Source organism: Nocardioides plantarum (assembly GCF_006346395.1).
GTDB lineage: Bacteria > Actinomycetota > Actinomycetes > Propionibacteriales > Nocardioidaceae > Nocardioides > Nocardioides plantarum.
On record NZ_VDMS01000001.1, the window covers coordinates 2,205,949 to 2,319,916 of the forward strand.

Consider the following 113,968-nt stretch of genomic DNA (forward strand, 5'->3'; position numbering starts at 1 on the left):
GACACGAGCATCCCGTGGACGTCGGAGAGCACCGCCACCGTTCTCAGCATGTCGCCAGCCTGGCACCGACCCGGACGGGACGAGGTGGGCTTCTGCTCTGAGCAGTCAGGCGGCGACGGCCAGCTCGGCGATCTCCTCCGCGCTCGGCTTGAGCTGCCGCGACGCGGCCGCCAGCACCAGGATCCCCAGGCCGAGGACGGCGGTGAGCAGCAGCCCGCGCTCGTAGGCGTCGGCGAGGGCGGCCGTCGGAGAGCCGCCGTCGGCCAGCGACGACGTCGCGGCTGCGGTGGCCAGGCTCGAGATGACGGCGAGCCCGAGGGCGCCCCCGACCTGGTAGCCGGTGTTGATGATGCCCGAGGCGGCGCCGGCGTCGGCGTGCTCGATCTCGGAGAGCGCGCTGATCTGGGCCGGTACGCCGACGCCCATGATCCCGGCGCCGTAGAGGACGAAGCCCGGCAGGAGCTCGGTGGCGTAGGAGCCGTCGGCCGAGGCCTGGGCGAGCAGCAGCAGGCCACCGACGGCCACGAGCGCGGACCCGACCTGGACGGGGCGGGTGCCGAAGCGGGGGAGGAGCTGGGTGGCGAGCAGGGCGCCGGCGATCGCGGCGACGCCCATCGGCAGGAACTGCAGGCCGGTCTCGAGGGCCGAGAGGCCCTTGCCCTGCTGCAGGAACAGCGCGGAGAGGAAGAACATCGCAAGGAAGGCGCCGCCGTTGAGGCCCAGGACGAGCGTCGACTGGCTCAGCGAGCGGGATCGGAACAGCCGCAGTGGCACCAGGGGTGCGCTCGAGCGCGACTCGACGACCACGAACAGGGCGAGCAGCGCCGCGCCGGCGACCAGGGACCCGATGACCTGGGCCGAGCCCCAGCCGAGCGGCTCGGAGCGGATCACGCCGTAGATCAGGGCGAGGACCGCGCCGGTCCCGAGGGCCGCGCCGGCCAGGTCGAAGGACCGAGGGCCGTCCGAGACGACCCGGCTGTCGGCGACGGTCGAGCGGGTCAGGGCGAGCAGGGCGACGCCGATCGGCACGTTGACGAAGAAGACCCACTCCCAGCCGAGGGAGTCGACCAGCACGCCGCCCGCGACCACGCCGAGCGTGCCGCCCAGCCCGGCCAGTCCGCCCCAGATGCCCATCGCGATGTTGCGCTCGCGCCCGGCGGCGTACGTCACGGTGAGGATCGACAGGGCGGCGGCCGACATCAGCGCGCCGCCGAAGCCCTGCACGGCCCGCGCGGCGATGAGGAACGCCTGCGACGACGCGAGCCCGCCGACCAGCGAGGCCGTGGTGAAGAGCGCCAGGCCGCCGGTGAAGACCCCCCGTCGCCCGAGCACGTCACCGAGCCGGCCGCCCAGCAGCAGGAAGCCGCCGAAGGCCAGCGTGTAGGCGCTGATCACCCACTGCAGGTTGTCCGGGCTGAAGCCCAGGTCGGCCTGCAGGTCGGGCAGCGCGACGTTCACGATCGTGACGTCGAGCACCACCATGAACTGGGCGAGCGCCAGCACCGCCAGCGTGGCCCACGGACTCTTCCTCATTGCTGTTCCCCTTCCGGAACGATGCATCTACGACGTACCTGTACGCCGTACATCTACACCGGACAGGATCCATGTACGGTGTACAGTTGTCAACCATGGCCACCAAGACGAGAGCCGCGACGGCGGCGAAGGAACGGTTGAGCCGCGACACGGTCGCCCGCGCGGCCCTCGGGCTGGTCGACGCCGAAGGCCTCGACGCCCTCACCGTGCGCCGCCTGGCCACGGGGCTCGGGGTCACGCCGATGGCGCTCTACTGGCACTTCAAGGACAAGGACGCCCTGCTCGACGGGGTCGCCGAGCAGCTCCTCGCGGAGGTGGCCCTGCCCGCTCCCGACGACACGGTCACGTGGGACGTGCAGCTGCGCGCCGCGCTCGAGGCCCTGCTCGCCGGTCTGGCCGCCCACCCCGCCGTCGCCCAGCTCGTCGGGCGGCGGATCCTGCTCAACGACCCCGGCCGCGAGATCGCCGAGCGGATCCTCCGGCTGCTCCGCGACGGTGGCTGCTCACCCGAGCAGGCCTCCCAGCTCGGGATGTACGCGCTGATGTTCATGACCAGCCTCGTCGCCGACGAGCCCGGCCTCGCGGTCGGCACGACCAACGACGAACGTGACCAGGAGGTCCGGGCCAAGTGGGCTGCGCTGCAGGCGCTGCCGCCCAAGCGGTTCCCGACGATCATCGAGTCGGCGGAGACGCTCACCGACTGTGCTGCCTCCGAGCAGTGGCTCGGGTTCGGCCTCGACACCCTGCTGGCCGGCATCCGCGGCGTGGCGCCGGGCGCATGAACCGGCGCGCCCTCGTCCGTCGTCCGGGCCCGCGGCTGGCCGACGGTCTGGTGACCCACCTCGAGCGCGTCCCGGTCGATGTCGACCTCGCGCAGCGGCAGTGGGCGGCCTATGTCGCAGCACTGCAGGCCGAGGGGTGGGAGACCGTCGAGGTCCCGCCGGCCCCGGACTGTCCCGACGCGGTGTTCGTCGAGGACACGGTCGTCGTCTACGGCGACCTGGCGGTAATCTCGCGCCCGGGCGCCGACGAGCGCAAGCCCGAGACCGCGGGCACCGAGCAGACCCTGCGAGAGCTCGGCTACCGGATCGCCCGCATCGAGGCCCCCGGGACCCTCGACGGCGGCGACGTCCTCAAGCACGACGGCACCGTGTGGGTCGGGCTGGGCGGCCGGACCGACCGGGCCGGGCTCGACCAGCTCCGCGCCCACCTCGCGCCGCTGGGGGCCGAGGTGGTCGGCGTACCCCTCACCAAGGTGCTGCACCTGAAGTCGGCGGTCACGGCCCTGCCCGACGGCGTCGTCGTGGGGTTCGAGCCCCTGGTCGACGACCCGACGGTCTGGTCGCGCTTCCTGGCGGTGCCCGAGGAGCCGGGCTCCCACGTCGTCCTGCTCGACGAGCGCACGGTGCTGATGTCGACCAGCGCGCCGCGCACCCGCGAGCTGTTCGAGGGCCGAGGACTCCGCGTGGTCGCCGTCGACCTCACCGAGTTCGAGAAGCTCGAGGGGTGCGTCACCTGCCTGTCGGTGCGCCTGCGCGGCTGACCAGGTGGAGCGTCATCGCGACCTCGGCGCGGGCACGAGATGCCGCACACCAAGCGGAGGCGTTCATTCGGGCGTCGCGCGCGAGGTCCGGCCGAGTAGACCGACTGCCCCGGCTCGGGCATATGCCGCGGCCGCGACCACGACCGTGGCACCGATGACGATCACGAACGTCGATGAGACGTCGCGGTTGTAGAGCAGGTTGGCTTCGAACGGCACCAGTCCGGGCGCGCTCATCGTGAAGGCTGTGGCTGCTGCCGGAAGCCATCCGAGTCGGGTGCCGAGCAACGCGTTGCCGGCGATGTTGACCCCGGCAAGCAGCAAGGTGTCGGCCAGCACGAGCGCGATGGGCAGAGCGACCGCCCAAGCCATCGCAGTGGAGAACAGTGCAGCCGTCAGCAGGTACCCCGTGATGAGCGCGATCCGCGTGGTGGTGAGGCGACGTGCGGCCGATCGAACGAGGTCGGCAGGGCCTTCGTCGAGTGCGAGGTTCATGACTGCCAGCGGAATCAGCAGGCCGATGACGACCCCTGAGTCAAACACCTGCCCGCGGGCCTCGTAGGGATACTTGAGCGGGACCGTGATGGATGCGAACCCCCACAGGGCCACCCAGCTGCCGACGGCGACCAGCACCCAACGGCGTTCGATGTGGTGAGCGAGCAGCCAGGTTCGGAGCATCGCGCTAGCGCTCGATCGTCGCAAAGTCTGACCATTCAACGGTGCCGTCGCGCAGGGACTGCGTGTGTGACTCGAACCAGCTCGCTCGTTCGACGGCGTCCATGCCCTCGAACGCGTCGATGTCTGCTGCATGCTGGCTGTAGTCGAGGTAGCGGTCGTCCAGCAGCGGCGCCCCCGCACCGCCTGATCCGTCGACAGGAACGTCCAATGCCGTGAGGTACCAGCGGTAGATGGCGTCGGTGGGCGTCGCGGTCGGCAGGATGACCTCACCGCCAGGCTCCGTATCGCCTACATCGACGGGTGAGGCGGGAATGAGCGCCGCGATGAGGCCGTAGTGAAACTGATCGGTGCTGAGCTGCGTCCGCGCGCTGAGATCACCGGCTTCGGAGAAGAAGACCAACACCCGTCCCTGTCGGTGCTGTTCGGCGGTCACCGTGTTGATCGAGCGATCGGCGTCAGGTGAGACGCCGCGGGCTTCGTCGTCGATGAACGCGACCTCCGAGGGCAGCAGCCCTTCGAGAAGGTCCAGCCCCCGGCTGGCCTGCGCCATCAGGGCGCCCTCGAGCTCTGACTTCGCCCGCGGCAGACAGATGGTCGTGTCCGCTTCGGTGGTGCAGGCCATCTCGACGTCCGATGCCGTGACCGCTCGGGTGGCCGGCGTGACGTACAGCAGTGGCGCAGCCGCAAGACCGGCTGCCACCAGCGCACCGGACGCGGCGCGGGGGAGCGCGGCACGTCGTAGCACCACAGCGGCGATCACGAGGGTCCACAGCAGTGCCTGCAGGACGAGGACCCACCAGATGATGTGGTGAAACGTCATCCACCGTTCGTCGACGGGGGTGAGGGAGAGCAGCAGCCGGTCCGCGTTGAATGACAGAAATCCTAGAAGCACGTAGGCGGCAGCGGCGCAGACCGGGGCTCCGAGATACCACGGCATGCGGGTGCCTGCGAGGTGGCCGAGCGTCGTCATGCCGCCCAGGCAGGCGAGCTGCGCGACGATCGGGAGTGGACGTGGATGGCCGACGTCGGCCGTCAGCGCTGTGGCGACGTAGGCGGGAGTGCAGGCCAGGACGAAGCCTGCCCAGATCCACACGACAGGTTCGCCGAGCTCGCGTACGGCGACACAGATCGGCGAGGCGCTCGCCCCCGCTTGCAGCGCGCTCACTCCGCCGCGGGCGTTCTGCGCCCCCACCCAAGCACCTGCAGCGGATGCGGCCGGGACACCGAAGATGAAGGCAATGCCCACGTAGTTCTGGGTCTCGGACCAGACGCCGAGCCACTGATCCCACCGGCCGACATAGGTGGCCGGGAGAGAGACGGCCAGCGCGAGGCACAGCGGCAGGCCGCGGCGCCACGTCAGGACGAGCATCTGCACGTTCAGGGTCCTTCGGTGGACACGATGTTGATGAATCCGCTGCGCAGGCGCGACTGACTGGAATCCTCGCCGTCGGAGCTCATGGCCTGCAGCTCATCCGTCGTGCCGTCGAAGGACAGCGAGCCTTGCTCGAGCACGAGGATGCGGTCTGCCGTCGCCTCGACATCCTCGAGGAGGTGGGTCGAGATCAGCAGCGACCGGTCGGCTGCGAGCGTGCGGATGATGTCGTGGAATCGCGCGCGCTGTTCGGGGTCGAGGCCAACCGTGGGCTCGTCGAGGACGACGAGGTGAGGGTCGTGGACGATGGCTTGGGCGATGCCGGCACGGCGAAGCATGCCGCCGGACAGCTGGCCGAGGCGCCGGCGGCGCTGGTCGTCGAGGTCGACCTGATGGATCGCACGGTCGATCGCGGTGCTCGTCTCAGCCTTGGGCACCGTCTTCAGCCATGCGGCGTAGCGAAGGTATTGCTCGACGGTCATGGACATCGGCGCGGTGAGCGTCTGCGGCAACCATCCCGTCTGCGAGTGGTGATGCCGCCAGTCCGCCCTCGAGGTAACGGCCGCACCATCACGCAACACGCTGCCGCTCGAGGGCGTCTCGAGGCCGGTGAGGATCCGGCTCAGGGTCGACTTTCCAGCGCCGTTCCTTCCCAGGAGCACCGTCGTGCCGAGGCCCAGCGTGAAGCTGACCGAGCTGAGCGCCCGAACATCGCCGTAGCGGCGGGAAACGTCGGCGAGGCCCACCGCGGTGGCGCGGCGGGCCTCACTCAGATCATGGCGTCGCGTGCTCACCAGTAGTCGTTGTCTTGAGATCCGCACCCGTCGGGCAGGCCGGTGCGGTCACGGCAGACCTTCCAGCCCGCGCCATCGGCGCTCGGCGGGATCGGCACGACCTGCGAGCAGGACCCGCCACGCGTCACGTACGACGAGGAGGTGGTGTTGTCCGAGATCCGGTCGCAGGTGTAGTCGGTGTAGTTGTTGTAGACCACGATGCCGCGGTAGTACACCTTGTTGCCGGTGTTCGAGCGCAGGTTTCCGGTCGATGAGAACGACTGGTCACCGTGCGAGGTGACGCGCTGGCTGCCGTTGCCGTCGTTCGACGACACGTTGCCGGCGTAGGCCGCAGCAGGCGCCAAGGCTACTCCGAGCGTGAGGGCCGCGACCCTCAGCAGTTTCTTCATGTGAGCTCCTCGTCGTGGCGGCGGGGCGCCGCAGGGCGACCGTAGATTGTCTTTCCTTGTCACGTCTAGATGTCGGACCGACAAGACTGGTCTTGAGCCACGTCGCTGGAGAAGCCCGACTCCCCGGGTGGACCTAGTGGCACGGGGCCGAAGTTCTTGGCCGCTTCGCGCACTGATGGCACGCACCTCGCGGCAGCGGCGATCCTCGGAAGACAACCGGGTATGCCGTCGGACCGCCGCCACCGCGAAGGCACGCACCCTGAGCACGCCAAGCCATCAAGAACCTCGGACCCGCGGCACTAGTCGCCGGAGATCTCCTCGATGGCCCGGACCGACTGCCAGGGACGGTGGACCGTGTAGCGCGCGTCGCCGTTGCGGGGGTCCATCAGGCAGTCGACCGACCACCAGGTGCGGCGTACGTCGACCACCTGCTGCTCCAGGTAGCCCGGCGGTGTCGTGTAGCAAGCCTCGCTCGCGTGGTCGAGCGAGACCTGCAGGCCCGACCAGCTCAACCCCGCCGAGACCACCACCAGAGCGGCGGTCACGAGTGGACGGCGACGGGACGACACAGGGGTGAGTATCCCCGAGCAGGCGCGGCCTGCCGACGCCGTCGTCGAGACGGCTGGACGTCGGAGTGGTGCGTGGTCAGGGCGTCGAGCAGGTGGTGAACCGCGCGCTCTTGCTCATCGTCTGGTGGACCCCGTGCTTGAGGTAGGTCGCCTTCGCTGTCAGGAGGTAGCTGCGGCCGGGCTTCAACGCACGTGCCGGGATGGTGCGGTAGATCTTCTGGTTCCCCAGCGTCACCGAGGTGCTCTGCAGCCGCCACCCCTTGGCGGCCTTGGCCGTGACCTCGAGCGTGGTGTTGACCAGCGGCAGGCACGAGACCGGTGCGGTGAGCGTGAGACGCCCCGCCCTCGACGACGTGGTCACCGGGCTGGTCAGGGCGGGGAGCAGGATGGGCCGGGCCACCAGGGCGCTGTGGCCGGTGGCGATCCACACGACCCACCCTCGGCCGCTCGGGTTGGTCGCGATCTGCGCGTCGACGCCGGTGACGCTCAGCCCGGTGCGGAACTGCGTCAGGGCACCGGCGGCGCCGGTCTGGTGGTTGCCGATGGCGAGGGTGTCGCACCCGATGGCCACCGACGACATGCGACCGCTGGCGTCGGTGGCCACGTCTCGACCACCGGTGGCGCACGACTGACCGACCAGTGCCGGGACGGGCTTGCTGAAGGCGTGGGCCGTCGACCTCCAGCTCGCGACGACCGACTGCTCACCGCCCTTCTTGGTGTCGCGGGCCGTGGCGAGCAGTCGGATCCCCCGGGAGGTGGTCGTCATCCGGGCCGTGTTGTGGTCGGTCGTGGTGCCGGCGACGGAGGCGAAGCTGCTCCAGGCGCCCGAGCCGGAGGGCTTCCACGCGACGCGGACGGGCGCGGTGACCGCGGCGTACTGGTCGATGAGCATCACGCTAGAGGTGCCGTCGTCGGCGAGCTGGACGTTGCCCACGGCGTACGGCGCGCGCAGCGTGGTCGGTGACGCCGGCGTCGACGTGGACAGGGCGTCGTAGTAGTAGACCGTGCGGGCGTCGTCGTCGGGTCCGGACACGAGCGCGGCGCTGATCCCGCGCGGCCCGGCGTTGACCGCCATCAGGGTGCTCTCGCTCGGTGCCGAGGCGACGTCGGTGCCCGGCATCAGGTGGCCGTCGACGACCTGCGCGGCCGCGATCCGGTCCTGCATCGGGTCATCGGTGGACGCATCGCCACTGAGGTGGTGCCAGACCAACGTGGCCTGGTCGTCGGACGCCACGACGAAGAGCTGCTCGGCGGTGACCTTCTCGAGGGCGTCGATCGTCTGGATGCCCCCAGCGCACGCGGTCGCCCCCACCGGCAGCACGCACACGTGCACCTGGGAGAACAGGTCGTCTCCGGGGTGGGAGCTGATCCAGCCGACGTACGACGTGCCGGCCCGGTCGGTGGCCACGTCGAACCGGGAGTAGTTGGCGTCACGGTCCAGGACGACCGAGGCACCCGCCGATCCCGGACTCCCGGCAGCGGCCCGAGGCTCCGAGGAGGACGCGGCGGGCCCGGAGACGGACCCGAGGGCGAGGGCAGCAACAACCGCGACGGCGGGTCGGGAGAATCTCACGCCAGCGTATTTAACACGAGGCAGCCGGTGCCGTGGCTCGACCTCCTCCGGATCCTTCCGCAAGGGCCCGCGGTGCCCCTGCGAGGTGGCGGGAGGCATCCAGCAGTCGGCCTCGACAAGGACGCGAGCCCCACTCCCGCCGGGGGAGTGGGGCTCGGTCGTCGTCGTGCGTGGCGCGGTCGGGGGTCACCGACCCGTCGATGCGCGCGACGTGGCCCGGGTCAGGCGGCGTAGCCCGTGACGTAGTGGACGCCGTCGTTGTTGCCGGTCCGGTTGGTGCTGAAGTAGAGCTTGTTGCTCTCGGGGCTGATCCCGACGCCCTCGATCTCGAACTTGGCGTAGTTGGCGCTGGTGATGTCGATGTCGATGCCGCTGTTGGGCGACACCGGTTGGGTCTTGGGCAGGGAGATGGTCGGCGCGATGTTGTCGTACACCAGGACCCTGCTGCGGTTCGCGCGGGTGATGGGCCGGTAGAAGCGCTGCGTCGCGGCGTCGTAGTGGACGCCTTGAGACGCCCAGCCGTCCGGCTTGCCGTTCATCGTGAACGCCTTCGCGAGGTGGATGTCGTTGGCGCTGCCTCCCTCGGCGGTCACGTCGAGGCTCCCGTGGTAGACCTTGTCGTCGGTGCTGAAGAAGAAGTCCACGGTGTTGCCGTTCTGGGAGATCTTGCTCAGGCCGCTGACGCCCAGGGTGTCCGTGCCGTTCAGGATGTTGTAGGTGTGGTCCCACTCGTAGCTGGTGCCGTCGTACTTCAGCTTGACCAGCTGCTTGGCGCTGTTGGCGCCGTCGTCGCTGCCGAACATGGTGACCACGAACATGTAGGTCTGATCACCCACGGTGACGATCTGCATGTCGTTGGCGTGCCCGAGCCAGGTGTTGACGTTGGAGTCGCTCGTCGCGTTGTGCATCAGCTCCCGGTCGCCGGTCTCGCGGTTGAACCGGTAGATGACCGACTTCTTGTGGTCCGAGTCGGTCTTGATGGTGTAGAGGAAGTTTCTGGTCACGGCGAAGCCCTGCGCCGCTGTGCAGGCATCCGAGCCGCAGTCGTAGTCGGGTATCTCGGCCTTGGTCGTGTAGCCCGTGTAGCTCGCGGCCTGGCTGGGCGTGGCCATCGTGACCGTGGCGGCCAGGACGGACGTCATCAGCATCGCCAGCTTGCGTGTTGTTCTCACGTGGTTCTCCCGAGAGTCGATGGATGGTGGTGACGGGGCTAGACCCGTCGACACGAGGTCTGCCCCGACGTTGTCGATGTCAACCACCGTGCGTCCACCATGCGCCCCGCGACATCCACTCCGGTCACGGACCCCCGCGCCAGTGCTCGATGCGTCGGTGGTCGGGCAGGAACCCGTTGCGCACTCCCCAGAGGACCGCCTGGGTCCGGCTCTCGACGTCGATCTTGCGGTAGAGACCGCGGATGTAGGACTTGACCGTGTTGGGGCTCAGGTAGGTCAGCGCGGCGACCTCGGCGTTGCTCTTGCCCTGGGTGATGAGGGCGAGGACCTCCGCCTCCCGGTCGGAGAGTCCTTCGCCGCGGCCGGGCCAGTCGCCGGCGGTGTTGCGGGCCTTGGGTGCCGAGGCACTGACCACGATCTCGCCGGCGTGGACGGCCTCGAGCGCGGCCACCAGGTCGCGGGCGCTCAGGGCCTTGGACAGGTAGCCGTGCACACCGAGGTCGCGGGCCATCGCGACGAGCTCCGGGTGGAAGTTCCAGGTGTAGACCACGACCCGGCGGGCCAGGGGGTTGTCGATCAGCGTCTTGATCTCGTCGTGGTCGGACTCGGGCTGCGCGAACGAGTCGTAGAGCGCGATGTCGACGTCGTCGATCACGGCCTTGTTGGTGTCGAGCTCGGCCACCACGACCCGGTCGCGGTAGGGCTCCAACATGTTGGCGACCCCGACCACCACCACGTCGTAGTCGTCGACGAGGGCGACCTGGATGGGGTCACGAGGGCTGCTCATACGGGCACCCTAACCGCCCTAGGGGTGTGTCGCACCCCTCAGGGGGGTGGTTGCGTACACCCCAAGGGCCGCGACCGGCAGCCTCGAAGGAAAGGCACTCACATGCTCGGACTCATCCTGACCATCATCGTCGTCGGCGCCATCGCCGGCTTCGTGGCTCGTCTCCTCGTCCCCGGCCGGCAGGACCTCTCGATCGTGGCCACGATCGTGCTCGGCATCGTCGGTTCGTTCGTCGGCGGGTTCCTGGGCTACCTGCTGTTCGGCAAGGACGCCGGCGACGGGCTGCTCCAGCCCGCGGGCATCATCGGCTCGATCATCGGCGCGGTCATCGCGCTGCTGATCTGGACGGCGTCGCAGCGCCGGACCGGCGCTCGGGTCTAGTGGTGCGGGTCCGACGTTCTTGATGGCTTGGCGTGCTCAGGGTGCGTGCCTTCGCGGTGGCGGCGGTCCGACGGCATACCTGGTCGTCTTCCGAGGATCGTCGCTGCCGCGAGGTGCGTGCCCTCAGTGCGCGAAGCGGCCAAGAACGTCGGCCCCGTGCCACTAGGACACGCTCCAGGACCCACGCGCACGACAGCCGCCGGCTCGAGCCGGCGGCTGTCGTGCGTCCGGGCGGCGCCGACTGGGTCAGGTGGGCCGTGGGGAAGCAGATGGCCCGAGCAGCTCACCGATCAGCCCGGCGATCTCGACCGCGTCCAGCTCCAGCGCACCCTCGCCGACCGCGATCTCGCAGTGCACCCGGCCCGGCTGGTCGGTGGGCGACCAGGGCGAGGTCAGTAGCAGCCGGTGCTCCTCGGCGTACGACGCCAGGCGGCGGTTGACGTCGTCGGGCTCACCGTCGGCGTAGAGGAGGAAGGTGCCCGTGTGGGGCACCGGAGGCACCACGGTCACCGACGCCGGCAGCGCGGCGGTCATCGCGCGGGCCCAGCGCACGCAGTCGCCCATCAGGGGCAGCCGGTCGCGGAGCCCGACCAGGGCGGAGACGACCTCGGGGGTGGACCGGAAGAGGGTGCCGCCCATCCGCCGCCGCCAGCGCCGCGCCTCGTCGATGACGTCGGGCGCGCCGACCAGCGCGGCGCCGGCCAGACCGCCGAGACCCTTGTAGAACGAGACGTAGACGGTGTCGGCGAGAGCAGTGATCTCGGACAACGGCCGGTCGAGGTGGGTCTGCGCCTCCCAGAGGCGGGCGCCGTCGACGTGCAGCCGCACCCCGCGCTCGCGGCAGGCGGCCGACAGCGCCGCGAGCTCGTCGTACGTCGGCACGAGGCAGCCGGCGTCGCGCAGCGGGATCTCGACGAGCACGGCGGCCAGCCGCCCGGGGATCGCGGCGAGGTGGTCGGCGGTGGCGACGACAGGGCCGGTCGTGAGGTGCTCGACCTCCAGCTGCTGCAGGATCCGCGGGCCGTCGAGCTCGTGCACGAGCAGGTGGCTGAGGTCGGGCATGGCCACCCGCCGACTGCCCGCGCGGTCGCACCAGATGCGCAGCGCGACCTGCTGGGCCATGACCCCGGAGGGGAAGTACGCCGCCGACTCGGCCCCGAGCACCGAGGCGACCTCGGACTCCAGGCGGGCCACGGCTCCGCGCTCGCCGTAGCCGTCCCACTCGTCGATGTCGAGCTCATGGCAGGCGGTCGCGAGCTCGGCGAAGACCTCGGCCGGGGTCTGGAACGGCCGGCCCGGCACGGTGCGGGTGCAGGCACGCGCGGCGGCGCGCAGGCGGGGGCCGAGGTCGGCGTCGACCGTCGGATCAGGTGTCGGACCGGTCGGCGGACCGGTCGGCGAGCCGGGGATCAGACCTCTCCCAGCACGTGGATCGCGATCTCGCCGGCCAGCAGCGGCCCGGCGACCTCGAACGCCTCGGCGACGTGGGGCTGGGACATGTGGGCGTCGAGGTCGGCCTGCGCGCGCCACTCCTCGATGGTGACGAACGTGCCCGGCACCGACGTCGAGGCGAAGACCTCGTAGCGCAGGCATCCCTCGTCGGAGCGCGAGGCGGCGGCCAGCCCGGCCAGGGCCGGTCCGGCCTCGTCGACGCGGGCGGGGTCGATCGGGATGGTGGCCACCACGTGAAGGGTCATGCCAGGGACAGTACGGCGACAGCCGTCACCCGGATAGTGTCGATTCCCGTGAGCATTCTCGACGACGCCCGCGAGGGCATGGACCTCGACATCCGCCCCCAGGACGACCTGTTCGGCCACGTCAACGGACGCTGGCTCGAGACCGTCGAGATCCCGAGCGACCGCTCGAGCTGGGGTCCGTTCGTGCAGCTGGCCGACGCTGCCGAGGCGCAGGTCAGGATGATCATCGAGGAGCTCGCGGTCTCGACAAGCTCGACCACCGAGGGGGGCTCGACCACCGAGGGGGGCTCGACCACCGAGGGGGGCTCGACCACCGAGGGGGCCGTCGACGAGGACGCGCGCAAGATCGGCGACCTCTACGCCTCCTTCATGGACACCGATGCGATCGCGGCCCGCGGCACCGAGTCGCTGCGCCCGCTCATCGACGCGGTCGGCGCGCTGCGCGACACCCGCGACCTGGCGGCGTTCCTGGGTGAGTTCGAGCGGATCGGCGGACACGGCGTCTTCGGGTCCTACATCGACAACGACGACAAGAACTCCGACCGCTACCTCACCAACCTCTACCAGGGCGGGCTCGGGCTCCCCGACGAGTCCTACTACCGCGACGACAAGTTTGCCGACAAGCGCGCGGCGTACGTCGACTACCTGACCAGGCTGCTGACCCTCGGCCGTCACGAGAACGCGCCCGAGGCCGCCCAGACGATCCTCGGCATCGACACCCGGATCGCCGCCGGCCACTGGGAGCGGGCCGAGACCCGCGACGTGCAGAAGACCTACAACCTGATGACCTACGCCGAGCTGGTGGCGCTGTGCCCGAGCTTCGACTGGGACGCCTACGTCCGCAACCTCGGCGGCAGCCGCGAGACGATCGCCGAGGTCTGCGTCCGGCAGCCGTCGTTCTTCGCGCACCTGTCGACCGTGCTCGACGAGGTGCCGATCGAGGACTGGAAGGCCTGGCTGCTCAGCCACGTGCTGCGCTCGGCCGCGGCGTACCTCACCGACGACTTCGTCGAGACCAACTTCGACTTCTACGGCCGCACCCTCAACGGCACCCCCGAGCTGCGCGCCCGCTGGAAGCGCGGCGTCGCGATCGTCGAGGGCGCGCTCGGCGAGGCGGTCGGCAAGGTCTACGTCGAGCGGCACTTCCCGCCCGAGAGCAAGGCGCTGATGGACGAGCTGGTGGGCGACCTGATGGAGGCCTACCGCCAGTCGATCGAGCAGCTCGACTGGATGACCGACGCCACGAAGCAGCGGGCCTACGAGAAGCTCGCGACCTTCCGGCCCAAGATCGGCTACCCCGACACGTTCCGCGACTACAGCGCGCTGAGCGTCGACCGCGGCGACCTGCTCGGCAACGTCTACTCCGCCGCGGCGTTCGAGACCGACCGCCAGCTGGCCAAGATCGGCTCGCCGGTCGACCGCGACGAGTGGTTCATGCTGCCGCAGACCGTCAACGCCTACTACAACCCGGGCACCAACGAGATCTGCTTCCCCGCCGGCATCCTGCAGCGGCCGTTCTTCGCCCCCGACGCGCTGGCAGCCGAGAACTACGGCGGCATCGGCGCCGTCATCGGCCACGAGGTCGGCCACGGGTTCGACGACCAGGGCGCGCAGTACGACGGCCAGGGCAACCTCAACGACTGGTGGAGCCCTGACGACAAGGCGGCCTTCGAGGTGAAGTCGAAGGCCCTGATCGCGCAGTACGACGCCTTCTCGCCTCGCGCGCTGCCCGGTGAGACCGTCAACGGCGCGCTCACCGTCGGCGAGAACATCGGCGACCTGGGCGGCCTCACCATCGCCCTCAAGGCGTTCGCGATCAACCGCGCCCGCCACGGCGAGGAGGTCACGCAGGAGGGCCGCGAGACGCTCTTCCTCAACTGGGCCTACGTGTGGCGCACCAAGCGGCGTACGGAGCAGGAGCAGCAGTACCTCACGATCGACCCGCACAGCCCGCCGGAGTTCCGCGCCAACATCGTGCGCAACCTCGACGAGTTCCACGAGGTCTTCGGCACCGCCGAGGGCGACGGGCTGTGGCTCGACCCGGCCGAGCGCGTCCGCATCTGGTAGCCGCCGGTCGCCCTCAGCGCACGACCACCGCCAGCACCGGGCGGTGGTGCTGCTGCTCGGCGCGGCTGCGCAGGCCGCCGCGGCGGCGTACGGCGTTGGTCACGAAGACGACCTGCTCGCGCTCCGGGAGCGCACCGCTGGTGACGACGGGGACGACGGCGGGGGCGGGGGAAGGGGCGGGAGCAGGCAGCTCGTGCAGGGTCACGGTGGTGCGGGAGGGGGGCGTCTGGCGCATGGGGGGAACTGTCCTCACGGCCCTTCGGGAATCCTGGGTGAATCCTGTCCGGATCCTCACGACGCCGGAGCGACCCTGTGGAGGACGGCTCCGGGCTGTCGGGGGGCGCTGGTAGACAGGCGGGCATGTCCACCCTCCAGTCCGGCGCCGACCTGACCGCCACCCGCGCCTCCGCCGAGGCGCACCTGCGCGCGCTGGTCGGTCGTGACGACGCGGTGCTGCGCGACGACCAGTGGACCGCGATCGAGGCGCTCGCGGTCGGGCGCCGCCGGGCGCTGGTCGTGCAGAAGACGGGCTGGGGCAAGTCGGCGGTCTACTTCGTGGCGACGCTGCTGCTGCGCGACCAGGGTGCTGGGCCGACGGTGATCGTCTCGCCTCTGCTGGCCCTGATGCGCAACCAGATCGCGGCGGCCGAGCGGGCCGGCATCCGCGCGGTCACCATCAACTCCACCAACCTCGAGCAGTGGGACGAGACCCACCGCGCGATCGCGGCAGGCGAGGTCGACGTCCTGTTGGTGAGCCCCGAGCGGCTCAACAACCCGGGCTTCCGCGACGAGGTGCTGCCGCGGCTCGCGGCGACCTGCGGGCTGCTCGTGGTCGACGAGGCCCACTGCATCAGCGACTGGGGCCACGACTTCCGCCCCGACTACCGCCGCATCCGCACCCTGCTGACCGAGCTGCCGGCCGGCATCCCCGTGCTCGCGACGACGGCGACCGCCAACGCGCGGGTCACCGCCGACGTCGCCGAGCAGCTGCAGTCCTCGAGCGTCGAGCCGGTCGCGACCCTGCGCGGCTCGCTCGACCGCGAGTCGCTGCGGCTCGGCGTGGTCCGCCTCAAGACGGCTCAGCAGCGCCTGGCCTGGCTCGCCGACCACCTGTCCGAGCAGCCCGGCTCGGGCATCGTCTACTGCCTGACGGTCGCGGCGACCCACGAGGTCGCCGACTACCTCCGCTCGCGCGGTCACGAGGTCGCCGCCTACTCCGGGCAGACCGAGACCACCGAGCGGGCCGCGCTCGAGGAGGCGCTGGTCACGGGCCGGGTCAAGGCGCTGGTCGCCACCAGCGCCCTCGGCATGGGCTTCGACGCGACGCTCGGCTTCGTGGTCAACCTCGGGGCGCCGCAGTCGCCGGTCGCCTACTACCAGCAGGTCGGCCGTGCCGGTCGTGGCGTGCCGGCCGACCCCGGCGCGACCGTGGTGCTGCTGCCCGCGCTCGAGGACCGCGACATCTGGGCCTACTTCGGCTCGCTGTCCTTCCCGCCCGAGGAGCTCGTGCGCCAGACGCTCGAGGTGCTCACCGCCGAGGGCCGGTTGATGTCGACGAGCGCGCTCGAGACCCGGGTCGAGCTCAGCCGCAACCGGCTCGAGCAGATGCTCAAGGTGCTCGACGTCGACGGCGCCGTACGCCGGGTCCGCGGCGGGTGGGAGGCGACCGGCCGGCCGTGGTCCTACGACGAGGAGCGCTACCGGCGGGTGCGCGAGGCCCGCGAGCGCGAGCAGCAGGCGATGCTCGACTACCTCGCCACCGACGGCTGCCGGATGCGGTTCCTGCGCGACCAGCTCGACGACCCGGGGGCCGTCGACTGCGGTCGTTGCGACAACTGCGGCGGCCTCACGCTCGACTCCGTGGTCTCCGACGCCGCGGTCGCCGAGGCGGGCGCGCGGCTGTCTCGCCCCGGGGTCCCGGTCGAGCCCCGCAAGATGTGGCCCACCGGCCTCGCCTCGATGGGCATCGAGCTCAAGGGCAAGATCAGCGCGGGCGCCGACGAGGGCCGCGCGATCGCCCGGCTCACCGACCTCGGTCACGGCCAGGCGCTGCGCGACCTCTTCCGCCCCGGCGCCGGCGACGGTCCGGTCCCGCCCGGCCTGGCCACGGCCCTGGTCGAGGTGCTGATGGACTGGCGGCCCCAGGTCGACGGGCTCGTCGTCGTCGAGTCGCTGAGCCGCCCCGAGCTGACCGCCGACCTGGCCGCCAACCTGTCCCGCTTCCTGAAGAAGCCACTGCTCGGCCGCTACGCCGTGGTCGACCCCGACCTCGAGCCCGGCAGGGGCGCGATGAACTCCGCCCAGCGGGTCTCGGTCGTCGGCCGCCGCTTCGCACTCGAGCTCGACGAGCCGGTCGAGGGGCGCTCGCTGCTGCTCGTCGACGACCTGTCGGTCACCGGCTGGACCCTCACCCGGGCCGCCGTCGCCCTGCGCGCGCGGGGCGCGACCGCGGTCAAGCCGCTGGTGCTGGCCGTCGAGCGTTGATAGCGTCAGTGCTATGGGCACGATGGGAAACGACCTGGTGCGGGAGGCGCGCAAGCGGGCCCGGCTGACCCAGCGCGAGCTGGCCGAGTTGGCCGGCACCACGCAGAGCGCCATCGCCCGGCTCGAGTCGGGCCGGACCAGGCCGACCTTCGACAGCGTGCTGAGGATGGTCCGGCTGTGCGGCATGGATCTCGACGTGATGCTCGTCGAGCGCGACGACTCCGACTGGGTCCAGGCTCAGCGGCTGCTCGCACTGACCCCCGCCGAGCGGGTCGCCAGGGCGGTTCGGACCGCGCGGACCATGCAGCGGATTCGTGGTGGTCAGCGCGATGACGCTGCGTGAGTACGATCCGGGCGCGATCCTGGCGGTGCTGGTCGAGCGCCGGGTCGACTTCGTCCTCATCGGCGGGCTGGCCGCGATCTCCCACGGATCCCCCTTCCCGACCGAGGACGTCGACGTGACTCCCGAGCGGAGCAGGCACAACCTGGACCGGTTGTCCGACGCGCTGCGGGAGCTCGGTGCGCGGATCCGCGCTGACGGGATCGACGACGGACTCCCCTTCGAGCACGACGGGGCGTCCCTGGCCGCTGCGGACGTCTGGAACCTCGTCACCGACCGCGGTGACCTCGACATCTCCATGGTCCCGAGCGGTACCGACGGCTACGCCGACCTCCTGACGGACTCGGCCGGGACGGAGATCATGGGCGTGGGAGTGCGCGTCGCGTCCTTGGCCGACGTCATCCGCAGCAAGCAGGCCGCCAACCGTCCCAAGGACCAGCGGGTCCTCCCCACGTTGCGCGAGCTGCTCGACCGCCGCCGGGGTTGAGCCACCCTCGTCACTAAGGTCGAGTCCATGCGCTTCGGCCTCACGATCCTGACCGACCTCCCCTGGGCCGAGGCCCGTCCGCGCTGGCAGGCGGCCGAGGAGATGGGGTTCGACCACGCGTGGACCTACGACCACCTGGTGTGGGGCGGGCTGCCCGAGGCGCCGTGGACCACCGCGACCCCGGTGCTCGGGGCCGTCGCCCAGGTCACCTCGACGATCGGGCTCGGCACCCTGGTCGTCTCGCCCAACTTCCGCCACCCCTACCTGCTGCTGCGCGACGCGCAGGCGCTCGACGACCTCAGCGGCGGGCGGTTCCTGCTCGGGGTCGGCACCGGTGGCAACCTCGACTCCTCGATCCTGGCCCTGCCCGAGCTGTCGGTGCGCGAGCGGGTCGACCGGTTCCAGGAGTTCGTCGAGACCCTGGTCGCGCTGCGCGACGGCGACCACGTCACCCGCGACGGTCGCTGGTTCTCCGTGGCCGACGCCCGCACGCTGCCCCCGTTGCGGCGCACCCCGCTGCTCGTCGCCGCCAACGGCCCGCGGTCGCTCCGTTTCGCCGCGCGGGTCGGTGACGGCTGGGTGACCACCGGGCCCAACGCGGAGTCCGACGAGGAGTGGTGGAGCGGCCTGGCCGCCGCCGCGGCGACGTACGACGAGGCGCGGGCGGCGGCCGGGCGCGGCCCGGCGCCGCGCTACCTCATGACCGACGCGGCCCCTCGGCTCGCTCGCCACGGCCGGTTCGCGCTCAGCAGCCGCGGCTACTTCGAGGAGGTTGCCGGACGAGCGGCCGACCTCGGGTTCACCGACCTGGTGACCCACTGGCCGCGCCCCGACGAGCCCTACGCCGGCGACGTCGCCGTGCTCGAGGAGGTCGCACGCGACGTGCTGCCGGGGCTGCGCGACGCGGGCTGAGGCCCGGCTGACTCCCCGGTGGGTGCCGGATTGACGGATTCCGGGCGCCGTTCGGCTTAGGGTCCGCCCATGAGCTCCCTCGACCCCACCGCCCCCACCCCGCGTGATCCCGCCCCGGACCGCGGGCCGCTCCTCACCCTGCGCCGACCCGAGGTGCGCCGCGACAGCGTCGCCGTCGCCCTGGGGGTCGCGTTCCTCGCGGCCGCCGTGGTCGTGTCGGGCACCCGCGCCCGGTCCGGGCCGAGCGGCGACCTCGACCTCACGGTGTTCCTCGTCGGTGTCGCCGCCACCGTCGTCCTGCTCGGGTTCGGCGTCCTCGCCCGGGCGAGCGTCGCCGATCGCGTCACCGCGCACGCGCTGATGTCGTGGCCGCTGGCCTTCGGCACCGTGGGTGCCGGCCTGATGCTCGGCATCCTCCTCGACGACGGCACCAGCACGACGTACATCGCCGGCGCCCTGGTGATCGCGCTGGCCGCCGCCAGCTACCTCCTGGTGCCGAGCGCCCCGCCGGTGGTCGCCGGCATCTTCGGGGTCCTCCTGGTCTACGGGCAGGCCTTCACCGACGTCGTCGACTTCGACGTCGTCGAGGACAACGGCTTCAAGACCTTCGCGTTCGCGGTGTTCCTCTTCGTCGCCATCGTCACCGCCATCGGCTGGGTGCTGCCGCCGGCGCGGACCGTCGTACCGGTCGTCGTGGGCGTCGGCGCCGTGGTCGCCTACGCCGGGCTGATGGCCGCGATCGCCGTCACGGCGATCTTCGTCGGCGGGTTCGCCGAGCTCGACGAGAGCGGCGAGACGCCCGAGCCGCCGAGCTACGACGGTGACGTCTACACCCTGTTCGCCTTCGCGGCGGTGCTCGTCGTCGGCTGGCTCGTCCTGGGCTACCTCACCGACGCCACCGGCTACCGGGTGATCATCGTGGCCATGGTCGCCACGGTGTTCCCCGCGGGCATCTCGCTGCTGGCCGTCGAGCACCCGACCGTCTGGGGTGTTGTGGTCGCCGTGCTCGGCACCCTGGTCCTCGCGGTCGTCGGCGCCCGCGCCGCGTCGCACCGGTCGACCGGGTCGGCCACGCCGACCGGCCCGACCGGCCCGACCGGCCCGCCCCCGTCGACCCCGCCCCCCGGCCCCTACGCCGGCTGAGCTCGTTGCCCGCAGACTAGAACACGTTCTAGTCTGCGGGCATGGCCCTGCGTGTGATCCAGTGGACGACCGGCAACATCGGGCGTCGCTCGCTCGCCGCGATCATCGACCGGCCCGACCTCGAGCTAGTCGGGGTCTACGCCCACGGCGCCGACAAGGTCGGCCAGGACGCGGCCGCGCTGTGCGGTAGGGCGGAGCCGACCGGGGTCCTGGCGACCGACGACGTCGCGGCGCTGGTCGCGCTGGGGGCGGACGCGTGTTGCTACAACCCGTTGTGGCCCTCGATCGACGACCTGGTCACCCTGCTCGAGCACGGCGTCAACGTCTGCACCAGCGCCGCCTGGATCACCGGCGCCAAGCAGACCGCCGAGGACCGGGCCCGTATCGAGAGGGCCTGCGAGGTGGGTGGGTCCTCGATCTTCGGGTCGGGCGCGCACCCCGGCATGACCAACCTGGTCGGCATGGTGCTCAGCGGGTCGTGCGAGCGGGTCGACGAGATCCGGATCACCGAGTCGGTCGACTGCTCGACCTACGAGTCGGCCGCCACCCAGACCGCCATGGGCTTCTCGCAGGACCCCACCACCCCCGGGCTGGCCGAGTCCGTACGTCGCGAGAGCGAGGTCTTCGCCGAGTCGGCCGCGATGATGGCCGACGCGCTGGGCGTCACCCTGGACCGGCTCACCTTCGACGTGGAGTTCTCGGTCGCCACGGACGACTCCGACCTCGGGTTCATGACGATCCCGGCCGGCACCGTGGGCGGGGTGATGGGCTACCACCGCGGCTGGGTGGGGGAGCGCAACGTCGTCAGCGTTGGCTTCAACTGGACCATGGGGCAGCACGTGGTCCCGCCCAAGCCGCTGGCCCACGGTCACGTCATCCAGGTGTTCGGGGTGCCCAACATGCGCACCGTCATCCACTGCCTGCCGCCCGCGGACTGGTCGGAGGGGTTCATGGACCTCGGCATGATCTACACCGCGATGCCGGTCACCAACGCGGTCCCGCGGGTCGTGGCCGCCCCGCCCGGCATCGTCACCCTCGCCGACCTGCCCCCGATCACGGGGCGCGTCGTGGTGTGACCCGCCTCGCGGCTTTATGGTGTCTTATGAAACCTCCATTCATAAGGATTCATCACGTGTGGTCGACTCACCGACCAGGGCCGCCTCAGCAGGTGAAGGTGGCCTCGATCCGGACCTTCTCGTCGCTGCCGATCTCTGGTGCGTCCGCCTGGATCGTGGCGCCGCTTCCGTCGGCCTCCACGTCGACCGACCCCTCACCGAACGGCACCGCGAAGCTGCGACCGTCGGCGAGCAGGGTCACCGTCGCGTCGTCGAAGCCGTTGCCGACGGCGCTGACCGTCAGCATGTAGCCGTCGTGGTTGCTCTGGTAGGTGGCCGGCGGCGCGACGTCGCTCTCGCTGACGTCGACCTTGGCGCCGCCTGACCACTGGGCCGTGAGCGCGCCGCCGAGCGTGACGTCGGAGTCGCAGTCCTCGCCCTGCAGGGCCGGGACGTCGCCGGCGTCGTCGTCGCTGGTGTCGCTGGTGTCGCTGGTGTCGGAGGTGTCGTCGGAGGTGTTGTCGGAGTCGTCGCCACCGCAGCCGGTGAGCAACAGGAGCGGTACGGCGGCGAGAGCCGCCAGGCGGGCACGGGTCGGGGGAGTCAGGGTGGTCACGAGCGCATCGTGCGCGAGGGGCGTTCGAGAACGGTGACGGAATCGTTCGGGTCAGGCCGCTCGTCAGGCGGCGCCGGACAGCGCGTCGTAGGGCAGGGGGACGAGGTCGACGTCGGTGGCCAGGTGCACCACCTCGGTCCGTACGCCGGCCTCGCGGCACGCCCTGACCAGGCCGTGCGCCCACGCCCGGTCGACTTCGGTGACGCCGGTCCCGCCGGGCCGGGAGAGCAGGAACGCCCAGCGCCCCGCCGGCGCGAGGTCGTCGAGCAGGGTGCGGGTCAGGTCGGCGAACCCGGCGAGCAGGTCGGGGTCGGGCGCCTCGTCGCAGCCCTCGACCTCGGTGAGCCCGGGCAGGGGGCGGTCGTCGGCGTCGAGCAGCATCAACCAGACGCTGCTGCGCGAGAAGCCCAGCGGCTCCATGAGGTGGCGCCAGGCGCGCTCGAGGTCGGCCTGGGTACGGATGGTCGGGCGGAAGGGTTCCGACAGATCGGTCATGCGTCCCAGCGTGGACGACATCGCCGATCGCCGCTCGCGTCATCCACAGGCCCCGCGAGGCCGGCGGGAACTCCTTGTCGGCACGGGCCGTTACGGTCTGAGTCTGCCCTCCCGTCGAGCCGCCGCTCGGCCCCGCCCACCCCCGCCCACCCCCGCCCACCCCCGCCCACCCCGCAGAGGAGGCCCGTGAGCTTCGTCCCGGTCACCGGCGTCGCGACCTTCCGCGCCGCGGTCCCCCCGCGCGACAGCGTCGTCGAGTTCAGCGACGAGCGGCGCACGGTCGCGCTGCCGATGCGAGCCGCCCTGCCGGTGCTGACCAAGGTGCGCGGTCGCGACGACGTCCACCCCAGCGTGGGGCTGTTGTCGGGGGCGGTGCTACTCGGCATGCGGCTGGTCGCCGACGGCAAGTTCGAGCCCGGCGAGGGGGCCTGGCGGATCGCGCCGCTCGACGAGCGCGACACCGAGCGGGTGACCCTGCTGGCCGACGCCCGGGTGCACGACGACCTCGACGCCGAGGCCGCCGTGGCGGTGGTGCGCGGGGTTCTCGACGCCATCGCCGACACCATGCCGCGCAGTGCTCCGATGGCGCCCGCCCGCCGTACCCCGCCCGCGCCGGTGGCCGCGACGCCCACCCCCACCACGCAGCCCGACTTCGCCGACCGCCTCCAGGCCCGCATCGCCCGCCACCGCACGGCCGCGGCGCGGGCCGACCTGCCCCAGCTCGTGCGGCTGTCGCTGCGGGTCGAGGCCGACGAGGAGGAGCTCGTGGCCGGGTCGCTGCGGGTGGTGCTGCAGGTGCACGACGAGCAGGACCCGCTCCACCTGTGCGACGCCGCGGTGCTGTTCACCGCCGACCACGAGACCCACGGGTTCGGCGACCGGGCGCGCACCCACGCCAGCATCGCCCTGCGTGCGGCGGCCGAGGCCTGGCCGGCGCTCGACCGGATGCTCGCGCTGCGGGTGCCCGACGAGATCGGCCTCGACCACGACGAGCTCGTCAGCCTGCTCGAGGGCGGGGTCGCGGCCCTGGCCGAGCGGGGCGTCGACGTGTTGTGGCCCAAGGCGCTGGGCCACGACCTGACGTCGTCGGCCGTCCTCGATCTCGCCCCCTCGCGCACCGCTCCCGGCGGCGCCGCCCGCGAGGAGCCGCTCAACCAGCCGCTGCTGTCGACCGAGACGCTGTTCAGCTTCCGGTGGCAGCTGGCGCTGCACGGCGACCCGCTCACCGACGACGAGATGGACCAGCTCGCCCAGGCGGCCTCGCCGGTGCTCAAGCTCCGGGGCGCGTGGACCGTCGTCGACCCGGCCACCGCGCGCAAGGCCCGCAAGCGCCTGATCCGCACCGCCAAGCCCGCCCAGGCCCTCGCCGCGGCGCTGACCGGCGTGGTCGAGGTCGCGCCCGACACCGACACGGCCGTCGTCGTGGGCGCGAGCCTGCTCCGGGTGCGTGACCGGCTGCTCGCAGCGGCGTCCCGCGAGCCGATCGAGCCGCCCGCGGGTCTGCACGCCCACCTGCGCGACTACCAGCGCCACGGCCTCACCTGGCTCGCCGACCTGACCGCGCTGGGGCTCGGCGGCTGCCTGGCCGACGACATGGGCCTGGGCAAGACCATCACGGTGATCGCGCTCCACCTGCACCGCGTCGCGGCCGGGGCGACCGGTCCGACCCTGGTCGTCTGCCCCGCCAGCCTGCTCGGCAACTGGGAGAACGAGATCCGCCGCTTCGCCCCCGGCGTCGAGACCCGGCGGTTCCACGGCACCGAGCGCGACCTCGAGGGCGCCGTGCAGGGGGGCGGCTTCGTGCTCACCACCTACGGCACGATGCGCGTCGGGGCCGACGACCTGGCCGCGGTCTCGTGGGACCTCGTGGTGGCCGACGAGGCCCAGCACGTCAAGAACCCCGCCTCCTCGACGGCCCGCCGGCTGCGCTCGATCCCGAGCGCGGCGCGGGTCGCGCTGACCGGCACCCCCGTCGAGAACAACCTCACCGAGCTCTGGGCGATCCTCGACTGGGCGGTCCCCGGCCTGCTCGGCAGTCGCGGCGCGTTCCGCAAGGCGTGGGCCGGGCCGATCGAGTCGGGCGACGAGCCGAGCAAGGCCCGCCAGTTCGCCGACCTCGTCGGACCGTTCCTGCTGCGCCGCCGCAAGTCCGACCCCGGCATCGCCCCCGAGCTGCCGCCCAAGACCGAGACCGACCACCCGCTCACGCTGACCCGCGAGCAGGTCGTCCTCTACGAGGCGTTCGTCCGCGACACCATGGACCGCATCGAGCGCTCCGACCCCGACGCCCGACGCGGCCTGGTGCTCGCTCTGCTCACCGGTCTGAAGCAGATCTGCAACCACCCGGCGCAGTTCCTCAAGCAGTCCGGCGCGGTCCGCCTCGCCGGTCGCTCCGACAAGCTCGACCTGCTCGACGAGCTCGTCTCGACCGCCGTCGCCGAGGGCGGCTCGGTGCTCGTCTTCACCCAGTACGTCGCCATGGCCCGTCTTCTCGAGTCCCACCTCGACAAGGCCGGCCACCGCTCCCAGCTCCTCCACGGCGGCACGATGGTGCGTGAGCGCGAGCGGATGGTCGAGCGCTTCCAGGCCGGCGAGGTGCCGGTGTTCCTGCTGTCGCTCAAGGCCGGCGGCACCGGCCTCAACCTGACCCGCGCCGACCACGTCGTCCACGTCGACCGCTGGTGGAACCCCGCCGTCGAGGAGCAGGCCACCGACCGCGCCTACCGGATCGGCCAGACCCGCCCGGTCCAGGTGCACCGGATGATCATGCGCGGCACCGTCGAGGAGAAGGTCGCCGAGCTGCTCACCCGCAAGCGCGCCCTGGCCGACTCCGTCCTGGGCCGCGGCGAGGCGGCGCTGACCGAGCTCGACGACGACGACCTGCGTGACCTCGTCACCCTGAGACCGGCATGACCGCGGCCGTGGTCGCTCACCCACCCGTCGCGGCCCGGCGGGGCGCGACGCGGTCCTCGACCTGGTGGGGCAAGGCCTGGGTGCGTGCGGTCGAGGAGGCGGCGTACGCCGAGGGCGACCTGCGGCGGGGCCGCACCCTGGCCCGCAGCGGACGGGTCGGCGGCATCTCGATCACGTCGGGCCGGATGGTCGCCGCCGTGAGCGACGAGCACGGCCTGTTCACCGTCGACTGCCGGCTGCCCGAGCTCGACCCCGAGGGTCGGGCCACCCTCGTCGAGGTCGTCGCCGCCGAGTCCGGCCGGATCGGCTCGCTGCTGGCCGGCCAGCTGCCCCACTCGCTGGTCGAGCACGCCGACGAGGCTGGTGTCGAGCTGCTCCCCTTCGGCACCGAGCTCGAGACCACCTGCACCTGCGTCGGCTGGCTCGACCCCTGTCCCCACGCGCTCGCGGTGCTGTCGCAGGTCGCCTGGCTGGTCGACGCCGACCCGCTGGTCCTGCTCCACCTGCGCGGCCTGCCCCGCGACGACCTCCTGGCCGGCCTGCACGCCCGCACCGTCACCGCCGTCGCCCAGACCGGCGAGGTCGACGCCGCCTACCTCGACACCGCCCTCGACGCCGCGGCCCGGGCCGCGCGGCTGCTCGACGTCATCGACGGCGACGACGACGCCCGCATCGACCACCTGCTGTAGAGAATCTTCTTATGGCAGCTGAGCCCGCGGGCCGTTGTCCATAATTAACCTTCTCCATTAGTTATGGGATGGTGCATAGTGAGACCTGTGGCCATAAGTTTCGGCGCTGACCCCGTGCGAGCCGAGGTACGTGACCTGTTGGACAGAATCGATCGCGGTGAGCTCGTCGATCACACGGTCGAGCGGCAACGGGTCGACCTGAAGGAAGAAGCCGGCCGTCGCGATGCCAGCGGCAGACCTGGGCCAGGGTCGGCAAACAACGAGGCTGCCGCCAAGAAGTTGGCTGGTGAAGCGGCCTGTATGGCCAACACTCCAGGCGGCGGTGCGCTGATCGTCGGCGTTGCCAACGATGGCGCACTGTTGGGGGCTGATCTCGACGAGGAGTGGCTTCGACAACGCATCTACGCGCTGACTGACCGTCGGCTCACGGTGGACGTTGACGTGGTGCATGTGTGCAACACGAGACTTCTCGCCGTGGTAGTGCCTACTGCGGTCGAACCCATCCGATGGAACAACAAGATCCACTGGCGGGTCGGCGACTCCTGTGTCGAGGTCGATGCCTCGACGTGGCACGCCAAGCGGATGAGCCAGCTCCACTACGACTGGTCAGCGGAGGAGTCCAACGCACCGGCTGAGAGCGTCCGACCTCAGGCCATGGGCGCAGCACGCGACTTCCTTCTGGACTCAGGGGACGGCGGGGCCGCCGACCTCGCCGGCTCGAGCGACATGCAGATTCTCCGTCGTCTGAATGCCGTCACCGGCCGGGGCATGCTCACCAATGCCGGCGTGCTCGCCTTCGTCGGGCGGCAGGCTCCTGCGCTGGACTACGTGCACCGGGACTATGCCGGCGGGGACAGCACCGCGCGGGTCAGGCGGTCCGATCGGTCGTTGCTCGAAGAGCTGCAGGAAGTATTCGTCACCATCGATGCCAACAATGCGACCCGGCACGTGCAGACCGGATTGGCAATCGGGCAGGTGCGTGACATCCCCAGGCTTGCGGCTCGCGAGGCAGTCGTGAACGGGGTTGCTCACCGTGAGTGGGGTGTCCCGGACCCAACGGTGATCGAACACGTCGGACGTACTCTGCGCGTGACGAGTCCCGGGGGCTTCTTCGGTGGGGTCACCGAGGCGAACATCATCACGCATCCCTCGCAGTCGCGTAACCGCACGCTGACGCAACTCCTGGCCGACCTCCGCGTGGCCGAGCGAGAAGGCATCGGCGTCGATCGAATGGTCCGCGAGATGGTTCGGGTCGGCCACCAGCCGCCAGACATCCGCGAGATCAACGGCCCCTACGTCCGTGTGTCACTTGTCGGCGACGCGCTCGACGAGGCATGGGTCGGCTGGCTCGGGAGGATCCAGCCCAAGGACGAGACGAGGGACATCAACTCGCTGCTGATCTTGCGACGGCTGGTGATGAGCGGGTGGGTCGACGTCACCGTCGCCGCTCCCATCATCCAGCTGACAGTCGAGGAGGCGCGCGGCGCGATCCTCAAGCTCGCCGCAGCCACGGTGGGAAGCATTCCCGTGCTTGTCCTCGTGGATGGAGTCCCCGACGGAACCGAGCCGGTCTGGCGGCTCGCCCCAGAAGTCCTGGACGACTTGGTGACGGCCGATCGCGCGCTCGGAACCCACCGCCACACGCCCACCCGATCTGAGGTGGCACGTGCCTACGCGCGGGCACGAGGACGTATCAGCACCACGGAGCTCGGCTCGCTCGTCGGTGCGCGACCCAACAACGTCGGTGGCGTTCTCAAGGATCTTGAACAGGAAGGACTGCTGACGCCCTCTTCCGTGACGGGCAGGGGCCGAGGCTTCTACTACCGGTGGGCTGGCCCCGCGTCCGGCTAGTGGTCTGCAGTCACCGGCAACCGAAACAGGTGCCCGACCGCTGTAGGCGGTGTGAGCGAGGTGACCGACCTGCGACGTGACCGATCGGCGGGGACGACGACCTCGTTCGAGTCGTTCGCCGCGCCGGTACGACGGCCGCGGTGGTCGCGGGCATCGCGTTCGGTGCCGCGCAGCTCGACCGGTCCGGGTCGAGGTCGGAGGTCGCCGCCCCTTCCCCCAGCGCGTCCACCACGCCCAGCACGACCAGTACGACCCCGGCACCGCCGACCGACGTCGAGTGCCCGCCTGAGCTGCGCATCGATGGTCCTCGACCGGACGGTGTCGCCGCCGCGTTGCCCGAGGACGCCGTGGTGGTGCGGCTGTGCCCGACGAGGTGGTCAGCCTCTTCGCCGACCTCGTCAACGACGGCAGCAGCGACGCCCGAAGACTGACGACCGATGCATCGTTGGTGGACGTCGACGGGACGCTCGACGTCCAGGCCAATGACGTGACCGCTGCCGATCCCAGTGAAGGCCGGGAGCGGGCGGTCGTCAGCTCTCTCTACCGGGTCCTGCCACCCACCGCCCGACAGCCGTTCATCGACTACTGCGAGGCCACGATCCAGAAGTCGCGCCGACCGGGCGCCGTCTGGCAGATGGACGCGATCATCCTCGGTGAGGTCGTCCCCACCGGTCGATAGTCCCTGACGAAGTGGCCCCGATCCGGCGTACGAGGGGCCAGAACGTCAGGGACTATCGGCCGAGGAGCGCGCGCGTCGCCATCACGATCAGCAGTCCGCGCATCTCCTCGACTGGGAGCCGCCCGCTGTGGGGCGTGGAGTTGATCAGGCCGAACGCCGCGTGCGCGGACGCGCGGGCGGCGTCGAGACCGAGCTCCGGGTCGACCAGGCGCAGCTGCGCGGCCCACAGGTCGACGTACGCGCGTTGCAGGGTGCGGACCTGCTCGCGGGCGTCGTCGGGCAGGGAGGACCAGTCGCGGTCCTGGACGACGATGAGGGCCTTGTCGCGCAGCGCGAACTCGACGTGCCAGTCGACCAGCGCCGCCACCGCGGCCCGGGGGCCGGGCGCGGCCGCGACCCGCTCGCGCCCGACGAGCAGCAGCTGCTCGCTGATCGAGACCAGCATCTCGGCGAGCACGGCGTCCTTGGAGGCGAAGTGCTTGTAGAGCGCCGGGCCCGAGATGCCGCAGGCGGTGCCGAGCTCGGCGACCGAGACGCCGTGGAAGCCGCGCCTGGCGAACAGCTCCGCAGCGGTCGCCAGGATCTGCTCGCGGCGGGTCACCACGGCCTCGGTCATCGGGCCAGGTTATCGATCGTTCACCAGGACGTCGGGCTCCGTCTCGACGCGCGTCGCGTCGGGCGTGACCTCGGGCACCTCCCAGCCCCGGCCGGGGAGGGCGACCACGGCGAGGGCAGCGGCGACCAGGCAGAGCAGGCCGATCACGACCGTGGCGGCGGAGAGCCCGTCGAGGAAGGCTGCGTTGACGGCGGACTCGACGCCGGGCACCCGGGCGGCGAGGGCGTCGCCGAACCCGACCGACTCCTTCGCCTGGTCCAGCGTGGCGCCGTCGACCTTGCCGGTCAGGAGCAGGTCGAGGCGGTCGGCGTACAGGGAGGCGAAGAGCGAGCCGATCACGGCGACGCCGAGGGTGCCGCCGAGCTCGCGGGTCGCGTCGTTGACCGCCGAGCCGACACCGGCGCGGGCCGGGGGCAGCACCTGCATGATCGACTCGGTGGCCGGCGTGCTGATCAGGCCGATGCCCAGGCCCATCAGGACCATCTGCGGCACGATCGTGGTGGCGTACGACGTGTCGACGGCGATCGTCGAGATCCACAGGAACGACGCACCGAGCATGGCAAGTCCCGTGGAGACGACGGCCTTGGTGCCGATGCGCGGGGCCAGGTTGGCGCCGACGATGGAGGCCAGGGCGATGCACGTGGCGACCGGCAGGATGCGCAGGCCGGTGCCGAGCGCGGAGTAGTCGCGGGTGAACTGGAAGAACTGCGTGATCAGGAAGATGAACCCGAACAGCGCGAAGAAGGCGACGGTGACCGACGCGCAGGCGGCGCTGAACCGGCGGTCGAGGAAGAGCGTGACGTCGAGCATGGGGTGCGCCACGGCCCGCTCGAGGACGACGAAGACCGCGACGAGCACGGCGGCGACGGCGAAGCCGGCGAGCGTGGTCGGGCTGGTCCAGCCGTGGGCGGGGGCCTCGATGATGGTCCAGGTCAGCGACCCGAGCGCGGCGACCGAGACGAGCAGGCCGGGCTTGTCGAGCGCCGGGACCGCGGGGTCGCGTGACTCGGGCACGAAGGCCAGCGCCAGGGCGATGGTGACGACGCCGACGGGGACCAGTGCCCAGAAGACGCTGTGCCACGAGAAGTGCTCGAGCAGCAGGCCGCCGGTCACCGGGCCGAGCGCGACGCCCATGCCCGTAGCCGCGCCCCAGATGCCGAGGGCGGCAGCCCGCTCGCGTCGCTCGGTGAAGGTGTTGGCGATGATCGACAGGGTCGTGGGGAAGATCAGGGCGGCGCTGATGCCCATCACGAACCGCAGCGCGATCAGGGCCTCGACGCTGCCGACCAGGGCGGCCGCGCCGCTGCTGGCCGCGAAGCCCGCGAGCCCGACGATGAGCGCCGGTCGACGACCGAAGCGGTCGGACAGGCTGCCCATCGCCAGCACCAGGGCGGCGAAGGCCAGGTTGTAGCCGTCGACGACCCAGAGCAGGTCGCGGGTGCCGGCGTCGAGCTCGCGGGCCAGGCTCGGCAGCGCGACGTTGACGATCGTCGTGTCGAGGTTGATGGTCAGCGTCGCCAGGCAGACGGTGGCCAGGACCAGGGGCTTGCGGGTCACGGGGACTCCTCGGGGCGGGGCGCCGACGGTTGATGTTGATGGCGTCAACATGAGGATGGGTGAAGATGTGGGCGGTGTCAACATCTAGGTGTCGATCGTCTAGGGTCGATCGCGTGACCACCGCTCGCTACCACCACGGCAACCTGCGCGAGGCCCTCGCCGACGCCGCGGTCGAGTCGGCGCGCGAGCACGGCCCCGACGGCCTCGCCGTACGCGAGCTGGCCCGCCGGGTCGGGGTGTCGCACAACGCGGCCTACCGCCACTTCGCCGACCGCGACGCCCTGGTCGACGTCGTGGCCGAGCGGGCCATGAACGGCCTGGTCGAGGTGATGGAGCGCCGCATCGCCGGCGTCACCGAGACCCACCCGGTACGCCGGGCGCGCGCCCGGCTGACCGAGCTCGGCCGCGGCTACGTCGACTACGCGGTCGCCGAGCCGGGCCTGTTCCGGGTGCTGTTCACCGCCTACCCGGAGTTCCCCGAGATGGGCACCGGCACCGAGCCCGGCGACCCGTTCGCCATGCTCAACGCCGCCCTCGACGACCTCGTCGCCGTCGGCTACCTGGCCCCCCGGACCCGGGCCGGCGCTGCGATCACCTGCTGGTCGGCGGTGCACGGGTTCTCGGTGCTCTGCATCGAGGGGCCCCTGCGCGGACTGGCGCAGTCCGACCGCGACGCCGCCCTGGCCGCGATGCTCGACACCATCGACGCGGCGTACGGCGTCTCGACGACCTGAGCCACCGCGCCGACGACCATGGACGCGTTGGTTAACGATCGCTAACCTGGCGACGTGTCCGAACTCAGAGACCTCGTCGACGACCTCCGCGAGCGGCTGGCCGTCGTACGACGCGGTGGCAGCGACGCCGCCCGCACCAAGCACACCGACCGCGGCAAGCTCCTGGCCCGCGACCGCGTCGACCGGCTCCTCGACCCCGGCAGCCCGTTCCTCGAGCTGAGCGCGCTGGCCGCCGACGGCATGTACGGCGGCGGGGTGCCGTCGGCCGGCATCGTCACGGGCATCGGGCGCGTGCACGGCCGTGAGGTCCTCGTGGTCGCCAACGACGCGACCGTCAAGGGCGGCACCTACTACCCGATGACGGTCAAGAAGCACCTGCGCGCGCAGGCGGTCGCGGCCGAGAACCGGTTGCCGTGCGTCTACCTCGTCGACTCCGGTGGTGCGTTCCTGCCGCTGCAGGACGAGGTCTTCCCCGACCGCGAGCACTTCGGGCGGATCTTCTTCAACCAGGCCAACCTGTCCGCGGCCGGCATCCCGCAGATCGCCTCGGTGATGGGCTCGTGCACCGCCGGCGGCGCCTACGTGCCGGCGATGAGCGACGAGACCGTCATCGTCAAGGAGCAGGGCACGATCTTCCTCGGCGGCCCGCCGCTGGTGAAGGCCGCGACCGGCGAGGTCGTCACGGCCGAGGACCTCGGCGGCGGCGACGTGCACGCCCGCAAGTCCGGCGTGGTCGACCACCTGGCCGACGACGACGCCCACGCGCTGGCCATCGTCCGCGGCATCGTCGACACGCTCCCGGTCGCGACGAGCTCGACCGCCGAGGGGAGGCACTGGGAGGTCCGCGAGCCGGAGGAGCCCGCGCTCGACCCGGCCGGCCTCTACGACGTCGTGCCCGCCGACACCCGCACGCCCTACGACGTGCGCGAGGTGATCCGCCGCATCGTCGACGGGTCGCGCTTCCAGGAGTTCAAGGCGCTGTACGCCGAGACGCTGGTGACCGGGTTCGCCCACGTCTGGGGCCACCCGGTCGGCATCGTGGCCAACAACGGCATCCTGTTCAGCGAGTCGGCGCGCAAGGGCGCGCACTTCATCGAGCTGTGCAACCAGCGCGGCATCCCGCTGGTCTTCCTGCAGAACATCACCGGCTTCATGGTCGGCCGCGAGTACGAGAACGCCGGCATCGCCCGCGACGGCGCCAAGCTCGTCACCGCGGTCGCCTGCTCGGTGGTCCCGAAGTTCACCGTCGTCATCGGCGGCTCGTTCGGCGCCGGCAACTACGGCATGTGCGGCCGCGCCTACGACCCGCGGTTCCTGTGGATGTGGCCCAACGCGCGGATCTCGGTGATGGGCGGCGAGCAGGCCGCGTCGGTGCTGGCCACGGTCAACCCCACGCTCACGACCGACGAGGAGGTCGAGGCGTTCAAGGCCCCGATCCGCGAGCAGTACGAGACCCAGGGCTCGCCCTACTACGCCACCGCCCGCCTGTGGGACGACGGCATCATCGACCCCGTCGACACCCGCCGGGTGCTCGGCATGGGACTGGCCGCCGCCGCGCACGCTCCTGTGCCGGCGCCCTCCTACGGCATCTGGAGGATGTGATGCCCTCCGTGATCGAACCTGTTTCCTCGGTGATCGAGCCTGTCTCCTCGGTGATCGAGCCTGTCTCTTCGGTGATCGAGCCTGTCGAGATCCACACCCTCCTCATCGCCAACCGCGGCGAGATCGCCCTGCGCGTGATGCGTACGGCGTCCCGCCTCGGCATCAGGACCGTCGCGGTCTTCACCGACCTCGACGCGGCCGCGCCCCACGTGCGGGCGGCCGACGTCGCCGTCCGGGTGCCGTCGTACCTCGACGTCGAGGCGGTCGTCGCCGCCGCCGTCTCCTCGGGCGCCGACGCCGTCCACCCGGGCTACGGGTTCCTCTCCGAGCGCGCCGCCTTCGCCGCTGCGCTGGAGGCCGCGGGTGTCACGCTCGTCGGTCCGAGTGCGGCCGTGATGGACCAGATGGGCCGCAAGGACGCCGCCCGCGAGATCGCCGTGGCCGCGGGCGTGCCCGTCGTGCCTGCCTCCTCGTCGATCGAGCGTGTCGAGATCCCCTTCCCCGTGCTGGTCAAGGCCGCGGCCGGCGGCGGCGGCAAGGGCATGCGGATCGTCCGGTCGGCCGCCGAGATGGACGAGGCGGTCGCCGCGGCCCGACGCGAGGCGCTGTCGGCGTTCGGCGACGACACGATGCTGGTGGAGAAGTACGTCGAGCACGGCCGCCACATCGAGGTCCAGGTCATCGGCGACCACCACGGCACCGTGCTGCACCTCTTCGAGCGCGACTGCTCGACCCAGCGCCGCCACCAGAAGGTGCTCGAGGAGGCGCCGGCCCCCACGATCGACGAGGCCACCCGCGCCCGGATCACGCAGTCGGCGGTCGACCTCGCAGCCCACGTCGGCTACGTCAACGCCGGCACCGTCGAGTTCCTGCTCGACGCCGAGACCGGGGAGTTCTACTTCCTCGAGATGAACACCCGCCTGCAGGTGGAGCACCCGGTGACCGAGGCAGTGACGGGTCTGGACCTCGTCGAGCTGCAGCTGCGCGTCGCCGCCGGCGAGCCGCTCGGCCTGGCCCAGGACGACGTCACGCTGACCGGACACGCGATCGAGGCGCGGGTCTACGCCGAGGACTCCTTCGGCGGGTTCCTGCCCCAGGCGGGCACCGCCTCGATCGTGCGGTGGCCCTCGGGTCCCGGCGTCCGGGTCGACCATGCGCTCGAGCCCGACCAGGTCGTCAGCACGTCGTACGACCCGATGCTCGGCAAGGTGATCGCCCACGGCCCCGACCGCGAGAGCGCGCGGCGCGCCCTGGTCGCGGCCCTCGACGAGACGTCGATCCTCGGGCTGACGACCAACGCCGGGTTCCTGCGGGCGCTGGTCGCCTCCGACGAGTTCCGCGACACCACGATCGACACCGCGTGGCTCGACAGCGTCGATCTGCCGGCGGTCGTCCCCGCGCCCGACGACACCGTGCCGCGTGCCCTGGTCGCGTGGGTCTCGGCGATGCTGACGTCGCTCGACACCGGCCACGCCTTCGCGTCCGACGGGTTCCGGATCGGTGGGCCGCCGGCGCCGACCCTGGTGGAGCTCGACCGCGACGTCTGGGTCTCGACAAGCTCGACCACCGAGGGGAGCTCGACCACCGAGGGGAGCTCGACCACCGAGGGGAGCTCGACCACCGAGGGCACCGTGGACGGCGTGCCGTTCCGCCAGCTCCGTGCCGCCGACCACGTGCTCGAGGCCGTTGTCGACGGCGAGCCCGTGCGCGCGGTGGTCAACGTGCAGCGCGGACCGTCGGCCGTGCTCGAGGTCGCCTGGCACGGCCAGCGGTTCGTCTTCACCCCGCCCGACCGCCTGGCCGGCACGGCCGCGGTCGGCGACGGCACCCTCGTCGCGCCGATGCCCGGCACCGTCCTCGAGGTGCGGGTCGCCGACGGCGACCGGGTCGAGGAGGGCCAGGTGCTCGGCACCATGGAGGCCATGAAGATGGAGCTTTCGCTCAAGGCGCCGTTTGCCGGCACCGTCGTCGAGGTCGACGCCGTCGCCGGCGCGCAGGTGCCCCTCGGCGCTCCGCTGTTCGTGGTCGAGGCGCGGGAGGTGGCCGAGTGAGCTCCCTGCCCATGGTCGTGCCCGAACCCGGCCTGCCCGCCGCCGTGACGATCTACGAGGTCGGCGCCCGCGACGGCCTGCAGAACGAGAAGGCGCTCGTGCCCGTCGAGGTCAAGGAGGAGTTCGTCCGCCGACTCCTGGCCGCCGGCCTGCCGATCGTCGAGGCGACCAGCTTCGTCCACCCGAGGTGGGTGCCCCAGCTGGCCGACGCGGCCGAGCTGATGACCCGCCTCGGGCCCGACGGCGTGGACCTGCCCGTCCTGGTCCCCAACGAGCGCGGCCTCGACCGCGCCCTCGAGCTGGGGCTGCGCCACGTCGCGATCTTCGGCTCGGCGACCGAGACCTTCGCCCGCAAGAACCTCAACCGCTCCTTCGACGAGCAGTTCGCCATGTTCGAGCCCACCGTCGACCGGGCTCGCGCGGCCGGGCTCGACGTCCGCGCCTACGTGTCGATGTGCTTCGGCGACCCGTGGGAGGGCGCGGTACCGATCGAGCAGGTCGTCGCCGCGGGCACCCGCCTGCTCGACCTCGGCGCCTCCCAGCTCAGCCTCGGCGACACGATCGGTGTCGGCACGGCCGGTCACGTGACCGCGCTGGTCGCCGCCTTCGCGGCGGCGGGTGTCGGCGCGGACCGCCTGGCCCTGCACTTCCACGACACCTACGGCCAGGCGCTGTCCAACGTGCAGGCCGGCCTGCGCGCCGGCGTGACGACGTACGACGCCAGCGCGGGTGGCCTCGGCGGCTGCCCCTACGCCGAGAGCGCGACCGGCAACCTGGCCACCGAGGACCTCGTCTGGCTGCTCACCGGACTCGGCGTCGAGCACGGCGTCGACCTCGCCTCGCTCGTCGCGACGAGCACCTGGATGGCCGGTCACCTCGGCCGGGAGAGCCCGTCGGCCGTGGTGCGTGCCCTGGGTGGGGCGTGAGCCGGGTGGTGCGCGGGCGCTACTGCTTGCGCAGCAGGAACTCCGACTCGGCGTAGTGGCCCACTCGGTAGGTCGCCCACCCGTCCGCGCCCATCCCGACGACCCCGCCCAGCCCGGGCACCCGGCGGCCGACCGTGGTCGCCAGCCGGCGTCCGGTCACCCGGGCGACCAGGTCGCGGGCCACCTCGGCCGACACGACCGCGTCGATGCTGGCGTCGTGCACGGGCGCGGTCGCCAGCGCCATCGGCGGCGCGGGCAGGGTCTGGGCGCGCACCAGACGGTTGACGGTGTCCTCGCCGAGGACCGTCACCAGGATCGCGTTGTGGACCCGCGGGTCGTCGAGGTCGTGGCCCCGTAGGTGGGCCACGGCCGCGACCATCCGGCACTGGATCAGCGCGATGCCGGTCAGGTTGGCCGGCACGGTCACCGCCATCGTGACCAGGCCGCCGAGGTTGGTGGCGAACCCGGACACCCCGGCGTAGCGGATGTGCTGGTCGACGACGTCCTTGACCGCCTTGTCGACGTGGCCGTCGTGGGCCTTCAGCGACTTCGCGGCTGCGTCCCGCGCGGCCGCCAGCGGTCCGACGCCGTCGATGGCACGGTGCAGCGCCTCGCGCACGAACGACGACGTGACTCCCGGCGCCAGGTCGGTGATCCGCGGCGCGAGCTGGCGGCCCAGCTGTCGGCCGACGTTGCGGGTCACTCCCATGCCCCGATCCTAGGTGGCGCTCGGTGCCCAGCCCCGGATCCACCACGGTCGACCGGGCCCGGTCGCGTAGCGTCGGTCGCGGAAGGTGTCGAACCAGCCTCCGGGCTCGGCCAGGGTCAGCCGCGAGTCGCCGTCGTCCACCGTCACCGCGAGCAGGTCGGCGCCGGCAGTGACGAACCCGGCCGTCGTGGCCACGACGGGCAGCCGACCACCGCGCCGCTCGATCCGGACCCGGACCGCGACGCGCGTGTAGGCCGAGAAGTCCCAGCCGGTCGAGAGCGTCTCGCTGATCTCGTGCAGTGGCGCCATGGCGTGGACGTCGCGACGGAGCACGAGCAGGTCCGGGGCAACCTGGTCCACCTCGTCCTCCTCGACGAAGGTCCGGCGCGCCAGCGCGTGGACCCGCACGGGGTCGTGGAGGAGCGCCTGTCCCGCTCGGACGGGCTCGCCGGCCAGGCCACCGGCCAGGACCCGGCGCGCGTGCCGCCGGGTCAGCCCGCTCCACCGACCGAGCGCGGCCTCGGCCTCCCGCGACGTCATCACGGACCTCACGCTAGGAGCGAGGGGGGTCGTCGCGCTCGCCCCAACCGGCGGCCTGTGGACAAGGATGTGGGCGTGGTGGCCCGCCGAGGGGATGCCCATGTCGAGCACTGAGGAGAGGGGTCCAGCTGGACCCCTCTCCCCAGTGGTCGCAAGGCCCGGGCCGGGGCCCGCGACGGTACGGTCGGCCGCATGCCCGTCGAGCCTCCGCCATCGCGCTGGCGGCTCGACCGGGCCCTCCACGACGAGGCCGGCGAGCCGCGCGCCGACCCCGAGGACGACCTGGTGGCCATGGGCGCTGACCTGGAGCCCGGCACGGTGCTGGCGGCGTACCGCAGCGGGTTGTTCCCCATGCCGGTCGGCGGGTGGCGCGACCCCATGGGCTGGTGGTCGCCCGTACGCCGGGGGGTGCTGCCGCTCGACGGGCTGGTGGTGTCGCGGTCGCTGCGCCGGGCCTGCCGCGACTACGAGGTGCGCGTCGACACCGCGTTCGACGAGGTGCTGGCGGCCTGTGCCGACCCGCGGCGTCCGCACGGCTGGATCGACAAGCGGATCATCCGGACCTACACGGCGCTGCACGAGCTGGGGTGGGCGCACTCGGTGGAGGTATGGCGCGACGGACGGCTGGAGGGCGGGCTCTACGGCCTGGCGATCGGCGGGCTGTTCGCGGGGGAGTCGATGTTCCACCGCGCCCGCGACGCCTCCAAGGTCGCGCTGGTCGGCCTCGTCGACGTGCTGCGCGACGAGCACGCCGACGCCCGGTTGATCGACGTGCAGTGGGCGACGCCGCACCTGGAGTCGCTCGGGGTCCGCGAGATCGGCCGCGAGGACTACCTGGCCCGGCTTCCCGCGCTGCTCGACGTACCCCTGCCGGCCGCGTGGCGGCCCGGTGCGGCGGGGGAGCGCTGACTCAGACGACCTGCGGCGGCGCGTCGCCCTCGGCGACCATCGGGCGCCGGGCGGCCTCCCACTCGAGCATCCCGCCGTCGAGGTTGACCACGTCGTAGCCCTGCTGGGCCAGCCAGGCGGTCGCCTGGCCCGAGCGGCCGCCGACCTTGCAGACCACGAGTGTCTGCCCGGCGGGCACCTCGTCGAGCCGCTGCGGCAGCTCGCCCAGCGGTACGTGCACAGCACCCTCGATGTGCCCGGCGTCCCACTCGAAGCCCTCGCGGACGTCGAGGACGGTGAGGTCCGCGGGGAGCGGGTCGGGCACGCCGGACAGGGCGACGGTGGGGACGTTCATGGGGTCGTGCCTATCACGGTGCCGGTGGCGGGTCGACGATCCGGCCGCCGAGCAGGTCGAGGAACTCGTCGGCCATCTCGACCTGGCGCACCAGCGTGAGGCGCCGTCGTACGGCGTCCTCGCGGACCTCGTCGAGGCGGGCACGGGCCTCCCGGGCGACCGCGGGGGTGACGTCGGCAGCGCCGAGGGTCTCCACGTCGGCCATGACCGCCTTCATCTCGTCGATGCTGAACCCCAGCGGCTTCATCCGCCGGATGACCAGGATCCGCTCGACGTCGTCCTCGGTGTAGAGGCGGAACCCGCCCTCGCTGCGCCCCGACGGGTGCAGGAGGCCGACCTCCTCCCAGTGCCGCAGGCTGCGCAGGGAGAGCTCGGTGCGCGCCGCGACCTCGCCGATGTGCATGACGGCCTCGTCGCCCACGGTGACTCGCCTCTCGTCGTCCTGGATCACAACTCTAACCTCACGTAAGGGTAGGGTTCCGGTGGCGCCGACCCACGGCGCCACCCACCCGAACGGAGCCCAGTGTCCACCACGCCGATCCCCGCCCCGGGGGCCAAGCCCCCGGTCGCCCCCGAGGCGTCGGTCCGCGCAGCGCTCCGCTCCCCCCGGCTGCTGCGCACCGAGGTCCTCGCCGGGCTCGTCGTCGCGCTCGCACTGATCCCCGAGGCGATCTCGTTCTCGATCATCGCCGGGGTCGACCCGCGCATCGGGCTGTTCGCCGCGTTCACGATGGCGGTGTCCATCTCGTTCCTCGGCGGGCGGCCGGCGATGATCTCGGCCGCGACCGGCGCCGTCGCCCTGGTCATCGCGCCGGTGATGCGCGACCACGGCTACGACTACCTCGTCGCCACGGTGCTGCTCGGCGGCGTGATCCAGGTCGGCCTCGGCCTGGGCGGGTTCGGCCGGCTGATGCGGTTCATCCCCCGCTCGGTGATGGTCGGGTTCGTCAACGCCCTGGCCATCCTGATCTTCCTGGCGCAGCTGCCCTACCTGGTCGACGTGCCGTGGCTGGTCTACCCGATGGTCGCCGTCGGCATCGCCGTCATGGTCGGCCTGCCGCGGGTCACCCGGGCCGTCCCGGCCCCGCTGGTCGCCATCGTCGCCCTGACCGGGTTCACCGTCCTGGCCGCGCTCAACGTGCCCGACGTGGGTGACGAGGGGGAGCTGCCCGACAGCCTGCCGTCGCTGTTCGTGCCCGACGTGCCCTTCGACCTCCACACGCTCGGGATCATCGCGCCGTACGCCGTCGCGATGGCCCTGGTCGGCCTGCTGGAGTCGCTGCTCACCGCCAAGCTGGTCGACGACATCACCGACACCCCCTCCGACAAGACCCGCGAGTCCTGGGGCCAGGGGGTCTCCAACGTCATCACCGGCCTCTTCGGCGGCATGGGCGGCTGCGCGATGATCGGCCAGACGATGATCAACGTGAAGGTGTCCGGTGCGCGCACCCGCATCTCGACGTTCCTCGCCGGGGTCTTCCTGTTGGTCCTCGTGGTCGGGTTCGGCGACGTCGTCGCCATCATCCCGATGGCTGCGCTGGTCGCGGTGATGATCATGGTCTCCGTCGGGACGTTCGACTGGCACTCGATCCAGCCCGCGACCCTGCGCCGGATGCCGAGGTCCGAGACCGTGGTCATGCTCGCCACCGTCGCGGTCACCGTCGCGTTCGAGAACCTCGCGATCGGCGTCGTCGTCGGGGTCCTGGTCGCGATGACCCTGTTCGCGCGCCGGGTCGCGCACCTCACCGAGACCCGCCGCGAGGTCGTCGAGCACCGCGACGGCGGGCCGACCGCCGTCTACCGGGTCACCGGCGAGCTGTTCTTCGCCTCCTCCAACGACCTCTACACCCAGTTCCAGTACGCCGACGACCCCGATCGCGTCGTCATCGACCTCACCGACTCCCACATCTGGGATGCCTCCACCGTCGCCTCGCTGGACGCCATCACCACCAAGTACGCCCGCAAGGGCAAGACCGTCGAGATCGTCGGCCTCAACGAGGCGAGCGCCGAGCGGCACGAGCGGCTCACCGGCCAGCTGCCGTCCTCCTGACGGGCTACTTGAGGAACTTGCTGGTCCGCCGGTCGGCCAGCGGCTTGCCGCCGGTCTGGCAGGTGGGGCAGTACTGCAGGGACGAGTCGGCGAACGACACCTCGCGCACCGTGTCGCCGCACACCGGGCAGGCCTTGCCGGTCTGGCCGTGGACGGACAGGTTGCTCTTCTTCTCGCTCTTGAGCTCGCTCGCGGCCAGGCCGCGCGAGCGCTCCACGGCGGCCCCGACGGTGTCGCGGATCGCGGCGTAGAGCACGTCGAGGTCGGCCTCGACGATGCCGTTGGCCGGCCGGTAGGGCGACATCTTGGCCGCGTGCAGGATCTCGTCGGAGTAGGCGTTGCCGATGCCGGCGATGGTGCCCTGGTGACGCAGCACGCCCTTGATCTGCTTGCGCCCCTCCCGCTCGAGGATCGCGGCGAGCACGGCCGGCGTGAACTCGTCCGCGAGCGGGTCGGGCCCGAGGCTGGCGATGCCGGGCACGTCGAGGGGGTCGCGGACGACGTACATCGCCAGGCTCTTCTTGGTGCCGGCCTCGGTGACGTCGAGCCCGGTGTCGTCGTCGAGGACGATGCGCACGGCGAGCCCGCTCTTGCTGTTGGGGCGCGGCGGCAGCGCCGGCACCTCGTCCTTCCAGCGGATCCAGCCCGCGCGGGCCAGGTGGAAGATCACGTGCAGTCCCGAGGCCTCGATGTCGAGGAACTTGCCGTGCCGGGTCACGTCGTCGACCAGCGTGCCGACCAGCGCCGAGACCGGCGGGTCGTAGGTCTTCAGCGCGCTGAACGCCGCCAGGTGCACCGCCGCGAACGCCCGACCCTCGAGCCGGCCCTTGAGATCGAGGGCCAGCGCTTCGACCTCGGGCAGCTCCGGCATGGGGCGAGTTTAGGTCGCACCGCAGACAACCCGGGCCGTCTCGGAGCATGATGTGGAGATGACGGCCGCCTCGATCTTCCTCGACCCCCGGGGCGACGACCGCGCGCTGCGCGTCTCGTGGCACGAGGACCGGGGCGTCGTGGTCCTCTCGCTGTGGCGCGACGCGGTGTGCGCGGCGACCTTCCGCCTGGGCGTCGACGAGGTCCCCGACCTCATCGCCCTGCTCCGCGACGGCCTCGACGTCGCCTTCCAGCACGCCCGCGTCGCCAAGACCGCCTGACCCCACGTCGGTCGAGGAAGGCGCGCCAGCACCTGACCCCACGTCGGTCGAGGAAGGCGCGCTAGCGCCTGTCTCGAGACCACCGCAGCATCAGCACGACCTCACCGCAGGACCCCCGGCCCCCCGTCGTCGTCGAGCCACCCCTCACCGTCGTCGTAGAGGTCGCGCTCGCCCTCGACCCGCTCCTCGTCCGTACGCCGTCCGCCGCGACCACCCGCCCCGCCGACGCCGACGCCACCACGACCCCCCGCACCACCACGTCCGCCGCGACCACCACCCCCGCGACCGCCGACGCCACCGGCCCCGCCGCCACCGAGCACCCCGCCCGACGCGGACGTGCCACCCGCGCCGATGGGTCGGACGCCGCTCGTGCCCGTCGTACCCCGGGCGGCGGCGCGCGCACCGGCCACCGCCCCGACCCCGCCGAGTACGGCGCCTCCGAGGGCACCGGGGTTGATCGAGGACGGCGGCGCCCCGAGCCCCGACGGCGGGACGCCCGGCGTCATGGCCCCGGGCGAGGCCGGACCGCCGAGCGGGCCCTGCGGCGTCATCTCCTGGTCGTCGAGGTCCGCGTCGGGGTCGATCGACGGGTCGAGTGGCGGGTCGGGGCGGTCGGTGACCGGCGTCCACCACGTGGGCGGGGGTACGTCGATCGGCCCCGGGCCGACGACCTGGATCGGCGTACGCCGGGGGTCCTCGCCGACGTCGATGCTCTTCATCACCGCGATGCCCTGGCGCAGCGCGGACTCCTGGCTGTCGGCCATCTGACGCGAGCCCTCCTCGCGCCACACGGCGTGGGTGCCGGCGGCGTCGTCGGGGTGGTCACGGTCGAGACGACGCTTCTCCTCCTGGTGGGCGCGCGTGGCGTCGGCGATGTAGCCGAGCGCCTCCCCACCACGGCGCAGGTCACGGGCCTTGACCCGCAGCACGTCGGAGGCGCGCGCCATGGCGACCGCCATCGAGGGCCCGGTCTGCCCGCCGATGTCGGCCTGGCGTGACCCGATGGCGTCGATGCGCTCGGCGGCCTCCTCGAGGACTTGTGCGCAGCGCTCCCACTCGTGGGCGTTGCGTTCGATCCGGCGCGGGTGGGCGCGCTCGACGGCGAGCATCGCCCGCATCACGTGGTGGCCGCTCACGACACGACCCCGGTGATCCGGGCCCGCACCGCGGCGAGCTGCTCCTCGGTCGTCGCCTCCACGCGGCGTACCTCCTCGCGGAACGTCGACAGCGCGACGTGGTGCTGGGCCAGCGCGTCGAGCGCCTGGTCGAGGGCCTGCTGCACGCGAACCTGGGCGCGCACGGTGTGCCGCGCCATCCGTTCGCCCTCGCGGGTGCCGCCGAAGACGTCGGGGTCGATCCACTGCGGCGCGCCGGTCGACACCTGGCGGCCGGCGTCGTCGAGCACGTCGAGCAGCTGGGCGACCACCGACTCCTGCAGCTGCAGGTCCTCGAGCTGGGCCCGCGCTGCGGCGTCGTCGACCACGGGGATGGCCGGGGCGACCGGCATGACGGGCGTGACGGGGGTGGCCGGTACGACGGGCGGCGGGGTCGTCCCGAGGGGCGGCTGCAGGGGCTGGCTCATGGCACTCCTCGTGATCCGGGACGGTCCCGGTCGGCGTACCCCGTGACGTGCGTCGCAAACGGACGCGGACGCCCCGGCGCTGGGTGCGGTCGGGCACGATGTGCGCCATGAGGTCAGTCGCCGCACGCTCGGCGCCGATGCTGCTCGTACCGGTGGTGGTGATGGCGCTGGCCGGCTGCAGCGGCGGGGACGACGACGACCGGGGCGGCGCCGCGACGCCGTCCGGTACGCCGTCGGCCACCGCCCCGACCGCGGCCACGACGAAACGCCCCCTGCCGGCGGCGCCCGAGCTGGTCGACGCGACCGGCGGCACCGACGACGTCGGCTGGGACCCCGCGTCCTGCCCGACCGCGGCCGGCCGACAGCGCACCTCGGGCACGCTCACCAACCCGACGAAGAGGGCCGCCGATTACGTCCTCACGGTCAGCTGGCTCGACGAGGCCTCCGAGACCCTGGCCCGCGGCGTCACGCTCGTGAAGCGGGCCCGGCCCGGTGTCGAGACGCGTTGGAAGGTACAGGCCACGGTGCCCGAGGGGGCGTCCACCTGCATCGCCAACGTGCTGCGCGGAACGTTGGCGACGTAGTCCGATGCAGCTACGGCAGACTGGCGACGTGACGCCGCAGGTCGTTGCCCACCGGGGAGCGAGCCACGAGAACGCCGAGCACACCCTCGGCGCCTACATCGCCGCCCTCGACGCCGGGGCCGATGCCCTCGAGTGCGACGTCCGGCTCACCGCCGACGGCCACCTCGTCTGCGTGCACGACCGCGACCTGCGTCGTACGGCGCAGCAGCCCGGCCTGGTCTCGACGATGGACCTCGCCGACCTCAACGAGCTCGACTTCGCCGCCTGGAAGAACCCCTGGGCCGAGCTCGACGACGAGGCCCCCGACCGCGACGAGTCCCTCGACCGCGTCCTCACCCTGCGCAAGCTGCTCGAGACCGTCGCCGACTACGACCGCCGCGTCGAGGTCGCGATCGAGACCAAGCACCCCACCCGCTTCGGCGGCCTGGTCGAACGCCGTCTGGTCGACATGCTCGGTGACTTCGGCTGGGACCAGCCCGGCTCGCCGGTGCGCGTGATGAGCTTCTCGTTCACCGCCCTGCAGCGCGTCGAGCGCGCCGCCCCCGGCATCCAGCTGGTCCAGCTCGTCGACCGCTACCAGTACTGGTCGATGCTGCGCCGCGTCATCGGCCCCGACTGGATCGTCGGCCCCGGCATCGAGCTGCTCCGCGAGCACAAGAAGTTCGCCAAGAAGATCACCGCCTCCGGCCGCGACATCCACGTCTGGACCATCAACACCGACCGCGACCTCCAGCTCTGCGTCGACGCCGGCGTCAAGGCCGTCATCACCGACCGCCCGGCCTACGTCCTCGAACGCCTCGGTAGGTAGCTCAGGCGTACGACGCCGGCGCGCCACCCCCGCGCACGCACACGCACGGTGGTTGAGGTGCGAGGAGCGCTAGCGACGAGCCTCGAAACCCCCGCAGCCGACGCACCCAACCCCACCCATCGGTGATCGAGCTTGTCGAGATCCCCCCAACCGACGCACCCCACTCCACCCACGACCCCGCCAGATAGGTTCACCTCATGGCAAAGAAGTCCCGCACCAAGGCCCGCGACACCGCCCCCGTCGCCGATGGCGAGGTCGGCCCGAAGCAGCCCTGCCCCTGTGGCTCCGGCAAGCGATACAAGGCCTGCCACGGCGCGCCCGGTGGCGGCGACGTCTACGTCGCCCGCCCCTTCGAGGGCCTGCCCGGCGAGTGCGACATCGTCGCGTTACGCGAGCTCGTCCCCGCGGCGACCGCCCCGCTGACCATCAAGGGCTACGAGGACCGCACCGTCCAGCTCTGCTCCCTGCTCCCTGCCGCCTCGCCCGCGATGAACCGCGACAGCGGCCAGGTCTGGCTCGGCCTCCAGGTGCAGCACGCGTTCGGCGACCCGTCGCGCGACCTCGCTGCCGTACTCCTCGCCGCCCTCGAGGCCGAGGAGCCCGACGTCATCGGCCTCACCACGCCCCCCGGCCCCGGCCCCCGCCTGCAGGACCTCATCACCAACAAGACCCTCGACGTCACCGTCCACGAGGGCTTCGACTACTGGCTGGCCGACATCGAGGAGCGCGACGACCTCGCAGAGGCGATGGAGGAGGCCAACGACGCCGCCACCCCCACCGCCCGCCTGACCTCGGTCGAGGCCGCCTACTGGACCGACGTCGGCACCAAGGAGCACCTGCGCTGGGTCATGCCCGAGCCCGAGGACGCCCTCCTCGACGCCCTCTCGCGCCTCCACGCCGCCGGCGACGACGTGCTCGTGCCGGACTCCCGCCTGGTTGGCATGTTCCGCGCCCACGGCCTCCTCGCCCCCGTCTGGGACCTCCCCCTAGGCACCGGCGCCGAGGCCCTCGAGGAGCCCGCCGCCGCCTTCAAGAAGGCCCTCGACAAGGCCCTCGCCGACGACACCCCGTTGACCTCCGAGGAGCGGGCGACCAAGTCGGGTCTTGCGAACCGTCAGGTCACCATTCGCTGATTGGTTGTACGGCGTTCGCCGGGTTGAGCGCCCGGGGTGTCGGGACGTCGAGCAGACTGTGACGGTGACGCTCGAGGATTACGCATGGGTCAACGACTCGCACCTGGAACAGGCGGCGTGCTTCTCCATCGTGCCGGCCGCAGACCGCGACGCGGCGCTGGCAGCCTTCGGTGCCCGAGCGGTCCTCGACCCCGAGACCGAGGACATCCAGGAGGCCGCCTTCGATCGCGAGGTCATCCAGGTCGTCGAGGTCGGCGACGCTCTCGTGGTGATCGAGGACAACGGCTTCCAGGGCACCCGGCCCGAAGTCCTAGGCCCGCTGTCACTGGCCAGCGCGAGCGGCGTAGCCGCGGCGTTCTTCTGGAACGTCAATGCGCTGACCGACTTCACTGCCGCCCGCAACGGCGTTCAGGAGTTCGCGATCGAGCTCCTCGGCCCCATCGAGGCCGATGACGAAGATCTCCTGCAGATCCCGGCCACCCTGCATCCGCTGATCAGCGAGGGAACCGCGGACGACGGCGACAACCTTGCCGCCGGCCTGGCCCTCATCGCAGCCCACACCGGTGTCTCGTTCGGGCCGGAGGTCCTTGACGCCGGCACCTGGTACGCGCTCGAACCAACACCGTCCGCTCCGCGCACCTACACCCAGAGCTCTTCCTACGACCCCTTGGGCGGCGTCCTCCCGGGCGCCTCTCCGACGATCTACACGCTGTCGCCGGATGAGCAGCGCGCCGTGGCGGAGTGGGCCAGCCGCGCGGCGGTGCGCGAGAGCGGTCTGAGCGACGACCCGATCGTCACGCAGGTGCTCGCCGGTCTCGGCACCGGATCCCCAGCACCGGTCGTGGACGGACTCGACGAGCTCGCCCGCACGACGACTGCGGCCCACGACCACTTCACCAGCCTGGAGCACCGCCTCGAATCGGGCGGGCACGAGATGCCGTCGCACCCGTTCCACGAAGCACGAGTCTCCACCTGGCACGGCGATGTCCGCGCGATCTCTCACCTCGAAGGCTCCTACCTCGGGCAACGCAGGTGGGCAGTCGAGGCGCTTCGCGACGTCTCGCATCACGACGCATACTCCGCCGCGCTCTCGTGCCTCTCCAACGCGAGCGTGGTCTTCGAGCTCGGGCGCACCACCCGTGACTGGACCTTCCGCGAGGACACCACCGGCCGTTGGCGCGAGGACACCAAGCCGAACCCACGACACCAGGCCTTCCTCCAAGTTGTCGCGGACCTCGTTGCCGACCTGTCGTCGTCCCAGGGTCGCGCCGATCCCGCCGTGTGGGCCCGAGCCGACGCAGCCCTGCCGGAACCGCTCACTGAATCAGAACGACGAGCGGCGATCCACGCAGACGCCGAGGCCGACGCGCAGGGCGAGTTCTCGACCTATCAGATCGCATCCTCGGAGGATGACGACATGATCGAGACGACCTGGTCCCACGGCATGGGTGTCTCCGGACCCGTTGTCCCGGGCGGTGTCGATGGTGTCGACGCTCTTGACGAAGACGAGGTCCGGAACCTCCTCAAGGACATGCTCCGCCACGAGGGAGCCACGGCGTCGGTCTTGCTCGAGGTCGACGACGCCGACCAGTTGTTCTTCTCCGACTTCGGCGACGAGCACGGCCCCCTGGCCCAGCTCGACACCGAGCTGCGACGTCTTGACGCGCTCCTGCTCGCTCTCACCCGACCGGTCGACGTCCTTACGGCCATAGCCGAGGCCGATCACATCCCCCAGGCGATCGACCGACTGTGCATCAGCCTGTCCATCGACGAGAGCCAAGCGCGCGCCATCCTCGGCATGCGCTTCCAGCGCGCGACGCGCGAGGACGTCGGGCGACTGCGCGCCGAGAGGGATGCGGTCGCCGCCATGATCGACCAGATGCGGCCACCGCCGGCGCAATGAGCGGCCTGCGTGGGAGCACCGCTCTCGTGTGAACACCGCAGAATGTTTCGCCGGGCGCTGATGGTGCCGCAGGGGCGAGCTACTCAATCTGGACAGGTGGGGAGGACGCACACTCAGCGGTCCGAGACACAGTGCAGCGGGGCAGACGCACCGCCGCGACCGGGAGAATTGCCACCCGGCGCGGTGCAACCTACTGAGCGAAGGTCCGAACCGCCGGCTGTTGCGATGAAGACGGCGCCAGCGGGGGTGGAGATGGGCCGTGTCGCCCGGCTCTGCCCCTGCTCCCCGCAGGCTCGCCTCTCGGAACCGGCGCCGGGGCCCCATGCCCCTATGCGCCCAGAAAGGGCTAGTGGCACAACCACGCGTCGACTGCCGTCAGCGCGTCACTTGAGAGCCTCCGAAGCCGGCACGCGACACAGGAACTAAAAGCAGACGCTACTGTCGCGCAGACCCTACGGACTCAACTGAAACTAGTGAGGCCTCGGTATCAGGAACACGCGATTGCGACCAAGGAGGGAGAGTCAACCAAGTGGCCAACCAGGACGAGGACTATGTGCTGCGCTGGCCACGCGGCCTCTTCAAGGAGGAAGTGGCAGAGCTGGTGGCACGACGGGGCAGCCTTGACGGCTGGGCAGAACGCTGTGCGTTTCTACTCGGGGACGCTTTTGCCAGCGTCGCACCCCGCGATGAGTTCCTGGCGGCGAACAGTGCCGTGGCCCACGACCCGTGAGTGCAGACGCCTGTGTCTCGCTACTCGGCCCCAGACCCTGGACTTGTATTCATGCGTTCATTGCTTGACCGAGCCGACTCCTTGAACGCGATTGGAATTCGCAAGCCGTTCTTCTCCCAGCGGCACGGGACTGCCGCGAGCGGGACCCTAACCTTAAGAACCGCCGTGCAGGAGTTCGGCCGAGTAGTGGGCGACCTAGAGAACCGTGGCTACTTCGAACAACGGTTTGAGAAAGATTGTCCTGATGCTCCGAGCACTGTTCAACCCGCCGATGTCATCGCGTCTGAACTCGGCGTGGAGGACCTATGGCCCCTCCCGCTTCGCAGGTTGGAATCGAATCAGGAACTGTTCTTCGACGTAATCGAGGCCCTGCACGACCTCACGTCTGCACCCCAGTCAGGCTACGTCCATAACTATGGCGGTTGTGGACTTCACTACGGCAGTTTCTCCGCTGCCATAGGGCGGCGGGTGTACCGATCATCCGTGAACCACATCCTGGATCGCGCCGCCTTTGGACTGCGCTTGTCGGAAAACGGCGAGGACCGAGGCCGCCTCGTCGCTGTGACTGACAGTGCGCGTACCGATCTCGTCAGGGATATGGCACAACGCAGCGACGCCGAGACTGGTGACGACGTACGACACGCGATAGCACTATTCCGCGCTCGTGGTGCAAGCGTTCAGGACAAGCGGTCATCGTGCATCGCGCTCGCAGGGGTGCTTGAGAGCCGGCGAGATCTTCTACAGAGTGGGATGTTGAGGAAGGACGAGGGGGCGCTCTTTAACCTGGCCAACTCGTTCGGTATCCGTCACCAGAACGCGCAGCAGAGCGGCGACTACGACCCCATCTTCCTCGACTGGGTCTTCTGGTTCTTCTTGGCAGCCATCGAGCTCTCTGACCGCCTGCTTGACCGGCAGAACGCCAACCCGCCGAAACACCCGCTGGTGGGACATGATGCGCATCCACCAGGCTGACGGCGTTCCAGAAGCCTCAGGGAATTCGATCGACCCCCGCGACGTCTACCGGATGGTCACCCGATCGCGAAGGTCGCCGGCATCCCGCGGCATCAGCCCGCACTCCCTGCGGCACACCGCCATCACCGACGCCCTCGACGCCGGCGTGCTACTCCGAGACGCCCAGATCCTTTCCCCAACATGCCGACTCGCGCACGACTGAGCACTACCACCCCGCCCGCGGCAACCTCGACGGGCACGCAGTCCACCTTCTCACGGAGTACGTCGGACCATCCCCGCCCACTATGCAGCGCCTCCAATCGAAAGGAACCAGTTTGGCTCGATTTCAGGCGCCCGGTGTCGAGGCGAGTTCGACCGTTGGGATCTGACTGCGAGCGCCAACGGCTCTAGCCTTCGACCTCCGGCTGTTCGTCGAGCCACCCGGCAGGTATCAGTGCTGCGGACCCGCGCCACTTTTCGAGTACTGCGTCCTGGAACCAGGGCTCCGAAAGAAAGTCGGCATGGTCAAGAACGAGAACCTGCAGATTGCCGGATGCTGCGGTCACAGCGTCGTTGATCAACATAAACAGACGCCGAGTTCGCTCCTTGTCGCCGACCTCGAGATCGTCAAAATCGACTGCGTCCCCTTCGGAAGCGGAATCCTCTTCGGGGAAGAACACCTGCGACGGCTGGTCGAAGACGATGAACGAGGGAACGGGGCGGGCGTGCTCGATAAAGTACGCCTGCATGGCGAGGTACGTGGCTAGGTGGTAGCCCACCCAGTTCATGCCCCCACCTATCTCCTTCTCGCTCATATACGCGGGACCAGACGGAAGATCGGCCACCACAGTCAACCGCTGAGGATCGATGCGCACCCCAGTTGTCGAGTGCTCCAACCCTAGGAACTGGGCGTACTCAGCCATCCGCCGAGAGACGAGATTCATTAGCGACTGTGTCCGAGAACGGACTGCGTCGCCGTCGATCCGCTCCTCGAGTTGCTCGATCTGTCGCCGCAGATCCGTGATCCGGGAGGTCAGCAGTTGGCGATCGACGTCTGTCGCCTCATCGTGGGTCTCTAAGAACTGGGAGATGCGTCCAACTACAAAACTGCGCATCTCAAGGGAACGTGCGCGCTCCGTCTCTTGCGCCCTCAGGCGGTCAATCTCTCGCAGCGCCGCTTGAGTAGCCTCGTAGCCGACACGATCCCTTTCAATCGAGGCCTGCAACTCCGAGATCGAGACAGCAATTTGCCTCTGGTCCCGGGCGGCCGACCTGAGACGGTGGTCAGCGTCGCCGGTAGCCATAGCGAGGTTCGAGCTCATCACTCCTTCCAAACCGGCGACGCCTTGCCCACAAAGAGGACAATGTCCTTCTGTCTTAGGCTCTGGAACGAGACGGGCCGAGGCTAGGCGCGAACGCTGCTCGGAAACCTCCACCTCGTAGCCAGCAGAGTCCTCGGCGAATCGATTCAGCCGTCGGAGTTGTGCAGATTGCTCGCGCATGGACTCCCGGAGCATCCTCGAATCGTCGATTAGGCGCTCGTACTCATCTTGGGGAACGGAGGCGGGCGTCTCCATACCGAAGCCGGCGGTAGCCGAGGTCAACGCTGATCGGAGAGAGTCAATGGCGGACTCTTCCGCGACCAGCTCGCCGACATCGATAATTCCAAAATCTCGCGCCTGGCCCATTAGGGTTCGAGCAACGGCGGTCTCTTGAAGTTGGAACGCATCGAGCTGACCAAGTTGCAGTTCGATCCGCCGCCGATCCCTGCGAAGACCCCGCAACCGATCACGAAGGGCCATTTCATCCCGCCCCTGAGCGCCGACGAAGTAGGGGAGGGTGTCGCGAATTGCTTGCGCCTGAAAATCGAGAGTCTGATGGTGGAAGAGGCTGTAGGGGTTCGCTATCTCGCCCTGCTCCAAGAAGCAGTAGTACAGCGAGTGGACGAATGTTGCGGCCAGCGGAGCGCGTGTGTGTCCGGGGTCGGGAACATTTTCGTTTGCTCCAATGCCAAGAAGCCCACCGAGATGATTTCGAACCTCTTCCGCTGTCGCGTTTGTCGTCAGATCGACGTACGCGGGGGCGTCAGTCGCACCGGGCAGCCACATCGCCTGATTCGTAGTCTGGCTGCCACCGACGCGCGGACGCCCAATGAAGAACGATTCTTCACCCACTGAGGCCACCAGGCCGTACCAGGAAACCGCCCCGCGGATGAGCGCCGGCGCGTGCGGCGAACCCGAACCAAGTAGGTATCGAAGAATACCGATGAGACTTGACTTCCCCTTCAGGGATGCGCCGGTAATTATATTCATGCGTCCGGGAAGCAGTGTGAGAACTCGCATCTCCCCAGAGTTGCTGTAGAGAATGATCTGATTGATCTGCATTAGGGGCTAACTCCAAGGTAACCAAAGGTGAGTTCGGGCGTTGCTTGTCGCGCCAGCCAACGGCCAACCTGCGCGGACTTGCTGAAGCACTCGAGCACTTCGCTCGTCAACCCACTGGGGCGTCGTCGCGCACTGCCGGGGTACAGGAGCCCACCGTCTGACACGATCAGACCAGTAGCGCAACCATAAAGCGTTCCTTGGGCAATGTAGGGCGAAAGCGCCTTTGCGTTCCGTGGGAACGTCTCGACTAGGGCTGGGTTCTCGTAGATCCAGGCGACGAGGGCGCGAGCCGTCGACTTAGGAAGTTCTCGGCGGCTCGGGCCGTGGAGAACGAGCGGAAGCACCAGAAACCCATAACTAAAATGCATCCCGGTTTCGGTTGTCTTGAACCACCCGTCGGACGCCTGACGAAGGAGAACGGCGATGAAGGCTGGGTTGAATAGGGACCACTCCGATGGCGGAGCTACTGGGATCGTCGACAGCGACTCGCCTGGACTATTGCTCATGCCACCCCCGCCTCAGGGTTGACGGCATCAGTCAGCACTCCCCTTAGTCGTGCGAACCACTCCGGATGCCAGCCGACCTCGAGGCGGTCGGCGAGAATGTGCAGGGAGCCGGTGGCGATGAACTCCTCGCTCACACCGTGGCGGATCCGCGGAAGTTGGCTGCTCTCTAGGGCGAGGTATCGGTCCCGGGCTGCCGCGCAGACCATGTCCTCGTCCGATTCCGCGGCCTTATGCGTAGACATCGTTGCGGGCAAGAAGTGCCGCTTCCACGCGGTCTTGAGCCGATCGTCGTATGCTTCCAGCTCGCCAACGCGAACGAGGGACTCCCGCTGCCAGTACGAGCGATTGAAAAACGCCCGATTGTGGTCTTGAACGCATAAGGCGACTCGCTCGTCGAGTAGCGCGATCAGCCGAAGCTGTATGACGAAGTTTCTGTCTTCGCCGCTGACGGGTAGCTCGCCAATGTCGACAGCGATTGGCAGGTCGTCATCCCTAAGTCGATTCCGGATCGCATCCATCTCGAGCTCCATATCAAGGAGATCGATGTACTTATGAGAGTCGTTCCAGAAACTCATAAGGTGTGTGCGTACTCGGTTCAGCCACCATCCGCTAAGCGCTGTTGCTCCGGCAGAACTGAAACGCGGCCCGAAGCATGGTCGCACTCGACGAACAAGTTCTTCATGTAGTTCATCAGCCTGTGGGGCGTCGAACACCACTTCAACGAGATCAAGGAACTCTACTCGTTGGGCTGGAGTGAGATTGAGCCATTCCTGGGATCTCTCTGCCATCAGCGCCGACCCAGAGTTCTCGCGGGCAGCATCAAGGCCATCCGCCGCTGCACCCGGGTCGCGGTCCTCCGCGCGCAAGTGCCGCAGCGCTGATTGATCTCCGCAACTGGCTGTTGTCAGAAAGAAGAACCGAGTCGACTCACTGGGGGAGCGAGTACGTAGCCAGATCGAAATTGTCTTCCAGAACTCGAGGTCTCCATCTTTGAGTTCGCGCGCACTGTCCACCGAATGTTTGGTCTGCCACCACTCAGCGTGTGCGAGCTCCTTCGACTTTGCCGAGAAGTCGTCCTCAAGTTCGACGGCGAATTGCATCGTGAGATCACCGTCAAGGAGAGCGTCGACTGCGCGAAGCAGGGCGTACTCAGCCTGCGCCATGTACCCCAACATCGACCCGGCAGCCGACGAAGAACTTAGTTGGACCATGGCCCGCAGGCTAAGCCATCGCGCGACGTGATGGCAGCAGATCCGCTGCGGCGCCCAATCGAATGCTCTCGACCCCGGACATCGCGCGATGAGTCGCTCGCCCGCCCCCCACAGTCGGCGCGCCCCTACCAGCCGATGCGTGCCCGAACGGGCCAACCAAACCTGCACCGCGTCTTACCGCCGCCCCTGGGACAACTTTATTGCGACGCGGTCTGATGACCGGAAGTGCTCGGGCAACGCCGAGGGACTACGCCCACTTGACCGTTCTACCGCGCCCCGGCGCGGACCGTGTGATCCTCGGGGGGTGACTGACGTAATCTCGGAACCGCAAGCCCTGACCAAGGGCGCCAATGTCGCCCTGAGCAAACTGAGCGCTGAGCTCGGCTCGTTGACAGTGTTCCTCGACAGCCGCGGCCGTGAAGGCAACGCCGTCGATGCCGACGTGAGCGTCCTGCTGCTGGACGCAAGCGGAAAGGTGCGGTCGGGGTCGGACTTCGTGTTCTACAACCAGCCCATTGCGCTGGGTGGCGCGGTGCACCTGCGCGACAAGCTGATGCCGGAGCCAGGCACGGACGACGCGGACCTCGGTTGGTCCTCCGACGTCGTGACCCTCGAGCTCGACGACGTACCCGACGAGATCGAGCGGATCGTCGTCTCGGCCAGTCTGGATCCGACGACCGGGGTCACCTTCGGTGACGCCGCCGCCATCCGGATGCGGTTGCAGCGCACCTCGGACGCCGCAGATCTGCTGGTCTTCGACATCGACGATGCGACGAGCGAGCTCGCCCTGGTCTTCGGCGAGTTCTACCGACGCGACGGTGCGTGGAAGGTGCGTGCGGTGGGGCAGGGCTACGCGGACGGCCTGGCGTCATTGGTGGCGGCGCACGGCGTGGAGGTGAGTGCCGAGACGGACGAGAGCTCGGACGAGGGGTCCGGTCAGTCGGAGCCGCCCGAGACCGAAGGGTCGGGCGCCTCCGACGACGCCCCGTCCGGTGGGCCTGCGGAGCAGGCTGGCGACTCGGAGGGCACGACGATCACCGGTGCCACAGCAGAAGAGCCCACTGCGGCTCCGCCGGCACCCGCCAAGCGGGGCGTCTCGGTCCGTCGCCCGACGCGTGCGCCCAGGCTGCCCGCCGACTGGGACGCCTCCATCCCTGCGGCCGACGGCAACGACTGGCAGACGGCGCGGCTGTTCCCCGTCGCCGGAATCGGCAGCGGGGAGGAGCAGGAGCGCCGAGCCACGTCGGCTCTCCTGGCGGTGATGACGATGGTTCGCGAGTTCGGCGGTGCCCTGACCACGAAGTGTGGGGCGCCCCGTGGAGTCATCACGGCGTACGTCGAGGTCCCATTCGGGCAGGACGAGGAGGCGTACCGCCCTGACGGCGTCATCCAGGTGACCCGAGGTCAGAAGCAGTGGACCGCGCTGGTCGAGGTGAAGACGTCGAACGGCAGGCTCAACGCCGAGCAGATCGACCACTACGTCGAGATCGCCAGGACCCGGGGTTACGACGCCGTCATCACCATCAGCAACGAGCTGGCGGGTGGAGACGCGGACCACCCTGTGGTGATCGACCGCCGCAAGCTCCGCAAGGTGTCGCTGCACCACCTGTCGTGGGACCAGGTCCGCGCACAAGCCCTCCTCACCGCGCGCCACCGCGGCGTCGCGGACGCCACCCAGGGCAAGGTCCTCGAGGAGTTCATCCGCTACATGTCCCACGCCCGGTCCGGGATGGGCGGGCTTGGCGACATGGGCCCCAGCTGGGTCAAGGTGCGTGATGCCGTGAAGGCCAAGACCGCCCGAGCCTCCGACAAGGCCACGGGTGACATCAGTGCGCGGTACGACGAGCTGGTCCAGCACCTCGCGCACCACATGTCGGCGCTGCTCGGTGTGGAGGTCCAGGCGCTCGTGCCTCGCGAGACCCCGGACCACGCCAGCCGGCGTCAGCAGCTGGCCGATTCCGGACTGCTGTTCGGTCGCCTCAAGGTGCCTGGTGCCGTGGACGTCATCGTCGTCGGAGCCGACCTCCGGTCGGACAAGGCGACCGCCACCGTCAGCGTGCAGGCTCCCCGCGGCGACACCCGGCCGCTGACGCGGGTCAACTGGTTGCTGCGACAGCTTCCGGAGCAGGCCAAGGACTCGATCCGGATCGAGGCGCACCTCGCGGGCCCACGGGCGGGATCAACGGCCGCCCTGCTGGGCAAGGCCCGCGAGGACCCGGCGTGTCTTCTGCCGGACGACCAGCGAGAGATCAAGTCCTTCACTGTCTCGTTCGAGCTGCCCCTCGGTGCCAAGCGAGCGGCCGGCACGGGGACGTTGATCGGCTCCGTCAAGAGCGCCACGACGACCTTCTACGCCGACGTCGTCCAGCACATCCAGCCCTGGGTCGACAAGCGGAGCTAGCCGACCGCGACCGAGCCACGCGCAACCAGGCAGCTGTCAAGAGCCTGGTTGAGCCATTGCTGCGCAGCAGGTCCGGGAACAGAGTCTCAACACCGACTCATCCGGAGACGCCGATGCCAAGCAACCCACGTCCACTCATCCTCGTACGGGGCTTCGGCTTCTTCGACGTCGAGGACGAGCAGCGCAACGCCTACCAGGGTTTCAACGACGGCACGGTCTATCCGGACCGCCGCGGCGACAGCTACATCTACGAGGGCTTCGTGCTGCGCGCCCTGAAGTCACGCCGCTACCGATACACCGACGCCACGAACGTGATCGCCTACTACGGCCGAGACATGGAGGTGGATGACCTTCCGGACCCTGAGCCCGCCCACGCCAGGCGGATCGTGCTCGACTCGCGGATGGCGGAAGCGTGTCTCGCCGAGGGAGTCGCCGGCACGATCTGGGTGTACCGCTACTACGACCTGCTCCCCCGGAGCATCCGTCTGTACGCCGAGGGTCTCGTGCGGCTCATCGAGCTCATCGAGCAGGAGACCGACAAGCGCAGCGGTGCCTCGAAGGAGCAGTGGCGAGGCGTCGACATCGTCGCGCACAGCATGGGTGGACTGATCGTCAACGAGGCCCTGCGGCTCCTCGACGCGCGCCAGGCGGGCGCGGCCAGGACCCAGGTCAACAAGGTGGTCACCCTCGGGACGCCGCACCGAGGCATCCGGTTCCAGGCGATTCCGCCCGGCCTGCTGCATGCGCTGTCCGCGACGTACGAGAAGGTCAACGACCTCCGGCGTCTCCTGCCCGGCCGCGACAAGGAGCCCGAGGGGACCAAGGACGCCCTGGACGAGCTCGCGGCGTTCGACGACGACAACCTGAAGTACCTCGACGTCGCGACCACCTTCGACCCCAGGCGGGTGCTGACGATCGTGGGGACGGACTTCGGCAGCTACGGGAACAAGGCCGCCAGCGTCCTCAACCAGATGACGAACCTCGCGGACTCCGGCGGGGTGGCCGGCAACCACAGCGACGGTCTGGTGATGCAGTCGGCCGCCCAGCTGCCCGGATCGCCTCGCACGTTCATCCACAAGTGCCACGGCGGACGCGACTCGCTGGTCACGTCTCGCGAGGCGTACGAGATCGCGATGCGCTTCCTGCACGGGACGCACCACATCGCCCTGAGGCTCCAGGACGCGGAGATCAAGCAGGGCGGGGACTGGGGGCCGTTCCGCAACGAGTTCTACCTCGGGGTCTCGATCAAGCCGCGCGGCGTGGACTTCAACCTGTTCGAGCAGAGCATGAAGGCCCAGAACTGCTACGGGCCCTTCAACTCCGACAGGCTCGAGGACGGGACGGACGTCATCGACGCGCTGCAACGACCGTTGACCGAGTGGGACCACCAACGCCCGTACTGGGCGGGCCCGGGACGCCTGCTGTGGGAGGGGTGGATCGATGCGGACAACGCCTTCAAGGACGCAGTGAACGGCGCCATCTTCCGGGTCGACGTCTTCGTCGGCGAGGACGACCCCGGCGGGTTCTCCGACAAGGTCATCCTGCGCAAGCAGGTGTTCATCCAGGTCTTCCCCGGGAGCCCGCCCGCCCTGTTCGTGCACAGCGGCGAGACGTATCTGGACCCCGAGAAGTATCGCGACCGTGCCTCCGTCGAAGCAGTTGCTCAGGCCCCGAGCACCGAAGGGCTGACCCTCCCGGTCCAGCAGGCGACCCCCTGCGACGGCATCGGCGAGGGCACCGGCGTCGGATGGGACTTCACGGTCAACGGGACGGGCTTCACCGGCACCTTCCACATCGAGGTCCAAGGGGCCCAGGACGCCGATCGCCCATAGCGCCGGATGTGGCGCCACTTGACGACTTGACGTCCCGATATGGGTACCGGCTTTGCCGCCAAGTTGCACTCGTGAACGAGACGGCACTAATCCTGGTCGAGGCCGACTCGCGTGAACCTGTTACGCCGGATGTGCGTTGATCAGGTCGGCCTAGGTCCACAAGCAGTCCGTCTGCGAGCCCCGGGGTGACGCCGGCAGCGCTGGAACCCGCGAGGTGATCTTCTTCTCTGGACCCGACGCCGGTCAGCCTGTCGCTGCCAACGGCGTCAATCCCGCTGACCGGGCCGCTCCCGGCACGACCCAGGACGGCCGCCAGCGGGGTGTCGAGTCGTGCCTGACTCCTAGGCTTCATCCATGGGCGAGGAGTTTGGCACGGGTACGGGCTCTGAAGATCTGAGCCGTGCTCAGGTCATGGTGCTCGATGATGTCTACCTGTGGTTGGTCCAGCATGATCGGTGGCCGACTTATGAGGAGATCGACCACGACGCCGATCGCCATGGAATCGAGGACCCACTCTCGGTGATCCAGAGCTTGACACCGAAACTTCTGCAGGGCGCTTCTGGCATTCCGGGGCCACAACAGGAAGTGAGCTTGTCCCTAGTCGGGGTCGCGACGGTGGCGCGGTGGAGCCAGGTTGCTCGAGACGACCTCGAGCTGTTCACGAAGTCGGTGCAGCAAGCCGTATTGATCGCCGACCGGACTCGCCCTCCTGCGTCTGCGAACTTCAGCGCCATGGCCTTCATGTCCACCCTGCGGCCGGGTGCGGGCATACCAGTGAAAGAGGTCCTGCGGCTCGAGCGGCTCTGGAATGCCGGGGGAGGGGGGCTGTGGCAAGGGCTTCACGGAATCGGAACGATCGAGTGGGGCGCGACTCTCAATCGACAGAACATCCGGCGCTATCGGCAGGTGCAAGATGTGGCCTCCTTGCTGGAGGTCGAGTCGAGGCGATCGACCCTGCTCCATAGTCACGATCCAGCGACCAACGGCCCCAGCATGCCGCTCGCGCCTCGGGCGGCCGCGATCACCTCCCCAGCTGGTATGGCGCCTGCTTGGGTGTTGTTGCTTCCCGATGGGCTCCGCGAAGCAATCGGAGCAAAGGTTGTGCACTCAGGCCCCGATGCCATCAACGCTGGCTGGATTGCGCTGGCCGATCTCATTCACGAGAAGGTCGGTTTGGACCTTGATGGGGAGGATCTGGTCAACCAAGCATTCGGGGGTAAGAAGCCGCGGATGCGGCTGGGGCCCGAGACCAAGACCGGTGAGAACCTCCATCAGGCCTACACCCACCTGATGCGCGCTCTGGCGCGGGTCAGGAACGCGCAGTCGCACCGTGGACGACCAGAGGTGACGGATCTCCACGTCGCAGCCACCGTCCTGGCAATGGGGGAGTGCTTTGAGGTGATCTCTAAGTGCAACCCCGAGCACCCGTCGTCTGCGTGACCACGGCGAGCGAACGCCCGTGGCCCGTGGCTTGATCGAGTGGATCCCATGGCCCTAGAAGGAACCCTGGATTGGTCGGCTCATGCATGCTTCGGGCCGACCCAGGTCGAGCACATTCGGCTGGACCCAGCGAGCTCCGACGTCGGAGCGCGTCCGGGTTCTAGGCCCGGCTCGCGTTCGAGGTCTATGGCCTACCGGATTGGGTGAAGCAACTCGCGTACCCATTCACGAAGACGACATTGTCGCCAATTGTGTCGTTGGCCTGAATGAAGAAGTCGCTTCCATCGAGTGATGCGTCGAGGGTTCCAAGGTCCCCATTCGACGTCACCGCTGACTTGATGTCGCTTCCTCCCTGCTTGACCTGGAGGAGGGCCTCGGACGGATATTCCGATCGTTTCAACACGAACTCGAGGTGGATCGACCGGCACGTCGTCTTCGAACCGAAACTCAGGACGTCGGAAAAGTCGGGTGGCTGGGCGGTTCCGCAACACCCCGAGGATGCGATGTAGCTGAACGTTCGCGGACCATAGTCAACAGAGAAGGGCTCGTCCTCACAGGAACCAAATGACAGGTCGCTGTTGCACATCGCGGCTAGGGACACCCTCACGAACACATTTACGGTCACCTCAGTCGAGTAGACGGAGGAACCGTCGTCAGCCACCGCGTTTATTCTGTAGGTGAATCTGCCGGGCTCCGAGGGGGAGGCGATGGAGACGGTTCCGGAGCGAGACTCCAACGGCGCCTCGCTCTGATAGACGTCATCCGTGCCTGCAGTTCGTTCGATTTCTGGGCTGCCAGCCGTCTTGCCCTTGATCGCGTACTTGAACTTGATCTCTTGGCCGATGTCGACTTCTTTGGTGGTCGCGGACAGGCGAAGCGTGGGCGCCGGCGCGATGACGGGCGCAGGCGGCGTCGTCGCGGGCTGCGAGCTGGGCGGTGGCTGTGAGTTGGCTGGCGAGTCGGTGGTGGGCTCGGGCGTAGAGGTGTTGATGGCATCCTGCGTGCTTGGGGAGTCGTCCGATCGCCCATTGGCTTGTTCGGTTTGGGTCCGGTCGAGTTCACGGCCCAGTAAGAACGCGCATGCGATCAGCAGCGCGACGATGGTTACCAGCGCGGCCACCATCGGACCCGACCGTTTCCTTGGTGCCTCTGCTGGGGGCGGTACCGGGTTGGCCCTGGGCGGCTCCGGGAGTGTGGAGGGGCTGGTGGCAGGAAGGTTCGGTGAGCGCGGGGGAGTAGGGGTTGCCGCGATTGTCGGGTCTGCTGAGGGTGGCTGGGGGTGTGGCGAGCCCGAGATGGCCGGTCGCGGTGCGAGGTCTAGCGCTCCCCTGGATACGGTGTGAACAAGTTCAATGCGCGCCCCGCTCGGAGCATGGCCCGTCGAGCCCGCCCACAACGCTTGCAAGACCAAGGTCTTGCTTGGTCGCTCTCTGGGGATCTCGAGGGCCTCAAGCATGGCCGATGCCCCTGGGTCGGCCAGCACGCCCAAGGCGGTCGTCTCCAAGGCATCCGCGATGTATCTCTGAGCGTGCTGGATCTCGAAGGTCTCGGCGGGGGAAGTGCCCATGGGCCGGGTGTCGATGAGTTTGGGGTCATTGCCGTTCGCCAGGTCGAAGAGCGTTTTACCAAGAACGCGGCGCCCTAGAGCCACGAATCGGATTTGTTCTTCGAGGCCGAGGATCTCGAGCGGCTGGCGGCCGTCGAGCGGATGACCGTAGTCGAAGTGGCGGGCGACAATACTGCGTAGATCATCCAGCTGCTGGCTGTTGAACGTTGCGAGCAGCTGCTGAAGTTGGTCGGGACTCTTAGCAAGGATGAACTGCTCCTGCTTGGCGACCTCGGGCTCGGTGCAACCCAGCGCCTGGGCTAGTTGGCGGAGGGCGCCGAACTGGAAGGCCAAGGGTTGCAGTGCGGTGCGGTAGATCAGGGCAGTGTCGTAGACGATGCGGTGACGCTTCTCTTCTGACCATGTTGGGAACGCCTCTTTGACGAGCGGCTCGAGTTCGCGAACGAAATGACCCCAGTCGGTCGGATGTTGCGTCATTGTCGATACCTCCTACGATCCGGTCGAGGCAGTGTAGGCCGCTTTCCCCGTGGTGGTGCCGGATTGAACGAACCTGACCCGCGGTGGATCAAAAGCGGTCGGTTCCCGGATTGGGTCACGGCGCACCATGATGTGGCGATGGAAAGAACTGAGGCGCTAGCGGTCCTAGAGCTTGCTGAGGGAGCTTCGATCGACGACGTGCGGAAGGCATATCGACGTCTTGCTACTCAACACCATCCTGACGCCGGAGGAAGCCCAGAGCATTTCAATTGCCTTTTGCAAGCGCAGGAGCTGCTACTGGCCCCGCCGTCGACAGCCATGGTGCCGATCGATCAGGTGACAGAAATCGTCCGTATGGCGACCCAGGGCTCGGAGGCCCGAGCCCGGCAGCTGGAGTTGGCACGGGATACATCGGCAGTTGTGCGTCAGGCGATACGGATCCGAACGACGCGCCTTGCGCGACAGCAACGTCAAGTGAGTGCGTTGACTGTTGTAAGCGTGTTTGTTGGGTCGGGGACGCAACCTGTCCGATTGCTGCCCGGCGAGCGGAGCGTGGTCGCGACTGCTTTGGGTCTGTTCTTCGCAATGACCGCCGCCGTCCTCGGATTCGCTCTACTCGTGCTTACGGCAAGCCAAGTCGGACACCGAAGCGGCCATCAAGGAAGCAGCGGAGGTACTCGACGACAAAGCGCTGTTGGTTCAGTTGTTCGGCCGGGTTCTGAAGCGACACGAACTCACGGACGAATGGTCGGCCGAAACATGGCACTGTCGCGCCGAAGACGCTGTTGCTGACGACAGCTTCTCTGGCGGACTATCCCACTACGTTCGCCGGATGGGTGTGCACGAGTTCAGCCGTCTCGCTCTCACCAAAGGTCTTGAGCGCCAAGTACTCGAGGCGGACGAGGTCTGGAATGAGCACTACCTTCAGGTGCGCTATCACTTCAACCGACCCTAATCGCAAACTCCCTATAGCTCGGCGTGGTCGATGGAGCGGGTGACGTTTGACGGTGAGCGGACAGCGGCGATGGAGTTTGACATTGAGACTCGGACGACTTCGTCCCGATCGCGCCTCGGCGGCACCTATCACCACCTCTGGAACAACTCGAATCATGGCAATGGCCGTTGCTCGAGAGGTGGTGTTCGTGTGCGACGGCTGTGGAGCGATGCCGCTCCACGCGCAGGTCGACGGGCACCCAGGGTCCGGTGACGTCGTCCATTCTCGACCTCGCCCGCCCGACCTCTGGGACGATTGATCCAAGAGTTACGGCTACGACTGAGGAACACCTGATGGAGATGTTCGATCTCTGGGGACAGGTAGGCGCGTACGTTCGCCTGGACCCGCCTGCGGACAAGGCTGCCGTACAGGCATTGCTCGGATCTAGCAGGGTCGGACGGGACGAGCCGCGCTTGCAAGCCTGTCTCTTCATCGACGGTGACCGGCTACGTGTAGACGTCGATGCGGTCGTCGTGGGGTGGGTTCCGGAGGAGATCACGGATGGCTATCTGGGCGTCGTTCGATCGATGACGGCGCGTGGGCGAACGCCGAGGGTCACCGCTCGCGTCCAGGTGTACGACAGCTACGAGGCGTACGGCAACGACGCGAACGACGAGGTGGAGGACGAGGAGAGCGACCTCGCGAGCCGAGATGGTTTGTGGGTGAACGCCTACATATCCCTCGCCGAACCCCATCTCCTGCAACCGTTGAACGACCCACCGACGGGTGATGTCGTAGAGCTGCCGGAGGGACGCAAGCAGAAGGTCGCAGTGTCTGCTTCAACGCGGAGCGACGGTGCGAGGCCCTGGATCCGGCCAGAAGGCGCAGGGTGGGTCTACTGCCACCTGAAGCCGCACACCGAGCAGCTCGCCCGAAGCACCCGAGACGTCGTCCAGGTCTGGATCGACTCGACTTTGATCGGGACACTGACTCCAGCGATGAGCAAGAACTTTCTGCCGCTGGTGAACCTCGTCGTCGACTCCGGTCGGATCCCGGTGGCTCGAGGTCTGGTCAAGGGCAATCACCTTCAGGTCGAGATGGCGGTGGCCGCTTTGAAGTCGTCGGAGGTCACCCAGTCCTGGCTGCGTGATCGCGACCTGATGCCAGCGCATGCAGGCACCTCACCGCTGGCGGCGCCGGATGTTCTGGATGACCCGATCGAGCAAACGACCGATAGCTCAGGCGGCGAGGGCGGCTTCAGCAGCAGGGCCGAGGGGGCCGGGCGAGAGCCGGGGTTCTACGCCGACCCGGAGGGAATGGCGGACGAGCGATTCTGGGATGGGTTCGAGTGGACGCCCCGCATCAGGATGCGCCCGAAACCGGCTCGTTGAAGCTGTAGGCGGGGGCGGGGATGGCAAGCGTGCCCGTCTGCCCCGCCGGGTGCCTGACCGATCCGGCTCCGACCACGGAGACGTTGGTGCATGGGGTCGAGCAGCTGTGGACGTTCCGGGCGCGGAAGCTGTTGGGCTGAGGGATTTCGACAAGCTCGATCGCCGAGGCTCGGCTCGATCACCGAGGGGATCTCGACAAGCTCGATCACCGAGGGTCGGCGAGCACGTCACGCCAGGAGTGCTGGGGCTCGTAGCCGAGCAGCTCACGCGCCTTGTCGATCGCGTAGAACGTCTCGTGCGGGCCGAGCTCGCGGCGTACCTCGACCCCGTCGTAGAACCGCTCGCGGATCTCCTGGGTGGTGGCGGCGACGGACAGGTCGGCGTTGGCGACGTTGAAGACCTGGTAGCCCAGGCCGTCGGTCTCCAGGGCGCGCTGGGTCAGCTGGGCCAGGTCGCGGGTGTCGATGTAGGCGAAGATGTTGCGTCGCCGCAGGGCCGGGTCCTCGAGGAACGCGGGGAACAGCTCGGCGTACTCGTGGGGCTCGATCACGTTGTTGATGCGCAGGCCGTAGACGTCGCTGCCGGTGCGGGCCTGGAAGGAGCGCGCGGTCGTCTCGCTGGCGACCTTCGACATCGCGTAGGCGTCCTCGGGGACGGTCGGGTGCTCCTCGTCGACGGGCAGGTAGAGCGGCTTGCGCTCGCCCTGCGCGAAGCACACGCCGTACGTCGTCTCGGAGGACGCGAACACGACCTTGCCGATGCCGAGCCGGGTGGCCGCCTCGAGGATGTTGTAGGTGCTGAGCACGTTGGTGGCGTACGTCGTGGCGTCGGGCACGAGCAGGATGCGCGGCACGGCGGCGAAGTGCACCACGGCGTCGTACGACGGCACCGACGGCAGGTCGAGCTCGGCCATCGTGGCGAGCCCGGCCATGGCCGAGTAGGTCTCACCGGCGTCGGTCAGGTCGACGCGCAGGTCGGTCATGTCGGGGTGGCCGAGCGCGACGAGATCGGCGTTGGTGACCTGGTGGCCCTGCTCGGCGAGGTAGGTGGCCACGTGCTTGCCGGCCTTGCCGCTGCCGCCGGTGAAGAAGATGCGCATGGGCTGCGAACCGCCCGAGGCCCGGTTTGCTTCCCCGGCGAGACCACCCCGAGGGGGGTCAGCGACCGTGCTCGATGACGAACCGGAAGCGGACGTCGTTGGCGCGCAGCCGCGTCAGGGCGGTGTTGACCTCGCTGGCCGGCAGCACCTCGACGTCGGCGACGACGCCGTGCTCGGCGGCGAAGGCGAGCATCGCGGCGGTGTCGGGGCGCCCGCAGCTGCCCGAGCCCATCACACGACGGCGCGGGAGGATGCTCATCGGGTCGAGGTGCCAGCCCTCGCCCGGCAGGGCGAGCACGACGAGGGTGCCGTCGATGCGCAGGGTGCCGAGGTAGGGCTCGAGCGCGTGGGCCGCGGCGACGGTGTCGATGACGACGTCGAGCGTCTGCTGGGCGGTGGCCATCGCCGCCTCGTCGGTGGACACCACGACGTCGGTCGCGCCGAGGTCGCGGGCCTGCTGCGCCTTGGCGGCGGAGGTGGTGAAGACGGTGACGCGCGCGCCGAGCGCCGCGGCCAGCTTGACCGCGAGGTGGCCGAGCCCGCCGAGGCCGACGACCCCGACGGCCGTGTCGGGCCCGACCCCCAGGTGCGAGAGCGGCTGCCAGACGGTGACGCCGGCGCACATCAGCGGGGCGACGCCGGCAGGGTCGAGGCCCTCGGGCAGGGGATAGGTGAAGTCGGCGCGCAGGACGTAGTGGTCGGCGTAGGCACCGCGGGTCGTCGTGTCGTCGTACGGGTCGTGGCCGCCGTAGGTCTGCAGTGGGAACTGCGCGCAGTAGGGCTCGTCGCCACCGAGGCACGCGGCGCACTCGCCGCACGAGTCGATGATGTTGCCGACCGCGACGAGCTGGCCGACGGAGCGGTCCGTGACGCCCTCGCCGAGCCCGACCACCTCGCCGACGAACTCGTGGCCCGGCACCAGCGGCAGTCCGCCCATGCCGGCGCCGGCCGCGTCAATCGCGTGCAGGTCGCTGTGGCAGACCCCGCAGTGCGTGACGCGGACGACGACCTCGCCGGGTCGCGGGTCGCGCCGCTCGAAGGTCAGCGGGGTCAGGTCGGCGCCCGCGGCCTGCAGGGCCCAGGCGGTGGTGGTGGTCGGCATGGCCGTCGTCCTCTCGTAAACAAACTAGTTGGTTACTTTCTACCAGGATGAACCAACCGGTTGGTTACGATGGCCGCGTGAGAGACGCCGACGCCACCCGGAGCCGGATCCTGGACGCCGCGACGGCCGAGTTCGCCCGCCACGGCATCGCCGGCTCCCGGGTCGACCGGATCGCGGCCTCGGCGCGCGCCAACAAGGCCCAGATCTACGCCTACTTCGGCGGCAAGGACGCGCTCTTCGACGTCGTCTACGACCACCAGCTGCGCTCGATCGTCGAGGCCGTGCCGCTCGACCCGCTCGACCTGCCCGGCTACGCCGTCCGTCTGTACGACGCCTGGCTCGACGACCCCGACCGCGTCCGGATCGCCACCTGGGCCCGCCTCGAGCGCACCCCCACCGGGCACCTGCTCGACGAGCCGCAGCGCGCGGTCGCCTACGGCGAGGACGCGATCCGCCGGGCCCAGGACGCCGGCGACCTGCCCGACGACCTCGCACCCCTCGACCTGCAGGCACTCGTGGTCAGCATGTCCCTGGCGTGGGCCCCGGCGAGCCTGATCTACGTCGCCGGCGCCGACGACCCGCACCGCGACGCCCGACGCGAGGCCCTGCGCGACGCCGTACGACGGATGTTGGGTCGCGAGGCCTGAACCGGCCTCAGAGCACCGCGCCGTCGTCGCGCCGACCCGGCCCCGGCGTGCGATCGATGGGGTCCCACGTGCGGCCGCGGCTGACGGCGACGGCCGCGCCACCGAGGAGCAGGCCGAGGAACGCGAGCTCGACGGCGTGGGTCAGTCGCTCGGTGCGGACCCGGCCGCACGTCTCGATCACCTCGTCGATGTCGATGCCCTGCTGGCTGAGGACGTACTGGTCGTCCTCGGCCAGGTTGTCGTCGCCCTCGAGCTGCTCGGGGCCCTTCTGGCCGCCGTCGTCGGTGAGCAGGGGGCCGCTCGCCGGCGAGGCGCACTTGACCCGGATCTTGGTCGGCTCGCCCGGGGCGTCCGGGTTGGCGGGGTCGGTCTTGGTGCCCTGCAGGGTCTGATGACCGGCGCCGTGGACGAGCACGAGCGCGAACACGAAGGCAGCCGCGCCGAGCAGGGCGATGACGAGGACGAGGCGGGAGCGGGTCACGCTCCCTCGCTACCCACACCCCGGACGGCCAACCCCGACGTCGGGTCGCGAGGCGTGAGCGGAGATCGACTCAGGTGTCGTAGTCCAGGCCGTCCCACGGCGCGTAGTAGGCGATGAAGTTGCCCGGCTCGACGTTCACGCTGTAGTCGCCGTCGTACTCGTCGACGCGCCAGCCGAACTCGACCCCGTCGACCTTCTCCAGGAACGGCTCGACCTCGATGGGCTCCAGGACGTAGTCGCCGAGCTCGGCCAGCCGGGCGGCCACGAGCTCCTCCGCCCCGGCGGGGGCAGCCTGCTGCGCCGGGAGGCCCTCGGGTCGACCGGTCGGGTCGACCCGGACCTCGTCGAAGGTGCCGTCGGACGTCCAGAGGAACAGCCCGACGTAGCCGGACTTCTCGTCGAACAGCTCCTCGCTGAGGAAGAATCGTCGTCCGTCCTCGGCGGTGCCGGCGTAGGGCACGTGGTAGCCGTCGGGGACGAGCGTGATCCGCGCGGGCGGTCCGCTCGCGGTGGGCTCGGCCGCCTCGCGGTCGTCGGCGGGGTCGGACTCCGGCTCCGACGAGCAGCCGACGAGGAGGAGCACCAGGGCGAGGAGCAGTCCACTCGTCTTCACGCGGCGAGCGTAGGGCTCGCCTTCGCGGTGGCCACCGTCGGACATCAGCCCGCGCCCAGCGCCCGCCGCAGCCGGGCCTCGTCGTCCGAGCCCTCGTCGGCGCTCAGCACGACGACCTTCTGCTCGGTCTGGCCGGCGAGCATGACGTCGCAGTCGACGGTGATGGGTCCGGCGGACGGGTGCTCGACGACCTTGCGGTCCTCCGGGTGGGTGCCGATCGCGGCGGTGGCCCACAGCTCGGCGAAGCGCGCGTTGCCCGCGGTGAGGTCGCCGACCAGGCGTCGCAACCGCGCGCTCGCCGGATAGAGGCCGGTGGCGCGGCGCAGGTCGGAGACCACCGCAAGCTCGACGGTCTGCTGGGCCAGGGAGGTCACCGGCCAGTGGGACAGGTAGGGGCCGGTGTCGTCGACGGGGAAGGTGTCGCGGGCGAAGTTGCGGCGGTGCGGCTCCCGGTCGGCCGGGTCGCCGAGCAGCGCGACCCAGCCGCGGTTCCACCAGATCAGCTGCCAGTCGGCGGCGAAGACGGCCGCCGCGGTCGTGTCGCCCATCCGGCCCACCAGCCGCTGCAGCCCCACCGGCAGCCGGTCGTCGATCTCGGTGTCGCCCGGCGGGACGACGTGGGCCAGGCGGTAGAGGTGGTCGCGCTCGGCGTCGCTGAGCTGCAGCGCCCGCGCCAGCGCCGCGACGACCTGGGCGGACGGCGTCGTGGCGCGACCCTGCTCCAGTCGTACGACGTAGTCGACCGAGATGTCGCTGAGCTCGGCCAGGTCCTCCCGCCGCAGGCCGGTGGCCCGGCGGGCCCGGCCGTCGGGCAGGCCGGCTGCCGCCGGCGTGACCCGCCCGCGCCAGGTGCGCAGGGTCGCGCCGAGCGACGTGTCGTCGATGTCCATCCGCCTGTCCCCGTGTCGCTGGTCGTCGAGGTGGTAGTCGTGGTCCTACCGTCACGCCGTCCCTGGTGGGAGGGCTGGCGCTCGACGAGCCTACGGACATGACGATCCGCATCTCTCACGACCACGTCGGCCTGAGCATCACTCCGGACGACCTCGACGCCACCATCGCGTGGTACTCCCGCACCCTCGGCTTCCGCGTCGAGCAGCAGTTCGAGGCCCACGGCACGACCTACACGTTCCTCGTCAGCGGCGACGTCCGGATCGAGCTGATGAACGGCGCCTCCGAGCGCCAGGTCCCGACCACCGACGTCTTCACCAGCATGGACCCCGCCCGGCTGCACCACGTCTGCCTCGCGGTGGACGACCTCGACGCCGCCGTCGCCGAGCTGGCCGACCTCGGCGTCGAGCTCATCGGCGGCCCGCTGGAGGTCCCCGGGGCCGGTCAGCGCATCGCGTTCGTCGCCGACAACCTCGGCAACGTCATCGAGCTCACCGACCCGGGCAACGGGCGAGCAACGAGCTCCTGACTCAGTCGCGCGGCCGCACCACCCACGCCGCGAGCCGCGAGTAGCCCTTCACCGACAGCCGGCGCAGCAGGCGGAAGTGGAAGTCGGGGTGGTGGACCTCGACGTCGTCGTCCACGCCGTTGAGTGCCGCGTAGGCGCCGCGGTCGACGAGCACCGAGCCGGGCCGCGCGGCCGAGGTCAGCCGGGCCGCGATGTTGACCGTCTCGCCGTAGACGTCGCCGAGGCGTCGTACGGTCACGCCGTGCGCGAGCCCGGCCCGCACCTCGGGGAACGGGTCGGCCTCGTCGGAGCCGCGGCGGCACAGCTCGAGCGCGACGTCGAGCGCGGCCCGCGGGTCGTCGGCGACGTAGAGCACCTCGTCGCCGATGTTCTTGATGATCCGCCCGCCGCGGGCCACGACGAGGGCGGTGGTCTCGTTCTCGAAGGTCTCGATCCACGCGACCAGCTCGTGCTCGGTGAGGCTCTTGCTGCGCGAGGTGTAGCCGACGATGTCGACGAACCCCACCGTCAGCGGCGCGGCCGATCCGGGCGAGCCCGCCGTCGGCTCGGCGTCGGCCAGTCGCCGCGCACTGGCGCTGACCAGGTGGCGCCGCCACACGTAGCTCTGCAGTGCCTCGACGCGCGGGACCACCTCGGCGGCCAGCGTGGCCGTGCTCTCGTCGAGGTCGGCGCCGCTCTCGAGGGCGACCGTCGCGAGCAGGCTGGTCTGCCAGTCGGCGAGCCGGGCGAAGCTGCGACCCCAGGTGCGCACCAGCGCGGCCTGCCGCTCGGCGGACAGGATGCCGAGCTCGACCAGCTCCTGGGCGCCGCGGAGCGCGTCGACGTCGGCCGGGGTGAACACGACCTCGTCGTCCTCGACGTGGGCGAAGCCGAGCAGCGCCCACAGCCGTACGGCGTCCTCGAGGGGTACGCCGGAGAGCTCGACGACCTGGGCGCGGGTCAGCGACGGCGCCGCGCCCAGCAGGTAGGCGTCGAGCCGGTCGAGCGCGTCGCCGGGCCGCTCGGTCAGCTGGCCGGGCCCGTCACGCGCGACTCGACGACGGCCGTGACCTTCTCGCGGAACGACGGCAGCTCGGTGAGCAGCGCGTTGACGTCGGCGTCGGTGAAGTGGATGGCCACCAGCGGCGTCAGGGCCACGATCGAGGCGGTGCGCAGCGTGTGGCCGACGATGGCCGCCTCGCCGACGATGTCGCCGGGGCCGAGCTGGGCGATCTCGGTGCCGTCGCGGCGTACGGAGACGGTGCCCTCGAGCAGGATGTAGGCCTTGTCGGCGGGGGTGTCCTCCCAGATCGGCGACCAGCCCTGCGGGAGCGTGACGCGGCGCCCGCGCGCGCTGATCCGGGCGATCTCCTGGGACGTGAAGGAGTCGAAGAACGAAGCCATGGTGGAGCCTTCCTTGCCGGAGGTGAGCAAGGTCGATCCTGGCCGAGGTGCGCGGTGGGTGTCCAGGAGTCTCAGGAGCGGCCCGTCCACCGCCAGTTGCAGGCCAGTCGCAGGTCAGTAGCGGGTCAGCCGCAGGTCAGAGCGGGTCGCGCTCGATCGGGCAGCTCATGCAGCGCGGGCCGCCGCGGCCCGAGCCCAGCTCGGAGCCGGCGATCCGGACGACCTCGATGCCGGCGTCCTCGAGCCGCGCGTTGGTGCCGTCGTTGCGCTCGTAGGCGACCGCGACGCGGGGGGCCAGGGCGAGGGTGTTGTTGCCGTCGTCCCACTGCTCGCGCTCGGCCTCGACCGGGTCGAGCCCGGTGGCGATGCGGTGCACCTTGTCGAGGCCCATGGCGTCGGCCGCGGCCTCGAGGAACGGCCGCGCGGGGGCGACGTCGAGCAGCATCGAGCCCGAGCCGTCCGGCGACTCCGTGAGACCGGCCGGGGTGACGGCGTACGCGACGAGGGAGTCGGCGACGTTCTCGTAGACGACCATCAGGTCGACGTCGACCATCGTGCAGATGGTGTCGAGGTGCATGGTCGCGCGCTCCTGCGCGATCGGGACGGCGAGCACGGTGTGGGCGAGGTCCTGGTCGAACATCTGCCGCGCGATCCGCTCGACGCCGGCGGGGGTGGTGCGCTCGCCGACGCCGACCGCGACGACGCCGGGGGAGAGCAGCAGCACGTCGCCGCCCTCGACGTGCTCGTAGTGGGCCCCGTGGATGCGCGGGGTGCCGACGAAGCGCGGGTGGCGGGTATAGATCAGCTCGGTCAGCTCGGTCTCGCGCTTGCGGGCCGGCATCGTCAGGCTGGTGATCGCGACGCGGTCGCGCACCCACACCGAGGAGTCGCGGGTGAAGAGCAGGTTGGGCAGCGGGTCGACCAGGAACGCGTCGCTGGCCAGCAGCGAGGTCACCAGCCCGAAGCCGCCACGCACCTCGTCGTTGCGGATGCCCGCGGTGAGGTAGGTCGTGAGGTCGGCCGGGGTGGCCTCGGCCAGGAAGCCGCGCAGGTAGTGGCGCATCGTGTCGCCGAGCTCGAGGCCGCGGATGACCGTGTCGACCGCGATCTGGCGCGAGGTCTCGTCGGTGAGGGTCTCGGTGAGCAGCTCGGTGAGGTAGAGGACCTCGACGTCGCGGTCGCGCAGCGCCTGGGCGAACGCGTCGTGCTCGTCCTGCGCGCGAGCGACCCAGGGGATGCCGTCGAAGAGCAGCCGGTCGTTGTTGCGCGGGGTGAGCCGGCTGAGCTCGGGTCCGGGTCGGTGGAGCATGACCGTCCGCAGACGTCCGACCTCGCTGTCTGCGCCGTGTGCCATGTTGAGGAGCCTAACGACAATCGCGATTGTCAGACAATCGCCGTCAGAGGGTGGTGACGAACCGCTCGAGCAGGGCGGAGAGCCGTCGGGTCTCGGCGGCCGTGAGAGGGGCGACGCGGTTGTTCATGGCGTCGGCGACCGTGCGGGCCTGCGCGAGCACAGCGTCGGCGCCGGGACGCAGGTGCAGCAGCGACGTACGCCGGTCGGCCGGGTCGCGTCGGCGCTCGATCAGGCCGTGCTCCTCGAGGGCGTCGGCGATCTGGACGACCCGGGCGCCGCTCACGCCGAGCAGGCGCGCGAGCTCGGCCTGGGCGACCGGCTCGGTGCTGGCGATGGCGGTCAGCGCCCCGAATAGTCGCGGCTCGAGCCCGAGCGGCTCGAGGAGCGCGAGGAAGTCGCGGTGCATCACGGCGTGGAGTCGGCTCACCAGGAACCCGATGCTGCCGCGCAGCGCCGGCAGCAGGGCGGTCGGCAGCCCCGGCGCCACGACGCGCAGCAGCAGGTCGAGGAGCTCGGCCTGCTCGTCGGCGGAGAAGGGCGCGGTGAGCCGGTCCTGCATCGCGCCGACGTGGCGCTGCCAGTCGTGGGCTGCGGCGGCCCCGGCCGCGGTGCGGGTCAGGGCGTAGGAGCGACGGTCGGCGGGGCTGCGGACCCGTTCGACCAGTCCGCGGGCGGACAGGTCGCCGGCGACGCGCGTCATCGTCGTCCGGCTGACCCCGGCGGCCTCGGCCAGCTCCTGCTGGGAGTGGGGGACGTCGGAGTCGAGGATGAGGAGCACGGCGTAGGCGTGGACGTCGACGCCGGCCGGAAGCTCCTGGGCGAGCGCGAGCGCGACGCGGGCGTGCGCGCGCCACACGAGGTGGCCCAGCAGCTCGCTCAGCGCGGGCAGCAGCTCGCGGCTGTCGACGACGCCCTCGGCGACGAGGTCACGGTCGGGGTGGACCACGTCGTTCCCTCCAGGTCTTGACGTCCGGTGCCGGAAGCGTACTGTAACCAGGGCAATCATTAACCTCGTGACGATTAACCCGTTGACGAATAACCCCGTGAGGATCTCTCATGACCGAGACCACGACCCGCGACCCGAAGTGGTGGACGCTCGTCGCCGTCTGCACCGGCGTCTTCATGCTGCTGCTCGACATCACGATCGTGAACGTCGCGCTGCCCGACATCCAGAGCGAGCTCGACGCGAGCCTGTCCGACCTGCAGTGGGTGATCGACGCCTATGCGCTGAGCCTGGCCTCGCTGCTCCTCACCGCCGGCTCGCTGGCCGACCTCTACGGGCGCAAGCGGGTCTTCGTCATCGGCACGGTGCTCTTCACCGTCGGCTCGGTGGCCTGCGGCCTGGCCCAGAGCGTCGACTTCCTCACCGCGGCCCGCGCGTTCCAGGGCATCGGCGGCGCGGCGATGTTCGCCACGGCGCTCGCCCTGCTGGCCTCGGCGTTCACCGGCAAGGACCGCGGTACGGCGTTCGGTGCGTTCGGCGCCACGACCGGCGTGGCCGTCGCCATCGGCCCCGTGCTCGGCGGCGTGCTGACCAGTGGCATCAGCTGGCGCTGGATCTTCTTCGTCAACATCCCGATCTGCCTGGTCGCCCTGTTCGTCACCATCGGCAAGGTCCGCGAGTCGCACAACCCCCGCGCCGGATCGCCGGACTGGGCCGGTTTCCTGTCCTTCAGCGGGTCGCTCGGGCTGCTCGTCTACGGCCTGATCCGCGCCGGCGAGGACGGCTTCGGCGACAGCGCCGTCATCGCGTGCCTGGTGGCCGCGACGTTCCTCCTGCTGGTCTTCCTGGCGGTCGAGGTCGGGGCGCGGCACCCGATGTTCGACCTGTCGCTGCTCAGGAAGCCGACCTTCACCGGCGGCCTGATCGCCGCCTTCGGCGTCTCGTCGTCGATCTTCTCGCTGCTGGCCTACCTCGTCATCTACGTGCAGAACGTGCTCGGCTACTCCGCGGTGCAGACCGGCTTCCGCTTCCTGTTCCTGTCGGCGACGTCGTTCTTCGCGGCCGCCATCGCGGGCCGGTTGAGCGAGCGGATCCCGGTGAAGTGGTTGATCGGTCCCGGCTTCACCGTCCTGGGCATCGGCCTGCTCCTCCTGCACGGCGTCGCCGAGTCCAGCGACCCCGGCGAGTGGACCCACCTGATCCCGGGCCTGCTGGTCGCGGGTGTGGGCATCGGGCTGATCAACCCGCCGCTGGCCTCGACGGCGGTCGGCGTCGTCGAGGTCGCCCGCTCCGGGATGGCGTCGGGCGTCAACTCGACCTTCCGTCAGGTCGGCATCGCCACCGGTATCGCCGCCCTCGGCTCGATCTTCGCCCACGAGGTCGCCGACAAGGTGACCGAGGGCCTGCGCGGCACCCCGGCGGCCGCCCAGTCCGACCAGATCGCCGCCGCGGTCACCGGCGGGCAGGTCGACGCCGTCGTCCGGGCTGCCCCGGCCGAGTCCCAGGCTGCGATCGCGCAGGCGACCACGACCGCGTTCGTCGACTCGCTCAACCACATCATCCTGATCGCCGCGGTCATCGCGTTCGTCTCCGCGCTCGCCTCGTTCCTGCTGATCCGGCAGAAGGACTTCGTGGTGCGCGGCGGTCCGCCGCCCTCGACCGGGGGCGACGTGCGCGACGCCGAGGCCGAGGCGGAGGCCGAGGCGGCCGGTCGCGCCGGGCCGGGTGAGCCGGTCGAGGTGGGCCACGGGACCCACGCGCGCACCGAGGAACCCGGCAAGCACCGGCCCTGACCGGCGCTGCACCACGGCCGACCGGGCCGGGCGTCGTACGGTGCGGACATGGACGCACTCGGGACGATCGCCGTGGTGCTCGCCGCCCTGGCCCTGGTGGTCTCGGGGCTCGCGCTGCGCCGTACCCAGCGCCGCTCCGACGGCTCCGACCTGCCCTCGGACCTGCTCGGCCTGCGTCGTGAGGTCGCTGCCCTGCGCACCGAGGCCGGCGACGGGCTGCGCCACCTCGCCGTCGTCCGGTACGACGCCTTCGGCGACATGGGCGGCCACCTGTCGTGGAGCCTGGCGCTGCTCGACGACCGGGGTGACGGGGTCGTGGTGACCTCGATCCACGGGCGCAGCGAGGGCCGTACCTACGCCAAGAGCATCGCCTCGTGGACCTCCGACCAGCAGCTCTCGCCCGAGGAGGACGAGGCGGTCGCGCAGGCGCGCACCTGACCCCCGGCCGGCGGCGCACCTCGCATCGGCCCCGCCGCTCGCCCGGGTGAGTCGTCCTGTCGGTTGCAGGGGCCAGGATGAGCACATGACCGACACGGCCCAGAAGCAGCCGCACGACCCGAAGTGGTGGACCCTCGTCGCGGTCTGCACCGGCGTCTTCATGCTGTTGCTCGACATCACCATTGTCAACGTGGCGCTGTTCGACATCCAGGAGGACCTCGACGCCTCGCTGTCCGACGTGCAGTGGGTGATCGACGCCTACGCGCTGAGCCTGGCCGCGCTGCTGCTGACCGCGGGGTCGTTGGCCGACCTCTTCGGCCGCAAGCGCGTGTTCGTGATCGGGCTGCTGCTGTTCACGGGCGGGTCGGTGCTGTGCGGGTCGGCGACCAGCGTGCTGTTCCTGTCGCTGTCGCGCGCGGCCCAGGGCATCGGCGGTGCGGCGATGTTCGCCACCGCCCTGGCCCTGCTCGCCTCGGCGTTCACCGGCAAGGACCGCGGCGTCGCCTTCGCCGCCTTCGGCGCCACCACCGGCCTCTCGGTGGCGATCGGGCCGGTCGTCGGCGGGGTCCTCGTCTCGGGGCTGTCGTGGCGGTGGATCTTCTTCGTCAACATCCCGATCTGCGTGGTCGCGCTCGTCGTGACGATCTTCCGTGTCCAGGAGTCGCACAACCCGCGCGCCGGCCGGCCCGACTGGATCGGCTTCGTCACCTTCAGCGCCGCGCTCGGCGCGCTGGTCTACGGCCTGATCGAGGCCGGCCAGCACTCGTGGGGCGAGACCAAGGTCGTCCTCTGCCTGGTCGGCTCGGCGGTGCTCCTCGCCCTGTTCGTGGTCAGCCAGCTCAAGCGCCGCGACCCGATGTTCGACCTCGCGTTGCTGCGCAAGCCGACCTTCACCGGCGGGCTCGTCGCGGCCTTCGGCATCTCTGCCGGGGTGTTCGCGCTCTTCACCTACCTCGTCCTCTACCTCCAGGGCGTGCTCGGCTTCTCCGCGGTCAAGGCCGGGCTCATCTTCCTGTTCCTGTCCGGCACCTCGTTCCTCGCGGCCATCGTGGCCGGCCGCCTCACCGAGCACGTGCCGGTCAAGTGGCTCATCGCGCCCGGCTTCCTGGTCGCCGGCGTCGGCCTGCTGCTGATGTACGGCGTCGACAACTCCGCCGACCCCTCGCAGTGGCACCACCTGATCGCCGGGCTGCTCGTGACCGGCGCCGGCATCGGCATGATCAACCCGCCGCTGGCCTCGACCGCGGTCGGCGTCGTACCCCCCGCGCAGTCGGGCATGGCCTCCGGCGCCAACTCGACCTTCCGCCAGGTCGGTATCGCCACCGGCATCGCCGCCCTCGGCTCGATCCTCGCCCAGCAGGTCACCTCCGACGTCGAGCGCGGCCTGTCCGGCGTCGTACCGCCCCAGGCCCTCGGGCCGCTCTCCGAGGCCATCAGCAGCGGCCAGGTGCGCGTCGCCGCCCAGATCGCCGGTGACGGCAAGGCCGGCGAGGCCGTGGGTCGCGTCGGCACCCAGGCCTACGTCGACGGCCTCAACACCGTGCTGCTCATCGGCGCGATCCTCTGCCTGGTCGCCGGTGCGATCTGCCTGGTGCTGATCCGTCAGTCCGACTTCGACAACGCCGGCCGCTACGACGCCCCGCCCGCGGGCGGGGGTGGTGCTGACTCTGGCGGCGAGCAGCCCAAGCACGTCGATCCCGCGGCCCACGAGGTGCCGCTCGAGGGCGGCGCCCACGCCGCCGGTGCGCACGTCGCGCCCGAGGACGACGCGGAGATCGCGACGACCTGAGCCAGTCTCACGGCTCGAGCGTGTACCCCAACCCGGCACTCGTGATCAGGTGCCGCGGCGCCGAGGGATCGGCCTCGAGCTTGCGGCGCAGCTGGGCGGCGTAGACGCGCAGGTAGTTGGTCTCGTGCTCGTACGCCGGGCCCCACACCTCGCGCAGCACCTGCTCGCGCGGCACCAGCCGGCCCAGGTTGCGGGTGAGCAGCTCGAGGAACGCCCACTCGGTGGGCGTCAGGCGTACGTCGACCCCGTCGCGGGCGACGCGCTTGCGGGCCAGGTCGATGGTGAGGTCGCCCACGACGACGACCGACTGGGTGCTGGCGGGGGCGGCCTCCTGCGAGCGTCGTACGGCGGCCCGCAGGCGCGCGAGCAGCTCGTTCATCGCGAACGGCTTGGTGACGTAGTCGTCGGCGCCCAGGTCGAGGGCCTCCACCTTGTCCTCGCCGTGCTGACGCGCCGAGAGCACGACGATCGGGACGGTGGTCCAGCCGCGCAGACCGGCGATCACCTCGCCGCCGTCCATGTCGGGCAGGCCCAGGTCGAGCAGGACGACGTCGGGGTGCGTGGTCGCGGCGGCGTCGAGGGCGGCGCGACCGTCGGCGGCGGTGACGACCTCCCAGCCGTGGGCGCGCAGGTTGATGGCCAGGGCCCGGGCCAGCGCCGGCTCGTCGTCGACGACGAGCACCTTGTGGGCCGCGGTGCTGCTCACGGGGCGTCCGATCCGGGACCTCGACAAGCTCGATCACCGAGAGCGGATCGAGGCAACGACAGGACCATGGTGAGCCCGCCGCCGGGGGTGTCCTCGGCGGACAGCTCGCCACCCAGCGCGAGCGTGAGGCCCTGCGCGACAGCCAGTCCCAGCCCGAGCCCGCCCGGCGTGGTGTCGGACAGCCGCTGGAACGGCTCGAACATCCGCTCCCGCTGCTCGGCCGGTACGCCGGGCCCGCGGTCGACCACCATCACCTCGACCCGGGTCGGCAGCACGTGCGCGAGCACCCGGACCGGCTCGCCGGCCCCGCCGGCCGCGGCGGAGGAGACGCGCACGGCGTTGGAGACCAGGTTGGCCACCACCCGCTCGAGCAGACCGGCGTCGGTGTGCACCACCGGGGCGGGCTCGTCGACGTCGAGGACGACGGCGCCCGGCGGCTGACCGGCGAGGGCGAGGGGGAGCACCTCGTCGAGGCTACGGTCCCGCAGCACCGGGTGGACCAGGCCGCTCTGCAGCCGGGACAGGTCGAGCAGGTTGTCGATGAGGCCCTCGAGCTGGTCGGTCGAGGAGTCGAGCGACTCCAACAGGGTCGCCCGGTCGGCGGCCCCGACCTCGCCCCCGACGAGTCCGTCGACCGAGGCGCGCATGGTCGCCAGGGGGGTGCGCAGGTCGTGGGAGACCGCGCGCAGCAGGGCGGTGCTGGTGGCCTCGGCGCTCTCGAGGGTGGCGGCGCGCTGCTCGCGCTCGCGCAGCCGGCGGTACTCCAGCACCAGCGACGTCTGCACGGCGAACGCCTCGAGCACCTTCTGGTCGGTCGCGCGCAGCGGCTCGCCGCGCAGGCAGAGGATGTGGTCGTCGTCGACCTTGACCCGGGTGTCGCCCTCGTCGGGGCTGCACGCGTGCGACGGGCCCGCGTGCGCCATGACCTCCCACCCGAGGCGCCCCTGCGCCAGCAGCGACACCGAGGCCTGGCCGAACACCTCGCGGACCCGCTCGACGATGGCCTCGGCGGTGTCCTGTCCGGTCAGCACCGAGCGCGACAGCGAGCTCATCGTGGCGGCCTCGGTGCGCGCGCGCAGCGCGTCGCCGGCCCGCCGCGAGGCGCGGTCGACGACGGTCGCGACCCCGGCCGCCACGGCGACGTACACCAGGAGCGCCGTGAGGTTGGCCGGCTCGGCGACGGTGAGCCGGCCGGTCGGCGGGGTGAAGAAGTAGTTGAGGGCGAAGAAGCTGACGACCGCGGCGACCAGCGCCGGTAGCAGTCCGCCGACCAGGGCGACCGCGACGGTGCCGGCGAGCAGCAGCATCTCGGCCAGCGGCAGCTGGTCGGTGTCGCGGAACGCCTGCAGCGCCCAGGTGAGCAGCACCGGCATGACCACGGCCGTCGCCCAGCCCGCGACCTGGCGGCCCCGGCTCAACGGCGACACGATCGACCGACGGCGGGTGCCGCGCGAGACCTGGTCGTGGGTGACCAGGTGGACGTCGACCGAGCCGGCGAGCGAGGCGATCCGGTCGCCCGTCGTACCGGCGACGAGCTTGCGCAGGCGCCCGTGCCGCGACACCCCGACGACGACCATCGTCGCGTTGGAGGCGGTCGCGAAGTCGACGACCGCGCCGGCGACGTCCTCGCCGACGATGGAGTGGAAGGTGCCGCCGAGCGAGGCCACCAGCTGCTGGGCCCGCGCGATCCGCCGCTCGTCGGGGTTGCGCAGGCCGTCGGAGGCGATCACGTGCACGGCCAGCAGCTCCGAGCCGGCCGCGCGCTGCGCCAGCCGGGCGCCCCGGCGCAGCAGCGTCTCGCTCTCGGCGCCGCCGGTGACGGCGACGACGATGCGCTCCTTGGTCGGCCACGGGTGGTCGATGTCGTGCGCGCGGCGGTAGTCGCCGAGCGCGTCGTCGACCCGGTCGGCCACCCACAGCAGCGCCAGCTCGCGCAGCGCGGTGAGGTTGCCGACCCGGAAGTACGACGTCAGCGAGGCGTCGATCCGGTCGGGCTGGTAGACGTTGCCGTGGGCCATCCGCCGGCGCAGCGCCTCGGGCGACATGTCGACGAGCTGGATCTGCTCGGCGGTGCGGACGACCTCGTCGGGCACGGTCTCGCGCTGGCGTACGCCGGTGATCCGCTCGACCTCGTCGTTGAGCGACTCGAGGTGCTGGATGTTGACGGTCGTGATGACGTCGATGCCCGCGTCGAGCAGCACGGCCACGTCGGCGGCGCGCTTCTCGCGCGGGCTGCCCGGCACGTTGGTGTGCGCGAGCTCGTCGACCAGCACGACCTGCGGCTTGCGGGCCAGGATCGCGTCGGTGTCCATCTCGGTGAGCGTCGTGCCGCGGTGCTCCACCTCGCGCCGCGGCACCACCTCGAGGTCGCCCACCATGTCGACGGTGTGGCGCCGCCCGTGCGTCTCGACGTAGCCCACGACCACGTCGGTGCCGCGCTCGACGCGGCGCCGCGCCTCGCCGAGCATCGCGTAGGTCTTGCCCACCCCGGGCGCCGCGCCGAGGTAGACCGTCAACCGGCCCCGCCGCGGCTCGTCACTCACGGTGTCGATCCTCGCACCTGATGGTGGTCTCGAGGCTCGTCGCTAGCGCTCCTCGCACCTCGACCGCCGTCGGACGTCGGTCGAGGTGCGAGCGCAGCGAGCCTCGAGACCACGTCACTTCGCTGCGTTCTTCACCGAGATGTTGAGCAGCAGCACGTTGACCGTCGGCTCCCCCAGCACCCCGAGGGGTCGGCCGTGCGTGGCCTTGTCGACCAGGCGGCGTACGACGTCCTCCGACAGGTCGTTCTCGCGCGCCACCCGTGGCACCTGGAGGGCTGCGTAAGCCTCCGAGATGTGCGGGTCGAGCCCGGAGCCGGACGCGGTGACGGCGTCTGGCGGCACCTGCGACTCGGCGACGCCCTCGCGCTCGGCCACCTCGGCCTTGCGCTGGGTGATGGCGGCGATCAGGTCGGGGCTCTCGGGCCCGAGGTTGGAGCCGTAGGTGCTGAGCATGTCGTAGCCGTCGCCGGCCGCCGAGGGACGCGGCTGGAAGAGCGTGGGGTCGTCGACGAGCTGGCCGATCAGCGCGGAGCCGACGGCCTCGCCCCGGTCGGTGGTGTGCTCGCCGGTCGCGGTGACCAGCGAGCCGTTGGCCCGCCACGGCGCGACGGCCTGGGCGAAGCCGGTGACGAGCAGGGGATAGGCGACGCCCAGCACGAGCGTCAGCGCGACGAGCACGCGCAGCCCGGCGAGGCTGTTGCGGAACAGCGAGAGGAGGTCCTTCATGACAGCGTTACCTGGTTCCTAGAGTCCGGGGATGAGCGAGACGACGAGGTCGAGCAGCTTGATGCCGACGAACGGCGCGATCAGGCCACCGACGCCGTAGACGAGCAGGTTGCGCTGCAGCAGGGCCGAGGCCGAGGCCGGCTTGTACTTCACGCCCCGCAGCGACAGCGGGATCAGCGCGACGATGACCAGCGCGTTGAAGATGACCGCCGAGACGATCGCCGACTCGGGACTGCTCAGCTGCATGACGTTGAGCTTGTCGAGCGCCGGGAACGCGCTGACGAACAGCGCCGGCAGGATCGCGAAGTACTTCGCGACGTCGTTGGCCACCGAGAACGTCGTGAGCGCCCCGCGGGTGATGAGCAGCTGCTTGCCGATCTCGACGACGTCGAGCAGCTTGGTCGGGTCGGAGTCGAGGTCGACCATGTTGCCGGCCTCCTTGGCCGCGGTCGTGCCCGTGTTCATCGCGACGCCGACGTCGGCCTGGGCCAGCGCGGGGGCGTCGTTGGTGCCGTCGCCGCACATGGCGACCATCCGGCCGCCCTGCTGCTCCTTCTTGATCAGCGCGAGCTTGTCCTCGGGGGTGGCCTCGGCGAGCACGTCGTCGACACCGGCCTCCTTCGCGATCGCGGTGGCGGTGACCTTGTTGTCGCCGGTGATCATCACGGTGCGGATGCCCATCGCGCGCAGCTCCTCGAACCGCTCGCGGATGCCGTCCTTGACGACGTCCTTGAGGTGCACGACGCCGAGCAGCCGCCCGGACTCCGCGACCACGAGCGGGGTGCCGCCCGAGCTGCTGACCCGCTCGACGATGGCGTCGATCTCCGGCGTCGAGCCGCCGGCCCACGCGGCCACGGCCGAGGCCGCGCCCTTGCGGATCTCGCGGCCGCCGACGTCGATGCCGCTCATCCGCGTGGCGGCCGAGAACTCGACGTACGTCGCGCCCCCGTCAGCGTCGGCTGAGGTGCGAGCGGAGCGAGCCTCGAAGCCACGCTGCTCCACCAGCGTCACGATCGACCGCCCCTCGGGTGTCTCGTCGGCCAGCGACGACAGCAGCGCGGCCTCGGCGAGCTCCTCGGGGGTCACGCCGGGCGCCGGCAGCAGCTCGGAGGCCTGCCGGTTGCCGTAGGTGATGGTGCCGGTCTTGTCGAGCAGCAGCACGTCGACGTCGCCGGCGGCCTCGACCGCGCGGCCCGACATGGCGAGCACGTTGCGGCGTACGAGCCGGTCCATGCCGGCGATGCCGATGGCCGAGAGGAGGGCGCCGATCGTGGTCGGGATCAGGCAGACCAGGAGCGCCACCAGCACCAGCACCGACACGTCGGCGTTGCTGTAGTCGGCGAAGAACCAGAGCGTCGCGCAGACGACGACGAACACCACGGTCAGCGCCGAGAGCAGCACGTTGAGGGCGATCTCGTTGGGGGTCCGCTGGCGTTCGGAGCCCTCGACCAGCGCGATCATCCGGTCGACGAACGACTGGCCGGGCTCGGAGGTGATCCGGACGACGATCCGGTCCGACAGCACGATCGTGCCGCCGGTGACGGCACTGCGGTCGCCACCGGACTCGCGGATCACCGGTGCGGACTCACCCGTCACGGCCGACTCGTCGACCGAGGCGATGCCCTCGATGACGTCGCCGTCACCGGGGATCCGCTCGCCGGCCTCGACGACGACCACGTCGCCGGCGCGCAGCGCGGTGGAGGAGACGGGCTCGAGCCCGCCGTCCGCCGTACGACGCCGCGCCGGTGTCTCGGTCTGCAGCTCGCGCAGGCTGGCGGCCTGGGCCTTGCCGCGGCCCTCGGCGACCGACTCGGCCAGGGTGCCGAAGAGCACCGTGAGCCACAGCCAGACGGTGACGATCCAGCCCATGGTGCTGGGGTCCACGACCGAGATGACGGTGGTGACGACGGCGCCGATCTCGACCACGAGCATCACCGGGGTGGCGAGCAGCTCGCGGGGGTCGAGCTTGCGGAAGGCGCCGGGCAGGGCCTCGCCGACCTGGGCGGTGGTCAGGACGCTGGTGGGTGCGGGTGCGGGTGCGGATGTGGTGGTGCTCATGAGAGGGCCTCGGCGATCGGGCCGAGCGCGAGCACCGGGACGAAGGTCAGACCGACCACGACCAGGGCCACGCCCGACAGCAGGACGACGAACAGGGGTGAGTGGGTGGGCAGGGTGCCCGAGCTCGGCGGTCGCTGCCCCTGGCTGGCGAACCGGCCGGCGAGGCCGAGCACCAGGAGCATCGGGACGAACCGGCCGAGCAGCATCAGGAGCCCGAGCAGGGTGTTCCAGAACGGGGTGCCCGAGGTGAGCCCGCCGAAGGCCGAGCCGTTGTTGTTGGCGGCCGAGGTGACGGCGTACACCGCCTCGGAGAGGCCGTGCGGCCCGGTCTCCTGCAGGCCGGCCAGTCCGTCGCTCGCGGTGATCGCGATGGCGCCCCCGACGAGCACCAGGATCGGCGTGGTGAGCACGTAGCCCGCGACCAGCACGATCTCCTTCTGGCCGATGCGCTTGCCGAGGTACTCCGGGGTGCGCCCGACCATCAGGCCGCTGAGGAACACGGTGACGACGGCCAGCATCAACATGCCGTAGAGGCCGGAGCCCACGCCGCCGGGGATGATCTCGCCGAGCATCATGTTGAACATCGCGACGCCGCCGCCGGGGGCGGTGAGCGAGTCGTGCATCGAGTCGACCGCGCCGGTCGACGTCGCGGTGGTGGTGGCGGCGAAGAGCGCGGAGGCCGCCGTACCGAAGCGGGTCTCCTTGCCCTCGAGCGCGCCGCCGGCGAGCTGGGGTGCGGTGCCGTGCCCGGCCATCTCGGCCCAGGTCAGCAGGGCGACGGACACGGCGAAGAGCAGCGCCATCACCGACAGGATCGCCACGCCCTGGCGGCGGTCGCCGACGATGACGCCGAACGCCCAGGCCATCGAGAACGGGATGACCAGCATCAGGAAGATCTGCAGCAGGTTCGACAGGCCGTTGGGGTTCTCGAACGGGTGTGCGGAGTTGACGTTGTAGAAACCACCGCCGTTGGTGCCGAGCTGCTTGATCGCCTCCTGGCTGGCCACGGGGCCGCCGGTGAGGCTCTGGTGGCCGCCGGTCAGGGTGCTGATCGTGTGGGTGTCGGACAGGTTCTGGATGACCCCCATCAGCACGAACGCGACGGCGGCGAGGAGCGCCATCGGCAGCAGCACCCGGTACGTCGTCCGCACCAGGTCGGCCCAGAAGTTGCCGACCCGACCGGCGTTGGCCGGGTCGACGGCCCGCTTGGCCAGCCCGCGGGCGAAGGCCGCCGCGACGGCCATGCCGACCGCAGCCGACACGAAGTTCTGCACCGACAGGCCGCTGGCCTGCATCAGGTGCCCGATGGTGACCTCGCCGGAGTACCACTGCCAGTTGGTGTTGGTGACGAACGAGACGGCGGTGTTGAAGGCGCCGTCGGGGGGCAGCCCGGGGAAGCCGAGCGAGAGCGGCAGGTGCTCCTGCAGCCGGCCCAGGGCGTAGAGCCCCAGCACGCTGACGAGCGAGAACCCGAGCACGGCGCCGGCGTACGAGCGCCAGTGCTGGTCGGCGTCGGGGTCGACCCGCAGCACGCGGTAGGTCACCCGCTCGACGCCGAGGTGCCGCTGGGAGGTGTAGAGGTGGGCCAGCCACCGCCCGAGCAGCGGCACGGACAGGACGAGGAGGACCACCAGGAGCGCGATCTGGCCGATCGCCGGCGCGAGCTCACTCACGGTCGAGGAGGCCGATCAGGAGCGCCAGCAGCGAGAACGCCACGACGATGGTCAGCAGGAAGAGGACGTCGTTCACGTGCTCCATCTGACGGCCGTTCGGGGCTCTCCACCTGCGGTCTTGACGCTTCCTTGACGCCGTCAAGGCCTGCCCTGACGCGTTCCCTACGCCTCGCCGGTCGCGGTGTGAGGCGGGCCACGGACGCTCGGTGGTCGAGCCCTCTCTCCTCGGTGGTCGAGCCGTCTCTCCTCGGTGGTCGAGCTGTCTCTCCTCGGTGGTCGAGCTTGTCGAGACCCGTGCGGCGCATCCGCCCGACCCCGTCAAGATCGCGTCAAGGCCCTTGACCCGCGTCGTGACGCCGGAGCCTGATGGAGGCATGCGCCCGCATCCGTCCGGCTTCCCCGTCCTCCTCGCGACGAGCCTCGTCGCACCCGTCGTGGTCTGCGCGCTCCTCTACCCGGCGCGTGCGTCGATCAGCGACGCCAACGCCGTCCTGCTGCTCGTCCTGGTCGTGGTCGGCGCGGCGGCGACCGGGCGGCGGGCCGCGGGCGTCGTGGCCGCCCTGTCGAGCACCGTCTGCTTCGACCTCTTCCTCACCGAGCCCTACCTGCGCCTCACGATCTCCGACCGCGACGACGTCGAGACCGCCGTGCTGCTGACCCTCGTCGGGGTCGTGGTGACCGAGATCGCCCACTGGGGCATCCGGCAGCGGACCCGGGCCAGCGGCCGCGCCGGCTACCTCGACGGCCTGGTCTCGGCGGCCGCCATGGCGGCGGACGGCGACGTGCCCCCGGCCGTCCTGACCGACATCGTCGGCCGCCAGATCGGCGACGTGCTGGGGCTCGACTCGTGCACGTTCCGTGCCGGACCCCCGGCCGACCACCCCCGGCTGCGGACCGACGGGTCGGTGACCTACGAGGGCCGCGAGGTCGACGTCGACCGATCGGGACTGCCGACCTGGGACGTCGTCGAGCTGCCGGTGCGCTCCGGTGGGACGGTGCGCGGCACGTTCGTGCTGACCAGCGCCTCGCGCCAGACCTGGCCCACGCTCGAGCAGCGGCTGGTGGCGGTGACGCTGGCCGACCAGGTCGGCTCGGCCCTCGTCACGCCGAGCCCCGCTCCGTGAAGACGATGGAGAGGATGGCGAGGACGGCCCTCAGGCCGTCCGGGCCAGCGCGAACAGGTAGCGGAGTCGCCAGCCGTGCTGGGGCATGAGGTCGAAGCTCGTGCCGTAGACGATCGGCACGAGGTTCGACCCTGCCAGCAGGATCCTTCCGGTTCACGGGCCGGGGCGTCAGGATCTCGTCGAGATCCTGGGGCGGGACCGGCATTTGCCATGCTCACCGCACGCATGAGAATCAGCGAATGGCTCAGGAGCGAGAGATCCACTCCCACGTCGTCGATGGCGTGCGGCACTTCTGGTGGACCGAGACCCTCTGGGTTGAAGCCGCCGGCCTGCCGGTGACGTCGGTGCCCATCGCGGACATCGCCGAGTTCGACCAGAACTGCTGGTTCGGGGCCACGCCACCGACGTGTCGAGAGGTGGCCGAGCACGCACGTCGCATCGAGGTGGCCGACCTGAGCTACCCGGTGATCCTGAACGTCGACGGGGGTCTCATGGACGGTGGTCACCGGATCGCCCGCGCTTGGCTCGACGGACTCACCGAGGTCGACGCCGTCCGCTTCGAGGTTCTCCCGGCACCGAGCTGGACCATGCCGGAGGTCGTGGTCCAAGCGCGACGGAAGCGCGCTGAGACGTTGTTCGTGCACGAGGTCACGCCCCATGTCAGGTTCCGCACCAACGGCGGGCGACCCTTCGAGCCGCGTGGAACCAGCGCGGGCGAGTTCATTGTGGTCAACGGAACCCTCGAGTCCGGGCCGCGGTACCGCAATGCTCGTGTTGCTCGTTTCCACGCGTCAGTTGTCAGCCCACCCGGCGACACCTCCTACGCGATGGCCGCGCTCCACTATCCGGCCGACCCTGACCTGGTCGCGGAGAAGGACTGTCACGTGGTCCTTTGGGCGCTGGCACCCCAGGACGTCCCGGCCGGAACGGTCATCTCGTCCATTGGCGTTGTCGAGACCTGAGCCGGGGGACCGGCCCACGCGACACGTCGAAGACTGCTGTTCGGCATCCCGATCGCCCCGCTCATCACGTGTCACCGATGCGCACGACGGAATCGGACGCGTTCCCGCCGGCCAGCGCCTCCTCGTGCGCATCAGTCCGGTCCACCGTCCGGATCCTAGGAGGCGGGGCCCTGCCGGGCGCCGACTATTCGGCGTGAGCGGGCACCCTCAGGCGGCTTGGCCTGCCCAGGGTCACGCCCGTTTCGGCTGGGTGGGTGGTTGAGCGTGCGGACGCGGTGATGGTGGACCTCGGACGACGACTATCAGGTGCGGATGGGGTCGTGGCCGGGTTGGTGGACGCGGGCGTGATGGAACGGGCAGTAGAGCTTCGTGGTCCTCAGGTCGGTGCCACCGCCGTGGGCCCAGGGGATGTCGTGGTGGGCGTGGCACAGGTAGCCCGGGACGTCGCAACCGGACTGGTGTTGGCAGTGGCGTTGTTCGACGATCGCAGCGAGGCGTTGGGCGGGGGTGTGGAACCGGTGCTTCCTACCCAGGGCCAACACTTCGGCGTCGGCGTTCATCCAGGCCGGGATGACCCCGGCGCCGCAGGCCAGGCGGAGGTATTGGGTGGGGCTGATCTTGGTGCCTGTCTCGAGCTGGGCGGCCTTGAGCTTGCCTTGGAGGAGGTCGTAGTCGCCGATGGCGATCACGGTGGCGGACAGGCCGCCGATCTTGGGTAGCTGGGCGGGGTCGTAGCCCTCGATCCACTCGATGAACGCCTGACCGAGGCGTTCGGCTGAGGGCCTCTTCCAGTCGTAGGACCCCGCACCCTGTTCGGCGCGGACGTGTTTGGGGGCGGCCAGGGCATGGAGCTGTTTGCGGAACGCATCTGCGGTGGCGGTGGGGATGCTGAACCGGCCGTGGGTCAACCCGTCACCGTCATCGCCCATGGTGAGCCTGGTGCGTCTGCGGGCTCGTTCTTCCTGGGCTTCGAGGGCTTTGGCTTCGCGTTCGTCGGCGCCGTCTGGGTCGAGGCGTTCCCAGATCGCGTGCCCCATCGTCGCCAGGGCGTCGGCGTCGTGACCGCCGACAGCTTCGCCGAGGAGGAACGCCTCGGCGCGGGCCTGGTCGTGGACCGAGACCTTCTCGTCGTCCAGCAGAGCGACATGGTTGGCGATGGCTTGGGCCTGCTCGGCGTGGATCTCCCCGCGGGCCGTCGCGGCCCTGGTGGGTTCCAGGTCGCCCAGACCTGCGGCGAGCTTGGCCTTTGCTCGAGCAGACCGTCGGGTCACCCCGGTGGTGCGTTGGACCCACCGGCCCACGTTGCGGCACTGCACCTGGCCGGGCAGGTCCAGGACCTCGGCCTGGCTGATCGACCTGGCTTCGAGCTCGGCCACACCTGCTGCGACCCGGGCAGCGAGACCCACGACCCTGGTGGTGGTCTTCTCGTCCATCGACCAGGTCGGGACGTCGGCTAGATCCTTCAGCTCGTCGAGCACCGTGCACAGGAACGCCTCGATCGGGTGTCCCGATCCGGGGGTGTCGGTGTGCTGGGCCATGGGTCTATTCCAGCACCGACCACTGACAGTCCTGATCGACTTTCGCGCTCAACCACAGGGGTTGTGGACAACCCAGCCCCACCCTGTCCCTGTGGACGGTTCGTGGTTGTTTCCACAGTCGTGGGTCGGGTTGGGCGGGTCGGTGGCGGTGGCTTCGAGGCTCGTCGCTGGGGCTCCTCGCACCTCAGCCGACGTGGGGCGGCCTGGTCGGCGTACCGGGTCGGCTCGTCACCGTGCCCCGCACGTCTCAGCCGGCGGTGAAGCCCACGTGCACGTGGTCGCTGTGCGTCGGGTCGGAGAAGTACTGGCTGCCGCCGTCGTCCAGGTCGGTGGGGCCGCCCACCTGGTAGGCGCCGGTGTCGGCCGCGAGGCGCATGACCCGCTCCACGACGGAGGCCGCGCGGGGGTCGACGACGAGGCGGCCGTCGATGCGGCCGATGTCGTAGGCGAGTCCGTCGGGGTGGTTGCTGCGTCGGTCGGTGCCGAACACGTTCACCGGATGAGCGGAGATCAGCACGCCGATGGTGATCCGGTGCCGCTTCGCGACTGCCAGCATCGAGCGCAGCACGTCGTCCGAGACGCGTCCCGACGCGATGTCCCTGCGACCGGCCCAGGGCAGGTCGATGCGCTCGTCGTCGAGCACGCGACGGATCAGCGAGCCCGGCTCGCGCAGGGCCCGCACCTTCGCGGCGGGCTCGACGGAGTCGACGCGCCACCGGTCGCCGGACCGGCTGATCCGCACGTCGTACGTCGTCCCGCCCCCGGCCTCGAAGTCGGCCTCGACCAGGATGCTGGCCTGCGGCGGCAGGTAGCCGAAGTACTGCGTGTAGGTCACCTGTCGTACGCCGGGCAGCGCCTCGACCGCACGGGCGGCCGTCCGCTTCGCCGCTGCGTCGACCTCGGTGGCGATCGGCTGGTAGCGAGCAGGCGCCTCGGTCGGCGTCTCCGAGGCGGTCGGCGACCCCGTCGGCGACCCCGACGGCGACCCCGACGGCGACCCCGACGGCGACTCCGAGGGCGACCCCGACACCGACGCCGACGCGGACGCCGTCGTCGACGGGCCACCGGCGGTGGGCTCGGCGGGGTCGTCGGGGTCCGACGGGGAGCAGCCCGCGAGAGCGACCCCGACGACCACGAGCGCCACCGCGCCGACCGTCGTCCGACCACCTGACCATCGCCTCATGCCTGAAGGCTAGGCACCCGGCATGATCGGGTCGTGTTCCACGTGATGTTCCTCGAGCCCAGGATCCCGCCCAACACGGGCAACGCGATCCGGATGGTGGCCGGGACCGGAGCCACGCTGCACCTGGTCGAGCCGCTCGGCTTCGACCTGTCCGAGCCCCAGCTGAGGCGTGCGGGCCTGGACTACCACGACCTGGCCTCGGTGGTGGTGCACGCCGATCTCGACACGGCGCTGGGGAGCGCGGCGCTGGCCTCCTCGAGGGTGTTCGCGCTCACGGCCCACGCCACCCGCTGGCACACCGACGTCGCGTTCGAGGCGGGCGACGTGCTGCTCTTCGGACCCGAGCCGACCGGTCTGTCCGACGAGGTGTTGGGCCACCCCCGGGTCACCGAGCAGCTGCGGATCCCGATGCTCGGTGGCCGGCGGTCGATGAACCTGTCGAACTCCGCGGCCGTGGTGACCTACGAGGCGTGGCGCCAGCACGGGTTCCCCGGCGCGCAGTAGGTCCGCCCGGGTCGAGGGGTTGATTCGGCGACCATGTCGGCGTACGGTTGCGATATATCGCGAAGCAATCAAGAACCGTCGCGATACCACCATCATCGAAAGGGGGTCCCGAGATGGGACACCGAGGACACCAGCGACACTGGGCCGGAGGGCCCGACGACAACCCCTGGCAGCAGCACGGCGGAGGACGCCGTGGCGGCTGGGAGGGACCCGGACGAGGCGGCCCGATGGGCGGCCGCGGGGGACCGATGGGCGGCCCGCCGCCGTGGGTGGCCGGGCTGTTCGGCCTGGGTCAGCCCGAGCGGGGCCGCGGGCCACGCGTCCGGCGGGGCGACGTACGCATGGCCATCCTGGACGTGCTCGCCACCGCGGCCCGCGAGGGCGAGGGCGGGGAGTCGGTCAACGGCTACCAGGTCATCCAGCAGATCGCCGAGCGCAGCGACGGTGGCTGGCGCCCGAGCCCCGGCTCGGTCTACCCGACCATCCAGCAGCTGCAGGACGAGGGCCTGGTCGACACCGACGACGAGCGCGGACGCCGCAGCCTGCGGCTCACCGAGAGCGGACAGGCCTACGTCGCCGACCACGCCGACGAGCTCGCCGCCGTGTGGCTGCCCTTCGAGCGCTCGACCGAGAAGGCCGCCGGCCGCACCGAGCAGGTCGACCTGAAGTCCGAGCTCGGCCAGGTCATGCCCGCCGTGTGGCAGATCGTCACCCAGGGCTCCGAGGCCCAGCGCCGGGCCGCGCTCGACATCCTGGTCGACACCCGACGCAAGCTGTACGGCGTGCTGGCCGACGGCCCCGAGGCGGTCGACCCCGCCACGGACGAGGACGACGAGGCATGACCGACCTGCGGGTCGGCGACGCCGAGCGCGACCGCGCCGCAGCCGACCTGGGGGAGCACTTCGCCCTGGGTCGGCTGTCGGCCGACGAGCACGCCGAGCGGCTCGACGCCGTCTGGACCGCGCGCACCCGCGCCGACCTCGACCTGGTCTTCCACGACCTGCCGACGCAGCAGGCACCGCCCCCGCCGGGCGCCGGCCGACCGGCACGGCCCGGCTGGCGGCCGATGCCGTTCGTGCCACTGGCGATCCTGCTGGTGGTGCTGTCGGCGATCACCCACCTGCCGCTCTGGATCGGCATCATCCTCCTGGGCTGCGGCCTGTTCCGCCGCGCTCACCGTCGTCGCAGGACCTGGAGCCGCGCGTACCCGTCGTACCCGTCGCCATCGCCGAGCACCAGGTAGCGGTCGTCCACGGACACGACCGTGAGGTCCGGGTCGGGGCCGATCAGCGTGCCGCCGGCTGCGTCGACGGCACCGGCGACGCCGCCGTAGCCGTCGAGTGACACCACGCCGTCCTGGATCGTCGTCGGGGTCCAGTCCTGGTCGCGGTCGTCCGAGAGCGTGGCCGACAGCGACAACCCGCGCTCGGCGCCCAGGGTCAGCAACCGGGGCTGCGCGCGGAGGTCCTCCGGGTCCTCCCACACGCAGGCGACGTCGAGGTCCCCGCTGATCCAACGCGCGCAGCCGCGGGTCCGTGTCGGCGGTTGCTGCGGCAGGGGCCTGCCGGTGCGGCTGTCGAGCAGCCGGGCCCCGCCGCTGACGTCGTCGAGCACGACGACCCGCGGGCTCACGCTCACCGCGCGCGCTGTCTCGGTGCTCCGCCACCGCTCCTTGCCGGTACGGGCGTCGAGCGCGACCAGGGAAGGCGCGCTCGCGTCGTTGACCCGCCCGATCACGAGGTCGCCCGCGACGAGGTCGACCACGACGTCGGGACGCGCCCACAGCCGCTCACCGGTCGCCGGGTCGAGCCCGACCGCGTACGCCGGCAACGTCTTGTCGGGTCGGCCGTAGAACAGCGTCCCGTAGTCGGCCACCCCGAGGACCACCGACGTGCTCGAGACGCCCTCGACCATGACCGAGAGCCGCGCGAGGTCGTCGCGGGGGCGCAGGTAGTCGGCCTGGGTCGACTGTGTGAGACCGCTGCCCCACACGACGTCCCCGGTGCGGGCATCGACGGCGACGGCGCCCCGCTGACCGTCCTCCATGGTGGGCTCCGGACAGCCGTAGGCGCAGGCGAACGCGAAGTAGGGCAGCACGACCAGTGGGCCGTCGGCCGTGTCGACCAGCGCCGGCTCGTCGTTGAGGTCACCGACGGAGCCGGTGGTGGCCCCGAGCGGGACGTCCTTGGTCGGGAGCCGCCACGTGGTCCGACCCGACCGGAGGTCGACGACCTCGGGCCGTTCTCCGGTGAGGAGCATCAGGTCGCCGACGACCGCGACCCCACGCTCCTCGTCCGAGGGGGAGGTCCAGACCGGACGGGTCGAGGTCCGGACCGGGGCGCGTTCGCTCGCCTCGAGCACCGGGAGCGGCAGCGGCGCCGCGGTCGGTGCCGGCGACGAGGTCGGCTCCGCCGGTCGGCGAGTCTCGTCGGAGCTGCACCCGGTGAGCAGGAGCAGCAGGGCGAGCGCGGTCAGCGCGCGGGGGCGGGGCACGGACCCCCTGTTCCGCCCCGGCCGGGTCCCGAAACGGACCCGCCCGACACGACGGTCGTGCGACCGCGTCCAGGTCATTCGGTGAACACCTGTCCTCCGACATTGCGTCGCGAGTAATCTCGGCCTCGTGTCCACGCCCTCGTTCGACCTGACTCCCGACCACCTCGAGCTGAAGAGCTGGCTCCACACCTTCGCCGCCGACGTCATCCGCCCGGCCGCCTCGGAGTGGGACGAGAAGGAGGAGTTCCCCTGGCCGGTCGTCGAGGAGGCGGCCAAGGCCGGCATCTACTCGATGGACTTCTTCGCCACCCAGGGCTTCGACCCCACCGGCCTCGGCATCCCGGTGTCGATGGAGGAGCTGTGCTGGGGTGACGCCGGCATCGGCCTGGCCATCGTCGGTACGGCGCTGGCCGCGGCCGGGGTGAGCAGCAACGGCACCCAGGAGCAGGTGCTCGAGTGGGTCCCCGAGATGTTCGGCTCGCCCGGCGACGTCAAGCTCGGCGCCTTCTGCTCCTCCGAGCCCGACGCCGGCAGTGACGTGGGCGCGATGCGCACCCGCGCCCGCTACGACGAGGCCACCGACGAGTGGGTCATCAACGGGACCAAGACCTGGGCGACCAACGGCGGCATCGCCGACGTCCACGTCGTGACCGCCGTCGTCGACCCCGACCTGCGCACCCGCGGCCAGGCGAGCTTCGTCGTACCGCCCGGCACCAAGGGCCTCAGCCAGGGCCAGAAGTTCCACAAGCACGGCATTCGCGCCAGCCACACCGCCGAGGTCGTCCTCGACAACGTGCGGGTGCCGGGCCGCTGCCTCCTGGGCGGCAAGGACAAGCTCGACGCCCGCCTGGCCCGCGCCCGGGAGGGCTCCGGCGCCCGCGGCAACGCCAGCATGGCGACCTTCGAGCGCACCCGCCCCGCCGTGGGCGCCATGGCGGTCGGTATCGCGCGGGCGGCGTACGAGGTGGCCCTCGACTACGCCAAGACCCGCGAGCAGTTCGGCAAGGCGATCATCGAGAACCAGGGCGTGGCCTTCATGCTCGCCGACATGGCCGTCTCGATCGACGCGAGCCGACTGCTCGTGCACCGCGCGGCCTGGATGGCCAGCCAGGGCAAGGCGTTCGACGCCGCCGAGGGCTCGATGTCGAAGCTGATGGCGGCCGAGACGGCGGTCAAGGTCACCGGCAACGCGATGCAGATCCTCGGCGGCAACGGCTTCACGCGCGAGTACCCCGTCGAGCGCTGGGCCCGCGACGCCAAGATCTTCACGATCTTCGAGGGCACCTCCGAGATCCAGCGGCTGGTCATCGCGCGCACCGTGTCGGGCGCGCCGATCCGCTAGTCGTAGGCCCGCGGTCTCAGGCCAGCAGCGCCACGATCACCGTCACCACCGGCACGCACCCCAGCGTGCTCACGAAGATCGCGTCGCGGGCCAGCAGCTCCGCGCGTCCGTAGCGCGTGGCAATGACGTAGACGTTCTGCGCCGTCGGCAGCGCCGAGATCACGGTGATCGCGAGCAGGGCGTCGGGGCCGAGACCCAGCGCCCGGCCCACGGCGTACGCCGCCAGCGGCTGCACCAGGAGCTTGAGCCCCACCGCCACCCCGAGGTCGGGCAGCGCGACACCGCGACCCGGCAGCGGGCCGAGCCAGAGGCTGGCGCCGTAGGCCAGGAGCATGGCCGGGACCGCCAGCCCGCCGACGAGCTCGAGCGGGTCCACCACGAGGTCCGGCACGTCGACCTCGAGCAGCGCGACGACCACCCCGGCGAGGCTGGCGATGGTGATCGGGTTGCGCAGCGGTCGGGTGAGCACGTTGGCCAGCGGCAGCGGCTCCGGCGAGACCGTCACGTCGAGGATCGTCAGGGCGAGCGGCTGGAGCACGACGAGTTGGAGCAGCAGCACGGGGGCGACCAGGGCGGTGTCGCCGAGCACGTAGAACGCGATCGGGATGCCGAGGTTGCCCGCGTTGCAGTACGACGAGCACATGGCGGCCACGACCGTGCTGCCCGTGTCGCGGCCCTGCACGCGGCACACCGCGAGCGTGCCGACCAGCGTGGCGAGCACGCCGCCGACGATGGCGAGCAGGTTGCCGGAGAACAGGTCGGAGACCTCGCTGTCCTGCAGCACGGTGAACAGCAACGCTGGGCTGGCCAGGAAGAAGGCGACCGACTGCAGGGTTCGCAGCCCGGGCTCGTCGAGCACCCGGCCGCGGGCCAGGACCATCCCGAGCGCGACGACGACGGCGATGGTCAGGAACCCGCTCAGCACGCCCGTCATGTCCTCGGGATCCTCTCAGGGGGCGCGGCCGGGGCGGCGGGCCACCCGGCACGTGCTAGACGTGGTGCTGTGGCTACTCCTGCCGGCCGGCACCGCGTCCGCTTCCGCGGCCAGATCGCCGGCGTCGGCACCACGAGCGGGACCCGCATCGTCGTGGGGCGCTGGGACGACACCCCGCTGGGCTCGTTCGCCGACGCGATGGTGGAGCGCCCCGACGGCCACCGGCTGCTGCTCGCGTCGCACCCCGACGTCGCGCGCCTGGTCGCCGCGACCTACGAGTTCGACGAGATCCGGGTGGAGCGCTTCGGGGTGCTGGTCGGTCCGCACGGCTGGCAGGTCCGCTCCGACTCGCTCGAGCTCGACGTCGCCGTCGGCGGGGTGACGGTCCTCGGGCGGCTGCTGAGCGTCGTACCGGACCGGGTCGCAACGGCGACCTGGTGGTGCGCGCTCACCGATGTCGTCGCGCGCACCGTGCTCACCGGGGTCCGCACGAGGGGCGAGATCGGCGAGCGCCGTGAGTGGTACGGCGCCACCGCCCACCACCGGATCGAGTCGGCCTCCGGCACCTTCGACGGCGAGACGCTGGGCACGCTCGCGCCGGTCGACCCGCCGCCGCGGTTCGGCTTCTCCTCGACGCCGCCGCGGCCGTCGGTCACCGACGTGGTGACCACGATCGAGCTCGACCGGTCCGTCGCCCTGGTGGGACCATCGACGTACGCCGCCTGCTCGAGGGCCCGGGAGTAGAGCTCCTGGCGCTGCGCCGGGTCGGCCCCGGGCGCCCGGAAGTCGTAGCGGACCACGAACTGCGTGCGAGCCATGGCCGCACGCTAGTGCGCTGCGTGCCCCGCGGCGCGGGTATCGTCCGCCCGTGATGAGACGGACGGTGGGCGCGGCGCTGCTGGCCCTCGCCGTCGCGGCACCCGCGACCGCGGACACCACGTCCTCACCCGGTCCCGAGCCGACCGAGCTCGGCGGCACGCCGGTCGTGGGCGGCAGTGCAGGGCAGCCGACACAGCTCGTCGCGGGCCTCTGGTCCGACACGCTCGTCGGTCCCGGTGAGGACCCGGCCAACACCCGCTGGTTCTCCTACACCCGCGCGATGGCGCAGAGCAGGGTCTTCGTGGGTGTCGTCGCGTCGGCCGTCGATCCCGTCAACGACCAGATCAGGGTCGAGGTGCGCAGCTCCGACGGCGAGGCGTGCGGCTCGTACGACGACTCGACGGCGAGCTCGGCGCCCGGCGTGCTGATGGGCGCACTGAAGGTCGTGGGGCTCGAGAACGACGACCCCGCCTGTCTCTCCTCGCCCGAGCTCCGGATCGCGGTCAGCCGCGGGTCCACGTCCGGGCTGGCCTCGTCGATGCCGTTCGCCCTGCGGGTGGTCGAGGAGCCGCCCCTCCCGAGCGATGACGACTCGGAGCCGCCTGCGGACCACTTCCTGCAGACGCTGGCGACCGACGAAGCGGCCCCGACCGCGGGCGCGCGGTCGTTCGACGACGCGCCGTCGGTCGACGGCACGGTGCGCGACCAGGTGCCGCAGGGCACCGAGCGGCTGTGGAAGGTCCATCTGGACTGGGGACAGGCCCTGGCCTGGCGGCTCCAGGTCCCGTCGCGGCCCGAGAGCGAGACCTCCACCCCCGATCCGCAGGTCGAGGTCACCCTGTTCGACCCGATGCGCAACGCCTTCGACGGTGGTGCGGTCGACGCCGAGACCTCCGGGTCCTACGGCTTCGACGGCGCGGACCTGTCCGACACGACGGCCCCGATCGCCGACGCCCAGCTGAGCGGCGACGCTGCGCTGGTCCCCGGTGACTACTGGGTCGCCGTCTCGGTCGCGACCTCGCCCACGGACGACGCACCGATCGAGGTGCCGATCGAGCTCACTGTCGGAGCGACCGGCGAGAAGACCGGCGCCCCCGACTTCCCCGATGCAGTCACCGGACCCGGGGGGCGCGTCGGCCCCGCGGGCTACGACAAGTCCACCCCCTTCCTCGTCGGCGACGGCGTCTTCAGCGCCGACGTCTCGGGCACGCCGACGTCTCCGGACGACGAGGCGGCCGCCGACCCCGACGTACGCCGGATCGCCGGGTTCGCGGTCGGTGCGGCCAGCCTGGTGTCGCTGCTCGCAGGTGTGGTCCTGCTGCGGCGCCGGGCGCGGTTCAGCCGAGCAGCAGCCAGGTAGCGAGCACCAGCCCGACGAGGCCGACCAGCAGGAGCAGCGCCCCCGGCAGGGCCGACGGGCGGACGGCGGCGGTCGCCGTCGAGGTCTGGCCGCCGGGCTGGAAGGCGATCGTGGGGGCGGCCGTCGGCGCGAGGCCGTGGCGCGGCGGGGGAGGCGGCGGCAGGTCCGGCACGGTCGCGGCCGGGAACCGGTCCGGCACGTCGACCACGGGCTCGCCCGGCGGCGGGGGGAGCGCCACGAGGTCGGCCAGGGCGGCGCGCATCTGGGTCGCGGTGGCGGGGCGGTCGGCGGGGTCGACCTGCGTGGCGTGCGCGACGAGCTCGACCAGGCGACGGGTGGCCGTCGCGGAGGGGTCGGAGCCGATCCTCACCGTGGCGGGCTGGTCGTCGTCGGTGAGCCGACGTCCGAGCAGCATCTCGAGGACGACCCGCCCCACGGCGTACAGGTCCGAGCGGGGGTCGGGGTCGCCTCCGTGCCACTGCTCCGGGGGCATGTAGCCGGGGGTGCCGATGCCCTGGGCGCCGTGGGTCATCCGGGGCTGGTCGAGCGGGACGGCGATGCCGAAGTCGGTCAGGCGCAGGTGGGGGGTGCGGGTGCCGGTCGGCTCGAGCAGCAGGTTGCCGGGTTTGACGTCGCGGTGGACGATGCCGGCCGCGTGCACCGCTTCGAGGGCCTGCAGCAGCTGGTCGGTGAGGACGGCGACCCAGCGCGGCGGCAACGCGCCGTGCTCGTGGAGTAGGTCGGCGACCGACCCGCCGTGGACCAGCGGCATCGTGAAGAGCACCCGGTCGTCGACCCCCGCCCACGACAGCGGGGTCACGACGTGGGTGTGGTCGATGCGCACCGACTGCTCGCGCACGAACCTCAGCAGCGACGCCGCGTCGGACTGCCGCAGGATCTTGGCGGCCTTGAGCTGCCCGTCGCTGCGGTCGAGCACGCGCCAGATCGTGCCCATGCCCCCGGTGGCGACGGGGTCGAGCAGCTCGTAGCGGCCCGCGAACACCTCGCCCATGCCGGGCAGGCTACGGGGAGGTCAGCGAGATCGCGCGGTTGACCCAGGTCGAGGTGACCTGCATGCCGACCTTCTCGTAGAGGCCGAGGGCGCCGGTGCGGCTGTCGGTCGAGAGCCCGCACAGCACGGCGCCGTGGTCGCGGGCGACCGCGAAGGTGTCGACCATCAGCGCCTGGGCCAGGCCGCGGCCGCGCTCGTCGCGGCGGGTGGCGAGCCGGGAGATGTAGGCCTCGGGAGCGTCGGCGGCCTCGGCGTAGACCGACACGACCGCCACCGCGACGACGGCACCGCCGGGGTCGGTGACCACGCGCAGCTGCCACGGCACGAAGCCGGGGCGCAGGACCGTCGTGGCGGCGAAGTCGGCGTAGCTCTCGCGGTCGCGCTCGGACCACTCGAGGAAGGCGTCCTCGACGACGGTGTGGACTTCGGCGTACTCCGCGGGGTCGGACGCGCGGACGGCGTAGCCGGCGGGCAGCGGGCGCTCGGCGATGCTGGCGCCGACGGGGAGCTTGAGGATCCAGCTGGTCCAGCGCACCTGGTAGCCGAGCGCGGTGAGCAGCCGGTCGCCGGGCGACCCCTCGGGCACGGGCATGCCGACGACGGTGGCGCCGTGGGTGCGGGCGAGGTCCTGCATCGCCTGCGCGAGCCAGGTGCCGATGCCGCGGCCGCGGTGCTCGGGACGGACGGCGGCGTCGCCGCGGTCGGGGGCGGCGTACTCGGCGTACCCGACCATCTGGTCGCCGTCGAACACCCCGACGGTCTGCTCCTCGACGCAGAAGCTGGGTCGCTGCCAGTCGCCGACGATGTCGGCCTCCTCGATCTCGACGGCGCCGAGGTCGTGGAGCTCCTGGGCCGCGATCGTCTCGAACACGGCGTGCGCGTCGGCGGGGGTGAGCGCCCGGGTGGTGAGGCCGACGGGCAGGCCGGGTCGTACGTCGTGCATGGGCGGATCGTGGCAGGACGCACGACGGGGCCGCGACCGGATATCCGGTCGCGGCCCCGATCGGGGTGCTGCAGGGATCAGGCGTTCTTGATGGCCGAGATGTCGAACTCGAGCTTGATCTTCTCGGAGACCAGGACGCCGCCGGTGTCGAGCTTGGCGTTGAAGTTGAGGCCCCAGTCGCTGCGGTTGACGGTGACGCCACCCTCGAAGCCGACGCGGGTGTTGCCGAACGGGTCCTGGGCCGAGCCGACCTCGTCGAAGTCGATGGTGATCGACTTGGAGGTGCCCTTGATCGTCAGGTCGCCGGTGACGGTCCAGGTCGAGCCGTCGCGGGAGACCTCGGTCGAGGAGAAGGTGATCTGGGGGTGCTCGGCGGCACCGAAGAAGTCGGCGGTCTGCAGGTGGCCGTCGCGGTCGGCGTTGCCGGTGGTCACGCTCGCGGCCTCGATGGCCAGGTCGACCTTGGAGGCGGCGGGGTTGGCCGTGTCGACGTGGGCGGTGCCGGTGAAGGCGTCGAAGTGGCCGCGGACCTTGGTGACCATCGCGTGGCGCGCGACGAAGCCGAGGCGGGTGTGGGCCGGGTCGATCGTGTAGTCGCCGGTGATGTCGGCGATGGCGGTGGTGGCGTCGTCGAACTCGGACATGGGGTCCTCCAGAGGTAGGTGGTTGAAGTATCAATGGCCATGAACGGACCGCGGTCCGTTTATGTTCCCGACTCCAGGGACCGCCACCAAAAAGGTACGACGGCCGCACCCGTGGGGTGCGACCGTCGTGACGAGCGACGTGACAGGGCGTCAGGCGGCGTGGCTGATGGCCGCGGACGCGGTCGGGGTGATCCAGACCGCTTCCATCCGCGTGCGTCCGGCCGCATCGGTCACGGGGACCCAGCGCATCTCGAGCTGGGCGTGGCGTTTGTCGGTCATGGGACACCTCCTGTTCATCTGTTGTTCACCGACTGTAGCCGATCCCCACTCGGAGGTCCACTCACCCCTCAGAGTGATCTTCTTCCTCCACCCGGACCGCTCCGGGAGGGTCAGGCGCACGTGGCCGCTCCACGCCCGCGGTGCCGTGGCTTCGGTAAGGGGCCGGTGCCAGGGCCCTCGGCCCGGTCGATGTGGCCGGACGTGCCCGAATTCGGGCAAGAAGTTGCGTGTCGTGCGCGGTCGGCGCACGATCGCCCGGTGCCGGTCGACGAAGCGCTCCTCGCCCACCTGGTCGCCACGACCGGGATGAGCCGGGCCGAGGCGGAGCGGGTCGTCGAGGACGTCGTCGCCTTCCACCGCGAGAGCGTCGAGGCGTTCGTACGACGACGCCACGGCGAGCTCAAGACCTACGGCGCCAAGAACCCCGAGATCTTCGCTCGCGTCGCCGACGAGCTCGCTTCGCGCGTCGTCGCGGCACCACCCCTCACCGAGCGGCAGCTACGCCGCCTCGTCTATGGATAGCGGAGACGCGTCAGCGGATCCGCTGATGGTGGTCGAGCGAGGAGCGCGACCGAGGCACGAGGTCGCGACCGACGGGTCGAGACCCTTCTCACTACGAAAGGCAGTCACCACATGTGCGGCATCGTCGGCTACATCGGCACCCGTCAGGAAGCGGCCCCGCTGCTGCTCGAGGGCCTCTCGCGCCTCGAGCACCGCGGCTACGACTCGGCCGGCGTCGCGGTCGTCTCGCCCAGCGGCATCAAGGTCGCCAAGCGCGCCGGTCGCGTCCGCGACCTGCAGGAGGCGCTGCCCAAGCGCTTCGCCGGCAAGGTCGGCATCGGGCACACCCGGTGGGCCACCCACGGCCCGGCGACCGACGCCAACGCCCACCCGCACACCGACGCCAAGGGTGACGTGGCCGTCGTCCACAACGGCATCATCGACAACGCCGCCGCCCTGCGCGCCGAGCTGGCCGCCGCCGGCGTCGACCTGGTCTCCGACACCGACACCGAGGTCCTGGCCCACCTGGTCTCCCTCGCCGACGCCGACACCCTGGAGGGCAAGGTCGCCGCGGCGCTGGCCCGCGTCGACGGCACCTACGGCCTGGCGGTGCTGCACGCCGACTTCCCCGACCGGATCGTGGTGGCGCGCAACGGCAGCCCGCTGATCATCGGCGTCGGCGACAAGGAGATGCACGTGGCCTCCGACCTGGCCGCGCTGGTGCGCTACACGACCCGGGTCGCCCACCTCGCCGACGGCGAGATCGCCACCGTCACCGCGACCGGGTTCACGACGTACTCCAACCGGGGCGCCGACCTCATCCACTCCCCGCGCGACGCCATCCACCTCGACGTCGACCCGGCGGCCTACGACGTCGAGCACGGCGAGGGCGGCCACATGTGGCGCGAGATGCAGGACCAGTCCGCGGCGGCCGAGCGGGTGCTGCGCGGGCGGCTCGACGAGCGCTTCGGCACCGCCCACCTCGGCGGCCTCAACATGGACGCCCGCGAGACCCGGGCGATCCGCCGGGTCAAGATCCTCGGCTGTGGCTCGGCCTACTACGTCGGACAGATGGGCGCCTCGCTGATCGAGGAGCTGGCCCGCATCCCTGCCGACGCCGAGGCCGCCAGCGAGTTCCGCTACCGCGACCCGGTCATCGAGCCTGACACGCTCTACGTCGCCGTCAGCCAGTCCGGCGAGACCATCGACACCCTCCTCGCCGTGCAGGAGGTACGCCGCAAGGGCGGCCGCGTGGTCGGGCTCGTCAACGTCGTCGGGTCGGCCATCGCCCGGGAGGTCGACGGCGGCATCTACCTGCACGCCGGCCCGGAGGTGGCGGTCGCCTCCACCAAGGCGCTGACCACGATGTTCCTGGCGTTCTCGCTGCTGGCCCTGCAGCTGGGCCGGGTGCGCGACCTGTCGATCTCCGACGGCAAGCGCATCGTGGCCGCCCTCCAGGCGCTCCCCGACCAGGTCGAGGAGGTGATGTCGCTCTCCGACTCGCTCGTCGAGGTCGCCGAGCAGCTCGCCGCCGCCGACAGCCTGTTCTTCGTCGGCCGGGTGCGCGGCTTCCCCGTGGCGCGCGAGGGGGCGCAGAAGTTCAAGGAGATCACCTACCGCCACGCCGAGGCCTACCAGACCTCCGAGCTCAAGCACGGCCCGCTCGCGCTGATCTCGGCCGCCGTGCCGACCGTCGCGATCGTCCCTCAGGACGAGCTGACCGACCGCAACGTGGGGGCCCTGCACGAGATCGCGGCCCGTGGCGGCCCGCTCGTGGTGGTGACCCACCCCGGCGTCGACCTCGGCGACGTGCCCTGCCGACGCTTCGACGTACCCCGATCGGAGCGTGAGCTCGACCCGATCCTGCTGACCCTGCCGCTGCAGCTGCTGGCCTACCACGCCGCCAGCCACCTGGGGCTCGATGTCGACAAGCCGCGCAACCTGGCCAAGTCGGTCACGGTCGAGTGACAACCCGCGCCGGCTGCGCGGAGTTGTACCTGGTGTGAGAGAGACGAGAAGCGGGTGATCCCGCACCGGGAGGCTGCGCAGTTCGACGCCTTCGTGGCCGGGGCGTCGTCGCGGCTGCTCCGCACGGCGTACCTGCTGTGCGGCGATCGCGGCCACGCCGAGGACCTGGTCCAGACGGCGCTGCTGCGCACCGCCCGCCGATGGCGTGCGGCGCGCGACCAGCCCGAGGCCTACACCCGCCGGGTGGTCGTCAACCTCGCCAAGGACCGGCACCGCGCACGCAGCCGGCGCCTGGCCGAGGTGCCGATGGACGCCTCGCCCGACCCGGTCACGCCGGGCCGCGAGGGCGAGGTCCTCGACCGCGACGCCCTGCTCGGCGTCGTCCGTGGCCTGCCCGACGGGCAGCGGGCGGTGCTGGTCCTGCGCTACTTCGACGACCTGTCCGTCGAGGAGACCGCCGACGCCCTCGGCGTCACCACCGGGACCGTGAAGTCGCAGACCTCCCGGGCCCTCGCCTCCCTCCGCCTCACCCTCGACCCGACCGCACCAGGAGACCCCCGATGAACGACGACCGCCTGACCGCCGACCTGCACGAGGCCTTCCGCGCCGCCACGGCCGACCTGACCTACGACCGGCCGGCCCCCCGGCTGCGCCGCACCCCGGCGTACGCCGTCCCGGCGGCGGCGGCGGGGCTGGTCGCCGCCGGCGTGGCCACCGCCGTGCTGCTGCCGTCGCTCGCCTCGTCGCCGCCCCGCGACGTCGCGGCCCCCGAGGTGACGACCGGGCCCCCCACGACCGGTGTCGCCGCGGCCGTGCAGGAGTTCGTCGTCGACAGGGTCTCCTTCGCCGGGACGACGTACGTCGCTCGGCGCGACAACGGCCAGCAGGGACGGCTGGTGGCTCGCGACGTCGGCACGCTGCCCGCGGGGGCCGAGCCGGTGAAGACCTCCGTGGACGCGAAGGCGTGGTTCGGCGAAGAGCCGAGCACCGGCGATCCGGCGCTGTTCGTCAAGGCACCCACCCGCTACGACGGCAGCATCTTCTCGCTCAGCGGTGCCGGTTGGACGCAGGAGCAGCTGGTCGCGGTGCTCGAGGGCGGCGAGCCGGAGGTCGTGCCGCACGTCGGCTGAGCCGGGGTGACCCACCCCACCGCTCCGTCGAATCTGGTGGTACAAGCCACAGCCACTACCGTTGACGGGTGAACGACGAAGCCGTGACGACCGAGACGCCCGACGCCCTCCCCACTTTCGCCGACCTCGGGCTCGGCGACGCCGTCCTCAAGGCATTGAAGGACGTGGGCTACGAGAGCCCCTCGACCATCCAGGCCGAGACGATCCCGCCGCTGCTCGCCGGCCGCGACCTGGTCGGCCTCGCCCAGACCGGCACGGGCAAGACCGCCGCGTTCGCACTGCCGATCCTCGACCGGCTCGACGTGCGCCAGAAGGCCGTGCAGGCCCTCGTGCTCGCGCCGACCCGAGAGCTGGCGCTGCAGGTCTGCGAGGCCTTCCAGAAGTACGCCGCCCAGACCAAGGGCGTGCACGTGCTGCCGGTCTACGGAGGCCAGGCCTACGGCGTCCAGCTGAGCGCGCTGCGCCGCGGCGTCCACATCGTCGTCGGCACCCCCGGTCGCATCATGGACCACCTCGAGAAGGGCACGCTCGACCTGTCGGAGCTGAAGTTCCTGGTGCTCGACGAGGCCGACGAGATGCTCAACATGGGCTTCGCCGACGACGTCGAGACGATCCTGGCCGACACCCCCGACGACAAGCAGGTCGCGCTGTTCAGCGCCACCATGCCCAACCAGATCCGTCGGCTGTCGAAGCAGTACCTCAACGACCCGGTGCAGATCGACGTCAAGGGCAAGACCCAGACGGCCAACAACATCACCCAGCGCTACATGATCGTCAGCTACCCGCAGAAGGCCGACGCCCTCACGCGCATCCTCGAGACCGAGAACTTCGAGGGGATGATCGTCTTCGTCCGCACCAAGAACGAGACCGAGATCCTCGCCGAGAAGCTGCGCGCCCGCGGGTTCTCCGCCCAGGCCATCAACGGCGACGTCGCCCAGGTACAGCGCGAGCGGACCGTCAACCAGCTCAAGGCCGGCAAGCTCGACATCCTCGTCGCGACCGACGTCGCGGCCCGCGGCCTCGACGTCGAGCGGATCAGCCACGTCGTCAACTTCGACATCCCCACCGACACCGAGTCCTACGTCCACCGCATCGGCCGCACCGGTCGCGCGGGCCGCTCGGGCGACGCGATCTCGTTCGTCACCCCGCGCGAGCGCTACCTGCTCAAGCACATCGAGAAGGCCACCCGCCAGTCGCTCACCGAGATGCGACTGCCCTCGGTCGAGGACGTCAACACCACGCGGCTGGCCCGCTTCGACGACCAGATCACCGCCGCGCTCGGCAACGCCGGCCAGATCGAGATCTTCCGCGACGTCGTCAACCACTACGTCCGCAACCACGACGTACCCGAGGTCGACGTCGCTGCCGCGCTGGCGATCGTCGCCCAGGGCGACACCCCGCTGCTGCTCGACCCCGCCGCCGAGCGGGCCCGCCCGACGTTCACCGACCGCGCCGACAAGGTCGACCGGCCGGCGCGCGGCGGCAAGTTCGGTGGTGACGACCGCTTCGACAAGGGCCAGCGCCGTCCGCGCCACGAGACCGGCAAGGCGATGAAGGCCTACAAGATCCAGGTCGGCAAGCGCCACAAGGTCGAGCCCCGCCAGATCGTCGGCGCCATCGCCAACGAGGGTGGCCTGTCTCGCGGCGACTTCGGCGCCATCAAGATCCAGCCCGACTTCTCCGTCGTCGAGCTGCCCGCCGACCTGTCGCCCGAGGTCTTCAAGAAGCTCGAGCACACCCGCATCAGCGGCAAGCTCATCGAGCTGTCCGAGGACCGCGGCCCGCGCGGCTCGCGTCCCCCGTCCACCCGGCCGTCGTCCGCGCCGTCCGCGTCGTCCGCGTCGTCCGAGTCGTCCGAGTCGGCCGCCGAGGGCGACGGCGAGCCCGTGCGCGAGAAGAAGCCGCGCCACAAGAAGTCGCACGACGACTGACGGCTGCAGCCGGGATGTTACTGACCGTTCGGACTTCTTCCCTGCGCGTTGAAGCGCAGGGAGGAAGTCGCAACGGTCAGTAACAAGCCCGGTGCCGACCGCCCCCCTCACACCGGCGCCAACACCCCGTGGTCGAGGGCCAGCAGGTCGGCCACGCAGGCGGTCGCGGCGGCTTGGCCGGCTGCGGCGGCGGCGAGCACGGAGCTGAGCGGCATGGGGGTAGCGGCGGTGTGCGCGAGGTCGCCGGCGGCGTACACACCGGGGAGCGAGGTGCGGCCCATCACGTCGACCTCGACGCAGCCCGAGCCCAGCAGGGTGAGGCCGAGGTCGGCCGCGAACGGTGCCGACTGCGCGAACGTCGTCGCGACCAGCACCCCACCCACCTCGAGGTCCGGTCCGCTCGCGAACGACACGATGCCGCCCAGCGAGCCCCGGCAGAAGCCGGCCACCACCTCGGTGCGCACCGACGTGCCGAGCGACCGCAGCTGGGCCAGGTTGGCGTCGTCGACCTCGCCGCCGTCGGCCAGGACGACCACCTCGGAGGCGATCGGCGCCAGCATCGCCGCGACCCGACCGATGTGCGGGTGGCTGCCGAGCACGGCGACCGGGGTGCCGGCGTACTCGTGGCCGTGGCAGAACGGGCAGTGCGCCGCCACGGTGCCGAACAGGCCCGCGAGCCCGGGCTTGTCCGGCAGCGTGTCACGCACGCCGGTCGCGAGCAGGACCAGTCGTGCGCTCACCGGACCGTCGTCGGTGCCCACCGACCACCGGTCGCCGTCGGGGACCACGGAGGAGGCGACGACGTCGCGCACCTCGACGGTGTCGTACGTCGCGAGCTCGGCCCGGGCCAGGGCGCGCAGCTCGGCCGGCGGGCGGCCGTCGTGGGTCAGGAAGTTGTGCATCAGGTCGGCCGGGTCGTTGCGGTAGCTGCCGGAGTCGAGCAGCAGCACCCGCCGGTGCATCCGGCCCAGGGTCAGGGCCGCCTGCAGTCCGGCGGGGCCGCCGCCGACCACCACCACGTCGTACTGGCTGTCGTGCTGACTGTCGTGCTGGATGTTCTCCATCGTGCGTCCTCTCGTCGATGACTTGCCTCAACGACGAGCATGTGAGTTCATGTTGACATGAAGTCAAGCCCTCGATCGATCGGTGCGATCGCGAGCCAGTTCGGCCTCGCGACCCACGTGCTGCGGCACTGGGAGGACGTCGGGCTACTGGCCCCCGAGCGGGACGCGGCCGGTCGGCGGCGCTACGGGCGCGACGAGCTGGTGCGGGTCGCGGTGATCCTGCGCAGCCAGGCGGCGGGGATGAGCCTGGAGCAGATCGGCATCCTGCTCGACGCCGAGGCGCCCGAGCGCCACCTCGTGCTCGAGGCGCACGTCGCCGACCTCGACCGCCGGATGGCCGAGATGCAGCGCAGCCGCGAGATGACCGTGCACGCGCTGGCCTGCCGTGCCCACGACGTGGCCAACTGCCCGGGCTTCCGCAAGGGCGTCCAGGACCTCATCGACGGCGACCCCTCGTCCATCGTCCAGGGATTGCCCTCTACCGGAGGTCGCCGCCGACTGCTTGGCTGAGAGCCAGGTCACACTCGGGTGACCTGCAGGGGATCCCTCTCGGAGGTCAATCGTGCTGGTCCGTCGTCTCGCCCTCTCGTTCGCGGCGCTGGTCGCCGCGGCCGTCCCCGCGCTGGTCGCGGTCGGCGCCGCCCCCGCCCGGGCCGCTGGGCCGTCGTACGTCGCCCTCGGCGACTCCTACTCCTCCGGCGTCGGCACCGGGACCTACATCGACAGCTCGTCGTGCAAGCGGTCCAACTACGCCTACCCCAAGCTGGTGGCCAACCAGAAGGGCTACGCGCTCAACTTCCAGGCGTGCTCGGGCGCGACGATCCCCACGGTCACCAACAGCCAGCTGGCCGCGCTGACGACCGCGACGCGCTACGTGACCATCTCGGTCGGTGGCAACGACGCCGGGTTCGCCGACGTGCTCACCGAGTGCGCGACCCCGTTCTGGGCCGGCGACTGCGACACCGCGATCGACGGCGCCCAGGCGTTCATCCGCGACACGCTGCCGGGGAGGCTGACCACGCTCTACACGTCGATCCGCTCCCGCTCGCCGCAGGCGAAGGTCGTCGTGGTCGGCTACCCCCACGTGTTCATGGGCGAGGACTGCAACGCCGCGACGTGGTTCTCCCCCGAGGAGGAGGCCCGCCTCAACACGACCGCCGACCAGCTCAACGCCAAGCTGTCGGCCGCGGCCTCGGCCCGCGGGTTCTCGTTCGCCAACCCGACCAGCCGGTTCACCGGCCACGCGGTCTGCGACGACCCCGAGTGGCTCAACGGGCTCTCCAACCCGATCGCCGAGAGCTACCACCCCAACAAGGCAGGTCACTCCTCCGGCTACCTGCCGCTGGTCAGCGCGCTGCTCAACTGAGCGTCACGACCTCGACCGGCGTTGTCCCACCCGGCTGGTAGAACCTGGGGCATGCGCCGTACCCCCCTCGCCGTTGTCTGCGCGCTGCTGCTCACCACCTCGCTGGTGGCGTGCAGCGGCGACGACGAGCCCGATCCGGCCGACGCGGGCGACCGGGCCGACGGCACGGCCGCCGCCCTGGTCGCGGGCCTGGGCTCCGGCGACCTCGATAGCGTGCCGTTCGCCGAGACGACCGGGCCCGAGGCGACCGCCGACCTCGCCGACGTGGTCGAGGGGATGGGCGACCTCGAACCGGACGTGACGCTCGGCAAGGTCGTTGAGGACGGCGACCGCGCCACCGCGACCGTGTCCTGGTCGTGGCCGGTCGGCGGCGAGGAGTCGTGGGACTACGACAGCACCGTGAGCCTCACGCAGTCCGACGGCGAGTGGCAGGTGGCCTGGAGCCACGCGGTCGTGGAGCCGAGCCTCAACGCCAACTCCGTGCTCGACACGACCGCGGTCGGGGCCTCGCGCGGCGACATCCTCGGGGCTGGCGGCGTCGCGCTGGTCACCTCGCGGCCCGTCGTACGCGTCGGCATCGACCGCGGCCGCGTGTCGGCCGGTCGCGCCGCGCGGTCGGCCGCAGCCCTGGCCCGCCTGGTCGACGTCGAGTCGGCGCCCTTCGTCAAGCAGGTGACGGCCGCAGGCCCCAAGGCGTTCGTCGAGGCCATCACCTACCGCCAGGACGACCTGCCGCCGCGGGTGCTCCGCGGCTACGAGGCCATCGGCGGCGCGACGCTCGTGTCGGCGAAGGAGCCGCTGGCCGTGTCGCGCGGCTTCGCCGCGCCCATCCTCGGCACCGTCGGCCCGGTGTCCGCCGAGATGATCGCCAAGGACCCCGGTCGCTACCAGGCCGGTGACGTCGCCGGCCTCTCCGGCCTGCAGGCGCGCTACGACGAGCAGCTCCAGGGCACGCCGGGCGTCGTCGTCGACGCCGTCGGCAGCGACGGCAACGAGCGCGAGCTCTTCCGCTCGGGCGGTGCCGTGGGCAAGGACCTGCAGCTGACCCTCGATGACAAGCTGCAGTCCGAGGCCGAGTCGATCCTGCCCGCCACCGGCCCGGCCAGCGCCCTGGTGGCCATCCGGCCCAGCGACGGCGCCATCCTGGCCGCGGCCAACAGTGCCGGCACCGACGGCCAGAACCTCGCGACGTTCGGCCAGCTGCCGCCCGGCTCGACCTTCAAGACCGTCAGCAGCCTCGCGCTGCTGCGCCGCGGCCTGACCCCCGACACGACGGTGCCCTGCACGGCCACCGTCAACGTCGACGGCCGCAACTTCGAGAACTACGACGACTACCCCGCCGGCGGCACCGGCCGGATCCCCTTCCGCACCGCCCTGGCCAACTCGTGCAACACCGCCTTCATCGCCGAGCGCACGCGCCTCAAGGAGGGCGACCTGGCCGCCGCGGCGGCATCCCTCGGTCTCGGGATCGACCACGACCTCGGCTTCCCGGCCTACTTCGGCTCGGTCGAGCCGCCCACGAGCGAGACCGGCCGGGCCGCCGACATGATCGGCCAGGGCACGATCCTGGCCTCGCCGATGGCGATGGCCACCGTCATCGCCTCGGTGCAGGCCGGCCACACGGTGGTGCCGCGACTGCTCGACCAGGTCAAGGTCAGCGTCCCCGCGCAGGCGAAGCCGCTCACGGCCGCCGAGGCCCGCGCGCTCAAGAGCCTGCTGCGCGGCGTCGTCACCGACGGCAGCGGCCGCCGGCTCGACTCGATCCCGGGGGGTGAGGTCATCGCCAAGACCGGCACGGCCGAGTTCGAGCAGGGCGGCAAGGTCCGCACCCACGCCTGGATGATCGCCGCCCAGGACGACCTGGCGGTCGCGGTGTTCGTGCAGGAGGGCGCCTCGGGGTCCGGTACGGCGGGCCCGCTGCTCGAGAAGTTCCTCCGCGCCGCCGGCTGATCCGGCGTTCAAACCGGGAACCTTCCCCGCGGCTGGCGCTGTCGGCGTCCCGCGCCGCGGCATAGCCTGAGGTGCATGACTCGGGTCATCGGACGCACGGCGCTGCTCGAGGAGGTCCGTGACCTCCTCGCCCGCGGCGAGTCCGTGGCGCTGTGCGGGCCCTCCGGGGTCGGCAAGAGCGCCCTGCTCGACGTGATCGAGGAGGCCGCCCGCCGCGACCGCGAGGCCGAGGTGCTGCGCGCCAACGGGGCTGCCGACGAGATGGCGCTGCCGTTCGCGGCCCTGCGCGACCTGCTGGCCCAGTGCCCCGCCGACCTCGTGGCGCAGATGCCCGACGTGGTCCGCGACGTCGTCGCCTCGGGACTGGTCGGGCTCGACGCGACCCTCGAGTACCGGTCCGACCTGGCCGCCGCCGTCCACACGCTGCTCGACCGGTGGTCGAGCGACCGGCCCGTGGTCCTCCTGCTCGACGACGTGCAGTGGCTCGACTCCGACTCCTCGGCGATCGTGGGCTACGCCCGGCGGCGCCTCGGGGGGCGGGTCGCCGTCGTCGCGACGCTGGGCCACGACGACGACAGCGTCGACCCCGACATCGACGTCACCGGCCTGCACCACCTCGACGTCCCCCCGCTCGACCCGGTCGACATGCTCGAGCTGCTCTGCGCCCACGGCCTGACCCCCGACGTGGCCCAGCGGGTCCACGTCGAGACCGGCGGGATCCCCTCCTTCGCCTTGTCGCTGGCCGGGCTGATCGGCGAGCGGCCCGTCGTCCTGGGGTCGCCCACCCCGCTGCCGAGCACCATCGGCCAGGTGCTGCGCGAGCGCTTCCGGGCCCAGCCGGCCGAGGTGCGCGAGACCCTGCTGCACGCCGCGCTGCTGCACCGGCCGACCGTGCGCGAGCTCGAGCGCGCCGGCCGGATCGGCGCCGACGACGACGTACGCCGGGCGGTCCAGTCGGGCCTGCTGGCCCGGTCCGACACCGCCCTGAGGTTCACGCCGTCGCTGCTGCGCGACGTGGTGGTCGAGTCGTTCCCGGCCACCGAGCGGGCGGCCCTGCACCAGCGGCTGGCCGAGGCGGTGCCCACCGCGTCGCAGCGGGTGCGCCACCTCGCGCTCGCCGACCCCCGTCCCGACGCCGAGCTGGCCCACGAGCTGGGGCTCGCGGCCCGCGACGCGGCCGCCCTGGGGGCGCGCGAGCTGGCGGCCGAGCTCTACCTGCTCGCGGCCGACCGGGCGCCGTTCGCGCTCGACGACGAGCGGGTCGAGTGGCTGGTCGCGGCGATCGAGACCGCGGCCCCGGGCAACCACGTCGACCTGGTGCAGCGGGCCCTGACCGACGTCCTCGAGGCCAACCCGACGCCCGCGCAGGCCGTCCGCGTGCGGCTGGCCATCCCCGAGCTGGCCGGCCACGGCGTCACCGTGCTCGACGAGGTGCTGGCCGCCGCGCTGGCCGACGCCGGCGACGACGACCTGCTGGTCGCCAAGGTGCTGCTGCAGCGGGCCCGGATCGCGCTGATGGAGTCGCGCCCGCACGCCGCGCACCGCGCCTGCGAGCGGGCGGTCGCCCTGCTCGAGCGCCATGGCGACGACGACGAGCTCGCGCTGGGGCTGACCACGCTCGCCGTCGCCCAGCGCTGGACCGGCGGCGACCACCAGGCGTCGATCGCGCGGGCCGTGGAGCTGTCGGGTCCGACCCCGACCGGCTTCGTGCACATCTCACCCGACTACATGGACGCCCGCTTCGCCTTCTACGACGACCGCCTCGACGAGGCGTGGAACGCCAACCTCGCGATGCTCGCCCAGGTCGAGCGTGGCGCCGGGATGGACCACGTGCACGTGCTGCGCTGCCTGGTCGAGGTCGCCGCCCGCACCGGTCGCAGCCGCGAGGCCGTCGAGTACGCCGCCCGCGCGACCCGGATCGGCGAGCAGTTCGACCTCGAGGCCTACTCGGGGTGGTTCATCACCGCGACCGCCGAGCTCGTCGCGGGCGACCTGGGCCGGGCCCGGACCCTCGCCCGGCGCGGGGTCGAGGCCGCCGAGCAGCGCGGCGACGTCCGCTACCTCCAGCGGCACCTGATCGTGCTGGGCCAGGCCCTGCTCCGCTCGGGCGACGCCCAGGGGGCCCACGAGGCGCTGACCCGGGTCCGCGACATCGAGCGGGAGGGCCGGTTCAGCGACCCGACCGTCAACCGCTGGCAGGCCGACCTGGTCTCCGCGCTGACCGCATTGGGCCGTCTCGACGAGGCCGACGAGGTGCTCACCCAGGCGCGCTACGAGCTGGGCCGCCGCGCCGAGCGCGGCGGGGCCGGCGGCACCGACGGCGTCTCGGCCCAGCTCGACCGGGCCGAGGCCGAGCTCGACATCGCGCGCGGCGACCTCGAGGGTGCCGAGCTCGTGCTCGACCGGGCCGCGAAGGTCTCCGACGACCTCGGTCTGCGCGTCGACGCCGGCCGGGTGCTCGTGACCCGCGCCCACCTCGAGCGCCGGCGTCGGCGGGTGGCGGCCGCACGGACGGCGCTGCGTGAGGCCCACGACCTGTTCACCGCGCTGCACGCCGACGCCTGGGCGCGGCAGGTCCACGCCGAGCTCGCCCCCGACCGGGCCCCCGACACCGACGACCCGCTGCTCGACCGCCTCACCGACACCGAGGCCCGCATCGCGCGTGCCGTCGCGGCCGGCGCGAGCAACCGCGAGATCGCCGAGCGCACCTACGTCAGCGTCAAGACCGTCGAGGCGACCCTCACCCGGATCTACCGCAAGCTCGACCTGCGCTCGCGCACCCAGCTCGCCACGCTGCTCGTCCCGGCCCCACCGGAGTGACCCGGAGTGACCGGGTCCGGGACGTCATACGCCGCGGCAGCCCCGGCAGCCTGACCGTATGACGTCCCGCCGACCCGCGAGGTCGGCCGCACGAGAACTGGTCTAGACCCCCGGGGCGGCAAGGGTTTCCTCCCTATCGGGCAGATTCCGGCAACTCCTACGTTGCCGGAGCGCCTCATCTCGGAGTCACACCCCTGAGCGACGAGGGCGGGCGCGTCCCCCTCTCACACCCCAGGAGACCCCATGAGATCCACGTTGCTGCCCCGGGTGGCAGTGGCCGCGCTGGCCACCGCGCTGGCCGGCTCGCTCGCGTTCGGCGCCCCGTCGTCGACCGCAGCCTCGGCCGGCCCCGCCGGCGACCGTGTGTCGGCCGACCGGACCGCGGCGCCGTCGCGGGCCGCCACGGCCGAGCGGCGCGACCGCGCGGTCGACGCCGCCGCGGCGTACGTCCGCAGCCACACCCCCGCCGGCCGCAGCCAGGACGGCCAGGCCCGTCCCGCCGGGGCCCACCCGGGCACCAAGGGCACGTTCTACGTCGCCTACCAGCGCACGTTCGACGGCCTCTCGGTCTACGGCGCCGACTTCGTCGTCGCCGTCGACGAGGCGGGCAAGGCCACCGGGGTGACCGGCAAGCCGACCCGCTCGATCTCGCTCTCCTCGACCACGCCCACCCGCAGCAGCGCCTCGGCCCAGGCCACCGCGCGCCGCCAGGTCGGCACGGTCCGCAGCGTCTCGAAGCCCCAGCTCACCGTCTACGCGGTCTCCACGCCGCGGCTGGCCTGGCGCACCAAGGTCACCGGCTCGACCGCCGGTCGTCCCTCGATCACGACCGTGTGGACCGACGCCCGCAACGGCAAGGTCCTGCTCGCCTCCGACGCCGTGCACGACGGCACCGGCAACGGCTACTACTACCCCGGCGTCACGATCGGCACCTCCGGCTCGGGCTCGTCGTACTCGATGACCGACCCGACCCGCACCGGCCTGAAGTGCGGCGGCCAGAACGGCGCGGCCTACACCGGTACCGACGACATCTGGGGCAACGGATCGGGCACCAACCTCGAGACCGCGTGCGCCGACGTCCTCTACTCCGTCGGCAAGGAGGTCGACATGCTGTCGGCCTGGCTCGGCCGCAGCGGCATCAAGGGCAACGGCACCAACTACCCCGCCGAGGTGGGGCTGAACGACGTCAACGCCTACTACGACGGCACGACCACCAACTTCGGTCACAGCCAGGACAACGCCCGCCAGCTCACCGCGATCGACATCGTCGCCCACGAGAACGGCCACGGCATCTTCCAGACGACGCCCGGTGGCTCGACCGGCGGCAACGAGACCGGGGGCATGAACGAGTCGACCGGCGACATCTTCGGTGCGCTGACCGAGTTCTACGCCAACAACCCCAACGACCCGGGCGACTACCTGGTCGGCGAGGAGGCCGACCTGGTCGGCGACGGGCCGATCCGCAACATGGCCAACCCGAGCGCCGTAGGCGACCCCAACTGCTACTCCTCGTCCATCCCCAACACCGAGGTGCACGCCGCCGCCGGCCCGCTCAACCACTGGTTCTACCTGCTGGCCAACGGCACCAGCGGCTCGACGAGCTGCAACGGCTCGACCCTGACCGGGATCGGCATCCAGAACGCCGGCAAGGTCTTCTACAACGGCCTGCTCCTCAAGACCTCGTCGTGGACCCACGGCAAGGCCCGCGTCGCGACGCTGACCGCCGCCAAGAACCTCTTCGGCACCACCGACTGCACCACCTTCAACCGGGTGCGCGACGCGTGGGCCGGCATCAACGTCGGTGCCCAGTCCGGTGAGCCGACCTGCGGCGGCACCACCACCCCGCCGACCGGCGGCACCTGCACCAAGGTCACCGCGACCGGGACGGTGAGCAACCGGGCGTCGTCGTACAAGCCGTCCAGCACGGGCATCGCCACCAGCGGCGGCACGATCAACGCCTGCCTCACCGGCCCGAGCGGCAGCGACTTCGACCTCTACCTGCAGAAGAAGTCCGGCTCCTCGTGGACCGACGTGGCGGCGAGCGAGAGCGCCGGCTCGACCGAGACGATCGCCTACACGGCCGGCTCGGGCACCTACCGCCTCGAGG

Annotated in this window: 106 protein-coding genes (2 of these 106 running past the window's edge); 55 read left to right on the plus strand and 51 right to left on the minus strand. The window is 71.0% G+C overall.

Annotated features, from left to right (window positions below; all coding sequences use genetic code 11):
• Both FJQ56_RS10370 and FJQ56_RS10375 read right to left on the minus strand, forming a co-directional pair.
• Window positions 1–50 carry the 5' portion of a metallophosphoesterase family protein gene (locus FJQ56_RS10370; RefSeq protein WP_140009317.1) on the minus strand. Its footprint begins 706 nt before the window's first position, so only the first 50 of its 756 coding nucleotides appear in the window; it begins with the start codon at window positions 48–50; its stop codon lies off the left edge, out of view.
• 55 nt (window positions 51–105) lie between these two features.
• Window positions 106–1,533 (minus strand): DHA2 family efflux MFS transporter permease subunit, encoded by a 1,428-nt coding sequence (locus FJQ56_RS10375; protein ID WP_140009318.1) that lies wholly within the window; start codon window positions 1,531–1,533, stop codon window positions 106–108.
• Window positions 1,534–1,628: 95 nt separating this feature from the next.
• Between FJQ56_RS10375 and FJQ56_RS10380 the strand changes: the two genes are divergently transcribed.
• A complete protein-coding gene (locus tag FJQ56_RS10380; RefSeq protein ID WP_211350830.1) occupies window positions 1,629–2,315 on the plus strand; it encodes a TetR family transcriptional regulator in 687 nt (228 codons plus the stop codon).
• Entirely contained in the window at window positions 2,312–3,076 is a 765-nt protein-coding gene (gene ddaH, locus FJQ56_RS10385; protein WP_140009320.1) for a dimethylargininase, read from the plus strand. Before FJQ56_RS10380 ends, ddaH begins: the two co-directional genes overlap by 4 nt.
• 63 nt (window positions 3,077–3,139) lie before the next feature.
• Here ddaH and FJQ56_RS10390 read toward each other — a convergent pair whose 3' ends face one another.
• The 8 genes from FJQ56_RS10390 to FJQ56_RS10425 all read right to left on the minus strand — a co-directional run bounded on the left by FJQ56_RS10390 (window position 3,140) and on the right by FJQ56_RS10425 (window position 10,407).
• The gene (locus FJQ56_RS10390) at window positions 3,140–3,751 is read right to left on the minus strand and encodes a hypothetical protein (protein WP_140009321.1); all 612 of its coding nucleotides are present in this window, start codon (window positions 3,749–3,751) and stop codon (window positions 3,140–3,142) included.
• Window positions 3,752–3,755: 4 nt separating this feature from the next.
• Window positions 3,756–5,126, minus strand: coding sequence for a hypothetical protein (locus FJQ56_RS10395; RefSeq protein ID WP_140009322.1), 1,371 nt, complete (start codon window positions 5,124–5,126; stop codon window positions 3,756–3,758).
• Between the two features lie 2 nt (window positions 5,127–5,128).
• Window positions 5,129–5,917 (minus strand): ABC transporter ATP-binding protein, encoded by a 789-nt coding sequence (locus FJQ56_RS10400; RefSeq protein WP_170215338.1) that lies wholly within the window; start codon window positions 5,915–5,917, stop codon window positions 5,129–5,131.
• The gene (locus FJQ56_RS10405; RefSeq protein ID WP_140009324.1) at window positions 5,914–6,306 is read right to left on the minus strand and encodes a hypothetical protein; all 393 of its coding nucleotides are present in this window, start codon (window positions 6,304–6,306) and stop codon (window positions 5,914–5,916) included. Before FJQ56_RS10405 ends, FJQ56_RS10400 begins: the two co-directional genes overlap by 4 nt.
• Before the next feature lie 299 nt (window positions 6,307–6,605).
• Complete coding sequence (locus tag FJQ56_RS10410) at window positions 6,606–6,851, minus strand: hypothetical protein (protein WP_140009325.1); 246 nt, start codon at window positions 6,849–6,851, stop codon at window positions 6,606–6,608.
• A 100-nt stretch (window positions 6,852–6,951) separates the two neighbouring features.
• Entirely contained in the window at window positions 6,952–8,448 is a 1,497-nt protein-coding gene (locus FJQ56_RS10415; protein WP_140009326.1) for a hypothetical protein, read from the minus strand.
• A gap of 221 nt (window positions 8,449–8,669) precedes the next feature.
• Window positions 8,670–9,620, minus strand: coding sequence for a hypothetical protein (locus FJQ56_RS10420; RefSeq protein WP_140009327.1), 951 nt, complete (start codon window positions 9,618–9,620; stop codon window positions 8,670–8,672).
• A gap of 124 nt (window positions 9,621–9,744) precedes the next feature.
• Complete coding sequence (locus tag FJQ56_RS10425; RefSeq protein ID WP_140009328.1) at window positions 9,745–10,407, minus strand: helix-turn-helix transcriptional regulator; 663 nt, start codon at window positions 10,405–10,407, stop codon at window positions 9,745–9,747.
• Between the two features lie 102 nt (window positions 10,408–10,509).
• On the opposite strand from FJQ56_RS10425, the gene FJQ56_RS10430 reads away from it, so the two are divergent.
• A complete protein-coding gene (locus tag FJQ56_RS10430; RefSeq protein ID WP_140009329.1) occupies window positions 10,510–10,788 on the plus strand; it encodes a GlsB/YeaQ/YmgE family stress response membrane protein in 279 nt (92 codons plus the stop codon).
• Between the two features lie 246 nt (window positions 10,789–11,034).
• On the opposite strand, the gene FJQ56_RS10435 is transcribed toward FJQ56_RS10430, so the two are convergent.
• Both FJQ56_RS10435 and FJQ56_RS10440 read right to left on the minus strand, forming a co-directional pair.
• A complete protein-coding gene (locus tag FJQ56_RS10435; RefSeq protein ID WP_170215339.1) occupies window positions 11,035–12,090 on the minus strand; it encodes a threonine aldolase family protein in 1,056 nt (351 codons plus the stop codon).
• Between the two features lie 107 nt (window positions 12,091–12,197).
• Window positions 12,198–12,485 carry a putative quinol monooxygenase gene (locus FJQ56_RS10440; RefSeq protein ID WP_140009331.1) on the minus strand — a complete coding sequence of 96 codons (288 nt, stop codon included), beginning with the start codon at window positions 12,483–12,485 and terminating at the stop codon, window positions 12,198–12,200.
• 48 nt (window positions 12,486–12,533) lie between these two features.
• Here FJQ56_RS10440 and FJQ56_RS10445 point away from each other — a divergent pair, with 48 nt between their 5' ends.
• Complete coding sequence (locus FJQ56_RS10445; protein WP_140009332.1) at window positions 12,534–14,552, plus strand: M13 family metallopeptidase; 2,019 nt, start codon at window positions 12,534–12,536, stop codon at window positions 14,550–14,552.
• Window positions 14,553–14,565: 13 nt separating this feature from the next.
• Here FJQ56_RS10445 and FJQ56_RS10450 read toward each other — a convergent pair whose 3' ends face one another.
• The gene (locus tag FJQ56_RS10450) at window positions 14,566–14,787 is read right to left on the minus strand and encodes a hypothetical protein (RefSeq protein ID WP_140009333.1); all 222 of its coding nucleotides are present in this window, start codon (window positions 14,785–14,787) and stop codon (window positions 14,566–14,568) included.
• A gap of 125 nt (window positions 14,788–14,912) precedes the next feature.
• On the opposite strand from FJQ56_RS10450, the gene FJQ56_RS10455 reads away from it, so the two are divergent.
• The 6 genes from FJQ56_RS10455 (at window position 14,913) to FJQ56_RS10480 (ending at window position 20,994) form a co-directional block, all read left to right on the plus strand.
• Window positions 14,913–17,036, plus strand: a complete 2,124-nt coding sequence (locus FJQ56_RS10455; protein WP_140009334.1) for a RecQ family ATP-dependent DNA helicase — start codon at window positions 14,913–14,915, stop codon at window positions 17,034–17,036.
• 13 nt (window positions 17,037–17,049) lie between these two features.
• On the plus strand, window positions 17,050–17,379 hold the full coding sequence (locus tag FJQ56_RS10460; protein ID WP_140009335.1) for a helix-turn-helix transcriptional regulator: 330 nt from the start codon (window positions 17,050–17,052) through the stop codon (window positions 17,377–17,379).
• Window positions 17,366–17,863 (plus strand): hypothetical protein, encoded by a 498-nt coding sequence (locus tag FJQ56_RS10465; protein WP_140009336.1) that lies wholly within the window; start codon window positions 17,366–17,368, stop codon window positions 17,861–17,863. The genes FJQ56_RS10460 and FJQ56_RS10465 overlap by 14 nt, the downstream gene beginning before the upstream one ends.
• Window positions 17,864–17,890: 27 nt before the next feature.
• Window positions 17,891–18,775, plus strand: a complete 885-nt coding sequence (locus tag FJQ56_RS10470; protein WP_140009337.1) for an LLM class flavin-dependent oxidoreductase — start codon at window positions 17,891–17,893, stop codon at window positions 18,773–18,775.
• A 69-nt stretch (window positions 18,776–18,844) separates the two neighbouring features.
• Window positions 18,845–19,918 carry a hypothetical protein gene (locus tag FJQ56_RS10475; RefSeq protein WP_140009338.1) on the plus strand — a complete coding sequence of 358 codons (1,074 nt, stop codon included), beginning with the start codon at window positions 18,845–18,847 and terminating at the stop codon, window positions 19,916–19,918.
• A gap of 41 nt (window positions 19,919–19,959) precedes the next feature.
• Complete coding sequence (locus tag FJQ56_RS10480) at window positions 19,960–20,994, plus strand: NAD(P)H-dependent amine dehydrogenase family protein (RefSeq protein WP_140009339.1); 1,035 nt, start codon at window positions 19,960–19,962, stop codon at window positions 20,992–20,994.
• Between the two features lie 85 nt (window positions 20,995–21,079).
• Here the strand turns inward: FJQ56_RS10480 and FJQ56_RS10485 are convergent, their stop codons facing one another.
• Complete coding sequence (locus FJQ56_RS10485; RefSeq protein ID WP_140009340.1) at window positions 21,080–21,589, minus strand: hypothetical protein; 510 nt, start codon at window positions 21,587–21,589, stop codon at window positions 21,080–21,082.
• A 63-nt stretch (window positions 21,590–21,652) separates the two neighbouring features.
• A complete protein-coding gene (locus tag FJQ56_RS10490) occupies window positions 21,653–22,084 on the minus strand; it encodes a hypothetical protein (RefSeq protein WP_140009341.1) in 432 nt (143 codons plus the stop codon).
• Window positions 22,085–22,270: 186 nt separating this feature from the next.
• On the opposite strand from FJQ56_RS10490, the gene FJQ56_RS10495 reads away from it, so the two are divergent.
• The 4 genes from FJQ56_RS10495 to FJQ56_RS10510 all read left to right on the plus strand — a co-directional run bounded on the left by FJQ56_RS10495 (window position 22,271) and on the right by FJQ56_RS10510 (window position 28,216).
• On the plus strand, window positions 22,271–24,997 hold the full coding sequence (locus FJQ56_RS10495) for a DEAD/DEAH box helicase (RefSeq protein WP_140009342.1): 2,727 nt from the start codon (window positions 22,271–22,273) through the stop codon (window positions 24,995–24,997).
• Window positions 24,994–25,686 carry an SWIM zinc finger family protein gene (locus tag FJQ56_RS10500; protein ID WP_140009343.1) on the plus strand — a complete coding sequence of 231 codons (693 nt, stop codon included), beginning with the start codon at window positions 24,994–24,996 and terminating at the stop codon, window positions 25,684–25,686. The genes FJQ56_RS10495 and FJQ56_RS10500 overlap by 4 nt, the downstream gene beginning before the upstream one ends.
• 87 nt (window positions 25,687–25,773) lie before the next feature.
• On the plus strand, window positions 25,774–27,537 hold the full coding sequence (locus tag FJQ56_RS10505) for an ATP-binding protein (protein ID WP_170215340.1): 1,764 nt from the start codon (window positions 25,774–25,776) through the stop codon (window positions 27,535–27,537).
• Window positions 27,538–27,898: 361 nt separating this feature from the next.
• Window positions 27,899–28,216: a hypothetical protein gene (locus tag FJQ56_RS10510; RefSeq protein ID WP_140009345.1), complete on the plus strand. Its 318-nt coding sequence runs from the start codon at window positions 27,899–27,901 to the stop codon at window positions 28,214–28,216.
• A gap of 52 nt (window positions 28,217–28,268) precedes the next feature.
• Here the strand turns inward: FJQ56_RS10510 and FJQ56_RS10515 are convergent, their stop codons facing one another.
• The gene (locus FJQ56_RS10515; RefSeq protein ID WP_140009346.1) at window positions 28,269–28,832 is read right to left on the minus strand and encodes an SACE_7040 family transcriptional regulator; all 564 of its coding nucleotides are present in this window, start codon (window positions 28,830–28,832) and stop codon (window positions 28,269–28,271) included.
• A gap of 9 nt (window positions 28,833–28,841) precedes the next feature.
• The gene (locus tag FJQ56_RS10520; protein WP_211350831.1) at window positions 28,842–30,389 is read right to left on the minus strand and encodes an MFS transporter; all 1,548 of its coding nucleotides are present in this window, start codon (window positions 30,387–30,389) and stop codon (window positions 28,842–28,844) included.
• Window positions 30,390–30,502: 113 nt separating this feature from the next.
• Between FJQ56_RS10520 and FJQ56_RS10525 the strand changes: the two genes are divergently transcribed.
• From FJQ56_RS10525 to FJQ56_RS10540, 4 genes are all read left to right on the plus strand, one after another.
• Window positions 30,503–31,123 carry a TetR/AcrR family transcriptional regulator gene (locus FJQ56_RS10525; protein ID WP_211350832.1) on the plus strand — a complete coding sequence of 207 codons (621 nt, stop codon included), beginning with the start codon at window positions 30,503–30,505 and terminating at the stop codon, window positions 31,121–31,123.
• Between the two features lie 54 nt (window positions 31,124–31,177).
• Window positions 31,178–32,725 (plus strand): carboxyl transferase domain-containing protein, encoded by a 1,548-nt coding sequence (locus FJQ56_RS10530; protein WP_140009349.1) that lies wholly within the window; start codon window positions 31,178–31,180, stop codon window positions 32,723–32,725.
• Window positions 32,726–32,796: 71 nt separating this feature from the next.
• The gene (locus FJQ56_RS10535) at window positions 32,797–34,776 is read left to right on the plus strand and encodes an acetyl/propionyl/methylcrotonyl-CoA carboxylase subunit alpha (protein WP_246084073.1); all 1,980 of its coding nucleotides are present in this window, start codon (window positions 32,797–32,799) and stop codon (window positions 34,774–34,776) included.
• The gene (locus FJQ56_RS10540; protein ID WP_246084074.1) at window positions 34,773–35,702 is read left to right on the plus strand and encodes a hydroxymethylglutaryl-CoA lyase; all 930 of its coding nucleotides are present in this window, start codon (window positions 34,773–34,775) and stop codon (window positions 35,700–35,702) included. The genes FJQ56_RS10535 and FJQ56_RS10540 overlap by 4 nt, the downstream gene beginning before the upstream one ends.
• A 19-nt stretch (window positions 35,703–35,721) precedes the next feature.
• Here the strand turns inward: FJQ56_RS10540 and FJQ56_RS10545 are convergent, their stop codons facing one another.
• Window positions 35,722–36,411 (minus strand): EcsC family protein, encoded by a 690-nt coding sequence (locus tag FJQ56_RS10545; RefSeq protein WP_140009351.1) that lies wholly within the window; start codon window positions 36,409–36,411, stop codon window positions 35,722–35,724.
• Window positions 36,412–36,420: 9 nt separating this feature from the next.
• Complete coding sequence (locus FJQ56_RS10550; RefSeq protein ID WP_140009352.1) at window positions 36,421–36,954, minus strand: hypothetical protein; 534 nt, start codon at window positions 36,952–36,954, stop codon at window positions 36,421–36,423.
• A 189-nt stretch (window positions 36,955–37,143) separates the two neighbouring features.
• Between FJQ56_RS10550 and aat the strand changes: the two genes are divergently transcribed.
• Window positions 37,144–37,860, plus strand: coding sequence for a leucyl/phenylalanyl-tRNA--protein transferase (gene aat, locus FJQ56_RS10555; RefSeq protein WP_140009353.1), 717 nt, complete (start codon window positions 37,144–37,146; stop codon window positions 37,858–37,860).
• Window position 37,861: 1 nt separating this feature from the next.
• On the opposite strand, the gene FJQ56_RS10560 is transcribed toward aat, so the two are convergent.
• Complete coding sequence (locus FJQ56_RS10560; protein ID WP_140009354.1) at window positions 37,862–38,194, minus strand: rhodanese-like domain-containing protein; 333 nt, start codon at window positions 38,192–38,194, stop codon at window positions 37,862–37,864.
• 13 nt (window positions 38,195–38,207) lie between these two features.
• Window positions 38,208–38,645, minus strand: a complete 438-nt coding sequence (locus FJQ56_RS10565) for a MerR family transcriptional regulator (RefSeq protein WP_211350833.1) — start codon at window positions 38,643–38,645, stop codon at window positions 38,208–38,210.
• A gap of 72 nt (window positions 38,646–38,717) precedes the next feature.
• On the opposite strand from FJQ56_RS10565, the gene FJQ56_RS10570 reads away from it, so the two are divergent.
• Window positions 38,718–40,244: a SulP family inorganic anion transporter gene (locus FJQ56_RS10570; RefSeq protein WP_140009355.1), complete on the plus strand. Its 1,527-nt coding sequence runs from the start codon at window positions 38,718–38,720 to the stop codon at window positions 40,242–40,244.
• A gap of 4 nt (window positions 40,245–40,248) precedes the next feature.
• Here FJQ56_RS10570 and FJQ56_RS10575 read toward each other — a convergent pair whose 3' ends face one another.
• Window positions 40,249–41,115, minus strand: a complete 867-nt coding sequence (locus FJQ56_RS10575) for an Fpg/Nei family DNA glycosylase (RefSeq protein ID WP_140009356.1) — start codon at window positions 41,113–41,115, stop codon at window positions 40,249–40,251.
• A 58-nt stretch (window positions 41,116–41,173) separates the two neighbouring features.
• Between FJQ56_RS10575 and FJQ56_RS10580 the strand changes: the two genes are divergently transcribed.
• On the plus strand, window positions 41,174–41,395 hold the full coding sequence (locus FJQ56_RS10580; protein ID WP_140009357.1) for a hypothetical protein: 222 nt from the start codon (window positions 41,174–41,176) through the stop codon (window positions 41,393–41,395).
• 101 nt (window positions 41,396–41,496) lie between these two features.
• Here FJQ56_RS10580 and FJQ56_RS10585 read toward each other — a convergent pair whose 3' ends face one another.
• Together FJQ56_RS10585 and FJQ56_RS10590 are read right to left on the minus strand one after the other, a co-directional pair.
• The gene (locus FJQ56_RS10585; protein ID WP_140009358.1) at window positions 41,497–42,531 is read right to left on the minus strand and encodes a hypothetical protein; all 1,035 of its coding nucleotides are present in this window, start codon (window positions 42,529–42,531) and stop codon (window positions 41,497–41,499) included.
• Window positions 42,528–42,977 (minus strand): hypothetical protein, encoded by a 450-nt coding sequence (locus tag FJQ56_RS10590; RefSeq protein ID WP_140009359.1) that lies wholly within the window; start codon window positions 42,975–42,977, stop codon window positions 42,528–42,530. The genes FJQ56_RS10585 and FJQ56_RS10590 overlap by 4 nt, the downstream gene beginning before the upstream one ends.
• A gap of 107 nt (window positions 42,978–43,084) precedes the next feature.
• Between FJQ56_RS10590 and FJQ56_RS10595 the strand changes: the two genes are divergently transcribed.
• The 6 genes from FJQ56_RS10595 (at window position 43,085) to FJQ56_RS10620 (ending at window position 49,107) form a co-directional block, all read left to right on the plus strand.
• Entirely contained in the window at window positions 43,085–43,561 is a 477-nt protein-coding gene (locus FJQ56_RS10595) for a hypothetical protein (RefSeq protein ID WP_140009360.1), read from the plus strand.
• A 28-nt stretch (window positions 43,562–43,589) separates the two neighbouring features.
• Window positions 43,590–44,369 carry a glycerophosphodiester phosphodiesterase family protein gene (locus FJQ56_RS10600; protein WP_140009361.1) on the plus strand — a complete coding sequence of 260 codons (780 nt, stop codon included), beginning with the start codon at window positions 43,590–43,592 and terminating at the stop codon, window positions 44,367–44,369.
• 197 nt (window positions 44,370–44,566) lie between these two features.
• Window positions 44,567–45,502, plus strand: coding sequence for a DUF5926 family protein (locus tag FJQ56_RS10605; RefSeq protein ID WP_140009362.1), 936 nt, complete (start codon window positions 44,567–44,569; stop codon window positions 45,500–45,502).
• 64 nt (window positions 45,503–45,566) lie between these two features.
• Complete coding sequence (locus tag FJQ56_RS10610; RefSeq protein WP_140009363.1) at window positions 45,567–47,405, plus strand: DUF6461 domain-containing protein; 1,839 nt, start codon at window positions 45,567–45,569, stop codon at window positions 47,403–47,405.
• A 529-nt stretch (window positions 47,406–47,934) separates the two neighbouring features.
• A complete protein-coding gene (locus FJQ56_RS10615; RefSeq protein WP_140009364.1) occupies window positions 47,935–48,135 on the plus strand; it encodes a hypothetical protein in 201 nt (66 codons plus the stop codon).
• 165 nt (window positions 48,136–48,300) lie between these two features.
• A complete protein-coding gene (locus tag FJQ56_RS10620) occupies window positions 48,301–49,107 on the plus strand; it encodes a hypothetical protein (protein WP_211350834.1) in 807 nt (268 codons plus the stop codon).
• 386 nt (window positions 49,108–49,493) lie between these two features.
• Here the strand turns inward: FJQ56_RS10620 and FJQ56_RS10625 are convergent, their stop codons facing one another.
• From FJQ56_RS10625 to FJQ56_RS10630, 3 genes are read right to left on the minus strand one after another with little or no spacing between them, the layout of a single operon-like run.
• Entirely contained in the window at window positions 49,494–51,470 is a 1,977-nt protein-coding gene (locus FJQ56_RS10625) for a DUF3732 domain-containing protein (RefSeq protein ID WP_140009366.1), read from the minus strand.
• Window positions 51,470–51,976, minus strand: coding sequence for a three component ABC system middle component (locus FJQ56_RS23065; protein ID WP_379142845.1), 507 nt, complete (start codon window positions 51,974–51,976; stop codon window positions 51,470–51,472). The genes FJQ56_RS10625 and FJQ56_RS23065 overlap by 1 nt, the downstream gene beginning before the upstream one ends.
• The gene (locus FJQ56_RS10630; protein ID WP_140009367.1) at window positions 51,973–53,139 is read right to left on the minus strand and encodes an ABC-three component system protein; all 1,167 of its coding nucleotides are present in this window, start codon (window positions 53,137–53,139) and stop codon (window positions 51,973–51,975) included. Before FJQ56_RS10630 ends, FJQ56_RS23065 begins: the two co-directional genes overlap by 4 nt.
• A gap of 187 nt (window positions 53,140–53,326) precedes the next feature.
• Between FJQ56_RS10630 and FJQ56_RS10635 the strand changes: the two genes are divergently transcribed.
• The 3 genes from FJQ56_RS10635 to FJQ56_RS10645 all read left to right on the plus strand — a co-directional run bounded on the left by FJQ56_RS10635 (window position 53,327) and on the right by FJQ56_RS10645 (window position 58,860).
• A complete protein-coding gene (locus FJQ56_RS10635) occupies window positions 53,327–55,588 on the plus strand; it encodes a TerD family protein (RefSeq protein ID WP_170215342.1) in 2,262 nt (753 codons plus the stop codon).
• Window positions 55,589–55,701: 113 nt separating this feature from the next.
• Entirely contained in the window at window positions 55,702–57,420 is a 1,719-nt protein-coding gene (locus FJQ56_RS10640; RefSeq protein ID WP_140009369.1) for an esterase/lipase family protein, read from the plus strand.
• A gap of 354 nt (window positions 57,421–57,774) precedes the next feature.
• Window positions 57,775–58,860, plus strand: coding sequence for a TIGR02391 family protein (locus FJQ56_RS10645; RefSeq protein WP_140009370.1), 1,086 nt, complete (start codon window positions 57,775–57,777; stop codon window positions 58,858–58,860).
• A 184-nt stretch (window positions 58,861–59,044) separates the two neighbouring features.
• On the opposite strand, the gene FJQ56_RS10650 is transcribed toward FJQ56_RS10645, so the two are convergent.
• The gene (locus tag FJQ56_RS10650; RefSeq protein ID WP_140009371.1) at window positions 59,045–60,904 is read right to left on the minus strand and encodes a hypothetical protein; all 1,860 of its coding nucleotides are present in this window, start codon (window positions 60,902–60,904) and stop codon (window positions 59,045–59,047) included.
• A gap of 138 nt (window positions 60,905–61,042) precedes the next feature.
• On the opposite strand from FJQ56_RS10650, the gene FJQ56_RS23070 reads away from it, so the two are divergent.
• Together FJQ56_RS23070 and FJQ56_RS10660 are read left to right on the plus strand one after the other, a co-directional pair.
• Window positions 61,043–61,696, plus strand: coding sequence for a DnaJ domain-containing protein (locus FJQ56_RS23070; protein WP_211350835.1), 654 nt, complete (start codon window positions 61,043–61,045; stop codon window positions 61,694–61,696).
• A gap of 495 nt (window positions 61,697–62,191) precedes the next feature.
• The gene (locus FJQ56_RS10660; protein WP_140009373.1) at window positions 62,192–63,229 is read left to right on the plus strand and encodes a DUF2510 domain-containing protein; all 1,038 of its coding nucleotides are present in this window, start codon (window positions 62,192–62,194) and stop codon (window positions 63,227–63,229) included.
• 205 nt (window positions 63,230–63,434) lie between these two features.
• On the opposite strand, the gene FJQ56_RS10665 is transcribed toward FJQ56_RS10660, so the two are convergent.
• Window positions 63,435–64,328, minus strand: coding sequence for an NAD-dependent epimerase/dehydratase family protein (locus tag FJQ56_RS10665; protein ID WP_140009374.1), 894 nt, complete (start codon window positions 64,326–64,328; stop codon window positions 63,435–63,437).
• A 58-nt stretch (window positions 64,329–64,386) separates the two neighbouring features.
• A complete protein-coding gene (locus FJQ56_RS10670; protein ID WP_140009375.1) occupies window positions 64,387–65,430 on the minus strand; it encodes an NAD(P)-dependent alcohol dehydrogenase in 1,044 nt (347 codons plus the stop codon).
• Between the two features lie 77 nt (window positions 65,431–65,507).
• Between FJQ56_RS10670 and FJQ56_RS10675 the strand changes: the two genes are divergently transcribed.
• Window positions 65,508–66,077, plus strand: coding sequence for a TetR/AcrR family transcriptional regulator (locus FJQ56_RS10675; protein ID WP_211350836.1), 570 nt, complete (start codon window positions 65,508–65,510; stop codon window positions 66,075–66,077).
• 7 nt (window positions 66,078–66,084) lie between these two features.
• On the opposite strand, the gene FJQ56_RS10680 is transcribed toward FJQ56_RS10675, so the two are convergent.
• From FJQ56_RS10680 to FJQ56_RS10690, 3 genes are all read right to left on the minus strand, one after another.
• Window positions 66,085–66,558, minus strand: a complete 474-nt coding sequence (locus FJQ56_RS10680) for a hypothetical protein (protein WP_140009377.1) — start codon at window positions 66,556–66,558, stop codon at window positions 66,085–66,087.
• 70 nt (window positions 66,559–66,628) lie between these two features.
• Window positions 66,629–67,171 (minus strand): hypothetical protein, encoded by a 543-nt coding sequence (locus tag FJQ56_RS10685; RefSeq protein WP_140009378.1) that lies wholly within the window; start codon window positions 67,169–67,171, stop codon window positions 66,629–66,631.
• A 44-nt stretch (window positions 67,172–67,215) separates the two neighbouring features.
• Complete coding sequence (locus tag FJQ56_RS10690) at window positions 67,216–68,061, minus strand: helix-turn-helix transcriptional regulator (protein ID WP_140009379.1); 846 nt, start codon at window positions 68,059–68,061, stop codon at window positions 67,216–67,218.
• Between the two features lie 98 nt (window positions 68,062–68,159).
• On the opposite strand from FJQ56_RS10690, the gene FJQ56_RS10695 reads away from it, so the two are divergent.
• Complete coding sequence (locus FJQ56_RS10695; RefSeq protein ID WP_140009380.1) at window positions 68,160–68,588, plus strand: VOC family protein; 429 nt, start codon at window positions 68,160–68,162, stop codon at window positions 68,586–68,588.
• A 1-nt stretch (window position 68,589) separates the two neighbouring features.
• Here FJQ56_RS10695 and FJQ56_RS10700 read toward each other — a convergent pair whose 3' ends face one another.
• From FJQ56_RS10700 to FJQ56_RS10715, 4 genes are all read right to left on the minus strand, one after another.
• Window positions 68,590–69,429 (minus strand): adenylate/guanylate cyclase domain-containing protein, encoded by an 840-nt coding sequence (locus FJQ56_RS10700; RefSeq protein WP_246084075.1) that lies wholly within the window; start codon window positions 69,427–69,429, stop codon window positions 68,590–68,592.
• Between the two features lie 164 nt (window positions 69,430–69,593).
• Complete coding sequence (locus FJQ56_RS10705) at window positions 69,594–69,971, minus strand: Crp/Fnr family transcriptional regulator (RefSeq protein WP_140009382.1); 378 nt, start codon at window positions 69,969–69,971, stop codon at window positions 69,594–69,596.
• Window positions 69,972–70,107: 136 nt separating this feature from the next.
• Complete coding sequence (locus FJQ56_RS10710) at window positions 70,108–71,325, minus strand: arginine deiminase (protein WP_140009383.1); 1,218 nt, start codon at window positions 71,323–71,325, stop codon at window positions 70,108–70,110.
• Between the two features lie 43 nt (window positions 71,326–71,368).
• Window positions 71,369–72,271 carry a MarR family winged helix-turn-helix transcriptional regulator gene (locus FJQ56_RS10715; RefSeq protein ID WP_170215343.1) on the minus strand — a complete coding sequence of 301 codons (903 nt, stop codon included), beginning with the start codon at window positions 72,269–72,271 and terminating at the stop codon, window positions 71,369–71,371.
• Window positions 72,272–72,381: 110 nt separating this feature from the next.
• Between FJQ56_RS10715 and FJQ56_RS10720 the strand changes: the two genes are divergently transcribed.
• The 3 genes from FJQ56_RS10720 to FJQ56_RS10730 all read left to right on the plus strand — a co-directional run bounded on the left by FJQ56_RS10720 (window position 72,382) and on the right by FJQ56_RS10730 (window position 76,288).
• Entirely contained in the window at window positions 72,382–74,061 is a 1,680-nt protein-coding gene (locus tag FJQ56_RS10720; RefSeq protein ID WP_140009385.1) for an MFS transporter, read from the plus strand.
• A 48-nt stretch (window positions 74,062–74,109) separates the two neighbouring features.
• Window positions 74,110–74,499: a DUF4446 family protein gene (locus FJQ56_RS10725; protein WP_140009386.1), complete on the plus strand. Its 390-nt coding sequence runs from the start codon at window positions 74,110–74,112 to the stop codon at window positions 74,497–74,499.
• Window positions 74,500–74,584: 85 nt separating this feature from the next.
• Window positions 74,585–76,288, plus strand: coding sequence for an MFS transporter (locus tag FJQ56_RS10730; RefSeq protein WP_140009387.1), 1,704 nt, complete (start codon window positions 74,585–74,587; stop codon window positions 76,286–76,288).
• A 7-nt stretch (window positions 76,289–76,295) separates the two neighbouring features.
• Here FJQ56_RS10730 and FJQ56_RS10735 read toward each other — a convergent pair whose 3' ends face one another.
• The 5 genes from FJQ56_RS10735 to kdpA all read right to left on the minus strand — a co-directional run bounded on the left by FJQ56_RS10735 (window position 76,296) and on the right by kdpA (window position 83,994).
• Window positions 76,296–76,994 (minus strand): response regulator transcription factor, encoded by a 699-nt coding sequence (locus tag FJQ56_RS10735; RefSeq protein ID WP_140009388.1) that lies wholly within the window; start codon window positions 76,992–76,994, stop codon window positions 76,296–76,298.
• Window positions 76,991–79,537, minus strand: coding sequence for a DUF4118 domain-containing protein (locus tag FJQ56_RS10740; RefSeq protein ID WP_140009389.1), 2,547 nt, complete (start codon window positions 79,535–79,537; stop codon window positions 76,991–76,993). Before FJQ56_RS10740 ends, FJQ56_RS10735 begins: the two co-directional genes overlap by 4 nt.
• Window positions 79,538–79,651: 114 nt before the next feature.
• Entirely contained in the window at window positions 79,652–80,263 is a 612-nt protein-coding gene (gene kdpC, locus FJQ56_RS10745) for a potassium-transporting ATPase subunit KdpC (protein ID WP_140009390.1), read from the minus strand.
• A gap of 18 nt (window positions 80,264–80,281) precedes the next feature.
• Entirely contained in the window at window positions 80,282–82,321 is a 2,040-nt protein-coding gene (gene kdpB / locus FJQ56_RS10750) for a potassium-transporting ATPase subunit KdpB (RefSeq protein ID WP_140009391.1), read from the minus strand.
• Window positions 82,318–83,994, minus strand: coding sequence for a potassium-transporting ATPase subunit KdpA (gene kdpA, locus FJQ56_RS10755; protein ID WP_140009392.1), 1,677 nt, complete (start codon window positions 83,992–83,994; stop codon window positions 82,318–82,320). Before kdpA ends, kdpB begins: the two co-directional genes overlap by 4 nt.
• 374 nt (window positions 83,995–84,368) lie before the next feature.
• Between kdpA and FJQ56_RS10760 the strand changes: the two genes are divergently transcribed.
• Both FJQ56_RS10760 and FJQ56_RS10765 read left to right on the plus strand, forming a co-directional pair.
• Window positions 84,369–85,118, plus strand: a complete 750-nt coding sequence (locus tag FJQ56_RS10760) for a DUF4118 domain-containing protein (protein WP_140009393.1) — start codon at window positions 84,369–84,371, stop codon at window positions 85,116–85,118.
• A 239-nt stretch (window positions 85,119–85,357) separates the two neighbouring features.
• Complete coding sequence (locus FJQ56_RS10765) at window positions 85,358–86,080, plus strand: hypothetical protein (protein WP_140009394.1); 723 nt, start codon at window positions 85,358–85,360, stop codon at window positions 86,078–86,080.
• Between the two features lie 302 nt (window positions 86,081–86,382).
• Here FJQ56_RS10765 and FJQ56_RS10770 read toward each other — a convergent pair whose 3' ends face one another.
• Window positions 86,383–87,618 carry an HNH endonuclease signature motif containing protein gene (locus tag FJQ56_RS10770; protein WP_140009395.1) on the minus strand — a complete coding sequence of 412 codons (1,236 nt, stop codon included), beginning with the start codon at window positions 87,616–87,618 and terminating at the stop codon, window positions 86,383–86,385.
• A gap of 247 nt (window positions 87,619–87,865) precedes the next feature.
• On the minus strand, window positions 87,866–88,801 hold the full coding sequence (locus tag FJQ56_RS10775; RefSeq protein WP_140009396.1) for a hypothetical protein: 936 nt from the start codon (window positions 88,799–88,801) through the stop codon (window positions 87,866–87,868).
• A gap of 33 nt (window positions 88,802–88,834) precedes the next feature.
• Here FJQ56_RS10775 and FJQ56_RS10780 point away from each other — a divergent pair, with 33 nt between their 5' ends.
• The 3 genes from FJQ56_RS10780 to FJQ56_RS10790 all read left to right on the plus strand — a co-directional run bounded on the left by FJQ56_RS10780 (window position 88,835) and on the right by FJQ56_RS10790 (window position 90,548).
• Window positions 88,835–89,305 (plus strand): tRNA (cytidine(34)-2'-O)-methyltransferase, encoded by a 471-nt coding sequence (locus tag FJQ56_RS10780; RefSeq protein WP_140009397.1) that lies wholly within the window; start codon window positions 88,835–88,837, stop codon window positions 89,303–89,305.
• A 113-nt stretch (window positions 89,306–89,418) separates the two neighbouring features.
• Window positions 89,419–90,147 carry a PadR family transcriptional regulator gene (locus FJQ56_RS10785; RefSeq protein ID WP_140009398.1) on the plus strand — a complete coding sequence of 243 codons (729 nt, stop codon included), beginning with the start codon at window positions 89,419–89,421 and terminating at the stop codon, window positions 90,145–90,147.
• Complete coding sequence (locus FJQ56_RS10790) at window positions 90,144–90,548, plus strand: DUF1707 SHOCT-like domain-containing protein (protein ID WP_140009399.1); 405 nt, start codon at window positions 90,144–90,146, stop codon at window positions 90,546–90,548. The genes FJQ56_RS10785 and FJQ56_RS10790 overlap by 4 nt, the downstream gene beginning before the upstream one ends.
• On the opposite strand, the gene FJQ56_RS10795 is transcribed toward FJQ56_RS10790, so the two are convergent.
• On the minus strand, window positions 90,479–91,798 hold the full coding sequence (locus FJQ56_RS10795; RefSeq protein ID WP_170215344.1) for an outer membrane protein assembly factor BamB family protein: 1,320 nt from the start codon (window positions 91,796–91,798) through the stop codon (window positions 90,479–90,481). The genes FJQ56_RS10790 and FJQ56_RS10795 overlap by 70 nt on opposite strands.
• A gap of 127 nt (window positions 91,799–91,925) precedes the next feature.
• On the opposite strand from FJQ56_RS10795, the gene FJQ56_RS10800 reads away from it, so the two are divergent.
• Window positions 91,926–93,140: an acyl-CoA dehydrogenase family protein gene (locus FJQ56_RS10800; RefSeq protein ID WP_140009401.1), complete on the plus strand. Its 1,215-nt coding sequence runs from the start codon at window positions 91,926–91,928 to the stop codon at window positions 93,138–93,140.
• 16 nt (window positions 93,141–93,156) lie between these two features.
• On the opposite strand, the gene FJQ56_RS10805 is transcribed toward FJQ56_RS10800, so the two are convergent.
• A complete protein-coding gene (locus tag FJQ56_RS10805; RefSeq protein ID WP_140009402.1) occupies window positions 93,157–94,074 on the minus strand; it encodes an AEC family transporter in 918 nt (305 codons plus the stop codon).
• A gap of 69 nt (window positions 94,075–94,143) precedes the next feature.
• Between FJQ56_RS10805 and FJQ56_RS10810 the strand changes: the two genes are divergently transcribed.
• Window positions 94,144–94,818: a hypothetical protein gene (locus FJQ56_RS10810; RefSeq protein WP_211350837.1), complete on the plus strand. Its 675-nt coding sequence runs from the start codon at window positions 94,144–94,146 to the stop codon at window positions 94,816–94,818.
• A gap of 124 nt (window positions 94,819–94,942) precedes the next feature.
• Complete coding sequence (locus tag FJQ56_RS10820; RefSeq protein ID WP_140009403.1) at window positions 94,943–96,253, plus strand: hypothetical protein; 1,311 nt, start codon at window positions 94,943–94,945, stop codon at window positions 96,251–96,253.
• Here the strand turns inward: FJQ56_RS10820 and FJQ56_RS10825 are convergent.
• The 4 genes from FJQ56_RS10825 to FJQ56_RS22915 all read right to left on the minus strand — a co-directional run bounded on the left by FJQ56_RS10825 (window position 96,231) and on the right by FJQ56_RS22915 (window position 99,131).
• Entirely contained in the window at window positions 96,231–97,265 is a 1,035-nt protein-coding gene (locus FJQ56_RS10825) for a serine/threonine-protein kinase (RefSeq protein WP_140009404.1), read from the minus strand. The genes FJQ56_RS10820 and FJQ56_RS10825 overlap by 23 nt on opposite strands.
• Before the next feature lie 10 nt (window positions 97,266–97,275).
• Window positions 97,276–98,208 (minus strand): GNAT family N-acetyltransferase, encoded by a 933-nt coding sequence (locus tag FJQ56_RS10830; RefSeq protein WP_140009405.1) that lies wholly within the window; start codon window positions 98,206–98,208, stop codon window positions 97,276–97,278.
• A gap of 77 nt (window positions 98,209–98,285) precedes the next feature.
• On the minus strand, window positions 98,286–98,852 hold the full coding sequence (locus tag FJQ56_RS10835) for a YceI family protein (protein ID WP_140009406.1): 567 nt from the start codon (window positions 98,850–98,852) through the stop codon (window positions 98,286–98,288).
• Between the two features lie 150 nt (window positions 98,853–99,002).
• Window positions 99,003–99,131 carry a hypothetical protein gene (locus FJQ56_RS22915; protein WP_281284667.1) on the minus strand — a complete coding sequence of 43 codons (129 nt, stop codon included), beginning with the start codon at window positions 99,129–99,131 and terminating at the stop codon, window positions 99,003–99,005.
• A gap of 258 nt (window positions 99,132–99,389) precedes the next feature.
• Between FJQ56_RS22915 and FJQ56_RS22425 the strand changes: the two genes are divergently transcribed.
• The 5 genes from FJQ56_RS22425 (at window position 99,390) to FJQ56_RS10860 (ending at window position 104,661) form a co-directional block, all read left to right on the plus strand.
• Window positions 99,390–99,653, plus strand: coding sequence for a hypothetical protein (locus FJQ56_RS22425; RefSeq protein ID WP_246084076.1), 264 nt, complete (start codon window positions 99,390–99,392; stop codon window positions 99,651–99,653).
• A gap of 111 nt (window positions 99,654–99,764) precedes the next feature.
• Window positions 99,765–101,600 carry a glutamine--fructose-6-phosphate transaminase (isomerizing) gene (gene glmS / locus FJQ56_RS10845; protein WP_140009408.1) on the plus strand — a complete coding sequence of 612 codons (1,836 nt, stop codon included), beginning with the start codon at window positions 99,765–99,767 and terminating at the stop codon, window positions 101,598–101,600.
• 54 nt (window positions 101,601–101,654) lie between these two features.
• A complete protein-coding gene (locus tag FJQ56_RS10850) occupies window positions 101,655–102,164 on the plus strand; it encodes a SigE family RNA polymerase sigma factor (protein ID WP_246084077.1) in 510 nt (169 codons plus the stop codon).
• Complete coding sequence (locus FJQ56_RS10855) at window positions 102,161–102,730, plus strand: hypothetical protein (RefSeq protein ID WP_140009409.1); 570 nt, start codon at window positions 102,161–102,163, stop codon at window positions 102,728–102,730. The genes FJQ56_RS10850 and FJQ56_RS10855 overlap by 4 nt, the downstream gene beginning before the upstream one ends.
• A gap of 68 nt (window positions 102,731–102,798) precedes the next feature.
• The gene (locus FJQ56_RS10860) at window positions 102,799–104,661 is read left to right on the plus strand and encodes a DEAD/DEAH box helicase (protein WP_211350838.1); all 1,863 of its coding nucleotides are present in this window, start codon (window positions 102,799–102,801) and stop codon (window positions 104,659–104,661) included.
• Between the two features lie 107 nt (window positions 104,662–104,768).
• Here FJQ56_RS10860 and FJQ56_RS10865 read toward each other — a convergent pair whose 3' ends face one another.
• Window positions 104,769–105,725, minus strand: a complete 957-nt coding sequence (locus FJQ56_RS10865) for an NAD(P)/FAD-dependent oxidoreductase (protein WP_140009410.1) — start codon at window positions 105,723–105,725, stop codon at window positions 104,769–104,771.
• 57 nt (window positions 105,726–105,782) lie between these two features.
• Between FJQ56_RS10865 and FJQ56_RS10870 the strand changes: the two genes are divergently transcribed.
• From FJQ56_RS10870 to FJQ56_RS10890, 5 genes are all read left to right on the plus strand, one after another.
• Window positions 105,783–106,235: a MerR family transcriptional regulator gene (locus FJQ56_RS10870; protein WP_140009411.1), complete on the plus strand. Its 453-nt coding sequence runs from the start codon at window positions 105,783–105,785 to the stop codon at window positions 106,233–106,235.
• Between the two features lie 52 nt (window positions 106,236–106,287).
• On the plus strand, window positions 106,288–107,091 hold the full coding sequence (locus FJQ56_RS10875) for an SGNH/GDSL hydrolase family protein (RefSeq protein ID WP_246084078.1): 804 nt from the start codon (window positions 106,288–106,290) through the stop codon (window positions 107,089–107,091).
• Between the two features lie 51 nt (window positions 107,092–107,142).
• Entirely contained in the window at window positions 107,143–109,041 is a 1,899-nt protein-coding gene (locus tag FJQ56_RS10880) for a penicillin-binding transpeptidase domain-containing protein (protein WP_140009413.1), read from the plus strand.
• A 75-nt stretch (window positions 109,042–109,116) separates the two neighbouring features.
• A complete protein-coding gene (locus FJQ56_RS10885; RefSeq protein WP_140009414.1) occupies window positions 109,117–111,861 on the plus strand; it encodes an AAA family ATPase in 2,745 nt (914 codons plus the stop codon).
• A gap of 243 nt (window positions 111,862–112,104) precedes the next feature.
• Window positions 112,105–113,968, plus strand: partial view of a M4 family metallopeptidase gene (locus tag FJQ56_RS10890; RefSeq protein ID WP_140009415.1) — the 5' portion only. Its footprint extends 53 nt past the window's final position; only the first 1,864 of its 1,917 coding nucleotides appear in the window; the start codon lies at window positions 112,105–112,107; its stop codon lies off the right edge, out of view.

Coding starts and splice junctions, on each gene's coding strand:
- FJQ56_RS10380 (WP_211350830.1), top strand. CDS start 1,629: ATGGCCACCAAGACGAGAGCCGCGACGGCGGCGAAGGAACGGTTGAGC.
- kdpB (WP_140009391.1), bottom strand. CDS start 82,321: ATGAGCACCACCACATCCGCACCCGCACCCGCACCCACCAGCGTCCTG.
- FJQ56_RS10825 (WP_140009404.1), bottom strand. CDS start 97,265: ATGGGCGAGGTGTTCGCGGGCCGCTACGAGCTGCTCGACCCCGTCGCC.
- kdpC (WP_140009390.1), bottom strand. CDS start 80,263: ATGAAGGACCTCCTCTCGCTGTTCCGCAACAGCCTCGCCGGGCTGCGC.
- FJQ56_RS10390 (WP_140009321.1), bottom strand. CDS start 3,751: ATGCTCCGAACCTGGCTGCTCGCTCACCACATCGAACGCCGTTGGGTG.
- FJQ56_RS10545 (WP_140009351.1), bottom strand. CDS start 36,411: ATGGGAGTGACCCGCAACGTCGGCCGACAGCTGGGCCGCCAGCTCGCG.
- glmS (WP_140009408.1), top strand. CDS start 99,765: ATGTGCGGCATCGTCGGCTACATCGGCACCCGTCAGGAAGCGGCCCCG.
- FJQ56_RS10720 (WP_140009385.1), top strand. CDS start 72,382: ATGACCGAGACCACGACCCGCGACCCGAAGTGGTGGACGCTCGTCGCC.
- FJQ56_RS10405 (WP_140009324.1), bottom strand. CDS start 6,306: ATGAAGAAACTGCTGAGGGTCGCGGCCCTCACGCTCGGAGTAGCCTTG.
- FJQ56_RS10480 (WP_140009339.1), top strand. CDS start 19,960: ATGGCCCTGCGTGTGATCCAGTGGACGACCGGCAACATCGGGCGTCGC.
- FJQ56_RS10760 (WP_140009393.1), top strand. CDS start 84,369: ATGCGCCCGCATCCGTCCGGCTTCCCCGTCCTCCTCGCGACGAGCCTC.
- FJQ56_RS10670 (WP_140009375.1), bottom strand. CDS start 65,430: ATGCCGACCACCACCACCGCCTGGGCCCTGCAGGCCGCGGGCGCCGAC.
- FJQ56_RS10650 (WP_140009371.1), bottom strand. CDS start 60,904: ATGACGCAACATCCGACCGACTGGGGTCATTTCGTTCGCGAACTCGAG.
- FJQ56_RS22915 (WP_281284667.1), bottom strand. CDS start 99,131: ATGACCGACAAACGCCACGCCCAGCTCGAGATGCGCTGGGTCCCCGTG.
- FJQ56_RS10665 (WP_140009374.1), bottom strand. CDS start 64,328: ATGCGCATCTTCTTCACCGGCGGCAGCGGCAAGGCCGGCAAGCACGTG.
- FJQ56_RS10770 (WP_140009395.1), bottom strand. CDS start 87,618: ATGGCCCAGCACACCGACACCCCCGGATCGGGACACCCGATCGAGGCG.
- FJQ56_RS10640 (WP_140009369.1), top strand. CDS start 55,702: ATGCCAAGCAACCCACGTCCACTCATCCTCGTACGGGGCTTCGGCTTC.
- FJQ56_RS10645 (WP_140009370.1), top strand. CDS start 57,775: ATGGGCGAGGAGTTTGGCACGGGTACGGGCTCTGAAGATCTGAGCCGT.
- FJQ56_RS10830 (WP_140009405.1), bottom strand. CDS start 98,208: ATGCACGACGTACGACCCGGCCTGCCCGTCGGCCTCACCACCCGGGCG.
- FJQ56_RS10455 (WP_140009334.1), top strand. CDS start 14,913: ATGTCCACCCTCCAGTCCGGCGCCGACCTGACCGCCACCCGCGCCTCC.
- FJQ56_RS10560 (WP_140009354.1), bottom strand. CDS start 38,194: ATGAACGTCCCCACCGTCGCCCTGTCCGGCGTGCCCGACCCGCTCCCC.
- FJQ56_RS10580 (WP_140009357.1), top strand. CDS start 41,174: ATGACGGCCGCCTCGATCTTCCTCGACCCCCGGGGCGACGACCGCGCG.
- FJQ56_RS10430 (WP_140009329.1), top strand. CDS start 10,510: ATGCTCGGACTCATCCTGACCATCATCGTCGTCGGCGCCATCGCCGGC.
- FJQ56_RS10630 (WP_140009367.1), bottom strand. CDS start 53,139: ATGGCGCAGGCTGAGTACGCCCTGCTTCGCGCAGTCGACGCTCTCCTT.
- FJQ56_RS10475 (WP_140009338.1), top strand. CDS start 18,845: ATGAGCTCCCTCGACCCCACCGCCCCCACCCCGCGTGATCCCGCCCCG.
- FJQ56_RS10605 (WP_140009362.1), top strand. CDS start 44,567: ATGGCAAAGAAGTCCCGCACCAAGGCCCGCGACACCGCCCCCGTCGCC.
- FJQ56_RS10785 (WP_140009398.1), top strand. CDS start 89,419: ATGGGACACCGAGGACACCAGCGACACTGGGCCGGAGGGCCCGACGAC.
- FJQ56_RS10690 (WP_140009379.1), bottom strand. CDS start 68,061: ATGGACATCGACGACACGTCGCTCGGCGCGACCCTGCGCACCTGGCGC.
- FJQ56_RS23065 (WP_379142845.1), bottom strand. CDS start 51,976: ATGAGCAATAGTCCAGGCGAGTCGCTGTCGACGATCCCAGTAGCTCCG.
- FJQ56_RS10775 (WP_140009396.1), bottom strand. CDS start 88,801: ATGAGGCGATGGTCAGGTGGTCGGACGACGGTCGGCGCGGTGGCGCTC.
- FJQ56_RS10595 (WP_140009360.1), top strand. CDS start 43,085: ATGAGGTCAGTCGCCGCACGCTCGGCGCCGATGCTGCTCGTACCGGTG.
- FJQ56_RS10730 (WP_140009387.1), top strand. CDS start 74,585: ATGACCGACACGGCCCAGAAGCAGCCGCACGACCCGAAGTGGTGGACC.
- FJQ56_RS10575 (WP_140009356.1), bottom strand. CDS start 41,115: ATGCCGGAGCTGCCCGAGGTCGAAGCGCTGGCCCTCGATCTCAAGGGC.
- FJQ56_RS10855 (WP_140009409.1), top strand. CDS start 102,161: ATGAACGACGACCGCCTGACCGCCGACCTGCACGAGGCCTTCCGCGCC.
- FJQ56_RS10500 (WP_140009343.1), top strand. CDS start 24,994: ATGACCGCGGCCGTGGTCGCTCACCCACCCGTCGCGGCCCGGCGGGGC.
- FJQ56_RS10440 (WP_140009331.1), bottom strand. CDS start 12,485: ATGACCCTTCACGTGGTGGCCACCATCCCGATCGACCCCGCCCGCGTC.
- ddaH (WP_140009320.1), top strand. CDS start 2,312: ATGAACCGGCGCGCCCTCGTCCGTCGTCCGGGCCCGCGGCTGGCCGAC.
- FJQ56_RS10470 (WP_140009337.1), top strand. CDS start 17,891: ATGCGCTTCGGCCTCACGATCCTGACCGACCTCCCCTGGGCCGAGGCC.
- FJQ56_RS10490 (WP_140009341.1), bottom strand. CDS start 22,084: ATGACCGATCTGTCGGAACCCTTCCGCCCGACCATCCGTACCCAGGCC.
- FJQ56_RS10515 (WP_140009346.1), bottom strand. CDS start 28,832: ATGACCGAGGCCGTGGTGACCCGCCGCGAGCAGATCCTGGCGACCGCT.
- FJQ56_RS10865 (WP_140009410.1), bottom strand. CDS start 105,725: ATGGAGAACATCCAGCACGACAGTCAGCACGACAGCCAGTACGACGTG.
- FJQ56_RS10705 (WP_140009382.1), bottom strand. CDS start 69,971: ATGGCTTCGTTCTTCGACTCCTTCACGTCCCAGGAGATCGCCCGGATC.
- FJQ56_RS10625 (WP_140009366.1), bottom strand. CDS start 51,470: ATGCAGATCAATCAGATCATTCTCTACAGCAACTCTGGGGAGATGCGA.
- FJQ56_RS10725 (WP_140009386.1), top strand. CDS start 74,110: ATGGACGCACTCGGGACGATCGCCGTGGTGCTCGCCGCCCTGGCCCTG.
- FJQ56_RS10450 (WP_140009333.1), bottom strand. CDS start 14,787: ATGCGCCAGACGCCCCCCTCCCGCACCACCGTGACCCTGCACGAGCTG.
- FJQ56_RS10885 (WP_140009414.1), top strand. CDS start 109,117: ATGACTCGGGTCATCGGACGCACGGCGCTGCTCGAGGAGGTCCGTGAC.
- FJQ56_RS10590 (WP_140009359.1), bottom strand. CDS start 42,977: ATGAGCCAGCCCCTGCAGCCGCCCCTCGGGACGACCCCGCCGCCCGTC.
- FJQ56_RS10790 (WP_140009399.1), top strand. CDS start 90,144: ATGACCGACCTGCGGGTCGGCGACGCCGAGCGCGACCGCGCCGCAGCC.
- FJQ56_RS10835 (WP_140009406.1), bottom strand. CDS start 98,852: ATGTCCGAGTTCGACGACGCCACCACCGCCATCGCCGACATCACCGGC.
- FJQ56_RS10765 (WP_140009394.1), top strand. CDS start 85,358: ATGGCTCAGGAGCGAGAGATCCACTCCCACGTCGTCGATGGCGTGCGG.
- FJQ56_RS10425 (WP_140009328.1), bottom strand. CDS start 10,407: ATGAGCAGCCCTCGTGACCCCATCCAGGTCGCCCTCGTCGACGACTAC.
- FJQ56_RS23070 (WP_211350835.1), top strand. CDS start 61,043: ATGGAAAGAACTGAGGCGCTAGCGGTCCTAGAGCTTGCTGAGGGAGCT.
- FJQ56_RS10710 (WP_140009383.1), bottom strand. CDS start 71,325: ATGGCACACGGCGCAGACAGCGAGGTCGGACGTCTGCGGACGGTCATG.
- aat (WP_140009353.1), top strand. CDS start 37,144: ATGCCCGTCGAGCCTCCGCCATCGCGCTGGCGGCTCGACCGGGCCCTC.
- FJQ56_RS10695 (WP_140009380.1), top strand. CDS start 68,160: ATGACGATCCGCATCTCTCACGACCACGTCGGCCTGAGCATCACTCCG.
- FJQ56_RS10880 (WP_140009413.1), top strand. CDS start 107,143: ATGCGCCGTACCCCCCTCGCCGTTGTCTGCGCGCTGCTGCTCACCACC.
- FJQ56_RS10460 (WP_140009335.1), top strand. CDS start 17,050: ATGGGCACGATGGGAAACGACCTGGTGCGGGAGGCGCGCAAGCGGGCC.
- FJQ56_RS10465 (WP_140009336.1), top strand. CDS start 17,366: ATGACGCTGCGTGAGTACGATCCGGGCGCGATCCTGGCGGTGCTGGTC.
- FJQ56_RS10375 (WP_140009318.1), bottom strand. CDS start 1,533: ATGAGGAAGAGTCCGTGGGCCACGCTGGCGGTGCTGGCGCTCGCCCAG.
- FJQ56_RS10660 (WP_140009373.1), top strand. CDS start 62,192: ATGGAGATGTTCGATCTCTGGGGACAGGTAGGCGCGTACGTTCGCCTG.
- FJQ56_RS10805 (WP_140009402.1), bottom strand. CDS start 94,074: ATGACGGGCGTGCTGAGCGGGTTCCTGACCATCGCCGTCGTCGTCGCG.
- FJQ56_RS10870 (WP_140009411.1), top strand. CDS start 105,783: ATGAAGTCAAGCCCTCGATCGATCGGTGCGATCGCGAGCCAGTTCGGC.